Annotated in this window: 109 protein-coding genes, 1 tRNA gene and 2 pseudogenes; 85 read left to right on the top strand and 27 right to left on the bottom strand. The window is 62.4% G+C overall.

From position 1 onward, the window contains the following. The first annotated feature begins 195 nt into the window (after window positions 1-195). From rpoB to AC1DLO_RS04130, 8 genes are all read left to right on the top strand, one after another. Window positions 196-3,702 (top strand): DNA-directed RNA polymerase subunit beta, encoded by a 3,507-nt coding sequence (rpoB, locus tag AC1DLO_RS04165; protein ID WP_476914405.1) that lies wholly within the window; start codon window positions 196-198, stop codon window positions 3,700-3,702. Between the two features lie 105 nt (window positions 3,703-3,807). After that, a complete protein-coding gene (locus AC1DLO_RS04160) occupies window positions 3,808-7,707 on the top strand; it encodes a DNA-directed RNA polymerase subunit beta' (RefSeq protein WP_284755100.1) in 3,900 nt (1,299 codons plus the stop codon). Between the two features lie 402 nt (window positions 7,708-8,109). After that, on the top strand, window positions 8,110-8,484 hold the full coding sequence (gene rpsL, locus AC1DLO_RS04155; protein WP_009358312.1) for a 30S ribosomal protein S12: 375 nt from the start codon (window positions 8,110-8,112) through the stop codon (window positions 8,482-8,484). Window position 8,485: 1 nt separating this feature from the next. Beyond that, window positions 8,486-8,956, top strand: coding sequence for a 30S ribosomal protein S7 (rpsG, locus tag AC1DLO_RS04150; RefSeq protein ID WP_059387355.1), 471 nt, complete (start codon window positions 8,486-8,488; stop codon window positions 8,954-8,956). A gap of 68 nt (window positions 8,957-9,024) precedes the next feature. After that, window positions 9,025-11,139 (top strand): elongation factor G, encoded by a 2,115-nt coding sequence (fusA, locus tag AC1DLO_RS04145; RefSeq protein WP_236812282.1) that lies wholly within the window; start codon window positions 9,025-9,027, stop codon window positions 11,137-11,139. 235 nt (window positions 11,140-11,374) lie between these two features. Then, complete coding sequence (tuf, locus tag AC1DLO_RS04140) at window positions 11,375-12,565, top strand: elongation factor Tu (RefSeq protein ID WP_476889343.1); 1,191 nt, start codon at window positions 11,375-11,377, stop codon at window positions 12,563-12,565. 155 nt (window positions 12,566-12,720) lie between these two features. After that, window positions 12,721-16,842: a hypothetical protein gene (locus tag AC1DLO_RS04135; RefSeq protein WP_476889342.1), complete on the top strand. Its 4,122-nt coding sequence runs from the start codon at window positions 12,721-12,723 to the stop codon at window positions 16,840-16,842. A 29-nt stretch (window positions 16,843-16,871) separates the two neighbouring features. Continuing rightward, window positions 16,872-16,997: a hypothetical protein gene (locus AC1DLO_RS04130; RefSeq protein WP_260404995.1), complete on the top strand. Its 126-nt coding sequence runs from the start codon at window positions 16,872-16,874 to the stop codon at window positions 16,995-16,997. A gap of 34 nt (window positions 16,998-17,031) precedes the next feature. On the opposite strand, the gene AC1DLO_RS04125 is transcribed toward AC1DLO_RS04130, so the two are convergent. After that, window positions 17,032-18,459, bottom strand: coding sequence for a GH1 family beta-glucosidase (locus AC1DLO_RS04125; protein WP_476889341.1), 1,428 nt, complete (start codon window positions 18,457-18,459; stop codon window positions 17,032-17,034). Between the two features lie 387 nt (window positions 18,460-18,846). Here AC1DLO_RS04125 and rpsJ point away from each other — a divergent pair, with 387 nt between their 5' ends. The 23 genes from rpsJ (at window position 18,847) to map (ending at window position 31,787) form a co-directional block, all read left to right on the top strand. Next, window positions 18,847-19,155, top strand: coding sequence for a 30S ribosomal protein S10 (gene rpsJ, locus AC1DLO_RS04120; protein WP_003803825.1), 309 nt, complete (start codon window positions 18,847-18,849; stop codon window positions 19,153-19,155). 18 nt (window positions 19,156-19,173) lie between these two features. Beyond that, complete coding sequence (gene rplC, locus AC1DLO_RS04115; RefSeq protein WP_028265107.1) at window positions 19,174-19,824, top strand: 50S ribosomal protein L3; 651 nt, start codon at window positions 19,174-19,176, stop codon at window positions 19,822-19,824. 4 nt (window positions 19,825-19,828) lie between these two features. Continuing rightward, entirely contained in the window at window positions 19,829-20,446 is a 618-nt protein-coding gene (rplD, locus tag AC1DLO_RS04110; RefSeq protein WP_184740618.1) for a 50S ribosomal protein L4, read from the top strand. After that, entirely contained in the window at window positions 20,443-20,748 is a 306-nt protein-coding gene (gene rplW, locus AC1DLO_RS04105; protein WP_059387362.1) for a 50S ribosomal protein L23, read from the top strand. The genes rplD and rplW overlap by 4 nt, the downstream gene beginning before the upstream one ends. Window positions 20,749-20,777: 29 nt before the next feature. Beyond that, window positions 20,778-21,617 carry a 50S ribosomal protein L2 gene (gene rplB / locus AC1DLO_RS04100; protein WP_028265104.1) on the top strand — a complete coding sequence of 280 codons (840 nt, stop codon included), beginning with the start codon at window positions 20,778-20,780 and terminating at the stop codon, window positions 21,615-21,617. A 12-nt stretch (window positions 21,618-21,629) separates the two neighbouring features. Next, complete coding sequence (gene rpsS / locus AC1DLO_RS04095; protein ID WP_018773666.1) at window positions 21,630-21,911, top strand: 30S ribosomal protein S19; 282 nt, start codon at window positions 21,630-21,632, stop codon at window positions 21,909-21,911. 38 nt (window positions 21,912-21,949) lie between these two features. Continuing rightward, window positions 21,950-22,315 carry a 50S ribosomal protein L22 gene (gene rplV / locus AC1DLO_RS04090; protein ID WP_184740617.1) on the top strand — a complete coding sequence of 122 codons (366 nt, stop codon included), beginning with the start codon at window positions 21,950-21,952 and terminating at the stop codon, window positions 22,313-22,315. Further along, window positions 22,316-23,152 carry a 30S ribosomal protein S3 gene (gene rpsC / locus AC1DLO_RS04085; RefSeq protein WP_028265102.1) on the top strand — a complete coding sequence of 279 codons (837 nt, stop codon included), beginning with the start codon at window positions 22,316-22,318 and terminating at the stop codon, window positions 23,150-23,152. After that, complete coding sequence (gene rplP / locus AC1DLO_RS04080) at window positions 23,153-23,569, top strand: 50S ribosomal protein L16 (protein WP_028265101.1); 417 nt, start codon at window positions 23,153-23,155, stop codon at window positions 23,567-23,569. Window positions 23,570-23,571: 2 nt separating this feature from the next. Then, the gene (gene rpmC / locus AC1DLO_RS04075; RefSeq protein WP_059387364.1) at window positions 23,572-23,895 is read left to right on the top strand and encodes a 50S ribosomal protein L29; all 324 of its coding nucleotides are present in this window, start codon (window positions 23,572-23,574) and stop codon (window positions 23,893-23,895) included. Then, window positions 23,892-24,191 carry a 30S ribosomal protein S17 gene (rpsQ, locus tag AC1DLO_RS04070; protein WP_059387365.1) on the top strand — a complete coding sequence of 100 codons (300 nt, stop codon included), beginning with the start codon at window positions 23,892-23,894 and terminating at the stop codon, window positions 24,189-24,191. Before rpmC ends, rpsQ begins: the two co-directional genes overlap by 4 nt. Window positions 24,192-24,541: 350 nt before the next feature. After that, a complete protein-coding gene (gene rplN, locus AC1DLO_RS04065) occupies window positions 24,542-24,910 on the top strand; it encodes a 50S ribosomal protein L14 (protein WP_003803789.1) in 369 nt (122 codons plus the stop codon). Between the two features lie 3 nt (window positions 24,911-24,913). Then, window positions 24,914-25,276, top strand: coding sequence for a 50S ribosomal protein L24 (rplX, locus tag AC1DLO_RS04060; RefSeq protein WP_476889340.1), 363 nt, complete (start codon window positions 24,914-24,916; stop codon window positions 25,274-25,276). After that, complete coding sequence (rplE, locus tag AC1DLO_RS04055; protein WP_184740615.1) at window positions 25,276-25,863, top strand: 50S ribosomal protein L5; 588 nt, start codon at window positions 25,276-25,278, stop codon at window positions 25,861-25,863. The genes rplX and rplE overlap by 1 nt, the downstream gene beginning before the upstream one ends. Before the next feature lie 77 nt (window positions 25,864-25,940). Continuing rightward, window positions 25,941-26,339 carry a 30S ribosomal protein S8 gene (gene rpsH / locus AC1DLO_RS04050; RefSeq protein WP_028265096.1) on the top strand — a complete coding sequence of 133 codons (399 nt, stop codon included), beginning with the start codon at window positions 25,941-25,943 and terminating at the stop codon, window positions 26,337-26,339. An 18-nt stretch (window positions 26,340-26,357) separates the two neighbouring features. Beyond that, on the top strand, window positions 26,358-26,894 hold the full coding sequence (rplF, locus tag AC1DLO_RS04045) for a 50S ribosomal protein L6 (RefSeq protein WP_059387368.1): 537 nt from the start codon (window positions 26,358-26,360) through the stop codon (window positions 26,892-26,894). A 3-nt stretch (window positions 26,895-26,897) separates the two neighbouring features. Further along, on the top strand, window positions 26,898-27,281 hold the full coding sequence (gene rplR / locus AC1DLO_RS04040; protein WP_184740614.1) for a 50S ribosomal protein L18: 384 nt from the start codon (window positions 26,898-26,900) through the stop codon (window positions 27,279-27,281). Window positions 27,282-27,310: 29 nt separating this feature from the next. Continuing rightward, window positions 27,311-27,982, top strand: a complete 672-nt coding sequence (gene rpsE / locus AC1DLO_RS04035) for a 30S ribosomal protein S5 (protein WP_184740613.1) — start codon at window positions 27,311-27,313, stop codon at window positions 27,980-27,982. 2 nt (window positions 27,983-27,984) lie between these two features. Further along, window positions 27,985-28,191, top strand: a complete 207-nt coding sequence (rpmD, locus tag AC1DLO_RS04030; RefSeq protein WP_059387371.1) for a 50S ribosomal protein L30 — start codon at window positions 27,985-27,987, stop codon at window positions 28,189-28,191. Next, entirely contained in the window at window positions 28,191-28,673 is a 483-nt protein-coding gene (rplO, locus tag AC1DLO_RS04025; protein ID WP_476914404.1) for a 50S ribosomal protein L15, read from the top strand. The genes rpmD and rplO overlap by 1 nt, the downstream gene beginning before the upstream one ends. A gap of 187 nt (window positions 28,674-28,860) precedes the next feature. Beyond that, complete coding sequence (gene secY, locus AC1DLO_RS04020) at window positions 28,861-30,171, top strand: preprotein translocase subunit SecY (RefSeq protein ID WP_476889339.1); 1,311 nt, start codon at window positions 28,861-28,863, stop codon at window positions 30,169-30,171. A gap of 5 nt (window positions 30,172-30,176) precedes the next feature. Further along, complete coding sequence (locus AC1DLO_RS04015; protein WP_476889606.1) at window positions 30,177-30,746, top strand: adenylate kinase; 570 nt, start codon at window positions 30,177-30,179, stop codon at window positions 30,744-30,746. Window positions 30,747-30,959: 213 nt separating this feature from the next. After that, on the top strand, window positions 30,960-31,787 hold the full coding sequence (gene map / locus AC1DLO_RS04010; protein ID WP_476889338.1) for a type I methionyl aminopeptidase: 828 nt from the start codon (window positions 30,960-30,962) through the stop codon (window positions 31,785-31,787). Between the two features lie 108 nt (window positions 31,788-31,895). Here the strand turns inward: map and AC1DLO_RS04005 are convergent, their stop codons facing one another. The 5 genes from AC1DLO_RS04005 to AC1DLO_RS03985 form a co-directional block, all read right to left on the bottom strand. Then, window positions 31,896-33,242 (bottom strand): ABC transporter substrate-binding protein, encoded by a 1,347-nt coding sequence (locus tag AC1DLO_RS04005; protein ID WP_476889337.1) that lies wholly within the window; start codon window positions 33,240-33,242, stop codon window positions 31,896-31,898. A gap of 103 nt (window positions 33,243-33,345) precedes the next feature. Beyond that, the gene (locus AC1DLO_RS04000) at window positions 33,346-34,284 is read right to left on the bottom strand and encodes a carbohydrate ABC transporter permease (RefSeq protein ID WP_476914403.1); all 939 of its coding nucleotides are present in this window, start codon (window positions 34,282-34,284) and stop codon (window positions 33,346-33,348) included. Further along, a complete protein-coding gene (locus AC1DLO_RS03995) occupies window positions 34,281-35,240 on the bottom strand; it encodes a carbohydrate ABC transporter permease (protein WP_184740607.1) in 960 nt (319 codons plus the stop codon). Before AC1DLO_RS03995 ends, AC1DLO_RS04000 begins: the two co-directional genes overlap by 4 nt. A 347-nt stretch (window positions 35,241-35,587) precedes the next feature. Beyond that, window positions 35,588-37,048 (bottom strand): chlorohydrolase family protein, encoded by a 1,461-nt coding sequence (locus tag AC1DLO_RS03990; protein WP_476889335.1) that lies wholly within the window; start codon window positions 37,046-37,048, stop codon window positions 35,588-35,590. A 31-nt stretch (window positions 37,049-37,079) separates the two neighbouring features. After that, on the bottom strand, window positions 37,080-37,778 hold the full coding sequence (locus AC1DLO_RS03985; protein WP_184740605.1) for a FadR/GntR family transcriptional regulator: 699 nt from the start codon (window positions 37,776-37,778) through the stop codon (window positions 37,080-37,082). Between the two features lie 186 nt (window positions 37,779-37,964). On the opposite strand from AC1DLO_RS03985, the gene AC1DLO_RS03980 reads away from it, so the two are divergent. The 15 genes from AC1DLO_RS03980 to AC1DLO_RS03910 all read left to right on the top strand — a co-directional run bounded on the left by AC1DLO_RS03980 (window position 37,965) and on the right by AC1DLO_RS03910 (window position 50,998). Next, on the top strand, window positions 37,965-39,074 hold the full coding sequence (locus tag AC1DLO_RS03980) for a sugar phosphate isomerase/epimerase family protein (protein ID WP_476889334.1): 1,110 nt from the start codon (window positions 37,965-37,967) through the stop codon (window positions 39,072-39,074). Then, window positions 39,071-39,958 carry an ABC transporter permease gene (locus AC1DLO_RS03975; RefSeq protein WP_184740603.1) on the top strand — a complete coding sequence of 296 codons (888 nt, stop codon included), beginning with the start codon at window positions 39,071-39,073 and terminating at the stop codon, window positions 39,956-39,958. The genes AC1DLO_RS03980 and AC1DLO_RS03975 overlap by 4 nt, the downstream gene beginning before the upstream one ends. 9 nt (window positions 39,959-39,967) lie before the next feature. Beyond that, complete coding sequence (locus AC1DLO_RS03970; RefSeq protein ID WP_184740602.1) at window positions 39,968-40,984, top strand: ABC transporter permease; 1,017 nt, start codon at window positions 39,968-39,970, stop codon at window positions 40,982-40,984. Further along, window positions 40,984-42,039: an ABC transporter ATP-binding protein gene (locus tag AC1DLO_RS03965; protein WP_184740600.1), complete on the top strand. Its 1,056-nt coding sequence runs from the start codon at window positions 40,984-40,986 to the stop codon at window positions 42,037-42,039. The genes AC1DLO_RS03970 and AC1DLO_RS03965 overlap by 1 nt, the downstream gene beginning before the upstream one ends. After that, window positions 42,036-42,881: an ATP-binding cassette domain-containing protein gene (locus AC1DLO_RS03960; RefSeq protein ID WP_476889333.1), complete on the top strand. Its 846-nt coding sequence runs from the start codon at window positions 42,036-42,038 to the stop codon at window positions 42,879-42,881. The genes AC1DLO_RS03965 and AC1DLO_RS03960 overlap by 4 nt, the downstream gene beginning before the upstream one ends. A 1-nt stretch (window position 42,882) precedes the next feature. Next, on the top strand, window positions 42,883-44,502 hold the full coding sequence (locus AC1DLO_RS03955) for an ABC transporter substrate-binding protein (protein WP_476889332.1): 1,620 nt from the start codon (window positions 42,883-42,885) through the stop codon (window positions 44,500-44,502). A gap of 108 nt (window positions 44,503-44,610) precedes the next feature. Next, window positions 44,611-45,651 carry a sugar phosphate isomerase/epimerase family protein gene (locus tag AC1DLO_RS03950; RefSeq protein ID WP_476889331.1) on the top strand — a complete coding sequence of 347 codons (1,041 nt, stop codon included), beginning with the start codon at window positions 44,611-44,613 and terminating at the stop codon, window positions 45,649-45,651. A gap of 15 nt (window positions 45,652-45,666) precedes the next feature. Next, window positions 45,667-46,617, top strand: coding sequence for a P1 family peptidase (locus AC1DLO_RS03945; RefSeq protein WP_476889330.1), 951 nt, complete (start codon window positions 45,667-45,669; stop codon window positions 46,615-46,617). A 256-nt stretch (window positions 46,618-46,873) separates the two neighbouring features. Next, entirely contained in the window at window positions 46,874-47,095 is a 222-nt protein-coding gene (gene infA / locus AC1DLO_RS03940) for a translation initiation factor IF-1 (RefSeq protein ID WP_009358723.1), read from the top strand. 75 nt (window positions 47,096-47,170) lie between these two features. Then, window positions 47,171-47,284 carry a 50S ribosomal protein L36 gene (gene rpmJ / locus AC1DLO_RS03935; RefSeq protein WP_011775570.1) on the top strand — a complete coding sequence of 38 codons (114 nt, stop codon included), beginning with the start codon at window positions 47,171-47,173 and terminating at the stop codon, window positions 47,282-47,284. A gap of 191 nt (window positions 47,285-47,475) precedes the next feature. After that, window positions 47,476-47,853 (top strand): 30S ribosomal protein S13, encoded by a 378-nt coding sequence (gene rpsM, locus AC1DLO_RS03930; RefSeq protein ID WP_011775569.1) that lies wholly within the window; start codon window positions 47,476-47,478, stop codon window positions 47,851-47,853. A gap of 45 nt (window positions 47,854-47,898) precedes the next feature. Beyond that, window positions 47,899-48,300, top strand: coding sequence for a 30S ribosomal protein S11 (rpsK, locus tag AC1DLO_RS03925; RefSeq protein WP_028265083.1), 402 nt, complete (start codon window positions 47,899-47,901; stop codon window positions 48,298-48,300). 143 nt (window positions 48,301-48,443) lie between these two features. Beyond that, on the top strand, window positions 48,444-49,454 hold the full coding sequence (locus AC1DLO_RS03920) for a DNA-directed RNA polymerase subunit alpha (protein ID WP_265979357.1): 1,011 nt from the start codon (window positions 48,444-48,446) through the stop codon (window positions 49,452-49,454). 66 nt (window positions 49,455-49,520) lie between these two features. Beyond that, window positions 49,521-50,075, top strand: a complete 555-nt coding sequence (gene rplQ / locus AC1DLO_RS03915) for a 50S ribosomal protein L17 (RefSeq protein ID WP_476914402.1) — start codon at window positions 49,521-49,523, stop codon at window positions 50,073-50,075. A 32-nt stretch (window positions 50,076-50,107) separates the two neighbouring features. Continuing rightward, complete coding sequence (locus tag AC1DLO_RS03910) at window positions 50,108-50,998, top strand: tRNA pseudouridine synthase A (RefSeq protein ID WP_476889328.1); 891 nt, start codon at window positions 50,108-50,110, stop codon at window positions 50,996-50,998. Window positions 50,999-51,174: 176 nt separating this feature from the next. On the opposite strand, the gene AC1DLO_RS03905 is transcribed toward AC1DLO_RS03910, so the two are convergent. The 10 genes from AC1DLO_RS03905 to AC1DLO_RS03860 form a co-directional block, all read right to left on the bottom strand. After that, window positions 51,175-51,366, bottom strand: a complete 192-nt coding sequence (locus tag AC1DLO_RS03905; RefSeq protein ID WP_184740584.1) for a Flp family type IVb pilin — start codon at window positions 51,364-51,366, stop codon at window positions 51,175-51,177. A 34-nt stretch (window positions 51,367-51,400) separates the two neighbouring features. Next, window positions 51,401-52,276: a type II secretion system F family protein gene (locus tag AC1DLO_RS03900; protein ID WP_476889327.1), complete on the bottom strand. Its 876-nt coding sequence runs from the start codon at window positions 52,274-52,276 to the stop codon at window positions 51,401-51,403. Window positions 52,277-52,289: 13 nt separating this feature from the next. Further along, complete coding sequence (locus AC1DLO_RS03895) at window positions 52,290-53,240, bottom strand: type II secretion system F family protein (protein ID WP_476889326.1); 951 nt, start codon at window positions 53,238-53,240, stop codon at window positions 52,290-52,292. Further along, on the bottom strand, window positions 53,237-54,712 hold the full coding sequence (locus AC1DLO_RS03890) for a CpaF family protein (protein WP_476889325.1): 1,476 nt from the start codon (window positions 54,710-54,712) through the stop codon (window positions 53,237-53,239). The genes AC1DLO_RS03895 and AC1DLO_RS03890 overlap by 4 nt, the downstream gene beginning before the upstream one ends. Continuing rightward, window positions 54,709-55,914 (bottom strand): CpaE/TadZ family protein, encoded by a 1,206-nt coding sequence (locus AC1DLO_RS03885; RefSeq protein WP_476889324.1) that lies wholly within the window; start codon window positions 55,912-55,914, stop codon window positions 54,709-54,711. Before AC1DLO_RS03885 ends, AC1DLO_RS03890 begins: the two co-directional genes overlap by 4 nt. Beyond that, window positions 55,911-56,678, bottom strand: a complete 768-nt coding sequence (cpaB, locus tag AC1DLO_RS03880; protein ID WP_476889323.1) for a Flp pilus assembly protein CpaB — start codon at window positions 56,676-56,678, stop codon at window positions 55,911-55,913. The genes AC1DLO_RS03885 and cpaB (AC1DLO_RS03880) overlap by 4 nt, the downstream gene beginning before the upstream one ends. A gap of 42 nt (window positions 56,679-56,720) precedes the next feature. Continuing rightward, entirely contained in the window at window positions 56,721-57,749 is a 1,029-nt protein-coding gene (locus tag AC1DLO_RS03875; RefSeq protein WP_476914401.1) for a pilus assembly protein TadG-related protein, read from the bottom strand. Further along, the gene (locus tag AC1DLO_RS03870; protein WP_476889321.1) at window positions 57,737-58,120 is read right to left on the bottom strand and encodes a TadE/TadG family type IV pilus assembly protein; all 384 of its coding nucleotides are present in this window, start codon (window positions 58,118-58,120) and stop codon (window positions 57,737-57,739) included. The genes AC1DLO_RS03875 and AC1DLO_RS03870 overlap by 13 nt, the downstream gene beginning before the upstream one ends. 126 nt (window positions 58,121-58,246) lie before the next feature. After that, a complete protein-coding gene (locus AC1DLO_RS03865; RefSeq protein ID WP_476889320.1) occupies window positions 58,247-58,459 on the bottom strand; it encodes a Flp family type IVb pilin in 213 nt (70 codons plus the stop codon). 270 nt (window positions 58,460-58,729) lie between these two features. Then, complete coding sequence (locus AC1DLO_RS03860; RefSeq protein ID WP_476889319.1) at window positions 58,730-59,383, bottom strand: prepilin peptidase; 654 nt, start codon at window positions 59,381-59,383, stop codon at window positions 58,730-58,732. Window positions 59,384-59,678: 295 nt separating this feature from the next. Between AC1DLO_RS03860 and rplM the strand changes: the two genes are divergently transcribed. From rplM to glmM, 3 genes are all read left to right on the top strand, one after another. Then, a complete protein-coding gene (gene rplM, locus AC1DLO_RS03855) occupies window positions 59,679-60,122 on the top strand; it encodes a 50S ribosomal protein L13 (protein WP_024817563.1) in 444 nt (147 codons plus the stop codon). Between the two features lie 37 nt (window positions 60,123-60,159). Further along, window positions 60,160-60,666, top strand: a complete 507-nt coding sequence (gene rpsI / locus AC1DLO_RS03850) for a 30S ribosomal protein S9 (protein WP_476889318.1) — start codon at window positions 60,160-60,162, stop codon at window positions 60,664-60,666. A 183-nt stretch (window positions 60,667-60,849) separates the two neighbouring features. After that, window positions 60,850-62,214, top strand: a complete 1,365-nt coding sequence (gene glmM / locus AC1DLO_RS03845; RefSeq protein WP_476889317.1) for a phosphoglucosamine mutase — start codon at window positions 60,850-60,852, stop codon at window positions 62,212-62,214. Between the two features lie 285 nt (window positions 62,215-62,499). Here the strand turns inward: glmM and AC1DLO_RS03840 are convergent, their stop codons facing one another. Beyond that, window positions 62,500-62,970 (bottom strand): M15 family metallopeptidase, encoded by a 471-nt coding sequence (locus tag AC1DLO_RS03840; RefSeq protein ID WP_476889316.1) that lies wholly within the window; start codon window positions 62,968-62,970, stop codon window positions 62,500-62,502. 94 nt (window positions 62,971-63,064) lie between these two features. Between AC1DLO_RS03840 and AC1DLO_RS03835 the strand changes: the two genes are divergently transcribed. Next, window positions 63,065-63,229: a hypothetical protein gene (locus AC1DLO_RS03835; protein WP_476889315.1), complete on the top strand. Its 165-nt coding sequence runs from the start codon at window positions 63,065-63,067 to the stop codon at window positions 63,227-63,229. Between the two features lie 142 nt (window positions 63,230-63,371). On the opposite strand, the gene coaA is transcribed toward AC1DLO_RS03835, so the two are convergent. After that, entirely contained in the window at window positions 63,372-64,382 is a 1,011-nt protein-coding gene (gene coaA / locus AC1DLO_RS03830; protein ID WP_476914400.1) for a type I pantothenate kinase, read from the bottom strand. Window positions 64,383-64,516: 134 nt separating this feature from the next. Between coaA and glmS the strand changes: the two genes are divergently transcribed. The 8 genes and pseudogenes from glmS to AC1DLO_RS03790 all read left to right on the top strand — a co-directional run. Next, window positions 64,517-66,409, top strand: a complete 1,893-nt coding sequence (gene glmS, locus AC1DLO_RS03825; RefSeq protein WP_476889313.1) for a glutamine--fructose-6-phosphate transaminase (isomerizing) — start codon at window positions 64,517-64,519, stop codon at window positions 66,407-66,409. 4 nt (window positions 66,410-66,413) lie between these two features. Further along, window positions 66,414-66,761: a holo-ACP synthase gene (locus AC1DLO_RS03820; protein ID WP_184740556.1), complete on the top strand. Its 348-nt coding sequence runs from the start codon at window positions 66,414-66,416 to the stop codon at window positions 66,759-66,761. 14 nt (window positions 66,762-66,775) lie between these two features. Continuing rightward, on the top strand, window positions 66,776-68,320 hold the full coding sequence (locus tag AC1DLO_RS03815; protein WP_476889312.1) for an NAD(P)H-hydrate epimerase: 1,545 nt from the start codon (window positions 66,776-66,778) through the stop codon (window positions 68,318-68,320). A gap of 75 nt (window positions 68,321-68,395) precedes the next feature. Further along, window positions 68,396-70,759: a glycogen debranching protein GlgX gene (glgX, locus tag AC1DLO_RS03810; protein ID WP_476889311.1), complete on the top strand. Its 2,364-nt coding sequence runs from the start codon at window positions 68,396-68,398 to the stop codon at window positions 70,757-70,759. Beyond that, on the top strand, window positions 70,756-73,074 hold the full coding sequence (gene treY, locus AC1DLO_RS03805) for a malto-oligosyltrehalose synthase (RefSeq protein ID WP_476889310.1): 2,319 nt from the start codon (window positions 70,756-70,758) through the stop codon (window positions 73,072-73,074). Before glgX ends, treY begins: the two co-directional genes overlap by 4 nt. Before the next feature lie 67 nt (window positions 73,075-73,141). Next, window positions 73,142-74,890 carry a malto-oligosyltrehalose trehalohydrolase gene (gene treZ, locus AC1DLO_RS03800; RefSeq protein ID WP_476889309.1) on the top strand — a complete coding sequence of 583 codons (1,749 nt, stop codon included), beginning with the start codon at window positions 73,142-73,144 and terminating at the stop codon, window positions 74,888-74,890. Between the two features lie 60 nt (window positions 74,891-74,950). Then, window positions 74,951-75,988 carry an L-glyceraldehyde 3-phosphate reductase gene (gene mgrA / locus AC1DLO_RS03795; RefSeq protein WP_476889308.1) on the top strand — a complete coding sequence of 346 codons (1,038 nt, stop codon included), beginning with the start codon at window positions 74,951-74,953 and terminating at the stop codon, window positions 75,986-75,988. A gap of 165 nt (window positions 75,989-76,153) precedes the next feature. Then, a pseudogene (locus tag AC1DLO_RS03790) lies at window positions 76,154-77,200 on the top strand (inositol-3-phosphate synthase); the annotation flags it as partial. A 527-nt stretch (window positions 77,201-77,727) separates the two neighbouring features. Here the strand turns inward: AC1DLO_RS03790 and AC1DLO_RS03785 are convergent. The 3 genes from AC1DLO_RS03785 to mshA all read right to left on the bottom strand — a co-directional run bounded on the left by AC1DLO_RS03785 (window position 77,728) and on the right by mshA (window position 81,932). Further along, window positions 77,728-78,687 (bottom strand): DUF559 domain-containing protein, encoded by a 960-nt coding sequence (locus AC1DLO_RS03785; protein WP_476889306.1) that lies wholly within the window; start codon window positions 78,685-78,687, stop codon window positions 77,728-77,730. A gap of 168 nt (window positions 78,688-78,855) precedes the next feature. Then, on the bottom strand, window positions 78,856-80,550 hold the full coding sequence (locus AC1DLO_RS03780; protein ID WP_476889305.1) for a formate--tetrahydrofolate ligase: 1,695 nt from the start codon (window positions 80,548-80,550) through the stop codon (window positions 78,856-78,858). Between the two features lie 137 nt (window positions 80,551-80,687). Further along, window positions 80,688-81,932 (bottom strand): D-inositol-3-phosphate glycosyltransferase, encoded by a 1,245-nt coding sequence (mshA, locus tag AC1DLO_RS03775; protein ID WP_184740536.1) that lies wholly within the window; start codon window positions 81,930-81,932, stop codon window positions 80,688-80,690. A gap of 153 nt (window positions 81,933-82,085) precedes the next feature. Here mshA and AC1DLO_RS03770 point away from each other — a divergent pair, with 153 nt between their 5' ends. From AC1DLO_RS03770 to tsaD, 7 genes are all read left to right on the top strand, one after another. Further along, entirely contained in the window at window positions 82,086-82,616 is a 531-nt protein-coding gene (locus AC1DLO_RS03770) for an N-acetyltransferase family protein (protein ID WP_476889304.1), read from the top strand. Between the two features lie 76 nt (window positions 82,617-82,692). Continuing rightward, window positions 82,693-83,799 (top strand): carbohydrate kinase family protein, encoded by a 1,107-nt coding sequence (locus AC1DLO_RS03765; protein ID WP_476889303.1) that lies wholly within the window; start codon window positions 82,693-82,695, stop codon window positions 83,797-83,799. Between the two features lie 54 nt (window positions 83,800-83,853). Further along, a complete protein-coding gene (alr, locus tag AC1DLO_RS03760; protein ID WP_476914399.1) occupies window positions 83,854-85,059 on the top strand; it encodes an alanine racemase in 1,206 nt (401 codons plus the stop codon). Further along, window positions 85,056-85,631: a tRNA (adenosine(37)-N6)-threonylcarbamoyltransferase complex ATPase subunit type 1 TsaE gene (gene tsaE / locus AC1DLO_RS03755; protein WP_476889301.1), complete on the top strand. Its 576-nt coding sequence runs from the start codon at window positions 85,056-85,058 to the stop codon at window positions 85,629-85,631. Before alr ends, tsaE begins: the two co-directional genes overlap by 4 nt. Beyond that, entirely contained in the window at window positions 85,631-86,302 is a 672-nt protein-coding gene (gene tsaB / locus AC1DLO_RS03750) for a tRNA (adenosine(37)-N6)-threonylcarbamoyltransferase complex dimerization subunit type 1 TsaB (RefSeq protein WP_184740525.1), read from the top strand. Before tsaE ends, tsaB begins: the two co-directional genes overlap by 1 nt. A gap of 44 nt (window positions 86,303-86,346) precedes the next feature. Further along, on the top strand, window positions 86,347-86,787 hold the full coding sequence (gene rimI, locus AC1DLO_RS03745; RefSeq protein WP_184740645.1) for a ribosomal protein S18-alanine N-acetyltransferase: 441 nt from the start codon (window positions 86,347-86,349) through the stop codon (window positions 86,785-86,787). Further along, on the top strand, window positions 86,784-87,911 hold the full coding sequence (gene tsaD, locus AC1DLO_RS03740) for a tRNA (adenosine(37)-N6)-threonylcarbamoyltransferase complex transferase subunit TsaD (RefSeq protein WP_476889300.1): 1,128 nt from the start codon (window positions 86,784-86,786) through the stop codon (window positions 87,909-87,911). Before rimI ends, tsaD begins: the two co-directional genes overlap by 4 nt. A 22-nt stretch (window positions 87,912-87,933) precedes the next feature. Here the strand turns inward: tsaD and AC1DLO_RS03735 are convergent, their stop codons facing one another. Further along, the gene (locus AC1DLO_RS03735; protein WP_184740523.1) at window positions 87,934-89,085 is read right to left on the bottom strand and encodes a glutamate--cysteine ligase; all 1,152 of its coding nucleotides are present in this window, start codon (window positions 89,083-89,085) and stop codon (window positions 87,934-87,936) included. Window positions 89,086-89,254: 169 nt separating this feature from the next. On the opposite strand from AC1DLO_RS03735, the gene AC1DLO_RS03730 reads away from it, so the two are divergent. From AC1DLO_RS03730 to AC1DLO_RS03720, 3 genes are all read left to right on the top strand, one after another. Beyond that, window positions 89,255-90,415: a GTP-binding protein gene (locus AC1DLO_RS03730; RefSeq protein ID WP_476889299.1), complete on the top strand. Its 1,161-nt coding sequence runs from the start codon at window positions 89,255-89,257 to the stop codon at window positions 90,413-90,415. Window positions 90,416-90,481: 66 nt separating this feature from the next. Further along, window positions 90,482-90,604 (top strand): type B 50S ribosomal protein L36, encoded by a 123-nt coding sequence (gene ykgO / locus AC1DLO_RS03725; protein WP_184740519.1) that lies wholly within the window; start codon window positions 90,482-90,484, stop codon window positions 90,602-90,604. 51 nt (window positions 90,605-90,655) lie between these two features. Further along, window positions 90,656-91,474, top strand: a complete 819-nt coding sequence (locus AC1DLO_RS03720) for a shikimate 5-dehydrogenase (protein WP_476914398.1) — start codon at window positions 90,656-90,658, stop codon at window positions 91,472-91,474. A 7-nt stretch (window positions 91,475-91,481) separates the two neighbouring features. Here the strand turns inward: AC1DLO_RS03720 and AC1DLO_RS03715 are convergent, their stop codons facing one another. Continuing rightward, window positions 91,482-92,720 (bottom strand): THUMP-like domain-containing protein, encoded by a 1,239-nt coding sequence (locus AC1DLO_RS03715; protein ID WP_476889297.1) that lies wholly within the window; start codon window positions 92,718-92,720, stop codon window positions 91,482-91,484. Between the two features lie 79 nt (window positions 92,721-92,799). Between AC1DLO_RS03715 and AC1DLO_RS03710 the strand changes: the two genes are divergently transcribed. The 12 genes from AC1DLO_RS03710 (at window position 92,800) to AC1DLO_RS03655 (ending at window position 108,424) form a co-directional block, all read left to right on the top strand. Then, window positions 92,800-93,210, top strand: coding sequence for a hypothetical protein (locus AC1DLO_RS03710; protein WP_476889296.1), 411 nt, complete (start codon window positions 92,800-92,802; stop codon window positions 93,208-93,210). A gap of 223 nt (window positions 93,211-93,433) precedes the next feature. After that, window positions 93,434-93,730, top strand: a complete 297-nt coding sequence (groES, locus tag AC1DLO_RS03705; protein ID WP_184740513.1) for a co-chaperone GroES — start codon at window positions 93,434-93,436, stop codon at window positions 93,728-93,730. Window positions 93,731-93,816: 86 nt separating this feature from the next. Further along, window positions 93,817-95,427, top strand: coding sequence for a chaperonin GroEL (gene groL, locus AC1DLO_RS03700; protein ID WP_476889295.1), 1,611 nt, complete (start codon window positions 93,817-93,819; stop codon window positions 95,425-95,427). 338 nt (window positions 95,428-95,765) lie between these two features. Then, window positions 95,766-97,277 (top strand): IMP dehydrogenase, encoded by a 1,512-nt coding sequence (gene guaB, locus AC1DLO_RS03695; protein ID WP_184740509.1) that lies wholly within the window; start codon window positions 95,766-95,768, stop codon window positions 97,275-97,277. A 99-nt stretch (window positions 97,278-97,376) separates the two neighbouring features. After that, window positions 97,377-98,513, top strand: a complete 1,137-nt coding sequence (locus AC1DLO_RS03690) for a GuaB3 family IMP dehydrogenase-related protein (protein WP_476889294.1) — start codon at window positions 97,377-97,379, stop codon at window positions 98,511-98,513. A 104-nt stretch (window positions 98,514-98,617) separates the two neighbouring features. Further along, on the top strand, window positions 98,618-100,372 hold the full coding sequence (locus tag AC1DLO_RS03685) for a glycerol-3-phosphate dehydrogenase/oxidase (protein ID WP_184740505.1): 1,755 nt from the start codon (window positions 98,618-98,620) through the stop codon (window positions 100,370-100,372). Window positions 100,373-100,410: 38 nt separating this feature from the next. After that, window positions 100,411-100,899, top strand: coding sequence for a PTS sugar transporter subunit IIA (locus AC1DLO_RS03680; RefSeq protein WP_184740503.1), 489 nt, complete (start codon window positions 100,411-100,413; stop codon window positions 100,897-100,899). Window positions 100,900-101,008: 109 nt separating this feature from the next. Beyond that, the gene (locus tag AC1DLO_RS03675; RefSeq protein ID WP_184740501.1) at window positions 101,009-101,836 is read left to right on the top strand and encodes an SURF1 family protein; all 828 of its coding nucleotides are present in this window, start codon (window positions 101,009-101,011) and stop codon (window positions 101,834-101,836) included. 2 nt (window positions 101,837-101,838) lie between these two features. Then, entirely contained in the window at window positions 101,839-102,357 is a 519-nt protein-coding gene (locus AC1DLO_RS03670) for a DUF3817 domain-containing protein (protein WP_184740499.1), read from the top strand. A 120-nt stretch (window positions 102,358-102,477) separates the two neighbouring features. After that, window positions 102,478-104,082 carry a glutamine-hydrolyzing GMP synthase gene (gene guaA, locus AC1DLO_RS03665; protein WP_184740497.1) on the top strand — a complete coding sequence of 535 codons (1,605 nt, stop codon included), beginning with the start codon at window positions 102,478-102,480 and terminating at the stop codon, window positions 104,080-104,082. 127 nt (window positions 104,083-104,209) lie between these two features. After that, window positions 104,210-108,160 carry an AAA family ATPase gene (locus AC1DLO_RS03660; RefSeq protein WP_476889293.1) on the top strand — a complete coding sequence of 1,317 codons (3,951 nt, stop codon included), beginning with the start codon at window positions 104,210-104,212 and terminating at the stop codon, window positions 108,158-108,160. A 9-nt stretch (window positions 108,161-108,169) separates the two neighbouring features. Continuing rightward, window positions 108,170-108,424, top strand: coding sequence for a hypothetical protein (locus tag AC1DLO_RS03655; RefSeq protein WP_395893822.1), 255 nt, complete (start codon window positions 108,170-108,172; stop codon window positions 108,422-108,424). 20 nt (window positions 108,425-108,444) lie between these two features. On the opposite strand, the gene cpaB (AC1DLO_RS03650) is transcribed toward AC1DLO_RS03655, so the two are convergent. From cpaB (AC1DLO_RS03650) to AC1DLO_RS03640, 3 genes are all read right to left on the bottom strand, one after another. After that, complete coding sequence (cpaB, locus tag AC1DLO_RS03650; RefSeq protein ID WP_476889292.1) at window positions 108,445-109,281, bottom strand: Flp pilus assembly protein CpaB; 837 nt, start codon at window positions 109,279-109,281, stop codon at window positions 108,445-108,447. Window positions 109,282-109,384: 103 nt separating this feature from the next. Then, window positions 109,385-109,648, bottom strand: coding sequence for an FmdB family zinc ribbon protein (locus tag AC1DLO_RS03645; protein WP_059387425.1), 264 nt, complete (start codon window positions 109,646-109,648; stop codon window positions 109,385-109,387). Window positions 109,649-109,820: 172 nt separating this feature from the next. Beyond that, window positions 109,821-110,426: a 5-formyltetrahydrofolate cyclo-ligase gene (locus tag AC1DLO_RS03640; RefSeq protein WP_311770587.1), complete on the bottom strand. Its 606-nt coding sequence runs from the start codon at window positions 110,424-110,426 to the stop codon at window positions 109,821-109,823. 119 nt (window positions 110,427-110,545) lie between these two features. Here AC1DLO_RS03640 and galU point away from each other — a divergent pair, with 119 nt between their 5' ends. From galU to AC1DLO_RS03615, 5 genes are all read left to right on the top strand, one after another. After that, window positions 110,546-111,451: a UTP--glucose-1-phosphate uridylyltransferase GalU gene (gene galU, locus AC1DLO_RS03635; RefSeq protein WP_184740491.1), complete on the top strand. Its 906-nt coding sequence runs from the start codon at window positions 110,546-110,548 to the stop codon at window positions 111,449-111,451. 6 nt (window positions 111,452-111,457) lie between these two features. Beyond that, entirely contained in the window at window positions 111,458-112,078 is a 621-nt protein-coding gene (locus AC1DLO_RS03630) for a GNAT family N-acetyltransferase (RefSeq protein ID WP_184740488.1), read from the top strand. Window positions 112,079-112,386: 308 nt separating this feature from the next. Next, window positions 112,387-113,112: a hypothetical protein gene (locus AC1DLO_RS03625; protein WP_476889291.1), complete on the top strand. Its 726-nt coding sequence runs from the start codon at window positions 112,387-112,389 to the stop codon at window positions 113,110-113,112. Window positions 113,113-113,118: 6 nt separating this feature from the next. After that, window positions 113,119-113,919, top strand: a complete 801-nt coding sequence (locus AC1DLO_RS03620) for an SDR family oxidoreductase (protein WP_476889290.1) — start codon at window positions 113,119-113,121, stop codon at window positions 113,917-113,919. 31 nt (window positions 113,920-113,950) lie between these two features. Then, a tRNA-Ala gene (locus AC1DLO_RS03615) sits at window positions 113,951-114,023 on the top strand. 476 nt (window positions 114,024-114,499) lie between these two features. Here AC1DLO_RS03615 and AC1DLO_RS03610 read toward each other — a convergent pair. After that, window positions 114,500-115,159, bottom strand: a pseudogene (locus AC1DLO_RS03610) (IS256 family transposase); the annotation flags it as partial. Between the last annotated feature and the right edge of the window lie 184 nt (window positions 115,160-115,343).

The raw sequence follows: 115,343 nt of genomic DNA, 5'->3' as shown, positions 1-115,343 counted from the left end.
CCTTCAGCCTTCATATAGCGGTGGGCTTTACCCCTCAGCTGCGCCTTTTGATGTGCCGTTTAGAACGTGCACGCTCTTGGTCAGCCGGGGTCCCGGGTCATATAGCGGAACCGGAAAGGTACACTGCGGATTCAATCTGCAGGGTGCAAGCGGGGGAGATCTGAAAACGCCTGAAGGTCTGTGGAAGGATCCCTCTTGGTCGCCTCGAGCACCTCTAATAACGAAACCGCTAATACGGCAAGCACCGATGGTGCAACTCGCCGGCTCTCATTCGCAAAGATTCACGAACCGCTGGACGTTCCGAATCTGCTCGCACTGCAGACAGACAGCTTTGACTGGCTCGTCGGAAACGAACGCTGGCAGGCGCGGGTAGCGAAGGCCGTCGAGGAAGGCGACCTGAGCGTCGCCACCACCTCTGGACTTGCCGACATCTTCGAAGAGATCTCCCCCATCGAGGACTTCCAGGGCACTATGTCCCTGAGCTTCTCCGAGCCGGAGTTCGCTGATCCGAAGTACACCATGGCCGAATGCAAAGACCGTGACGCCACCTACTCGGCACCGCTGTATGTCAAGGCCGAGTTCATGAACAACAACACGGGTGAAATCAAGCAGCAGACCGTGTTCATGGGCGATTTCCCTCTCATGACCGAGAAGGGAACGTTCGTTGTCAACGGCACCGAGCGTGTCGTCGTCTCCCAGCTGGTTCGTTCGCCGGGCGCCTACTTTGAGCGCACCGCTGACAAGACCAGTGACAAGGACATCTTCACTGCAAAGATCATCCCGTCCCGCGGTGCATGGTTCGAGCTCGAAATCGACAAGCGCGACCAGGTCGGCGTTCGCCTCGACCGTAAGCGCAAGCAGTCGGTCACCGTTCTGCTGAAGGCCCTTGGTTGGACCGAAGGCCAGATCCTGGAAGAGTTCGGCCAGTACGACTCCATGCGCGCAACGCTGGAGAAGGACGCCACCGAAACCCGCGAAGACGCGCTTCTGGACATCTACCGCAAGCTGCGTCCGGGCGAGCCGCCCACCGTCGAGGCTGCCCAGTCCCTGCTGGACAACCTGTACTTCAATGCAAAGCGCTACGATCTGGCCAAGGTTGGCCGTTACAAGATCAACCGCAAGCTCGGCATCGACCGTTCCCTTGGCGACAAGGAAGCTTCGGTCCTGCACGTTGAAGACATCGTCGCCATGATCAAGTTCCTCGTCGCGCTTCACGCTGGCGAGAAGACCCTCATGGGCAAGCGCGATGGCGAAGACCACGAGCTCCGCGTCGAGATCGATGACATCGACCACTTCGGCAACCGCCGCATCCGCGCCGTCGGCGAATTGATCGAGAACCAGGTCCGCACCGGCCTGTCCCGCATGGAGCGCGTCGTCCGCGAACGCATGACCACGCAGGACGTCGAAGCGATCACGCCTCAGACCCTGATCAACATCCGCCCTGTCGTGGCAGCGATCAAGGAGTTCTTCGGAACGTCCCAGCTGTCCCAGTTCATGGACCAGAACAACCCGTTGTCGGGTTTGACCCACAAGCGCCGCCTGTCGGCTCTTGGCCCGGGTGGTCTGTCCCGTGACCGCGCAGGCATGGAAGTTCGAGACGTTCACCCGTCCCACTACGGACGTATGTGCCCCATCGAAACTCCTGAAGGCCCGAACATTGGTCTGATCGGTTCGCTGGCTTCCTACGGCCGGATCAACCCGTTCGGTTTCATCGAGACTCCGTACCGTTTGGTTTCCGAGGGCGTCGTTTCCGATGAGGTCCAGTACCTCACCGCCGACGACGAAGCTGAAGTCCTGATCGCACAGGCCAACGCACCGCTGGACGCCGACAAGAAGTTCGCGGAAGAAACCGTGCTTGTCCGTGCCCGTGGTGGTGGAGGCGAGCCTGTTCTGGTTCCGGCTGCCGACGTTCAGTTCATGGACGTTTCCCCGCGCCAGATGGTTTCCGTGGCTACCGCCCTGATTCCGTTCCTCGAGCATGACGATGCAAACCGCGCACTCATGGGTGCCAACATGCAGCGCCAGGCTGTGCCGCTGGTCCGTTCCGAGGCCCCGTTCGTGGGTACCGGCATGGAGCGCGCTGCCGCGGTCGACGCCGGTGACGTTGTCATCGCGAAGAAGGCTGGTGTCGTCAACGAAGTTTCCGCTGACCTCGTCACCATGCTTAACGACGACGGCACGGAAACCAGCTACCGCATCAACAAGTTCGCCCGTTCAAACCAGGGCAACTGCTACAACCACCGTGTCCTCGTCAACGAAGGCCAGCGCCTCGAAGTCGGCGGCATCATCGCTGACGGCCCGGCAACGGACCAGGGTGAACTCGCCCTCGGCAAGAACCTCCTCGTGGCATTCATGTCCTGGGAAGGCCACAACTTCGAGGACGCCATCATCCTGTCGCAGCGCATTGTCGCTGAGGATGTCCTTTCCTCCATCCACATCGAGGAGCACGAGATCGATGCCCGCGACACCAAGCTTGGTGCCGAGGAAATCACCCGTGACATCCCCAACGTGTCCGAGGAAGTCCTCGCAGGACTGGACGAGCGCGGCATCATCCACATCGGTGCAGAGGTTGAAGCTGGCGACATCCTGGTCGGTAAGGTCACCCCGAAGGGTGAAACCGAACTGACCCCGGAAGAGCGCCTGCTCCGTGCGATCTTCGGTGAGAAGTCCCGCGAAGTGCGTGACACCTCCCTGAAGGTTCCCCACGGTGAGTCCGGCACGGTTATCGGCGTGCGCGTCTTCGACCGCGACAACGACGACGAGCTGCCCCCGGGCGTCAACCAGCTCGTCCGCGTCTACGTAGCGGCCAAGCGCAAGATCACCGACGGCGACAAGCTCGCCGGCCGTCACGGCAACAAGGGCGTTATCTCCAAGATCTTGCCCGTAGAAGACATGCCGTTCCTTGCTGACGGTACGCCGGTGGACATCGTCCTGAACCCCCTGGGTGTTCCGGGTCGAATGAACGTCGGCCAGGTGCTGGAAACGCACCTTGGTTGGGTTGCCAAGACCGGTTGGAAGATCGAAGGCGAGCCGGAGTGGGTCAAGAACCTCCCGAACCTGCCTCGTGAAACCGGCCAGACGACTGTCGCCACTCCGGTGTTCGACGGTGCACGCGAAGAGGAAATCACAGGTCTGCTGGATTCCACCAACGTGACCCGCGACGGCGACCGCCTGATCGACTCCTCCGGCAAGACGCGTCTGTTCGACGGCCGCTCCGGCGAGCCGTTCCCGGACCCGATCTCCGTTGGCTACATGTACATCCTGAAGCTCCACCACCTGGTGGACGACAAGATCCACGCTCGCTCCACCGGCCCGTACTCCATGATCACGCAGCAGCCGCTGGGTGGTAAAGCACAGTTCGGTGGCCAGCGCTTCGGTGAAATGGAAGTGTGGGCGCTCGAAGCGTACGGTGCTGCCTACACCCTCCAGGAACTGCTCACGATCAAGTCGGATGACATCCACGGCCGCGTGAAGGTTTACGAAGCCATCGTCAAGGGCGAGAACATCCCCGAGCCTGGCGTTCCGGAATCCTTCAAGGTCTTGATCAAGGAAATGCAGTCGCTGTGCCTGAACGTGGAAGTTCTTTCCACGGATGGTACGACGATCGAAATGCGTGACTCTGATGACGCAGTCTTTAYGGCTGCGGAAGAACTGGGCATTGATCTGTCTCGCGCAGAGCCCAGCTCCGTAGAAGAGGTCTAAACAGCCGCTTTTGGCTGGCGGTGCGAACCGCCAGCCAAAAGGCAGCTGCCTCTTTCCGTAAATCAAGACTTCAGAATTTAGAGAACAAGAGAGAACAGGGACCATATGTCCAGCGAATCCTCCTTCGGCCTCATGCAGATCGGCCTCGCCACCGCGGAAGACATCCGCGGCTGGTCGTACGGTGAGGTCAAGAAGCCGGAAACCATCAACTACCGCACGCTCAAGCCCGAGAAGGACGGCCTCTTCTGCGAGAAGATCTTCGGCCCGTCCCGGGACTGGGAATGCTACTGCGGCAAGTACAAGCGCGTGCGCTTCAAGGGCATCATCTGCGAGCGTTGTGGCGTTGAGGTCACTCGCGCCAAGGTGCGCCGCGAGCGCATGGGCCACATCGAACTGGCCGCTCCCGTCACGCACATCTGGTATTTCAAGGGTGTTCCCTCCCGTTTGGGCTACCTCCTTGACCTGGCACCGAAGGACCTCGAAAAGGTCATCTACTTCGCTGCCTACATGATCACCAGCGTGGACACCGAGAGCCGTCACGCGGAACTGCCGAACCTTCAGGTGGAGCACGACCTCGAGAAGAAGCAGCTCGTCGACAACCGCGACAGCGACATCGCCACGATTGCCCGCGACCTTGAGGACGAGCTTGCCCGCCTCGAAGGTGAAGGCGCCAAGGCTGCTGACAAGAAGAAGGCCCGCGACTCCGCGGACCGTCAGATGGCCAACGTCCGCAAGCGCGCGGATGCTGAAATCGAGCGCCTCGAGCAGGTCTGGGACCGCTTCAAGAACCTCAAGGTCGCCGACCTCGAAGGTGACGAAGGCCTGTACCGCGAACTGCGCGACCGCTACGGCATGTACTTCGAAGGCTCCATGGGTGCCGAAGCCATCAAGAAGCGTCTTGAGAACTTCGACATGCAGGCAGAGTCGGAATCCCTGCGCGACACCATCCAGAACGGCAAGGGCCAGCGCAAAACCCGTGCCCTCAAGCGACTGAAGGTTGTCAACGCATTCCTGACCACCAACAACAGCCCGCTCGGCATGGTGCTGGACGCTGTCCCGGTGATCCCGCCGGAACTGCGCCCGATGGTCCAGCTGGACGGTGGCCGCTTCGCGACCTCCGACCTCAACGACCTCTACCGCCGTGTGATCAACCGCAACAACCGACTCAAGCGACTGCTTGACCTCGGCGCTCCGGAGATCATCGTCAACAACGAGAAGCGCATGCTTCAGGAAGCTGTTGACAGCCTCTTCGACAACGGTCGTCGCGGCCGTCCCGTCACGGGTCCGGGCAACCGTCCGCTGAAGTCCCTGAGCGACATGCTCAAGGGCAAGCAGGGTCGTTTCCGCCAGAACCTGCTCGGCAAGCGCGTCGACTACTCCGGCCGTTCGGTCATCGTCGTCGGCCCGCAGCTGAAGCTGCACCAGTGTGGTCTGCCCAAGCAGATGGCCCTGGAGCTCTTCAAGCCGTTCGTGATGAAGCGACTGGTTGACCTCAACCACGCGCAGAACATCAAGTCGGCAAAGCGCATGGTCGAGCGTTACCGCCCGCAGGTCTGGGACGTGCTGGAAGAGATCATCACCGAACACCCGGTGCTGCTCAACCGTGCACCTACCCTGCACCGCCTCGGCATCCAGGCATTCGAGCCGCAGCTTGTTGAAGGCAAGGCCATCCAGCTTCACCCGCTGGTTTGTGGCGCCTTCAACGCCGACTTCGACGGCGACCAGATGGCAGTCCACCTGCCGCTGAGCCCCGAAGCGCAGGCTGAAGCCCGCATCCTGATGCTGTCATCCAACAACATCTTGAAGCCGTCTGATGGCCGTCCGGTGACCCTGCCTTCGCAGGACATGATCATCGGTCTGTACCACCTGACCACCAAGCGCGTTGGTTCCGCAGGCGAAGGCCGTATCTTCTCCTCGGTTTCGGAAGCCATCATGGCCTACGATGCCCGCGAGCTGCATCTGAACTCCCAGGTCAAGATCCGCCTTGAGGGCTTTGTTCCTTACGCCGGCTGGGAAGCTCCGGAAGGTTGGGAGCCGGGTCAGACCGCACTGGTCCAGACCTCCCTCGGCCAGGTTCTCTTCAACGAGACCCTGCCGGAGGACTACCCGTGGGTTGAGGCCGTTGCTGACAAGGGCGAGCTTTCCCGGATCGTCAACGACCTCGCAGAGCGGTACCCGAAGGTTGTCACGGCTGCAACGCTGGACAACCTGAAGGACGCCGGTTTCTACTGGGCAACCCGCTCGGGCGTCACCGTGGCAATCTCCGACATCGAGGTGCCTACCTCCAAGCCGGCCATCCTGGCCGGTTACGAGACCATGGCTGCCAAGATCCAGGGCCAGTACGACAAGGGCCTGATCGACGACGACGAGCGTCGCCAGGAACTGATCGAGATCTGGAACAAGGCCACCAACGAAATCGCTCAGGCGATGCGTGACAGCCTGTCCCCGATGAACACCATCAACCGCATGGTGTCCTCCGGTGCACGTGGTAACTGGATGCAGGTCCGCCAGATCGCGGGTATCCGTGGTCTTGTGGCCAACCCGAAGGGTGAGATCATCCCGCGTCCGATCAAGTCCTCGTACCGCGAGGGCCTGTCGGTGCTGGAATACTTCATCGCCACGCACGGTGCCCGTAAGGGTCTGGCCGACACCGCGCTGCGTACCGCCAACTCGGGTTACTTGACCCGTCGTCTGGTGGACGTTTCGCAGGACGTCATCGTCCGTGAAGAGGACTGTGGCACCGAGCGTGGTCTCATGACCGCGATTGCCGTGCCGGACTCCAACGGTGAGCTGGTCCTTGACGAGAACGTTGAGAACAGCGCCTACGCACGTACCCTCGCCGTCGACGTCGTCGACTCCAAGGGCGCGGTGCTTGCAGCTGCCGGCACCGACTGCGGCGACGTGGTCATTGCCGAGCTGCTCGCAGCGGGCATCACCGAGGTCAAGGTCCGTTCCGTGCTCACGTGTGAGTCCAAGGTCGGCACCTGTGCGCTCTGCTACGGCCGTTCGCTGGCCACCGGCAAGACCGTGGACATCGGAGAGGCCGTCGGCATCATCGCCGCACAGTCGATCGGTGAACCCGGTACCCAGCTGACCATGCGTACGTTCCACACCGGTGGTGCTGTTTCCGCCAGCGGTGGCGATGACATCACCCAGGGTCTGCCCCGTATCCAGGAGCTCTTCGAAGCCCGTACTCCGAAGGGTGTTGCACCGATTGCTGAAGCAGCCGGCCGCATCGCCATTGAAGAGTCCGAGCGCCAGATGCGCCTCATCATCACCCCGGACGATGGTTCCGAGGAGATCGCCTACCCGGTGCTGCGCCGTTCCCGCCTCCTCATCGAGGATGGCGAGCACGTCAGCGTCGGCCAGAAGCTGATCAACGGTCCTGTGGACCCGAAGCAGGTTCTGCGCATCATGGGTCCGCGTGCCGCCCAGAAGTTCCTGGTGGACGAGGTCCAAGGCGTCTACCGCAGCCAGGGCATTGGTATCCACGACAAGCACGTGGAAGTCATCGTCCGTCAGATGCTGCGCCGCGTGACCGTCATCGAATCCGGCGACTCTGATCTGCTTCCGGGCGAGCTCGCTGAGCGCAGCCGCTTCGAAGACGAGAACCGTCGCGTGGTGTCCGAGGGCCGTACCCCGGCTTCCGGTCGTCCGGAACTCATGGGTATCACCAAGGCATCTCTGGCAACCGAGTCCTGGCTGTCGGCCGCTTCCTTCCAGGAGACCACCCGCGTTCTAACGCAGGCGGCCATGGAAGGCAAGAGCGACCCGCTGCTCGGCCTCAAGGAGAACGTCATCATCGGTAAGCTCATCCCGGCCGGTACGGGCCTGCCCCGTTACACCGAAGTCACCGTGGAGCCGACTGAAGAAGCAAAGGCAAGCCTGTTCACGGGCCCCAGCGCCTTCACCGACTTCTCGTACGACGCGCTGGGCGGCGATGGAGCTCCCGAGTTCCACGCCATCCCGCTGGATGACTACGATCTCGGCAACGACTTCCGCTAAGAAGTCTGTATCGCAAAGGAAGGACCCCGTACTCGGCGAGTGCGGGGTCCTTCCCGTTTTGGGGCCTTGCGCTCCGTTAGGCGCACGACGACGGCGGGCGGCACCCGACGTCGTCGGCCGCCATACACCCGATTAAGGCCTCAGATCAAGCCATGCTAGAATTTTGGTAATTGTTCTGTGTGGCAGTGGATGAAGGCCGCCGCAGCATCATTTCGGTTTTGTTCTCATGATGTTGGGTGGAGCCTGTTTCCGGGTTGCGGGCTACGTGCGCAACGAATGCCGCACTTTTGCACGCCCATCGGGTCTTCGGACCTGGGCCGCATGGACAACGCCAAAGCTCTCACGCAAACACAGGCCAACGCCTGGGCGCGGAGCAGAGATCAACCAACGGAGAACACGAAAGTGCCTACGATTAACCAGCTGGTCCGCAAGGGCCGCACGCCGAAGGTCTCCAAGACCAAGGCTCCCGCGCTTAAGGGCAGCCCGATGCGCCGCGGTGTTTGCACCCGCGTTTACACGACCACCCCGAAGAAGCCGAACTCGGCTCTCCGTAAGGTTGCACGTGTGCGCCTCAACGGTGGCGTTGAAGTTACCGCCTACATCCCCGGTGTTGGCCACAACCTCCAGGAGCACTCCATCGTGCTGGTCCGTGGTGGTCGTGTGAAGGACCTTCCGGGTGTCCGTTACAAGATCGTCCGTGGTGCCCTCGATACCCAGGGTGTCAAGAACCGCAAGCAGGCCCGCAGCCGCTACGGCGCAAAGATGGAGAAGAAGTAATATGCCTCGCAAGGGTCCGGCCCCGAAGCGGCCGCTAGTTTCCGATCCCGTTTACGGTTCCCCGTTGGTCACCCAGCTGATCAACAAGGTTCTGATCGACGGCAAGAAGTCCACCGCAGAGCGCATCGTTTACGGCGCACTCGAAGGTGCACGCGCCAAGTCCGGTGGCGACCCCGTCGCCGCCCTCAAGAAGGCCATGGACAACGTCAAGCCTTCCCTCGAGGTCCGCTCCCGCCGCGTCGGTGGCGCAACCTACCAGGTTCCCGTTGAGGTCAAGCCGGGCCGTTCCACCGCCCTCGCTCTCCGCTGGCTGGTTGGCTACTCCAAGGCCCGCCGCGAGAAGACGATGACCGAGCGCCTCCAGAACGAAATCCTGGATGCGTCCAACGGTCTCGGTGCCGCTGTGAAGCGTCGCGAAGACACCCACAAGATGGCCGAGTCGAACAAGGCCTTCGCACACTACCGCTGGTAAAACTTCCCGTACGCCGCCGGCTCCCTGAGCTGGCGGCGAACGTGTAGTCCATCCGAAAGGGAGACACCGTGGCACAGGACGTGCTTACCGACCTTAGCAAGGTCCGCAACATCGGCATCATGGCCCACATCGATGCCGGCAAGACCACCACCACCGAGCGCATCCTGTTCTACACGGGTGTGAACCACAAGATCGGCGAAACGCACGACGGCGCTTCGACGACCGACTGGATGGAACAGGAAAAGGAACGCGGCATCACCATCACGTCTGCCGCCGTGACCTGCTTCTGGGACAAGAACCAGATCAACATCATTGACACCCCGGGCCACGTGGACTTCACGGTTGAGGTCGAGCGCTCGCTGCGCGTCCTCGACGGCGCCGTTGCTGTCTTCGATGGCAAGGAAGGCGTCGAGCCCCAGTCCGAGACTGTTTGGCGCCAGGCCGACAAGTACAACGTGCCGCGCATCTGCTTCGTCAACAAGATGGACAAGCTCGGCGCTGACTTCTACTTCACCGTAGACACCATCATCAGCCGCCTCGGTGCCAAGCCGCTGGTTCTCCAGCTGCCGATCGGTGCAGAGAACGACTTCATCGGCGTCGTGGATCTCCTCGAGATGCGCGCCCTGGTGTGGCCGGGCGATGCCAAGGGTGACGTCACCATGGGTGCCAAGTACGAGGTCCAGGAGATCCCCGCCGATCTCCAGGCCAAGGCTGAGGAATACCGTGCACAGCTCGTCGAGACTGTTGCCGAGGCTTCCGAAGAACTCATGGAGAAGTACCTCGAAGGTGAAGAACTCACTGTCGAGGAGCTCAAGGCCGGCATCCGCAAGATGACGATCAACTCCGAGCTCTACCCGGTTCTCTGTGGTTCTGCTTTCAAGAACCGCGGCGTACAGCCGATGCTGGATGCTGTTGTCGACTTCCTGCCGAACCCGCTCGACGTCCCGCCCATGGTCGGTCACGACCCGCGCGACGAAGAGAAGGAACTCACCCGCAAGCCTTCTGCCGAAGAGCCGTTCTCGGCCCTGGCGTTCAAGATTGCCGCGCACCCGTTCTTCGGCCAGCTCACCTTCATCCGCGTGTACTCCGGTCACGTAGAAGCAGGTGCCCAGGTGGTCAACTCCACCAAGGGCAAGAAGGAGCGCATCGGCAAGCTGTTCCAGATGCACGCCAACAAGGAAATGCCTGTTGAAGGCGCTACCGCGGGCCACATCTACGCAGCAATCGGTCTGAAGGACACGACGACGGGCGACACCCTGTGCGACGCGAACAACCAGATCGTCCTCGAGTCCATGAGCTTCCCGGAGCCCGTGATCTCGGTTGCCATCGAGCCGAACACCAAGGGTGACCAGGAGAAGCTCTCCACGGCCATCCAGAAGCTCTCCGCTGAGGACCCGACCTTCCAGGTCTCCCTCAACGAGGACACCGGTCAGACCATCATCGCCGGCATGGGCGAGCTCCACCTGGACATCCTGGTGGACCGCATGCGCCGCGAATTCAAGGTCGAGGCAAACGTCGGCAAGCCGCAGGTTGCTTACCGCGAAACCATCAAGCGCGCTGTAGAGCGTCACGACTACACGCACAAGAAGCAGACCGGTGGTTCGGGTCAGTTCGCTAAGATCCAGATCGCCATCGAGCCGATGGACACCGCCGACGGCGAGCTCTACGCGTTCGAGAACAAGGTCACCGGTGGCCGCGTGCCCCGCGAGTACATCCCGTCCGTTGACGCGGGCATCCAGGATGCACTCAACGACGGCGTTCTGGCCGGTTACCCGGTTGTCGGCATCAAGGCCACGCTGATTGACGGCGCGTACCACGATGTTGACTCCTCGGAAATGGCGTTCAAGATCGCCGGCCGTATGGCTTTCAAGGAAGCCGCACGCAAGGCGAACCCGGTTCTGCTCGAGCCGCTGATGGATGTTGAGGTCCGCACCCCTGAGGAATACATGGGTGAAGTAATCGGTGACCTGAACTCCCGCCGTGGCCAGATGCAGTCCATGGAAGATGCCGCTGGCGTCAAGGTGATCCGTGCGCACGTTCCGCTGTCCGGCATGTTCGGCTACATCGGTGACCTGCGTTCGAAGACCCAGGGCCGTGCTGTGTACTCCATGACGTTCAACAGCTACGCCGAGGTCCCGAAGGCAGTTGCCGACGAGATCATCCAGAAGAACCGCGGCGAGTAATCACCGACGGATAAACCAGGATGCTGGCCCGTTCCGGGAAAGCATTCAGTGCAGGCGCCGGGCTGTGGCCCAGGCCGCAGTCCGGTCCCTGCACGAACAGACTCCAGGCACCAGCATTGGTCCCTGAATCTGCAATTTCACCAAATCCAAAGCCCCCAAGTAGACTTGCTGGAGTTTCTGCCGCGAAAAGCGCGGCCGAGGAGCAACTCACTTGAAATCGTTCTAGGAGGAACCTGTGGCAAAGGCAAAGTTCGAGCGGACTAAGCCGCACGTCAACATCGGCACCATTGGTCACGTTGACCACGGTAAGACGACGCTGACTGCCGCCATTTCCAAGGTGCTGTACGACAAGTACCCCACTCTCAACGAGCAGCGCGACTTCGCGTCGATTGACTCTGCTCCGGAAGAGCGCCAGCGTGGTATTACCATCAACATCTCCCACGTTGAGTACCAGACCGAGAAGCGCCACTACGCACACGTAGACGCTCCGGGTCACGCTGACTACATCAAGAACATGATCACCGGTGCTGCCCAGATGGACGGTGCGATCCTCGTGGTTGCCGCCACTGACGGCCCGATGGCTCAGACCCGCGAGCACGTTCTGCTCGCCCGCCAGGTTGGTGTTCCCTACCTGCTGGTCGCGCTGAACAAGTCGGACATGGTCGACGACGAAGAGCTTCTCGACCTCGTTGAAATGGAAGTTCGCGAGCTGCTCAGCGCTCAGGGCTTCGATGGCGACGACGCTCCGGTTGTGCGTGTTTCCGGCCTCAAGGCACTCGAAGGCGACCCGATTTGGGTCAAGTCCGTCGAAGACCTCATGGAAGCTGTCGACAACTCGGTTCCGGACCCCGTACGTGACCGTGACAAGCCGTTCCTGATGCCGATCGAAGATGTCTTCACGATCACCGGCCGTGGCACCGTTGTTACGGGTCGCGCCGAGCGCGGTACCCTCGCGATCAACTCTGAAGTTGAAATCGTTGGTATCCGTCCGGTCCAGAAGACCACCGTCACCGGTATCGAGATGTTCCACAAGCAGCTCGACGAAGCATGGGCTGGCGAGAACTGTGGCCTCCTGCTCCGCGGTCTGAAGCGCGACGACGTCGAGCGTGGCCAGGTTGTCGTCAAGCCGGGTTCCATCACCCCGCACACCGACTTCGAGGCTAACGTCTACATCCTGTCCAAGGACGAAGGCGGACGTCACAACCCGTTCTACTCGAACTACCGCCCGCAGTTCTACTTCCGTACCACGGACGTAACCGGCGTTATCACCCTGCCGGAAGGCACGGAAATGGTTATGCCTGGCGACAACACTGAGATGACCGTTGAGCTCATCCAGCCGATCGCTATGGAAGAGGGCCTCGGCTTCGCAATCCGTGAAGGTGGCCGCACCGTTGGTTCGGGACGTGTCACCAAGATCCTCAAGTAGTTTCTGCTTGTAGATCGGTGAAGGACTGGCTGTCTAGCGGCCGGTAGCAAACCAAAGAAGAACCCCGTCACTACTGTGGCGGGGTTCTTCTTTGCTATAGTTAATCTATCGAATGGATAAATTGAGCATCACCCACCCTGGACAGGAGAGCAGCAATGTCTGGATTCTTTGGCACCATCCTCGCGCTGGCCGTCGTCTTCCTGATCGCCGTGGTGTCCTATTCAGCAGGGAAATCAAAAGGACGCGAGCTGCTCGGACGCGCCCGCCAGCAGCTAGAGGACGATTCCGATCGGCTTTATCGCTCCGGGTATCTGGCCGGCCACGTGGCTGGGTGGCGCGACGCCGACGCTCGCCGCGGAACCGATCGTGCAGAAGGGCCGGCCTTCCGCCCGCCCCGTTCCGCGAGCACACAACCCTCCCGGCCGGTTCTTGTGCAGACCGCCCCCTTCCGGCCTGTTCCAGTTCAGCCTGTTTCAGTCGCCCCCCGGCCACCGGCGATACAGCCTCAACCACCGGCGGTACAGCCCCAACCGCAATCAATCCAGTCGATTTCTCCTGAGATGCTGCGTGCCGAGCAAGCGGCGCGGAAACAAAAACGGGATCGGCAGAACATCAACGTCACGCTCTACGTGGCCAGCCTTCTGCTGGTTGCCGCTTCAGCTCTGTTCATCGGGACCAGCCTCCCGTCCGTTCTCCGCTTCGCGGGCGTCTGGGCTATCACGGGCGCCTTTTACGGATCCGGTTTCATCCTCCACGCCAGGGCTCCCAGGCTACGGCCCGCCGCCATCGCGTTCGCCGGAACAGGGCTTGCCCTGATCCCCGTGACCGGCCTGGCAATGTACAACTTCGCCTTGAACAACGGCCCTGCCGCCTGGCTGGTCACGTCCATCGTCGGCACGGTGGCCTATGTCCTCGCGGCCGTCCGTTTGGACAACAAGGTTCTCGCGTTCCTGTCCTTCGGTTTTGTCGTCTCTACGGGCTGGTCCGGCGTGTCCATGCTGGGCGGCGCGCTTGTCTGGTATTTCGCTTCACTCATCGGTCTTGCCGTGCTTCTGACCCTCGTGGCCTTGCGTAGGCCGCACTGGCTCCCGCCAACCTATGTTCAGCCGTTGATGGCCTTGCACCCGTATGTCGTGCCGTTCGTGGCCGTAGCCGTAACTTTCGTGCCGCAACATCTGGCCAAGGGGGAGTACACCCTGATCATGATGGTGTGTGGCCTGTATTTTGCCGTGATGGCTGCTCTTCCGCAGGGCCGGTTCCGCCTTCAACAGTTCTATGCCGCGCGGCTTGCGTTCACTGTGGCCTTTCCTGTGGCGTTGTCCGACGCCGGGGCCGGGCTGCCGGAGGTGCTGCTGGCGGGAGTGGTTCTACTGGCCCTGCAGTCGCAGTGGTCGGCATTCGACAGAAGGCGGCTCGCCCGTTGGTTCCCGGGGGCGGGAACATCCCAGGCGATCCGGCGGTGCTGGATTGATGCCGTGGTGTGCTTTGGCCTTCAACTGGCGGCTGCCTTCATGGCGGCGTTCGCCATCCTGGCCCGGCATTCCGGGACGCCCGTGGGTATCCCGTTGTTTGCTACCCTCCTGTGCAGTTTGATCCTGGCATGGAAGCTGCGAGGACTCGCGGAGTGGCTCCCCGTGGCCGCCATTCTGGCGGCGGGGCCGTTTGTCGATGAACTTGGCGGCGCGCCGACGGCGGCATTGTTCGCCACTGCTGGTGTGTACTGGTTGTTGAGGGCGAGGAAACCACTGGAGACCAAGCGCTTGGTCTTTGTCCTGGCGGGCCGCATTGCGCTGACTCTCGCCGTTCCCGCCTTGGCAGCGGGTCTCTTGGTGGGCCGTACCGACCGCCTGGCCGCCGTGATTCTGGCGTTCCTTGCTGCTGTCACGATCCAGTTGCTGTTGGAAGCCGGACTGTTCCGCTCGGGGATCAGGACGCTCGCTCCAACCGTCTGCCTCGCGGCCTTTGCCGGTGCCGGCATGTCCGTAATGCCTTGGCTTCTCCTCCTTGAGCGGACGCCCGGGCAACCCATGACGGTAGCGGCCGTTGTGATTCATGTCCTTGGAGCCATGCTGGCCGGCTCGATGTTGTTCCCAAGAGGCGCACAAGACCGTCCACGGCGCGGAACCGTGGCCGAGTTCCTCGCACCAGTGTCAATTGCATGGGCGGGGATGCTGTCCTTCGGCGCAGTGTCCCTGGCCCTGGGAAACACCGTGTTGCTCGCCTCCGTGTTGTACTTCGCTGTCCAGGCGCTGCGTCTTCCGCGCACACTGCATCGACGCAGCTATTGGTGGGCCGTCCGCGCCCTCGCGACGGTGCTCGCAGGCACGGGCTATATGCAGTTGCTCCAGGACCAAGGCGGCCTGGTGCTCGCAGGGGAGACGCTTCAGCTGGCCACAGTAGTCTTCGTCGCACTGGCCCTCCAGTTGATTCCGCCCCTTGCGGAGGCGGTCCGCGGCCCTGATCGAGGACTCGCGACACTCGACGCTGCCGTGGTGCTGCCGTTCATGGCTGGCGCTACCGCCGTCGTGAGCATCTCCAGAACGTACTTCGACAGCTCCGTGACCGATAGTTGGCAGGCTGGTGCGGTGTCCCTTCTCATGGCTGCATCGGCTGTGGCTGCTGGGTTCATGCTGCGGAGGGAGACTGGGTCCGCGGTCTTCGCGCCGGGCGCACTGGCGTTGTTGCTGGCGCTTCGCGGTGGAAACGTCCATGAGGTCGAGGCGTTGCTTGTAATCTTCGCGGTGTTTGCCGCGGTCATGGTGGCTGGGGCTCCAGAGCGGGTGGCCAAGGGCTTCTACTTCATGGCTGCCCGGATTCTCACGGCGGTCCTCGCAGCTGTTTTTGCCCATGACGTCACGGCCTCAGCGGCGGTGGTGTCACTGACCTTTGCGGGCGTTCTGATGGTGCAGCACATTATCCGCTGGCTCATGCGGAACCGCTTGCAGCAGATTCCCTTCCAACAGGCGGCCGTGTGGATCACGCTTGCCGCGCAGGCAGCGTTGCCGGTGAGCTATCTGCTTCGGCCGGAAGCCCACGACGGCGGTCGCTGGGTTCCGCTGATTGAGCTGGCCCTGCTTCTGGTTTCCGCAGTCGTCGCGAATCGGATCTTCGCTGCGCGAGGAGCTGGATATCTCACCGTTCCGGCGACAATTGCTTTGGTGGTGGCGGCAGGCCCCCATTTGTCATTCCCCGGCGGTACGTGGCTCGCCGAACCTCTACTGGGTCCGGTCGCGGCACCCCTCGTACTGCTCATCTTGGCGCTCCTGGTGACTGCGGGAAGACTGCTGATCCAGCCGGGAACCGGCGTTCCTGAACATTGGTTCTGGCTGGCGGCAGCCCTATCCTTTGCCGGGGCCGGCGGCCTGTTGTCCGTGGACGAATCGGACAGCATCACGGGGATGGCAGGACTCGTACTCGCGGTGGTCTGCTTCGCCGCCTCCCACGTTGAGGGAATGCCTGGCTTCTATCCGTTTGCTTCGGCCGCGAGCATCGTCGGCGCCACGGTTTTCGCCGATTCGATCCTGGTTGAGGTTGCGGTCCTCGGTCAGGCCGGGGATCAATGGGAGGATTTCCTGCCGTGGCTTGTGGGCTGCGTGGGGGCGGCCGCTGTACTCTACGCGGCGCGCTGGTCCGGGATCCCGAGCATCGGATCGCAGCCGGTGCGCAGGTTGTCGCTGGCAATTGCGGCTGGAGGGGGATTTGCCCTGGCTTCCGGTGCCGGCTTGCTTCACGATGACACCGCATTGGCTGGCACCGGCCTGCTTGGGGCGGCCGTGGCCGTTGCTTGCCTTGAGGTTCCCCGGGCCATCCGGTTCACTGTCGCAGAGATTGGCTCTATGCTGCTCCTTGCGGCCGCCCAGCGGGCGGTTCTCTTCGCCCATGGAGCCAGGCCCGAGCTCTTTTGGGTGCTGCAATGGTTTGTGGTTCTCGGCGCCGTTTTGGCAGGGTTGCGCTACTACGCTGGAAGCGCCCTGGACGGACGTGTCAGGCTCGGACTGGCTGCGGGCTTGCTCTCCATCGGTGGCCTGCTCTCGATAGTCCCGGGGCCCGCCTTTTCGGGTACCGTCCCACAGCAACTTTGGGTCCTCGTGGGAGACGCGGTGCTGCTGCTTGCCGGCCTACTCCTGGCTGAGCGTATGTTCGTATGGTGGGGTGCCGTGGGCGTTGCCCTGAGCATCATGTGGGCTCTCCGTTCCTACGCCTTCGCCATGCTCGCCGTGCTCGCACTGGCTCTGATTGCCCTGGCAGTCTGGCGCCTCAACAGGACTGCGCCCTGATAGCGTTGCATCCAAAGGAGGAATGCGGAATGGGATGGCTCATTTTCCTGATCGTGGTTGTCGTCGTGGTAGTTGGAATCTTCTGGGGAAGGAAGTACTTCCGTCGCGAGATCGAACGTGCCAAGCGCATCAAACGGGCGAACAATAAGGATTGATTTAGCACGATCGTTCTACAAAACGGGCTGTTGATCAGTTGTGGCGCGCCCTGCTCAAGGACTGGTACCAGTAGAACGAGTCTTTGGGGGTTCTCTCGAGGGTGTCGAAGTCCACATGCACCAGCCCGAACCGCTGTGAGTATCCGGCGGCCCATTCGAAGTTGTCCAGCAACGTCCACACGTAGTAACCAAGAAGTTCGACGTCGTGGGCGATCCCGCCGGGGGCAGTCGCCCTCAATGCTTGCCCAAGGTGCGAAGCAAGGTAGTTGATGCGGTCGGGGTCGTGAACGGGACCCGGTGAGTGCTCGGGCTCGGGGAAGCTCGCCCCGCTTTCTGTGATGAACACGGGTGGTAGGGCAGGGCCATAGCGGTCTTTCAGCTCCCGTAGCAGGATTCCGAGGTGTTCGGGAGCCACGGGCCAACCAAATCCCGTGGTTTCGTATTCGGGGAAGGCCGCCAGATGGAACGGCAGCTTGGCCATCATGTCGGAGTTGTTGCCAGGCGTGCTTCCGTTGCCGCGGCCAGAGGCGACCTTGACGGGGTAGTAGTAGTTCACGCCGTAAAAATCCAAGGGCTGGTGGATGGTCTTGAGGTCTTCGTCCCGGATGTTGCCCAGGGCGCGGAACCAGGGTTTCACTTGTAGCGGGGGCTTAGGGTATTTCCCCAAGAGGATGGGATCGGCATACACCCGGTTGAAGATGAGGTCGAAGGCCTTGGCCATGAGACGGTCTGTGAGTCGCTTACTTGCGGGCTGGACTGGCGAGTGCACGTTGGCAACGCCAACAGTTCCCGCAACGCCGGCAGCCCGCAAGGCCTGGACAGCCAATCCATGCCCCAACAACTGATGGTGGGCAGCGGGCAAGGCATCGAAGAGCAGCCGCCTGCCGGGAGCGTGGACCCCAAGGGCATAGCCTTGCAATGCGACTGAAACGGGCTCGTTCAGGGTGACCCATTGAGCCACGCGGTCGCCGAAGCGGCCTGCGGCCGCGGCGGAATATTCGGCGAACCGGTCCGCCGTCGACCGATTCAACCAGCCGCCGTCGTGCTCCAATGGCAGGGGCGTATCCCAATGGTAGAGGGTCACCATTGGAGAGATCCCGGCCTTGAGGAGCTTGTCGATCAGGCGGTCGTAGAAGTCCAGGCCTTGCTGGTTGATGGGTCCCTTGCCGCCTGGTTGGATCCGGGGCCAGGAGAGGGAGAACCGGTAGGAGTCCACGCCCAGGTCCTGTATAAGGGCAATGTCCTCGTCGGTCCGGTTGTAGTGGTCGCAGGCAACTGCGGGGGAGTGGCCGTCGACGATCGCGCCGGGCTTCTCCGCGAATGCATCCCAACTGGATGGTCCGCGTCCGTCCGCCGTAAGTGAGCCTTCGATCTGGAAGGCCGCCGCGGCGACGCCCAAGGTGAAGCCGGGCCGGAGGCGGCTCGCAAGATCCTCCACCGTGGCAGCATCTTGGACAGTCATGTCCTAATCATCCTGACGGCAGGAGCCGAAGGCAATGGTAGGTGGAGCCCAATTGGCTTATGCCGGGGAATTCCGGCATACTAGGTGAGTTGTTCAAGCGCTTCTTCGCGTCCCGATCCGGATAATGCCGGGTGTCAGGGTCCAAGCTGAAGCCCAAACATAACCCAGATCCCCAAGGAATGCGGACGAGTTTGCGTGGAAAACGCGACACGCCCGACCGCGGGGGTCGGTTACACCGGCAAGTTGAGGAACCCGGATCCCTCCGGATTCAGCTTGTGCGGCGGGTGGTAGTACTACTTCAAATGCTTCGGCAGCCACATGCAACACGTAAGTGAACAGGGCAGCCTTTATTCGAGGGCAGCACAGACTGAAAGAGAGTCAGGCGACATGGCGGGACAAAAAATCCGCATCCGGCTGAAGTCATATGACCACGAGGTCATTGATGTTTCAGCGCGGAAGATCGTTGAGACGGTCACGCGCGCAGGCGCAACGGTAGTGGGCCCCGTGCCGCTGCCGACGGAGAAGAACGTGTACTGCGTTATCCGCTCTCCCCACAAGTACAAGGACAGCCGTGAGCACTTTGAAATGCGTACTCACAAGCGTCTGATCGACATCATCGACCCCACGCCCAAGGCTGTCGACTCGCTTATGCGTCTCGACCTGCCGGCCGACGTGAACATCGAAATCAAGCTGTAGGGAGGTGCTGAGAAAACTATGACCGCAACCCGTAACGTAAAGGGCCTGCTGGGCACGAAGCTCGGCATGACCCAGGTCTGGGACGAGAACAACAAGCTCATCCCGGTAACTGTCGTCCAGGCTGACTCCAACGTCATCACCCAGCTGCGCAACGCAGAGACCGATGGCTATGTCGCCGTTCAGATCGGCTATGGCCAGATCGATCCCCGCAAGGTCACCAAGCCGCTGGCTGGTCACTTTGAAAAGGCTGGCGTAACTCCTCGCCGCCACGTCGTCGAACTGCGCACTGCAGACGCCGCGTCTTACGAACTGGGCCAGGAGCTTTCTGTTGAGCTCTTCGAAGCCGGTCAGAAGATCGACGTCGTCGGCACCAGCAAGGGTAAAGGCTTCGCCGGTGTTATGAAGCGTCACGGCTTCCACGGTGTTGGAGCCTCCCACGGTGCGCACAAGAACCACCGCAAGCCCGGTTCCATCGGTGGCGCATCCACCCCGAGCCGCGTCTTCAAGGGTCTGAAAATGGCCGGCCGCATGGGCGCAGAACGTCACACCACGCTGAACCTCACGGTTCACGCTGTGGACGTTGAGAAGTCGCTGCTCCTTATCAAGGGTGCCGTCCCCGGTGCCCGCGGCCAGGTCGTCCTCGTACGCACCGCCGTGAAGGGAGCCTAGTTCAATGACTAGCACTGTCAAGGTAGACCTGCCTGCAGAGATCTTCGACGTCCAGACCAACGTGCCGCTGCTGCACCAGGTCGTCGTCGCACAGCTCGCTGCTGCTCGCCAGGGTACCCACAAGACCAAGACCCGCGCCGAAGTTTCCGGTGCTGGCCGCAAGCCGTTCAAGCAGAAGGGTACCGGCCGCGCCCGTCAGGGTTCCATCCGTGCTCCTCACATGACCGGTGGTGGCATTGTCCACGGCCCGACGCCGCGTGATTACAGCCAGCGGACCCCCAAGAAGATGAAGGCTGCTGCCCTGCGCGGCGCCCTGTCTGACCGCGCACGTAACGGTCGCATCCACGTCATTGCTGATCTGGTCGCCGGCACCAAGCCGTCCTCCAAGGAAGCACTTGCCGCGCTGAAGGCAGTCTCCGAGCGCAAGAACCTGCTCGTTGTTATCGAGCGCGCCAACGATGTTGCCGCACTTTCCGTGCGCAACCTCGTAGATGTTCACGTTCTGTACGCAGACCAGCTGAACACCTACGACGTGCTGGTCGCCGACGACGTGGTCTTCACCAAGGCTGCTTTCGAGGCTTTCATCGCTGACAAGGCAAAGAACGAGGAGGATGCCAAGTGAGTGCAGCCACCATCAAAGACCCGCGCGACGTCGTCATTGCACCCGTCGTTTCGGAAAAGAGCTACGGCCTGATCGACGAGGGCAAGTACACCTTCCTGGTGGACCCCCGCTCGAACAAGACCGAGATCAAGCTGGCCGTGGAGAAGATTTTCTCCGTCAAGGTCGAATCGATCAACACCATCAACCGTGCCGGTAAGCGCAAGCGCACCAAATTCGGATGGGGACAGCGCAAGAGCACCAAGCGTGCGATTGTCACCCTCAAAGAAGGCACTATCGACATCTTCGGCGGTCCGCTCGCGTAGCGGAGACCACTTTAACGAGGAAATGAATTATGGGAATCCGTAAATACAAGCCGACTACCCCGGGCCGTCGCGGCTCGAGCGTAGCCGACTTCTCCGAAATCACGCGATCGACTCCGGAAAAGTCGTTGCTGCGTCCGCTGCACAAGACTGGCGGCCGTAACAACACCGGTAAGATCACTACCCGTCACAAGGGTGGTGGCCACAAGCGCCAGTACCGTCTGATCGACTTCCGTCGTCACGACAAAGACGGCGTCAACGCCCGCGTTGCCGAAATCGAGTACGATCCGAACCGCACGGCTCGCATCGCCCTCCTGCACTACGTTGATGGCACCAAGCGTTACATCATCGCCCCGAACAAGCTGTCCCAGGGTGACTTCGTCGAGGCTGGCCCCGACGCTGACATCAAGCCGGGCAACAACCTGCCGCTGCGCAACATCCCGGTTGGTACCACCATCCACGCAGTTGAACTGCGTCCGGGTGGCGGCGCCAAGATGGCCCGTTCCGCAGGTGCTTCGGTTCAGCTCGTCGCCAAGGAAGGCCGTTTCGCCCAGCTGCGTCTGCCCTCCGGTGAAATCCGCAACGTTGACGTGCGCTGCCGCGCAACCGTCGGCGAGGTCGGCAACGCCGAGCAGTCGAACATCAACTGGGGCAAGGCCGGCCGTATGCGCTGGAAGGGCGTTCGCCCGACCGTCCGTGGTGTCGCCATGAACCCGGTGGATCACCCGCACGGTGGTGGTGAAGGTAAGACTTCCGGTGGACGCCACCCGGTCAACCCGAACGGTAAGCGTGAAGGCCGCACCCGCCGCCCCAACAAAGAGAGCGACAAGCTTATTGTGCGTCGCCGCCGTACTGGCAAGAACAAGCGATAGGAGCCTGGACACATGCCACGCAGCCTGAAAAAAGGTCCTTTCGTTGACCAGCACCTCTTTGTAAAGGTCGCCAGGGAAAACGAAAAGGGCACCAAGAACGTCATCAAGACCTGGTCCCGCCGTTCGATGATCGTCCCGGACATGCTGGGTCACACGATTGCCGTTCACGACGGACGCAAGCACATCCCGGTGTTTGTCACTGAGTCGATGGTCGGGCACAAGCTCGGCGAATTCGCTCCCACGCGGACATTCCGCGGCCATGTCAAGGACGACCGTAAGGGCAAGCGCCGCTAAGGCGCTCGCTCTACGGCTTAGACGAGAGAAGGAAAGCAATGGAAGCCAAGGCTATTGCGCGTCACATCCGCGTAACGCCTATGAAGGCCCGGCGCGTCGTCAACCTTGTTCGTGGCAAGCAAGCGAATGAGGCTCTGGCAATTCTGAAGTTTGCCCAACAGGCAGCTTCGGAGCCGGTATTCAAGGTAGTTCAGTCGGCAATGGCAAACGCACGGGTCCTCGCGGACCGCGATGGCGTTGCCTTTGACGAAGGAGACCTCTACATCAGCGAAGCGTTTGTTGATGAAGGCCCGACCATGAAGCGGTTCCAGCCGCGTGCTCAGGGTCGCGCATTTCAGATCAAGAAGCGCACGAGCCACATCACCGTGGTAGTCGCTACCCCGGAGAAAGAGGAGGCTCGCTAAGTGGGACAGAAAGTAAACCCGCACGGGTTCCGACTCGGCATCACCACCGATCACGTATCGCACTGGTTTGCTGACAGCACCAAGGCTGGCCAGCGGTACAAGGACTTCGTTCGCGAAGACATCCGCATCCGCCAGCTCATGTCCACGGGCATGGAGCGCGCTGGTATTGCCAAGGTCGAAATCGAGCGCACCCGTGACCGTGTCCGCGTGGACATCCACACGGCTCGCCCGGGCATCGTCATCGGCCGCCGCGGCGCTGAAGCGGACCGCATTCGCGGCGAGCTCGAAAAGCTCACCGGCAAGCAGGTCCAGCTGAACATCCTCGAGGTCAAGAACCCCGAGATGGAAGCCCAGCTTGTTGCCCAGGGCGTTGCTGAGCAGCTGACTTCCCGCGTGGCTTTCCGCCGTGCGATGAAGAAGGCCATGCAGTCCGCACAGCGCGCGGGTGCCAAGGGTATCCGTATCGCTTGCTCCGGTCGACTGGGTGGCGCAGAAATGTCCCGCTCGGAGTTCTACCGCGAAGGCCGTGTGCCCCTGCACACCCTGCGTGCGAACATCGACTACGGCTTCTACGAGGCCAAGACCACCTTCGGCCGCATCGGCGTGAAGGTCTGGATCTACAAGGGCGACGTCACCGCCAAGGAACTGGCCCAGCAGGCAGCTGCTGCTCCGTCCCGCGGCCGCGGTCCCAGCGACCGCCCGGGCCGCCCGGGTGGCGCAGACCGTGGTGACCGCCGTCGTCGTACCGACCGTCCGGCAGCCGACGCAGCACCTGTTGCTGCAGAGGCTCCGGCAGCTGAAGCTGCTGCTCCCGCGGCAGAAGGAGGACAGGCTTAAATGCTTATCCCACGTCGAGTCAAGCACCGTAAGCAGCACCACCCGGGTCGTTCCGGCGCTGCAACGGGCGGCACCAAGGTCACTTTCGGTGAGTACGGCATCCAGGCTCTGAGCCCGGCCTACGTCACGAACCGTCAGATCGAGTCTGCCCGTATCGCGATGACCCGCCACATCAAGCGTGGCGGCAAGGTCTGGATCAACATTTATCCGGACCGCCCGCTGACGAAGAAGCCGGCCGAAACCCGCATGGGTTCCGGTAAGGGTTCTCCGGAATGGTGGGTCGCAAACGTCAAGCCGGGCCGCGTTCTCTTCGAGCTCGCCGGTGTCAATGAAGAGGTAGCTCGCGAGGCACTGCGCCTGGCAATCCACAAGCTGCCGTTGAAGGCACGCATTGTGCGTCGCGAAGGTGGTGAATAGAAATGGCAGTAGGGTCGAAGGATCTCGCACCCGCACAGCTGGACGGTTTCGACAACGAGCGTCTCGTTGAAGAACTCCGCAAGTCCAAGGAAGAGCTGTTCAACCTGCGTTTCCAGTCCGCCACCGGACAGCTGGAGAACCACGGTCGTCTGCGCGCGGTAAAGAAGGACATCGCACGCATCTACACCGTTCTCCGTGAGCGCGAGCTGGGCATTCGTGCCGAGGTTGCTGCACCGGTTGTGGAAGCCAAGGAAGAAAAGAAGTCCAAGAAGGCAGAAGCCAAGGCTGAAAAGGCCGAAGCTGAGGCTGGAGAGGACGCCAAGTGAGCGAACAGAAGGAAACTGTGACGGAAGCAGCAGCCAGCGCTGAACAGCGCGGTTACCGTAAGACGCGTCGCGGCTACGTTGTCTCTGACAAGATGGAAAAGACCATCGTTGTTCAGGTTGAAGACCGCGTGAAGCACGCTCTGTACGGCAAGGTCATTCGCCGCACCTCGAAGATCAAGGCTCACGACGAGCAGAACACCGCCGGCATCGGCGACCTCGTTCTGATCTCTGAGACCCGCCCGCTCTCCGCTACCAAGCGGTGGCGCCTGGTCGAGATCCTCGAAAAGGCTAAGTAGTCCCGCGCCGGGCTTTGCGCCCGGCAGCGATATGGATTGGCAGGAAGGCCCGTATCCCGTAAGGGATGCGGGCCTTCCCGCGTTTCGGTCCCTAGCATAAAGCGTGCTAGGATATTGAGTTTGTATGGCGCCAGTTGTGCGTCAACAACCACCTCGTAAACAATCGTGCCGCGGCATACTGCCCCGCGCAGTTATTTCCGCAAGGGAAGCTGATGCTGGCGGCACGGGAGTTTAGGCCTGCACTGGCAAAATCCAGGCAGGTCAAGAGACACCCCGATCAACCGTTCCGCAAGGCTCATTCCGTATGCTCCATTTCGGTCTGAGAACCGGCGCGACGCAAGGAGTAAAAATTGATTCAGCAGGAGTCGCGACTGAAGGTCGCCGACAACACGGGTGCTAAGGAAATCCTTACCATTCGCGTTCTCGGTGGATCCGGCCGTCGCTACGCAGGCATTGGCGACGTCATCGTCGCAACCGTCAAGGACGCTATTCCGGGCGGCAACGTAAAGAAGGGTGACGTCGTCAAGGCTGTCATCGTTCGTACCAAGAAGGAACGCCGCCGTGCGGATGGTTCCTACATCAAGTTTGACGAGAACGCAGCTGTGATTCTGAAGAACGACGGCGACCCCCGCGGTACCCGTATCTTCGGACCGGTTGGTCGTGAACTCCGTGACAAGAAGTTCATGAAGATCGTTTCGCTGGCTCCGGAGGTGCTGTAACCCATGGGTGCAAAGATCAAGAAGGGTGACCTCGTTCAGGTCATCACTGGCGCCAAGCAGGAGCGCGGCGGCGACCGCGGCAAGCAGGGCAAGGTTCTGCGCGTGTTCACCGAGACCAACCGTGTCCTGGTAGAAGGCATCAACCGCGTCACCAAGCACACCAAGGTCGGTCAGTCGCAGCGCGGCACCAAGACTGGTGGCATCGAGGTCGTTGAGGCCCCGATCCACGTCTCCAACGTTGCTCTTGTTGACCCCTCGACCAAGAAGCCGACCCGCGTTGGTTTCCGTCTCGAGACCGTTGAGAAGGACGGCATCTCCAAGACCGTCCGTATCCGCGTGTCCAAGGCATCCGGGAAGGACATCTGATGAGTGAGACACTGTCTGAGACCACCGTCGAAACGAAGATCGTTCCGCGTCTGAAGACGAAGTACGCCGATTCCATCAAGCAGACCCTGGTTGAGGAATTCAAGTACGCGAACGTGAACCAGGTTCCCCGCCTGGTGAAGGTTGTTGTGAACATGGGTGTTGGAGATGCCGCCAAGGACTCCAAGCTGATCGACGGCGCTGTCCGCGACCTCACCCTGATCACCGGCCAGAAGCCGCAGGTAACCAAGGCCCGCAAGTCCATCGCACAGTTCAAGCTGCGCGAAGGCATGCCCATCGGTGCACACGCAACTCTGCGTGGAGACCGTATGTGGGAATTCGTGGACCGCCTCGTGACCCTCGCCCTGCCCCGTATCCGTGACTTCCGCGGCCTCAACGGCAAGCAGTTCGATGGCAATGGCAACTACACCTTCGGTCTGACCGAGCAGGTTATGTTCCACGAAATCGACCAGGACTCCATCGACCGCGTTCGCGGTATGGACATCACGGTTGTCACCACTGCAAAGACCGATGACGAAGGCCGCGCGCTGCTCAAGGCACTTGGCTTCCCGTTCAAATCCGAAGACTAATAACTACGTAGTAGGTCCGGCCACGGCTGTTTGAACAGCCAACGCGGAAACCATTACGAGGAAGGGCAAGAGCCCAAATGACTATGACAGATCCTGTCGCAGACATGCTTACGCGTCTGCGCAACGCCAACTCGGCATACCACGACACCGTGAGCATGCCGTACAGCAAGCTCAAGGCACGCGTTGCCGACATCCTGAAGGCGGAAGGCTACATCGCTGCCTGGAAGGAAGAGGAAGCCGAAGTCGGCAAGAAGCTGACCATCGACCTCAAGTTCGGTCCGAACCGCGAGCGTTCGATCGCTGGTGTCCGCCGCATTTCCAAGCCTGGTCTCCGCGTTTACGCGAAGTCCACCAACCTGCCTCACGTGCTGGGTGGCCTGGGTATCGCAATCCTGTCCACCTCTTCCGGCCTCCTGACTGACAAGCAGGCCGGCAAGAAGGGCGTGGGCGGCGAAGTCCTCGCGTACGTCTGGTAACGGGAAAGGAAGAGAATAATGTCACGTATTGGACGTCTCCCCATCACCGTTCCTGCCGGCGTTGAAGTTAAGGTTGATGGCTCTGTCATCAACGTCAAGGGCACCAAGGGCGAGCTGAGCCACACTGTAGCCAGCCCGATCGAGGTCACCTTGGACGAGAGCACCTTGACTGTCACCCGCCCGAACGACGAGCGCGCTTCGCGTTCCCTGCACGGCCTGACCCGCACCCTGATCGCCAACATGATCGAGGGCGTCACCAAGGGCTACGAGAAGAAGCTTGAAATCGTAGGCACCGGTTACCGCGTTCAGGCCAAGGGTTCTGACCTTGAGTTCGCTCTCGGCTTCAGCCACCCGGTCAATGTCTCCGCTCCGGAAGGCATCACCTTCACGGTGGAGGGGCCGACCAAGCTCTCCGTCGCTGGTATCTCCAAGCAGCAGGTCGGCGAGGTTGCTGCCAACATTCGCAAGCTGCGCAAGCCCGACCCCTACAAGGGCAAGGGTGTCCGTTACGCCGGCGAAGTTATCCGCCGCAAGGTCGGAAAGGCTGGTAAGTAAACCATGGCCATCGCAATTAACAAGAAGCGTACGAACAAGAGCAAGTCGGCTGCACGCAGCCGTCGCCAGCTTCGTATCCGCAAGCGCATCAGCGGCACGGCTGTTCGTCCTCGTCTGGTCGTCAACCGCTCCGCACGCCACATCTTCGTCCAGGTTGTCGATGACAGCAAGGGTGTAACCGTGGCTTCCGCTTCCACGCTGGAAGCTGACCTTCGTGCACTCGATGGCGACAAGACTGCCAAGGCCAAGCGCGTCGGCGAGCTCGTTGCAGAGCGTGCCAAGGCTGCAGGCATCGAAGCTGTTGTCTTCGACCGCGGTGGTAACAAGTACCACGGCCGCATCGCCGCCGTCGCTGACGGTGCACGCGAAGGTGGGCTGGCACTGTGACCGTTGAGAATAACGAAAAGGACATTCAGGTGACTGAAGCTGCAGCTGCTGAGGCAACTGAGACCGCTGCTGCCACTGACGACCGCCGCGGCGGCCGTCGTGGCGAGCGTGGTGACCGTGGCCAGGGCCGCGGCGACCGTGGTGGCCGTGGTGGCCGCGACGGCGGTCGCGAGGCCGAGAAGAGCCAGTTCGTAGAGCGCGTTGTAACCATCAACCGTGTTGCCAAGGTCGTCAAGGGTGGTCGTCGCTTCAGCTTCACCGCCCTGGTGGTCGTCGGTGACGGTAACGGCATGGTTGGCGTTGGCTACGGCAAGGCCAAGGAAGTTCCGGCAGCTATCGCAAAGGGTGTTGAAGAGGCCAAGAAGTCCTTCTTCCGCGTTCCCCGCGTTGGCAACAGCATCCCGCACCGCGTGCAGGGTGAGGCAGCAGCAGGCGTTGTCATGCTGCGTCCGGCTTCCCCGGGTACCGGTGTTATCGCCGGTGGTCCGGTCCGCGCGGTACTGGAATGCGTCGGTATCCACGACGTCCTCTCCAAGTCGCTCGGTTCCTCGAACGCCATCAACATCGTTCACGCGACTGTTGACGCCCTGAAGCGATTGGAAGAGCCCGCTTCCGTGGCAGCCCGCCGTGGCCTGCCGCTGGACGAGGTTGCTCCTCCTGCTCTGGTGCGCGCACTCCAGAACCAGAAGGCAGGTGTTTAGTCATGGCTAAGAACCTGACTCCCTCCGACGCTCAGTTGGAGATCACCCAGATCAAGGGCGTCATCGGCGCCAAGCAGAACCAGCGTGAAACCCTGCGGTCCCTCGGCCTCAAGCGCATCGGACACACTGTTGTCCGTACCGCTGATGCCGTGACTGTTGGAATGCTCAACACGGTTCCGCACCTCGTGAATGTAGAGGAGGCGAAGTAATGGCTGAGAACAAAACCGCCGCAGAGGCTGCTGACAAGCAGAACACTCTGAAGGTCCACCACCTGCGTCCCGCCCYGGGTGCCAAGACTGCCAAGACCCGTGTTGGTCGTGGTGAAGGCTCCAAGGGTAAGACTGCCGGTCGCGGTACCAAGGGTACGAAGGCCCGCTACCAGGTCAAGGCTGGCTTTGCCGGCGGCCAGTTGCCGCTGCACATGCGCCTGCCGAAGCTTCGCGGCTTCAAGAACCCGTTCCGGGTTGAGTTCCAGGTTGTCAACCTGGACAAGCTCAACGAGCTGTTCCCGGAAGGTGGCGTTGTCACCGTTGAGTCCCTGGTTGAGAAGGGTGCCGTTCGCAAGAACCAGCCCGTCAAGGTGCTGGGCACTGGCGACATCACCGTCAAGGTTGACGTCACCGCCCACGCTTTCTCTTCCAGCGCAGCTGAAAAGATTGCAGCAGCAGGCGGAACCACCACAGCCCTCTAAGGGCTCTGGGGCGTTCGCCCGCTGTGAATTGACTCCCGGTGTGGGGGGCTTCGGCCCTTCGCGCCGGGAGTTTTTTCGTGTGGCGCGACCCCCTCGATTGTTCGCATGGCGTATCAAGCCGTTAGACTCGGGTGTTGGGTTTCAATGACCCCTTCGACACCCTTGGACTTTTAACTCAGGAGGACGCTTGCTAAGCGCATTCGGCCGGGCATTTCGGACGCCTGATCTGCGACGCAAGTTGTTGTTCACGCTGGGAATCATCACAATCTTCCGCTTGGGCGCTTTTATCCCCTCGCCTGGTGTGAGCTACCAAAATGTTCAGCAATGTTTGTCAAGCAATCAGGACCAGGGCGGCCTCTACCAGCTCGTCAACCTGTTCAGCGGTGGTGCACTGCTGCAGGTTTCGATCTTTGCCCTGGGGATCATGCCGTACATCACGGCCAGCATCATCGTGCAGTTGCTCCGCGTGGTCATTCCGCGGTTCCAGCAGTTGTACGAAGAAGGTGCCTCGGGCCAGTCGAAGCTGACGCAGTACACGCGCTATCTGACCATCGCGCTGGGTCTCTTGAACGCCACCACTTTGGTGTCCCTGGCGCGCTCCGGGCAGCTGCTGCCCAACTGCCAGTTGCCGATCATCCCGGATAACAGCATCATCGCCACGATTCTTGTGGTCATCACGCTGACAGCCGGTACGGGCCTCATCATGTGGATGGGCGAATTGGTCACTGAGAAGGGCGTGGGCAACGGTATGTCCCTGCTCATCTTCACGTCCATCGCTGCCGGCTTTCCGACCTCCCTGGGTGCCATCTGGCGCTCCAAGGGCCCGGGTACGTTCTTCACGGTGTTGGCGATCGGTCTGGTGACCGTCGCACTCGTCGTGTTCGTTGAGCAGTCCCAGCGGCGCATTCCGGTCCAGTACGCGAAGCGTATGATCGGCCGACGCACCGTGGGCGGCACCAGCACGTACATCCCCATCAAGGTGAACATGGCCGGCGTCGTGCCCGTCATCTTCGCTTCCTCCATGCTCTACCTGCCCGGACTGGTTGCGCAGTTCAACCGGCCCAAAGCAGGAGAGTCATTGGCCCCCTGGGTTGAGTGGATCAACAACAACCTCACCCGTGGCGACCACCCCATCTACATGGCGCTGTACTTCGTCATGATTGTGTTCTTCACGTACTTCTATGTCGCGATCACCTTCAACCCTGAAGAGGTCTCGGACAACATGAAGAAGTATGGCGGGTTCATTCCGGGCATCCGGGCGGGTAAACCGACCGCGGACTACCTGCAGTACGTGCTTTCCAGAATCACCCTCCCCGGAGCCCTTTACCTAGGCTTCGTGGCGTTGATTCCGCTGGTTGCACTCGTCCTGATCAACGCCAACCAGAACTTCCCGTTCGGTGGCACGTCAATCCTGATCATGGTGGGTGTGGGCCTCGAAACCGTCAAGCAGATTGATGCGCAGCTACAACAACGTCACTACGAAGGGCTTTTGCGATGACGAGAATGCTGATCATTGGACCTCCGGGTTCGGGCAAGGGAACCCAAGCTGAGCGGATTTCCGAGCGCTTGGGCGTAGTCGCCATTTCCACGGGCGACATCTTCCGTGCAAACGTCAAGGGCGAAACCCCACTGGGTATCGAAGCCAAGAAGTACATGGACGCCGGCGATTTCGTTCCGGACAGCGTGACCAACAAGATGGTCCGTGACCGCCTGAGCGAGGACGACGTCGAAAACGGCTTCCTGCTTGACGGTTACCCGCGCACCACCGCCCAGGTGGAATACCTGGACCAGATCCTTGCCGACACCGAAGAGAAGCTCGACGTCGTGCTTCAGCTGACGGCCGACGACGAGGAACTTGTTTCGCGCCTGCTGGGACGCGCCAAGGAGACCGGACGCTCGGACGACAACGAAGCCGTCATCCGCCACCGCCTGAACCTCTACCACGAGCAGACGGAGGCCGTGGTGGCCAAGTACGCCGAACGTGGCATCCTGACCAAAGTCGATGGCATCGGCGGCATCGACGAGGTCACTGATCGCGTGTTGCTGGCCATCGAGGCGGCCAAGGCGGTCTAGTTCCGCACGATGTAATGAAAAGGGTGTGGCCGGCGCTGTGTGCGCGGGACACACCCTTTTCTGTTCCCTTGTGCGGTACCGGAGCCGGGGATGGTTCCTGGAACGATCTCAGGGCCATTTTCGAACTAGGCCGCGGATGCGGGAAAATGGGGGAGATCAGAGGGTGCTCTGGTTCTGCAGCCCACCACAAGCAGCACACTACAAGAGGAGACCATGGCGTTCGGCCAGCCCCGCATCGAATACAAGACCAACGAGCAAATGCGCAAGATGCACGAGGCCGGATTGGTCCTCAGCAGCGCCCTCGACGCGGCCGTCGCGGCTGCGAAACCCGGCGTCACCACACGGGAGATCGACTCCGTCTTTGCGGTGGTCCTGAACGACGCCGGCGCGAAGTCGAACTTCCTCGGGTACCACGGTTTCCCGGCCACCATTTGCACCTCCGTCAACGAGGAAGTGGTCCACGGCATCCCCGGGGACCGCGTCCTGCAGGAGGGGGACATCATTTCGATTGATGGCGGGGCGATTGTTGATGGTTGGCACTCCGACTCCGCACGGACGGTGATAGTTGGCACTGCCGACCCAGAGGACCAGCGGCTCTCGGATGTCACTCAGGCCGCCATGTGGCGTGGAATCGCCGCTTTGGCCAAGGGCAAGTTCGTCGGCGACATCGGTAACGCCGTGGATGACTACGTCTCTTCCGTGCCGGGAAAGCCGCTGGGCATCCTGGAGGACTACGTAGGCCACGGTATCGGTTCAGAGATGCATATGGCCCCTGATGTCTTGAACTATCGCACCACGCACCGAGGCCCCAAAATCCGGCCGGGATTGTGCCTCGCCATTGAACCCATGCTCGTCCGTGGCGGCATCGAGACGGCCACCCTCGACGACGACTGGACCGTGGTGACCACCGACGGCAAGCGTTCCTGCCAGTGGGAGCACTCGGTCGCCGTCCACGAAAAGGGCATCTGGGTGCTTTCGGCCCCCGACGGCGGAGCAGAGCAGCTGGTGCCGCTCGGCGTCGTGCCTGTCCCGATTCCCTGACCAGACGAGGCTGCCCAACTAGCTCGCATTAGATGTCGTTCTGACCCGTCAAAACGACATTAACTGCGAGCTAGTTGGGCGGCGGGATCGCACTCGGCGCGCAGAGCCCTAGCTCTTGAGCTTGGGCTTTACGTCCTTGATGTAGATGCTGTCGAGGGTTGCTCTGAGGTCCGTCATGGTCGCTTTCACGTCGCCCTGCTGGGTGAGGATCTTCGCGGCGGCCTTGGCCATCTCCTGATCGGCGCCGGGCAGGAACACCCGGGCGTTGTCCTGCACCTTGGTGACTGCGAGCTGATCCATGGCGGTCTTGATCTGGGGAGTCTTGGCGAGGACTGCAGTCATGTCCGCGGAGACACGCGTGGGCATGTAGCCCGTCGCGGCGGAGAAGGCCGCCGTGTTTTCCGGTTCGGTCATGAATTTCAGGAAGGTGGCGGCAGCGAGCTGGACCTCCTTGCTGACGCCGCTGGGGATGCCTAGGCCGGCCCCGCCGGTGGGGCAGACGTTGGTCTCAGCCTTGGGGCCGCCCGGCATGAAGCCGACGCCGACGTTGAACTTAGCGGACTTCAGTACGCCCAGCAGGTCACCGGTGGAGGAGATTGTTGTAGACGTAATGCCCGCGGCGAAATCGTCCGCGGCGCTCTTGGAGGAGACTCCGGCCCACTTGTCCTTGTAGATCGAGTCCTGCGCCCACTGCAGGGCCGCGACTGACTCCGTGGAATCGCAGTTGAAAGTCCACCCATTGGACCAACTACCGCCCCAGCCCCACAGGTTGTTCTGTAGAGTCCAGCCCGCGTATCCGGCGAGGGCCGGGTAGATGTAGGCGTACTTCGCGCCCGAGCTGGCCTTGAGCTTGGGGGCCCAGTCGGCGAATTCCTGCCAGGTCTTCGGCGCCCTGTCCGGGAGGCCGGCGGCCTTGAAGTGGTCCTTGTTGTAGTAGAAGAGCGGGGTGGAGCGGCCGTAGGGGAGCGCCCATTGCTTGTTGGCGTACTGGTAGTCCGCCACGAGGGACTTCTGGAAGTCATCAATCTTGAAGTCCAACTGCTTGATGAGTCCGTCCAACGGAATGATGTTGCCGTTGGTGTAGTAGCGGAACCACCAGACGTCGGAGAGCACCACGAGGCCGGGGAGGGCCGACTTCGCAGCTTGCGACGTCTGGAACTTCTGGGCGATTTCCTCGTAGTTGGCGCCTGCCGTTACGAGGTTCACTTTGATGTCCGGGAACTTCGCCTGGAATTTGTCAATAATGGATTGCTCGACGCTCTGCGACTGCCCGGGGTGGCTGGTCCAGAAGTCGAACGAGCCGGCGGGCTTGACGCCGGAAAAGTCGATGTCCGAAGGTCCGCTGCTTGCAACGCTGCCGCCGGTCGACGGACCGCCGCAGGCCGCAAGGGCAGCGGCGCCGACTCCAAGTCCAGCGAGCCCCAGGAAGTTTCTACGGTCAAGATTCATTGCCATGGTTGGTCCTCTCAAGGATGCAAAGGTGGTGAGGTATTTCGTACGGTTCGGCCGGGCCGCGGTTCGGCCGGGTGGGGAACGCGCGGGTGATGGTGCGCGGTCGCTAGCCGGTGACGCTGCCCTGGGTGAGCCCGGCAACGATATAGCGCTGCAACGCTGCGAAGACCAGGAGGATGGGGATGATCACCAGGACTGCCCCGGCCATCAGGATTCCCCAGCCGGCGCCGTTTCCTTCAGAGTTCTGAAGCAAGGTCAGGCCGACAGGGAGAGTCATGGTTTCCGGTCTGTCGGTAATGATGAGCGGCCAGATGTAGTCGTTCCATTCGCTGACCACGGTGACGAGGGCCACGGTGGCGATGGAGGGGAGCGACACGGGGACGACGACTTGCCACAGCCTGCGCCAGTGACCCGCGCCGTCGATTTCCGCCGCTTCGAGGATGGACCCGGGAAGGGTCTTGAAGTGCTGGCGAAGGAGGAACGTTCCGAAGGCCGTGCCGAGGCCCGGAAGAATGATTCCCCACAGGGTGTTCTTCCCGCCGATTCCCGCGATCAGGATGTAGTTCGGGAGGATCGATACCTGCGGCGGCACCATCAGGGCCACGAGGATCACGACGAAGATGACGTTCTTGAACGGAAACCGGACGAATACCAGGGCGTAAGCCGTCAGTATGGCCAGGATCACCTTCACCGTGGAGCCCACGGTGGTAACGATCAGGCTGTTCAGGAAGAACCGTGCGAACGGCACTGTGGTCATGGCCGTGTGGTAGTTCTCCAGGTTCAGGCCCTGTGGCAGGATCTTGAGATCCACGGTGACGATCTCGCCGGGTTGCTTGAAGGAACTCAGTACCATCCACAACAACGGCAGGACCACCACCAACGTGGCAACGATCAGGGGGATGTAGCCACCGGCCAGTGTCTGGACGAGGTTTGTGCGGGAGAAGGGCCGGTCGCGGTGCACTGGGAGTTCCGGACCGGCGTCGGGGGCATTCCGGGTCCCGACGCCGCTTGCGGGGTTAGGGCTGACGGGAGAGAGCGTGCTCACGAGTAGTGCACCTTCCGTTCGACGAACCGCAGCTGGAGCACGGTGATGATGAGCAGGATGGCAAAGAGCACCACCGAGATGGAGGCGGAGTACCCTGCGCGGTTGTAGGCTCCGAAGGCTTGAAGATAGGCCTCGTAGATCAGGGTGCTGGTGCCGTTGCCCAATGGCGTCATGATCCGGATCAGGTCGAAGGCTTGCAGCGAGCTGATCATCGTGGTGATGAGCAGGAAGAAGGTGGTGGGCGAGAGCAGCGGAACCGAAATGCTCATGAAGCGGCGGATGCCGTTGGCGCCATCCAAGGAGGCTGCCTCCATGACGTCTTTCGGGAGCGATTGGAGCCCGGCGAGGTAGACGACGGCACAGTAGCCCAGGTTCTTCCAGACGTAGACGATGATGACCATTACCAGGGCAAGCTGCGGATCGTTGATCCATTGCGGGCTTTGCTGGCCGATGCCTCGGAGAAGCCAAGACAGGACGCCGTAGCCGGGGTCGAAGATGAACAGCCACACGAGGCCAACGCCTACGCCGCTGAGGACATAGGGGGCGAAAACCGCGGAACGCGCAAAGGTGGTGCCGCGGACCTTGGAGTTCAAGGCCAAGGCGACTAAGAGCCCCAGCACCATGGAGCCGCCGACGGTGACCACTGTGAACATAGCCGTAGTGCCAAGTACCTGCGGGGCATCGGAGCTGGTGAAGAAGTTGATGTAGTTGTCGATTCCCACAACGGTGGCCGATGCTGAGCCCAAGGTCCAGTCGAGGGTTGAGTAGTACACGTTGTTGATCAGGGGCAGATACGTGAACACGGCAATCAGCGCCAGGTTCGGCAAGGCCAGCGCCAGGAACACAAAGAAGTCGCGTCGCGTTCGCCCGGACCAACGTCCGCGGCTTTGACGGGCCGGGACAGTCTGCGCGGGGGCCGCAGGGGCCGCGGGGCTGCCAGTCAGTTGTCTTGTCATTGGGGATCTCTAACGGTTTGCAGATATCGGGGCGCGCCGGATTCGGACGAGTGAGTCGAGGGGCGGCTAGCTTTACCTCACCACACGGGAGCACCTGTCAAGTCAAAAAATCGGGCATACCGGGGATTGTTGGACAAGCCTTCTGCGTTCGTTTACTCGGTGTTTCGTGGCGGGTGGGGCCGCGTTTACATTCGAGGCACGACTACCGTTTGTGCCGAAGAGGGCATCGCGCGCCGCTAGGGCGCGGGGGATCCCTTCCGGATAGTGGCCTCGACGACGGCGAGGCTGCCATGTGAGGGTGCGTCGCCGTCGACGTCCTCCGGCGGCGCCTGGACTACTTGCGCTGATTAGCGCAAGGGGAAACTGGGCGGAAGGAGCTCGTGGACAGGGCGCCGGGCGAAGTCCGAAACGGTCAGTGAGGCAATGTAGTGGTCCAGGAATTCCTGCGCACGTTCCCGGTAGCCGCTCGTGTCCACGGTGACGATTTCTCCCTTGTCCACAATGGTGCGGCCGGCCACGACCACCTGCGTGATGTCCCGTCCGTCCGCGTTCATGATCAGGGTGCGGACGGGATCGGCGAGTGGGCCGATGTGGCTCCCGGTCAAGTCCAGGACAAAGTAGTCCGCCTGCGCTCCAGGTGCCAGACGGCCCAGGTCGGAACGGCCCAGCGACTCGGCGGGGTCCACGGTGGCGGAGCGAAGCAAGTCCGCGGCCTGGGCGCTTGAACGCTCCCCGGTGAGAGTTTTGGTCATGCCCATCGCGAGGTCCATGGCGCGGATCATGTTCGGCGGGGCGGAGTCCGTCCCCAGCGCGATCCGCACTCCGCGCTCGCGGTAGGAGTCGTAGCTGTCGAGCATCCCGCCGTAGTGCGCCATGGGGATGGGGCAGAGCAGGACAGTTGTCCCCGAATCAGAGAGGAGAGCCAGATCGTCCCCGGTGCCGAAGGCGGCAGGCATATGCGAATGGCCAGGGATGGTCCAAGCGTGGGGGATGAACGTGCGTTCGGCGAGGAAACCAAGATCGGCCAGGTAGGGGAGCGGACGCCTGCCCGTGCGGGAGATCATGGTCTCGACTTCGAAGAGACCTTGGGCGGCGTGCAGGCGCACGGGGAGCTTTAACTCATCGGCAGCTTGGCGAGTGAGTTGGAGGGTCTTTTCGGTCTGTGTTTCGATCCGCGCAGGTAGCAGGGCCGCCCGGATCAGCCCATGAGCCCTCCCTTCGAAGTCCTGGGCGAAGCGGACCGCTTGATCCAGGCCGTCGAGGCCTCGCCGTTCATCCTCATGGAGCATCACCCGTTTGCCGTCGGTATAGGGGACCGCCGTGCGGTAGCTCGGCCCCAGGTAGGCCCGGACGCCAAGCGCCTCGACGGCGTCGGCGGTGTCGGCAAGGTCCTCGTAGTCCTCGCACCACTCGTGGTAGCTCTCGGATGCAATCGGCATAAGCGTAGTGATGCCGTTGCGTACCAATTGCGAGAGGGCGAACTCACGTCGGAATCGTAGCTGCTCGCGTGTGAAGACAGCCCCATGGTCCCTCAAGTAGGACTCGGACCAGACGAGCCCCAGCCGCCGGGTGGGGTCGGGCCAAGAATCGAAGAGGGCATGGTCGATGTCTGCCAAGGCGTTCAGGTCGATGAACCCGGGGGAGACGACAGCCTGCCCGGCGTCGATATTGATGTCCACTGCTCCGGGATAGTCCCTGCCCACGAAGACAATGGTCCCGTCCTCGTGGACCAGCTCCGCGTTGGGCAGGATGCAGTGGTCGCCGTCGGCGTATCCAATGACGAAGGCGGCCTTGATGCGGGTAATCACTGGTCTCCTTGGGGGTGGTGGTCCGGAGAAGCTACGAGCGAGTGGAACGTGGGGGCTTGCCTTCCAAATCGGAAGCCTGGTTGTCGAGGATCGATCCGGCCACCATCATGGCGTCCTGGGCTGCGCGGTCGCGGATCGCCTCGAAGAGCTCGTCATGGTTATCGTGCTCGGTGCTGGCTGCGCGCTCCAGGCCTGCCGGTGATGTCCACGAACCGTCGATGCTCGCCGCAAGAGAGCCATAGATGCCAGCCAGAAGCTGGTTGTGCGCGGCGTCCACCACGCCGCGGTGGAAGTCGATGTCTGCCTGCCGGAAACCGTCGTCGTCGTGGGCTTCCGCGGCAGCGCGGCGCCGTTCCAGCGCATCCTGAAGCCTGTCCAGATCCTCTTGGTCCCGGCGCTGGGCGGCGAGGGCGGCCGCGGGTACGTCAAGGCTGCGCCGGACTTCGATGGCCTCGAATCGATCCGCTCCCTGGAGGCCCTTCCGCAGGGCGACTTCTTGTTCGTCTACGGCCGCGACGAAGGTCCCGTCACCTTGCCGTGTCACGAGAAGTCCCGCGTGCACCAACGCCCGGAGTGCTTCCCGCAGGGGCGCCCGGCTGAGGCCCAGGGCCTTTCCGAGTTCCGGCTCGGGGGGAATGCGGTCTCCCAAGCCCCACTCGCCCTGCCGAATCCGCAGGCGGATGTCGTCGATCGCGTCGTCGACGACGCTGCGCCGGCCATTCACGGTCATGGTGCCTCCTTCCAGGAAATGCTCTGAGTTCGCAGATCCAGGCACCTCCGGGCGGGCGGCGCTTTTGCAAATTCGCGTCATTCGCTCCGGCCGGCGACCGGTCCACTTACGTCAACGAAGCGTCTCACATGGGGGTTGGAAAAGCTACTCTTTCGTAAGACGTCTTACGAGTGTATCTTGGCAAACATGACCCAGATCACACGCCTGCCGGTAGATTCGCGGCTCCTCGGCACTGGCAGATTGCCGGAGACGCGCTTAGGGGTGCAGTTCACCCGGTACCCGGGCCACGAAAGCCGGCCACTGGTGGAATCAGTGCTGGCCGCCGTGGACGACGGCTTCACGCTCGTTGTTCTCAACAGCATCGCCGCGGAACATTCCGGTGAATCACTTGCGCAACCGGACAAGCCTGGCGAACTGGACGAGGTGGCGGAGGAGGCCCGGCATTCCGGGGTCGAGATCCAGCTTGGCCTCGGCTGCGCCGGGCCGTTCGGCGATCCTGCCACGGTGAGGGCCGGGATGGGGAGAGCCCTTGCCAGGGGAGTGGATCTTGGCATTACCGAGTTTTTCGTTCACACCCGATCCGAACGGCAAGGTGCCGTGGAGCAGGGCAGGTTCCTCGACCACCCTGCGCAACTCCGGCTCATACGGGCGAACCTTGAGGCGCTCGCACCCGCGGCGCGGGACGCCAGCGTGCGCATCAACCTCAAGACCCACGAAGACCTGGCTTCACCGGAAGTGCTGGCACTTGTCCAGGCACTGGATCCCGCGGTGTTCGGAATAGGATTCGACGTGGCCAACCTCGTGGTCCGCGCAGAGGACCCAATCGAGGCAGCCCGGAGCCTTGGACCGTACATCAGGATGACGCACTTGGAAGACGCGGTCTTGTTTCCCCTACCCCACGGATACCGGCGCCGCCTGCGGGCAATCGGCGAGGGAGTCTTCGACTGGGAAGCGATCCTCGGCCACCTTCTCAGTGCCGGGGTGAGTGACTTCACCTTGGAACAGCACCGGGGAAAGTTCGATGCTCCGGTTTTCGACCGTTCGTGGTTCACCCACGAACCCCACCTCGACGCCGCGGGGCTGGGCCAGTTGGCCCGGCTCGGTGTTGCGACGCACGACGGCGTGGCGCACGGGCGTATCCCGGCGCTCGCCGACTGGGACGACGAGCCCGGCCCGGCCGAGCGTCGTCGTCAACTGCTCCACAGCGCCGCGACGTTGCGGGGGCTCCTCATATCGATCGGTGCCGTTGTGAAAGAACCGGCCACGATCCTTTCCGGAGAGGAAGGACTCTCATGACAGCCATTGCCGCCTCACAGATCGTTGTCCCTGCCAGAAGCAGGCCTTTCAGGAACTTCCTCAGACGGGACACGACATTGACCATGACCCTGTCCCTCTTGGCCGCCCTTATTGTGGCCACCCTGTTGGGCCCCTTGGTCTGGCGGGCGCAGCCCGATTCCATCAACCTTGGCGCAGTCCTCCAGGCTCCCAGCTTGGGCCACCCCATGGGCACCGACGACACGGGCCGTGACGTGCTGGCCCGGGTTCTGGCGGGTGGCCAGACATCGATCCTGGCCGGCCTGACCATTGCCTTGATCGGGGCCGTGCTCGGTTGTATCGCGGCCCTTTTGGCGGGATCCATGCGCGGCTGGGTGGACACGCTTTTCACTTGGTTGACCAACTCCATCCTCTGCTTCCCAGCCATCCTCCTGGCGATGGCCATCGCAATGGCGCTCAAGCCGGGCGTGACGGCCGTGGTCATCGGGCTCTCGCTACACTCGTTCCCCTGGTACATGCGGACCCTCCGCGGTGAGGTGATGCGTTTGTATGGCCAGGACTTCATCCGCTCCACCATGGCACTCGGAGCACACCCGGCCCGCGTCTTGTTCCGCCACGTCTTCCCGCACCTGGTCCCGATCATGATCCTTCAGATGGCCGCCGTCTTCGGCGCGGCAGTGCTCTCCCTCGCCGCCCTCGGCTACTTGGGCCTCGGGGCACAACCGCCCACTGCCGAATGGGGAGAAATGATCACGGACGGCCAGCAATTCTTCCTGACCGGTCAATGGTGGATCGCCGGTTTCCCCGGCCTGGGCCTGCTCCTTGCCGTCAGCCTGACGACCCTGATCGCAGACCGAGCCCGGGAAGTCCTGGACCCACGCGGCGAATTCGTCCAGGCAAAGTGAGGTTTCCTGATGATTAGCACCATTTCCAAACGACTCGGCGTGGCACTGGCCACTGTCTTCGGGGCTTCGATCTTCGCCTTTATCCTCCTCCGCAAGGTTCCCGGTGACCCGGCCCGGGCCATCGCCGGGGATACGGCCACCGACGACACCATCGCGGCCCTGCGGAAATCAATGGGCTTGGATGACAACCTGCTCGTCCAGTACGGGAACTACATGGGGTCGCTTCTACGCGGTGACTTCGGCTTCTCTTACAGCACCGGGAACAGTGTGGGCAACCTCCTTGCGCAGCGCCTACCGGCCACGATCGAACTGGGGCTGTTGTCGGTCCTCATTGCGATTGCGGCAGCAGTCCTCGCCGCGAGCGTCGCCGTCTACTCACGACGCCGCTGGCCGGACCGCTTCCTCCGCGTCGCCTCTTCCTTGGCCATGGGTTCACCACCTTTCTGGATCGCGCTGCTTGCCTTGCTGGTTCTCTCGATCCAGCTCGGGATCTTCCCGGGTCCGGAAGGTCGCCTTTCACCTGGGACTCTCCGTCCGCCAAACATCACCGGCATGTTCACCGTGGATGCCGTGCTGGCTGGACAGTGGGGAACGTTTGCCAATGCCGCCTGGCACCTGATCCTGCCCGCGACGATCGTCGCCCTGGGCCCGTTCGCCTTCCTCAGCAGGCTGTACCGGAACCAACTTCGAGGCACGCTGCGAGAAACCTTCGTCACTGTTGCCCAGAGCCATGGTCTGCGCCGGTTTCCGGTCTACACGCGCCACGTGGCCCCGCACGGCCTCTTGTCGCTATTGCCGGCGGCGTCGCTCTTGTTCGCCGACCTTCTGGCGGGGAGCCTGCTGGTCGAAAAGGTGTTCGGGTGGCCAGGGATAGGTTCCATGACGGCCGACGCCATCATTCAGAAGGACTTTGCCGTGGTCCAGGCAGTTCTTCTGCTGGCCGCCATCCTCTACGTAGTGGTCAGCCTCGTCGCGGACCTCATCATGACCGCGGCAGATCCCCGCACCCGAGTAGGAGCCCGCTGATGTCGCACACCAACGCATTTCCCTTACCTTCCCAAAGCGTGGCCGAGAACGGGGACCGGGACCGATCGCTCGTGCTCAGCGTCAACGGCCTCGTCACCGACTTCGACACCGCCTCGGGAACGGTCCATGCTGTGCGCGACGTCTCCTTCGAGCTGCGCAAACGCCAGCGCCTGGCGATCGTGGGAGAGTCGGGCTCCGGGAAATCCGCCATGGCCATGTCACTCGTGGGGCTGGTCCCGCAGCCGGGCCGGGTCGTCAGCGGCAGCGTTAAGCTCAACGGGACAGAACTCGTGGGGCTCGACGACGCCGGGATCTCCAGGATCCGAGGCAAGGATATCGGCTTGGTGTTCCAAGACCCGATGGCTGCCCTGGACCCCCTGAAGACCATCGGAAGCCAGTTCGTAGAAACCATCCGGGTGCACCAAGACGTGTCTGTCAAGGTGGCGCGGAGGATGGCCTGTGAACTCCTCGCCGAGGTGGGCGTCAACGATCCGCAGCGGAGGATCGCCGACTACCCCCACCAATACTCCGGGGGCATGAGGCAACGCGTGCTCATCGCCATGGCCATAGCCAACGACCCCACCGTGGTCATCGCGGACGAACCCACGACGGCCCTCGACGTCACCACGCAGGCACAAGTGCTCGACCTCCTGGCCAAAATCTGCGACGAACGCGGAAATGCGTTGATCATGATCACCCACAACCTGGGGATCGTGGAAGAACTCTGCGACAGCGTCAACGTCATGTACGCGGGCCGCTTCGTCGAATCCACCAGTACCCGGTCCCTCTTCGGCTCGCCGGCACACCCGTACTCCAAGGCACTTCTGGATTGTGTCATCGACCCCGCCGCCACCAAGCGCGGGGCGTTGCCCGCCATCCCGGGCTCGCCCCCGGACCTTTCCGTGGACGAGCCCGGATGCCCCTTTGTCGCCCGATGCCCACTTGGCCGGGATGAACTGCGGTGCGCAACAGAACGTCCCGAGGCCCGCGCTTTGGCGAGCGGCGCCGTCGTCCGCTGCCATTTCGCGAGCGATACCCCAGGAGATGCAGCATGAGCAACCTAGCCACAGCCCCGCTCTTGCGGGTGGAGAACCTCAACAAGTCCTACGGCCGAGGCGTCGGATCACGGAACCGGACCCAGATCCTCCGGGACGTCTCCTTCGAACTGCGCCGCGGACAAACACTGGGACTCGTTGGAGAATCGGGCAGCGGCAAGTCCACCACGGCGGCGTGCGTTATGGGCCTGACAGGCGTAGACAGCGGCCTGATCGAGTTCGACGGCGTGGACCTCACCTCCCTTTCGAAGCCGCAGATGCGGCGGATGCGCAAGCGCATCCAAATGGTGTTCCAGGACCCCAACGGCTCACTGGACCCGCGCTTCACGGTCGCTGACTTGGTGGAAGAGCCATTGGTCATCCACGGCGTCTCGGACGCCGCTGAGCGCTCGCGCCGGGTCGAGGAAGTGCTCGACCGCGTCGGCATCACCGTCAAGCAGGCGCAGCGCTATCCCTTCGCGTTCTCCGGCGGTCAACGCCAACGGATCGCGATCGCCCGGGCATTGGTCCTGAACCCGGACCTCGTGGTCTTGGACGAACCGGTGAGCGCGCTGGACGTCTCCATCCAGGCCCAGGTCCTCAATCTCCTGAGCGACCTCCAGGATGAGCTTGGGTTGACCTACCTGTTCATCGTGCATGACCTGGCAGTGGCCCGGCTCATGAGCCATCACATCGCCGTCATGAACTCGGGACAGATCGTAGAGGCCGGAACCTCGGCGGACGTATTCGACAACACCACCCATCCCTATACGCGGGCGCTGCTGGATGCCGTTCCGGGCGCTCGCCGCCGGGCCAAGGCGCTTGCGGCGGCCGGGACGGCCGTAGCCGCGGAAGGAAAGTGAGATGAGGACCCTGCCTGCCCCACGTGTCCTGATGAAGAGGACGACGGCGTTCCTCGCCGCCGCCGGCCTGCTCGCCTTGGCCGGTTGCGCAACCCCAGCGAACTCATCCGGTGCGACAAACCGGCCGTTCACAGTGAACTGGGCCACGACGCTGACAAATATCGACCCGGCTTTCGTCTGCGCCGGCAACGAAAACAGTTTCGCCAGCAATTTCTATGCCCGGCTGGTCAAGCTCGACGCGGATCAGCAGCCCGACGGAACGCTCGTAGCCAACACAGATCCAGCCCGGGTCAAGGGCGACTTGGCCGCAACCTGGACGGTCTCTCCTGATGGGAAGGCCTACACGTTCTCCCTGCACCCCGGGGCCAAGTTCGCCAACGGCAACCCCTTGGATGCCGAGGCCGTCAGGTATTCGATCATGCGGAATCTCACGATTGGCGGATGCGGTTCCCTGGGCCTTCAGATAGGCCTGACGGATCCGCCCCTGATCAGCAGGGTTGTAGTAGTAGACCCCCAGACTGTCCGCCTCGAACTGTCACGCGCCTATCCCGCGATCTTGGTGACCCTGGCGCAGAGTCGCGGGTCGATCTATGACCCGAAGGTCATCAAGGAACATGGCGAGGACAAGAAGGGCGTGCCGAATCAATGGCTGGCCGCGCACACCGCCAGCAGCAGCGGCCCCTATGTCCTGGATGAATACGTAGCAAACAACTACGCGGTGCTCAAACGGAATCCGAACTACTACGGCACGGCTGCCAAAGAACCGGTGGTCCGCGTCAACTTCATCACCTCGATACCGACCCTGATGCTGCAGGCGCGTCGAGGCGAGGCGGATGTGACGCTTGGACTGCCGCCCTACGTGGTCCACGAACTGAGCCAGAACGACTGCTGCAATGTGTCCACGGCCCCGGCATTTGCCCCGGTCACCGTATCCTTCGACAACTCGTCAGGCGTGACGTCCAATCCGAAATTGCGTGAAGCACTGACGTACGCCGTGCCGTACGAGCAGATCAAGGCCAGCGTCGCCTACGGCTACGCGGACAGCTACTACGGCCCGTTCGTTCCAGGGACGCCCGGATTCGACCCGCAACGTTCCGCCCCCCGCCCCCTTGACAAGGACCGGGCACGGGCGTTGGTCAAGGAGTCGGGCCTGGCGAATCCCCAGATCGACCTCATGATCAACCCAACGTCGCCCGGAGTCTCGACCCTTGCGACGATCCTGAAAGCCTCGTGGGAGGAAATCGGCGTCACTGTCAACATCGATTCGCAGACGCCCACGGCCTTTGCCACGAAGTTCAATACCGGCAAATACCAATCCGCGCTGCTCTTCGAAAGTGCCGGTGCCGTGGCGGCCTACGAACTCCGCAAGAAGATGACCTGTGGCAGCAGCTTCAACAACCAGCACATCTGCATTCCAGGCACTCCGGAGCTCATGAAGAAGCTCGACGACGCACCAAGCCTGCAAGCCCAGCTGCCGTACATCAATGCACTCGTGGACGCTTGGCGGGCCAGTTCCCCCACCATCATCCTCTACCGTGCGCAGTTCACGGCAGTGCTTGCACACTCGGTCAAGGACTTCGACTACGCCTCGTCAACCACGTTTTACAACTGGGGGCGTTAGGGCACGGCTTGAAACACCGGAGGCCCACCCTCGGTGACGACGCAGATACCCGTCGAAAAGCACCCGCGGCGGGCGAGACAACAGGAAGAACTAGCTAAGGACGAGAAAATGCGAATTGGTGTCGATGGAAGCAAGATCCCCCACGAAGCGGACGACTCAGCGATCCGTATCCTCGAGCGGGCACATGGCATGGGGATGGAAGGCGTGTACTTCCGAAGCGTCATGGACGTCTCCCCGACCCTGGACCGCGGCTTGCTCGCAGAGGTCCGGGACTGTGCGGATTCACTCAATCTCTACCTCCAGATGGGCCTCGCCAAGGTCAACCCGTACGCGACGGCCGAAGCGCCCCAGGTCCGTAGGCTCGGCGACGGCGACTACACACGCGGCATGATCAAGATGATCGAGGCCGCGCACGAAGCCGCTGGCGTGACAGACCTGTGGGTGGCGTGTGCCAACTACCAGCGCGGCATGCCGGGTTACTACGTTTTCGACCGCTTCCGGACCGACGCACCGTGGGCCGATCAGCTCGTGGCGATCGAGAAGTTCCTGCGGCTCCTTGCCCCGGCGGCCCGGGACCACGGCGTGCACATGAACATCGAGACCCACGAGGAGATCACGAGTTACGAAATCGTCCGTCTGGTCGAAGCCGTGGGGCCGGATGTCCTGGGGGTCACCTTTGACACAGCAAATGTGGTGGTGCGAGGGGAGGACCCGGTGGCGGCTGCGCGTCGCGTGGCACCCTATACCCGGGCCACCCACCTGCGGGACTTTGTCCTGGGCGAACAGGACGGTGTCTTCGGGCGGATCTTCGCACCGATCGGCCACGGCTCGATCGATTGGGACGCGGTGCTCGGCATCCTGCACGCCGAAACCCCGGACCTCCCGCTTTCGATCGAGAACGCAGGCCCCACCTTGCACCTGCCAATCGGCCTCGACGATCCTGAATGGATTGCCATGCACCCGGACTTGGACCTCGAAGAAGTGGCTAGCATCCGGAGCATGGCGGCGGGGTACGCGGAACGGGCGGAACGGGGCGAAGCGCCGCGGCTCAGCGACTTGCGCGCCGCCCAGTACGACGGTGCGCACTTCATCGACATCTCGGCGAAGGCGCTGAGGGACGCGCTGTCCCGGATCGGCGCAGCAGTGTAGGAGCAGAATAGGCACATGACTTCCAACATCACGGACGTGCCAGGAATCCGAGTGGGACATGTCCAGCGGATCGGCGACGGTTGGCTGAGCGGGGTGACCGTAGTTCTCCCGCCGCCCGGGACGGTGGCATCGGTCGATGTGCGCGGCGGCGGTCCGGGCACGCACGAGACGGATGCGCTTGATCCCACCACCCTCGTGCCCACGGTGGATGCAGTGGTGCTCACGGGTGGGAGTGCCTTCGGTTTGGTCACGGCCCACGGTGCCCAGCGATGGTGCGAAGAACAAGGGCGCGGGTTCGCCGTGCCCGGGGGAGTAGTGCCAATCGTTCCGGCCGCCGCGATCTTCGACTTGGGCCGCGGCGGTGACTTCGCAGCCCGCCCCGACGAGGCCATGGGATACGAAGCGGCCGCCGCGGCTGCGGCCGCAAGTGAGCATGCCGACGTCGGGCGCGGAAACATTGGCGCCGGTACCGGTGCCGTGATCGGACGGGGCGCATTCAAAGGCGGAGTGGGCACGTCCTCCATCACCCTGGACAACGGAGTGGTGGTGGGGGCGCTCGCAGTGGTGAACGCGCTGGGCATGCCTTTTGGCGGATCGCCCCAGCGGGAGGAGCCCGGGAGCACAAATCCGGCCGCGCCCCCGGCGTTGAACACCACGCTTGTTGTCGTCGCGACCAATGCGGTCCTCGACCCTGCCGAATGCAAGCGCACTGCCAGTGCCGCACACGCTGGCCTCGCCCGGGCTCTGAATCCTTCCCATACCCTCGCCGACGGCGACACGGTGTTCGCACTGGCGACGGGCGCCGTCGGGCTCGACCGCAGTTCGGAACAAGCGAGGCAGGTCTCCCTCATTACCCTGCAAAGCGCGGCGGCAGACGCCGTGCGCCTGGCTGTTCTTGACGGCGTCGCTTCCGCGGAATCCATCACGACGGCGGCAGGGACCTTCCCGTCCTACGGCGCGGTTTAGCGTGTTCTAGGGGGTTCTCCGGCACGGAGAAGGGTGACACCGTGCCGGTGTCTGCGCTAGCATGGGCGGATTTAACATTCGCGCCGCATTAGCGTAGAGTTGTCTGTTGGTTGTCTGCACAGCCACGCCCATATAACAGGTCGCGAGTCCTGCTATGTGGAGTGGCAGGAGCCGGACGGCCAAACAAACAAAAAACGTCCGCAGATTTTCCGGTGCCTATCCGGAGGGCTGCGGCAAACAACAGTTAGCGGAGGATATGGCCAAGAAGGACGGGGTCATTGAGATCGAGGGCGTTGTGACTGAGGCGCTGCCCAATGCGATGTTTCGCGTTGAGCTCACCAACAAGCACATCGTTCTTGCACACATCTCGGGGAAGATGCGACAGCACTACATCAGGATTCTCCCTGAGGACCGCGTAGTGGTGGAGCTGAGCCCTTACGACCTCACACGTGGTCGAATCGTCTACCGCTACAAGTAATTGCTGGGCGGCAGCCTTGGGAAACCTTAGGTATTGCCGCAACAGCCGACCAACTGCAACACGCAAAGGAACGCCATGAAGGTCAAGCCGAGCGTTAAGCAGATCTGCGACAAGTGCAAAGTGATCCGCCGTAATGGCCGGGTCATGGTGATCTGCGAGAACCCGCGCCACAAGCAGCGCCAGGGCTAATTCCCCGCAAGGGAACTAGTGCCCGCAAGGGCAACCTGGGTTGCTAACCCACGCAAGTAAATAAAGGCAGCACAAGCTGAATTGGGACGCACAGAGCCCGGACAGCTAACCCCCGGTCGGAGGCTGGGGCCGCACTGAAAGTGCGGGTGTACTGCCTACGACCTCCGGTTTATTCAAGGAGTACTGCCACTATGGCTCGTCTCGCTGGCGTAGACATTCCCCGCGAAAAGCGGTTGGAAATTGCGCTTACTTACATCTACGGCGTGGGCAAGACCCGTGCACACGAAACCCTGGCTGCCACCGGCATCAGCGCTGACGTTCGCGTCAAAGACCTGACTGACGCCGAGCTGGTCCAGCTGCGTGACTACATTGAAGGCAACTACAAGGTTGAGGGTGACCTTCGCCGCGAAGTAGCAGCAGATATCCGCCGCAAGGTTGAAATCGGCAGCTACGAAGGCCTGCGTCACCGCAAGGGCCTGCCCGTACGCGGTCAGCGTACGAAGACCAACGCTCGTACCCGCAAGGGCCCGAAGCGTACCGTCGCCGGCAAGAAGAAAGCCGGCCGCTAGAAATAGCAGCTGACTTTCCCCCGATAACTTTCTGTAGGAGAAATAATGCCCCCGAAGACTCGTGGCGCGGTTCGCAAGCCGCGTAAGAAGGACAAGAAGAATATCGCGCTTGGCCAGGCGCACATCAAGAGCACCTTTAACAACACCATCGTGTCCATCACGGACCCGAACGGTGCTGTCATCTCCTGGGCTTCCGCCGGTGAGGTTGGATTCAAGGGCTCCCGCAAGTCCACCCCGTTCGCCGCCCAGATGGCTGCCGAGGCTGCTGCAAAGCGCGCCCAGGAGCACGGTCTGCGCAAGGTCGACGTGTTCGTCAAGGGACCGGGATCCGGACGCGAGACCGCAATTCGTTCGCTGCAGGCCGCTGGCCTCGAGGTTGGCTCCATCCAGGACGTCACCCCCAGCGCCCACAACGGTTGCCGCCCGCCGAAGCGCCGCCGCGTCTAATTGGCTTCTTGGCTTTTGCCGGCCGGGTCCGCTGCGGAACAGTCTGACTGTTCCGCAGCGCCCGGCCGGCAAAGCCGGAACCAAGCCGATTTCCACCACCTGTGTTGCGTCATATAGCGGATGCTCGCCGAAAGGAAACCTAAGTGCTTATTGCACAGCGCCCCACTCTGTCTGAAGAAGTAGTCTCCGAGAACCGCTCGCGTTTCATCATTGAACCGCTGGAACCGGGCTTCGGTTACACCCTCGGAAACTCCCTCCGCCGTACCCTGCTCTCCTCCATCCCTGGTGCTGCTGTTACCAGCATCCGGATCGATGGCGTGCTGCACGAGTTCACCACGGTTCCGGGTGTCAAGGAAGATGTCACTGAGATCATCCTGAACATCAAGAGCCTCTCCGTGTCCTCCGAGCACGATGAGCCGGTTGTTGCATACCTGCGCAAGCAGGGCCCCGGAATCGTCACTGCCGCGGACATCGCTCCGCCGGCCGGCGTCGAATTCCACAACCCGGATCTGCACATTGCCACGCTGAACTCGAAGGGCAAGTTCGAACTCGAACTGACCATCGAACGCGGCCGCGGCTACGTTTCGGCAGCTCAGAACAAGTCCGGCGACTCCGAGATCGGCCGTATTCCGGTCGACTCGATCTACTCGCCGGTCTTGAAGGTTACCTTCCGCGTGGAAGCTACCCGTGTTGAGCAGCGCACTGACTTCGACAAGCTGATTGTCGACGTCGAGACCAAGCAGGCTATCGCCCCGCGCGACGCCGTTGCCTCGGCAGGCACCACCCTGGTGGAGCTGTTCGGTCTTGCACGTGAGCTGAACACCGCAGCTGAAGGTATCGAGATTGGCCCGTCGCCGACGGATGCTGCCCTGGCAGCTGACATGGCACTGCCGATCGAGGATCTGGACCTCACCGTCCGTTCCTACAACTGCCTCAAGCGTGAGGGCATCCACACCGTGGGTGAACTCGTTGCCCGCTCCGAGGCTGACCTGATGGACATCCGTAACTTCGGTGCGAAGTCCATTGATGAGGTCAAGGCAAAGCTGGTTGAACTGGGTCTGTCCCTCAAGGACTCCCCTCCCGGTTTCGATCTTGCAGCCCGCGCCGCAGCCATCGAAGAGGACGACGCCGCGTTCAGCGACGACGAGCTCTAACAAGCAGATCTTGGCCACCGAGTCCACGTTCGGACCCGGAGGGCCTTCATTACAGGAGAAATTACTATGCCTACCCCCACTAAGGGTCCGCGCCTCGGAGGCGGTCCGGCTCACGAGCGCCTGATGCTCGCGAACCTGGCAGCATCGCTGTTCGAGCACAAGCGCATCACCACCACGGTCACCAAGGCCAAGCGCCTGAAGCCGTATGCAGAGCGCCTCGTGACCTTCGCCAAGCGYGGCGACCTGKCYTCCCGYCGCCGTGTACTCGGCCTGATCAGCRACAAGGGCRTCGTCCACGAGCTGTTCACCGACATCGCCGGCGCCGTTGCCAACCGCGATGGTGGCTACACCCGCATCACCAAGATCGGCAACCGCAAGGGCGACAACGCTCCCATGGCTGTCATCGAACTGGTTCTTGAGCCGGTTTCCCCGAAGCAGGCTGTAGTTGCCGAGGCAACCAAGGCTGCTGAGAAGGCTGCTCCGGTTGCCGAAGAAGCTCCGGTTGCTGAGACCGAAGCTGCTGAGGAAGAGGTCGTTGAGACCGAAGCCGCCGAGGTTGAGACCGAAGCCGTTGAAGCTGCTGAAACCGAAGAGGCTCCGGCCGCTGAGGAAAAGAAGTAATTCACTGAATTCTTCACAGTAGACTTAAGTCTATGAACGAACGAAAACCCGCTGCCCCCGTTTTGGGGGGCGGCGGGTTTTTGCGTGTCCGGATGGATCTTTCGTACGACGGCGGCCCTTTCAATGGTTGGGCGCTGCAGCCCGGCCTACGGACTGTGCAGGGTTCGCTGGAAGAGGGACTGGCGTTGATCGTGCGCCGTCCCGTGCGCGTCACCGTGGCTGGTCGAACCGACGCCGGTGTGCATGCACGCGGACAAGTGGCGCACATTGATCTGTCGCAGGCCGAGTGGAGCGGACTTCCGAGGGGCCACGAGATTGATCCCGCCTCTGCGCTGCTCCGGAGGCTTCGTGGAGCCTTGAGCCGTGTCCTCCAGGATGAAACCGGCGCCATTGAAGTGCACGACGTCGGACTGGCAGCTGACGGCTTTGACGCTCGCTTCTCAGCGTTGTGGCGCCGCTACAGTTACCGGATTGCCGATGGCCCGGAACGCTGGGACCCGGTTCTACGCAGGCTGACGTTGTGGCACAAATCCGTGTTGGACGAAGGCGCGATGAACTCGGGAGCCACCGCGCTGCTGGGGCTTCAAGACTTCAGGGCATACTGCAAGCCGCGCGAGGGAGCCACCACCATCCGCGAATTGCAGCGCTTTGAGTTCGTCCGCGGCAGCGATGGGGTGCTTGTTGCCAACGTCCAAGCCGATGCGTTTTGCCACAACATGGTGCGGGCCTTGGTGGGATCGGCGTTGCGTGTGGGGGAGGGCCTGGAACAGCCGGAATGGCTGCATGAACGCCTGCTTGCGGGGGTCAGGGACGCTAAGTCGGTACTGGCCGCGCCGTACCCTTTGGTGCTTGAAGAAGTGGCCTACCCCTCCGACGACGAACTGTTTGCCCGGGCCGAGCTGACCCGGGCCCGGCGGGAGTAGTAGGCGCCGGGCCCTGCAAGACGTCCTGTCCCACGACGAGGCCTCGACGTTGAACGGCCCCCTCCCGGTTCTGGGTACCGGGGAGGGGGCCTGCGAGACCACCCGCGGTTCTGGGTATCGCGGGTGATCGGTTTGAAGGCGCCCCAGATGCGCCTGGTTCAAAGGTTCGGAGATGCCTAGTGCACTCCGAGCGCTGTCCTGACGGCGGCAGCGAGGCCGTCGATGAATCCGTTGAGGGCGAGACCAAAGGCACCAACGCCCACGACGATGACTACAGCGATGAACCCGACCAACATCGAATACTCGGTGGCTGTTGCTCCGCGTTCCTTTGCGAAGGACGAAACGAGGCACTTGAGCTTGCTTTTCATGATGACCGACCTTTCAGGCGACGTGCGCCGGTGCTTAGGAGAAGGCGGCGATAATCTTCATGACCGCCGGACCCAAAAGGATAATGAACAGCGTGGGGAAGATGCAGAAGATCAGCGGAAACAGGATCTTCACAGGGATCTTCATGGCATGCTCCTCCGCTGCCTGCCTACGCTTGGTTCGCATCTCTTGTGCCTGGGACTTGAGGACCTTGGCGATTGCGATACCGTAGGCATCCGCCTGGACGACCGCCCTGATGAAGCTTCGAACGTCGGGTACATCCACGCGCTGGGACATATCCAGGTAGGCGTCCTTGCGGCTCCGTCCCACTTGGATGTCTTGCAGTGTCCGGATGAATTCATCGGCCAGGGGACCCCGTCCGTTTTCGGCAGCACGGGCCATCGCCGCCTCAAAACCGAGCCCTGCTTGGACAGCAATCAGCATCTGGTCCAGTGTGTTGGGCAGTTCCAGGCGGATGGCAGCCCGACGCTTTTGGGCATTGGAGCGGATCAGTAGATCCGGTACGAAGTAGGCCACTGCAATGACGCCAAGGCCAAGGAGGAGACGGCCGACCGATCGATCTCCGAGGAACAGGAGGAGTCCTAGCACAGCGCCGCCGAGCGCCAAGAGCGGTTTGACCATCAGGATCCGCCCCAGCGGCCAATCCTTCGGCCGTCCCGCCCCAGCCAATTGCATGTCGAGCCAAGCCACGTAACCGTTCGGCGCAAGTTGTCGTGAAAATGCCGTCAATCGATCCCGCGTGTTGGCAGACTGCGGCGCGGCTGCCGCGCGGGCGCCCAGATTGGTACGGATATTGCGAAGGCCTGCCCGGTCGCCGGTGACGACGAGCCAGACCATCCAGGAGACGGGGGCCACAATGGCCAACATGGCAGCATAAGCGATGGGTTGCATGATGAAATCCTCCCTAGTACTTCGGCTTGATGAGCCGGTTCAACCACAGCGCACCCAGGCTGAGCATGATGATCGCGACTGCAAGCATGATGTAGCCGGGCAGTGTTGACGTAAAGACGTGGGCGTAGCCGGGGTTGAGGAACTGCAGCAGGATGAACATCAAAACCGGCAGTCCGAGCAGCACCAGCGCTGACATCCGGCCCTCAGCGCTCAGCGCCTTGACCTGCCGGCGGATTTGATTGCGGTCACGAATCGTTTCACCGACGTGGTCCAAGACTTCTGCCAAGTCCCCGCCGACTTCCCTGTGAATTTCGATCGCTTGGGCTATCCAGCCGAAGTCTTCGCTCCTCGTCCTGATTGCGACGTCGCCCAGCGAACCTCCCAGATCCCGGCCGAGTCGGGTTTCGTTGACGATCCTGCTCATCTCTTCCGCCATGGGTGCTTCGCTCTCCTGGGCAGTGGCGTCCACTGCCCTCAAGAGGCTGTGCCCGGCCCGCATCCCGCCGCTCATCATCTGAAGGGCATCGGGTATTTGCTCGTCGAATTTCGCCGAACGCCTGGATATCAGCAAGCTGAGGAGCGCCGCGAGTGAAACGATGGCAGCGAGTGCCATGAGGATCGCAAAGAAGAGGCCACCCAACATGAAGCCGACGGCGCCGGCAAAGACGGTCGCGATACCCGCTATCAATACGTAGTCGCCGGGTTGCTTCTTCAACCCGGCGGCATCCAGTTTCACTTGGGAGAGATAACCACCCGAGCTTGGATGAATGCGGGTTTGGATGGCATCTCGCGCGCCGTCGGTAATCCGCGTCAACGTGGACGTGTGAAGCGGCGAATCAGGACGCCGCCTCTCGACGTCGAGCCTTCTTGACTTGAGTACCACTAGCACCACAAGAAGCAATGCGAGGTACACCAGGCCAAGCCCCGCGGCAAGCCAAATGATCTGGATTCCTGCATCGCTCATCGCAGGCCTCCCGACAGGTGGGCCCCGAATACTGCCGGAGAAATGGAAATTCCGAGTTCCGCGAAACGGTCGGTGAAGCGGGGACGCACTCCGGTAGGGACCGGCTTGCCGAGGAATCGGCCGTTGGCATCCACTCCGGCTGAGTAGTCGAAGACGAAGGCGTCCTGGAGAGTGACGATATCGCCTTCCATCCCTTGGACTTCGGTGATGTGCGTAACCCTGCGGGTTCCATCGCGCAAGCGGCTGATGTGCACGATCAGGTTGACGGCGGAGGCGACTTGTTCGCGGATAGCCCGGAGAGGCAGGTCCATGCCGGCCATCAGGACCAGAGTCTCCAGCCTGGCTATGGCATCGCGGGGCGAATTGGCGTGCACCGTGGAAATGGAACCGTCGTGGCCGGTGTTCATGGCCTGCAGCATGTCCAAGGACTCCCCGCCGCGGACCTCGCCCACCACGATGCGGTCCGGTCGCATGCGGAGCGAGTTCCTCACGAGATCCCGGATGGTGACCTCACCCCGTCCCTCGATATTGGCGGGCCTGCTCTCAAGCCGCACCACGTGCTCTTGCTGGAGTTGCAGCTCGACGGCATCCTCGATGGTGACGATCCGGTCCGTCGCCGGGATGAAGGAGGACAGGACATTCAACAGCGTGGTCTTACCAGTACCTGTACCGCCGGACACAATGATGTTCATCCGCGCCAGGACGCATGCCCTGAGAAGCTCAGCCATTTCCGGAGACAGGCTGCCAAACTCGATGAGCTTGTTGACCGTCAGAGCCTCGCGGCCGAATTTCCGGATGGTCAGTGAGGGACCGTTGACGGCAAGCGGAGGGATGATGGCATTCACGCGGGAGCCGTCAGCCAGCCGTGCGTCCACAAGCGGAGACGACTCGTCGATTCGGCGCCCAACTTTGGACACAATGCGCTCAATGACCCGCCGCAGGGCTTCGTCCGAGGAGAACTTGGCTTCCGTTTTGTACAGTTGCCCGTACCGTTCGACGTAGATGCTGTCGTAGCGGTTGACCATGACTTCCGTAATTTCCGGATCGTCAAGGAAACGTTGGATGGCGCCGTGCCCCAGGACGTCGTCGATGATTTCGGCCGTGAGGCGTTGCCGTTCGGTGGAAGTCAGGGGAACCTGCTCCTCGTCGACAACAACCTTCAGCTCGTCGCGGACATACTGGTGCAGTTCCGCCTCATCCAAGGAGGAATCCGAGAGTCTGGAGCCGAGCCGTTCAAACAGGGTCTTGCTGGCTCGCTCCTTGAGGTCGCTGAGGGCTTCACTGGCCAGAATCGTCGATGGTGTGTTTTCATCGGCGTGGGCCATGGCGTTCGAGGACTCTGCCGCTTTCACTTCCTGGATTCGGCCGAGGGTTGTCGCTATCGGCGCCCCCGCCTCGGGAACCGCGGCTGCATCCGGGGCGCCGGAACCGGTGCCGAACCGATGGCTTTCGAGTCTGCGTGAGAGGTTCACCGGACAACCGCCCTTCTGTGCAACTGCTTGTGTGATCGCTCATCCCAATTGGGCCTGAACCGGTTCACCAACAGGCGCAGGCCCTTGGTGGCAGCATCCCGCGCCCCGTCCTGGAGGAGCGGGACGCCTTTGTTGGTGGAGAAGGGAAGCGTCCTGGATCGGGGAATGGCAACATCCACCGGAACTCCGATGGTCGCTTCCACGTCCGAAAGGACCAGGCCGCTCTTCGGATCGGCCATGTTCAGCACGACGTGCCGGTACTGCGGGAGCAGTTGCAATTCTTCGAGAATGTTCAAGCCCGTCCGCAATCCGCGGATGCTCGGAATGTCCATCCCGCATACCCACACGGCATCCGTGGCATTTTCCAACGCTGCGAGGACATGCTCACCGAGCCCGGGAGCAGTGTCGATCACGACGTACTGGAATTCTTGACGTAGTTGTTCGAGCAATCTAGATACGTGCTGGGCCGTGATGCGGTCCATTTCCACTGGATTGCGGGGGGCACACAGAGCATAGATACTCGCGGGGTGGACACTCAAGTACGTCTTGAGCACCATGGAGTCCTGACTGGCCGGACCCAGCACCGCGTCGGTGATGGTACGTTCAGGATGCAAAAGCAACCCGCTGGCTACGTCACCAAACTGCAGGTCCAGATCGACGATCACCACGCCCATCGGCGCCATCGTCCCGAGACCGACCGCCAGATTAGTGGCCACCGTGGTCTTGCCCACGCCGCCCTTCGGCGACATGACGGCGATGATTCGGCCGCCGGAGGCCTGGGATGGAGCCTCGATGGCGTTGGGGGCCAGCCCCCTTCGCCGGCCCGCAGCAGCTAGGCTTGCCCGCTCCACCATCACGCGGATCGAGTCTGAGTCCGCCGCGGGGGAGAGGATGTCCCGTACCCCGGAGCGCATTGCCGCGAGGACCAGCGATTCGCTCTGCTCCGCGGCCAGCACAACACTGATTTCCGGGAATTGCAGATCCAGCAGCGAAGCGTGCTTGAGGGAATCATCGATTTCCAGGCCTGGTCCCAAAATCAACACCTCGGGAGGCTCTCCGAGGAGCTGATCCAGGATCTCCCGTGGTCCAGCCGGCAAGTAGTCGGCCTGGAACCATTGGAGGCTTCCGCTCATGCCGGCCGTCGCGGACCGAACCCGCCGTTCGAAGTCAAGGTCCGGGGTGATGAGAACGAAGCGACTCATTTGAATACACTCCCCCGGTCGATGACCCCGGTTGCGCCTACTAGGGCATCCGAGGGCTCTTTGCTCAGATAGATGGCACCGAACTCCGCGGCATAGACGATCTTCTGGACGTCCACGGCGGAGCGCGCTACAGTCACGAGATAGCCACCGCTCTGGCCAGAAGCCTTGTTGGAGTTGAGCGAGCCGCCGCCCGTTTGGGATGCAGAGCCGTTGTTGTCTGAAATAGCCCCGCTGGAGTCCTGCACCGCGGTGACGAGGACCTTGTTGAACGTAAAGCTCGTTTGGTCGGGGACGTTCGCTTTGTCGTCCGCTTTGAAGGACAGCATCATGCCGACTGTGTCGCCGGCAGCCAGGTGCCCTCCAACAACACGTTCGATCGGCAGTTTGACCGTGACTTCTTGAAGTCCAGTGGGGACTTCAACCCGGCCGGGACCAGCCAAGCTGTTCGGATCAACCATGCGGGATGCGAGCAATTGCTCACCGGGCATGAATTCGATCGAAGAAACCTTGGAACCCAGATCACTAAGGCTGGTGACACTATCTGCTGCTACTGCCGACTTCGGCACAGCTTTCTTGATGACGGAATCTCCGAATTTAGCGGTCGGAGTGCCGCTGGGGATTTCTTTTTGGATGACGTAGACGTCTTGAGTCTCCGTATTTGCCAGAGCGCGCTTGTCGGCGCCTTGGACGTAGAACACGAGCATCACTGTTCCAATGATGGCTACGACAAGCGCAGCGATGCCTCCCAGTAGGCGTGTTTTCACTTTATCTCCTATTCGGTACGCGGCAGCGTGGAACCGGGGCCGCTATTTGATGAGTTGCACTTGCCAGGTGCCGAGGTCTTGGGCAGGGCCGGAACCATTGCCATCGAAGTCGTCGACGGTTGCGAACTTGACGAATTGACCGATGACGCAGCGATCGTTTCCGCCCGAACACGCGAGGTTGGAGTTGCCGAGTGCGCCCGTGGTGTTGTGGTACTCGTAGACGCCGCCGTTGCCGAACTTCCAGCCAACGATGTTGAAGGTGGCGTAGCCGATGATGTGGAAAGTGGCGTTGTTCCCAGAGCCTGCTGACGTGTCAAAGACAGGGAAAGTGACTTTGACCGCAGTTCCACTTGTGAGGGAATTGATCCAACCTTGGAGAATGGTGGCGCATTGAGTTGGTTTGTTATTGCCCGGATCCGATCCGGCCATGTTGCCCGTAGAGGTTACGGCGTAGCAGTCGGCGTCAGGATCACTCAACCAACCCCAACCGCCTGGAACGGTGTGGCCAGAGGGGTTGGTGCACGTGGTACCGGGCTTCCAGGAGATCTTCTGGAGGGTCCCTGCTGCGGTTGCTCCACTCAGGTCCCAGCACTGGTTGGAGAAGGCAAGAGGGAACGCGCCGCCCCCGCTCGGAGGTTTGAGGGAAGCAGTCGCCTTTGCGCCGACARTGACTGGCGGCACGTTCAAAGCGCTGGAAAACAACTTGCTCAAGAAGCCGGCGTGTGTGGTGCCGTCAATAGTCGAGGTTGTGACTGTGACCTGGTTGGCGACACTCAGGTCAACGGACTGGAGGTTGGAAACACCATCGTTGGAGTTGCTGTCCGCGAGGGCCTTGGCAGCGGCGTTGGCGGCGCTTTGCGTACATCCGCCGCTATTCGAGCACAGTTGAGCCGCAGCAAGGGCCCCGGCGTCAGCGCCGTTTTGCAGTTGCGCCCTTTCTGCGTAGATTTGGCCGACATCCACCGCCATGGCACCGACTCCGATGAGGACGAGCACCATGAGCGCCACCATGACGCCGGCGACGCCCCGCTCGCCGTCCTGATTCCTTGTCCTTCTTGTTAGCCGCCACATGCCATGGCCCCCTTCCCGGTAACCGTGATCGACGGCGTAAAGAAGCCAGTGAGAGATGGGGCGGTGAAAGTCACTGTGGACTGGACCGTAACTCCATGGCTGCAGGCGCCCGAAAGGCTGACATTTCCGGGGGAGAGACTGATGCTCGGTGCCCCGGCAACAGCGGCCGCTTGTGCCTTGCCCGTATTGTTGGTGACCGCCATGGTTCGGGCGGCTTCGCGGGCTGCCTGGGTGACGGAAATTTGGAGGTTGTAAAAATAGGAGAATTCAATGATCGCCGCAACCAAGAGCAAAAGAATTGGCGCAATGAGCGCAAATTCCACAGCGACGGCTCCGCGTTCTCCCTTTTTTCTTGCTTTGCTGCGGATCATGTTATCCCCCAGAGGATTAAGCAGCTTCGGGACTTAACTTAGTTAGGAAGAGATTCTTCCTAGAAACGGCGATGCCGCGCCCGCGTTGAGCGGACGCGGCACCACAAAGGTTTGGCTTGAGTTCGGTTAAGCGCCGACCTTCCACTTGGCGACGTTCCCGGCGAGGTCGTTGAACCAAGTGTTCAGTGCGCCGCCGAAAGCAGTAACGCCAACGATGATGACCAAAGCGATGAACGCAACAAGCAATGAATATTCAGTTGCGGTTGCGCCCTTTTCGGAAGTGAGGCGATCTTTGACGCCGGCGACGAAAGCAATGACAGAAACCATGAGAGATGACATTGGAAAACCCTTCCCAGATAAGTGAATTTGTTTACGAATCCCTGCCGCTTACATATCCCTTTGGCGGTTCGGATTTCGATAGGACARGAATTGCCCCTGGGAGGGTTAACAAACAATGCGTAGTGGTACTCGTCTTTTTCCGTGCGGGGGGTGTTGATTACTCGAAGGACGCTCTGCGGGTACTCGGTTTTTCTGCCTAAGTACTACTTAGGCGCCGGCACAGATGGGGTTCCAGTGAACCGAGGGGAACCTGGGAAGATGGCGGCGGCTTTAGGCGGCCAGCAACACCACTCCAATTGCCGCGGCGAACATGGCCGGTCCGTGAGCTACTTCAGATGGCTTGATTCCGCGCTTCAGGCGCAACATCAGCACCGTCATCACCCCACCCACCACGAACCCCAGCAGGCCCCCGTAGAACACCTGGGTCCAACCCAAGTAGCCCAAGTACATTCCGAGTGGTGCTGCGAGCTTCACATCGCCCATTCCGAGGCCCCCCGGAGAAATTAATCCAAGAATTAAGTACCCGAGGAACAAAATGACACCGCCGGCAGCCGCGCGAAGCAGTCCGGGCCAGTCTGGAAGCAGCGCTGCGGACGTAGTTAACAGGACCAAACCGGCTGCAAGCAGGGACAGCACCAATGGGTTCGGGAGCAAATGATGGACTACGTCCAAACGCGACAGCTGTACAGCCAGCACCGCTAAGAGGAGATAGGCGGGGAGCGTCGGGGAGAGGCCGAACCGGAGCGCCAGGAGGACGAACAACGCCGCGGTGGCCGCCGCCGTCGTGATCCGGACTTTGAGGGAGGGGAGTCCGCCGAGGCGGGGCAGGAATCGGGCTATCAGGAGCTCTGCCAGGGGACTCAAGAGCAGTCCCAAAAGTCCAAGGACGCCTAGAAGCAAGGGCTGCGCTGCAGTTGCGGTCATGGCATCTCCTAAGATTCAAGGCATGGTCCCACGTGTTCACTGTGGTTGTCAGCCTATTTTGACCCTGAAGCTCCTTGCCGCTATTGTTGATAGTCGTTGTGCGTGTCCTTTCTCGATGACACATGCCCGCTTGGGGATCCAGTTGCAGGATCGTTAACTCGACAGGCATATCGGGACTTCGGGATAACTGGTACATAGAGCCCTCACCTCTGCTCCGGTAACGCATACCTAGTAGGCACACGCTCCAAGCGTGCCGCCTAAAACATGAACGCCAGAACAAGAACGAGGCAAAACCGTGCGTACGTACACCCCGAAGCCCGGCGATATCAACCGCCAGTGGCACGTCATTGACGCCACCGATGTTGTCCTTGGTCGTCTTGCCAGCCAGACCGCAACACTGCTGCGCGGAAAGCACAAGCCGACCTTTGCGTCCCACATGGACATGGGCGACTTCGTCATCATCATCAACGCTGAGAAGGTTGCCCTGACCGGCGCCAAGCTGGAGCAGAAGCGCGCATACCGCCACTCCGGCTACCCGGGCGGCCTGACCTCCGTCAACTACGCGGAGCTGCTGGAATCCAACCCGGTCCGCGCCGTGGAAAAGGCCATCAAGGGCATGCTCCCCAAGAACTCCCTCGCTGCACAGCAGTTGGGCAAGCTCAAGGTCTACCGTGGCGCTGAGCACCCCCACGCTGCACAGCAGCCGAAGACTTTCGAAATCACCCAGGTCGCCCAGTAGTCCTGGCCACCAAACAACTTTTAATACAAGGAGAATCGTGGCTCAGAACGAAGAACTGACCGCCGAAGCCGTCGAGGCCGAGGAAACCCTCACCAGCTACACCTCTGAAAGCTCGGCTGCCGAAGCCGCGCCGAAGAAGGAGCGCCCGGCACTGACCGTTGCCGGTGCTGCTGTTGGCCGCCGCAAGGAAGCCGTCGCACGCGTTCGCGTTGTGCCGGGCTCCGGCAAGTGGACCATCAACGGCCGCGAGCTGTCCAACTACTTCCCGAACAAGCTGCACCAGCAAGACGTCAACGAGCCCTTCAAGATCCTTGACCTTGAAGGCGCCTACGACGTCATCGCCCGCATCCACGGCGGTGGCCCCTCCGGCCAGGCCGGTGCACTGCGCCTCGGCGTTGCTCGCTCGCTGAACGAGATCGACATCGACAACAACCGCGCCACCCTGAAGAAGGCCGGCTTCCTGACCCGTGACGCACGTGTCATCGAGCGTAAGAAGGCTGGTCTCAAGAAGGCACGCAAGGCTCAGCAGTACTCCAAGCGCTAAACGCGCTCGGATCCACAAGCGCAAAAATGCTTGGGACGCTTCCAGCGTCCCGACGAGGCCCGTCCCGCCATTTGGCGGGGCGGGCCTCCGTCGTTTAATGGCCGGCCACAGCATGGTCCCTGACCGCCTGAACCGGACCGGTTCGGCAAGCGGAGGGCCGGCTGTCGTCTAGACTGGGACGCGATGGCTAGATTATTTGGAACAGATGGCGTGCGTGGTCTCGCCAATGGATTGCTCACCGCGGAGCTTGCTCTCCAGTTGGCCCAAGCAGCTGCCGTGGTCCTGGGCCACGAGCGCTCGGCCGATGGAGCACGGCCCCGCGCCGTCGTCGCCCGGGATCCGCGGGCTAGCGGAGAGTTCATCGCGGCGGCCGTTGAGGCCGGGCTTTCGAGCTCCGGGATTGATGTGTACGACGCGGGCGTGCTTCCCACGCCCGCAGCCGCGTACCTCATCGCGGACCTCAATGCCGATTTCGGCGTCATGATCTCCGCATCGCATAACCCGGCGCCGGACAACGGCATCAAGTTCTTTGCACGAGGCGGCCAGAAGCTCCCGGACGAGGTGGAGGACGCGATAGAAGCCCAGCTCGGCAAGGAGCCGTCCCGTCCCGTGGCGGGCGACGTCGGCCGCATCCAACGCTTCTCGGACGCCGAGGACCGCTACATCGTCCACCTGCTTGGCACCCTCCCACATCGCCTGGAAGGCCTCAAGGTCGTCCTGGACTGCGCCAACGGTGCGGCCAGCGGCTGTTCCCCTCAGGTCTTCGCCAGTGCAGGCGCTGAAGTTGTGGTGATTGGCGCGGAACCTGATGGCCTGAATATCAACGATGGCGTCGGTTCCACCCACCTCGGCCAGCTCAAGGAAGCGGTGGTCAAACACGGGGCAGACTTCGGCATTGCCCACGACGGCGACGCCGATCGGTGCCTGGCCGTGGACCACGAAGGCAACGAGGTTGACGGTGACCAGATCATGGCGATTCTGGCCCTCGCGCTGAAGGAGTCCGGAAAGCTGAAGGACGACGTCCTGGTGGCCACCGTGATGAGCAACCTCGGACTCAAGATCGCATTGCGCGATGCCGGGATCACCATTCGCGAGACGGCGGTAGGGGACCGTTACGTCCTTGAAGAAATGCGCGACGGCGGTTTCAGCCTTGGTGGCGAGCAGTCGGGGCACGTGATCTTCTCCGACTACGCCACTACCGGCGACGGCGTCCTGACAGGCCTGCAGATTGCCGCCCAAGTGGCCGGCACCGGCCGAACCCTCCAAGACCTCGCCCGGGCCATGACGAAGCTGCCGCAGCTCATGATCAACGTGAAGGGCGTGGACAAGTCCAGGGCCGCCACGGACGAAGGCGTGGCCGCTGCCGTGGCTGCCGCCGAACTCGAACTCGGCGATACCGGCCGTGTGCTCCTGCGGCCATCGGGCACCGAAGCGCTGGTCCGTGTGATGGTCGAGGCTGCTGACATGGAAACCGCAACCCGTATATGCACTGAACTTGCCGGCGTCGTCGAAGACCGCCTCGCGATTCCGCGCGAACTGGCCTTATAGGTCCGAGCCCCAAAAAGCTGTGGCCCGTCTCCCCCAGGAGACGGGCCACAGCCGCTCAGTTACCTTTGGACCAGGTTGTCGCGGATCTCGGTGAGGAGCGTGACTGCGGGGTCAGCAGCGGGTTCGTCTTCCGTGATGCCCAACTTGGCATTGCGGCGCTCAATGAGGTGGTTCATCGGAGCTACCACTCAACATGGCACCAAGCTAGTGCATGCGTGTTAATTCGGGGCGAGCTACCGGTCAGTTCTCCCCGGAGTGTCGGGAAATCTTCGGGTTAGTCAACTGCTAGAGGTAGCTTGGTGCGGCCTCGAGGCCAAAATATTCCTCGAGGGTGCCGATGCCACGATTGGCCATATCCGTCGCGGCCTCAACCCCGACAAAGCGTAAATGCCAGGGCTCGTAGTAATAGCCAGTGATTTCATGGAGCATCCACGGGTACCTGACAACAAATCCATACTTGAATGCGTTGGCCTTGGCCCAAACGGCTGCCGGCTGCTCAGCGAAGCAGGGCTGGAAGCTGCACGCCCCGCCGCCGTCGCCGATATCGAATGCCCAACCCGTCTGGTGTTCCGAGAACCCGGGGCGGGCGGAGGCTGTGTCTGCTGAAGCCTGGCCGCGCGAGGTCACATAACCGTTGTACGTCGCCGTTTGGGTTTGGAAGGAGCGGTAGCCGGAGGCCAAGGTCATGGTCACCCCAGCCGAGGCGGCCCCGGCAAAGAGCTTTTCTGCGGCTGCGGCAGTTGTGCTGTTGAGCAACGACGCCTCTCCACTTACCGCAAGTTGGACGCGGGGCTGTACGAGGTCAGCGGGGGCGAACTGCAAGGGAGCCAGCGGCCGGTGCTTATTGACGATGACCCACTGGCTCGCGGGGTCGCTCAGGGAATACTTTTGGGACAAAGCCCCCGACGGCGGCGCGCTGCTGGACGGCGGCGTGCTCGACGGCGGTGCCGCGCTCGCCGCAGGGGCAGGGACCGCCGTCGTGGTCGCCACTGCCGGCGTCGACGTTGCCGTTTGAGGACCTGAGGGGGACGGAGCCGCAGCGGGTGAAGCGACCGGGGTCTCCGGGGTACAGGCAGCCAACGCCGCGATACTTACGCCTGCCGCCAGCATGGTTGTGAAGGACCTTCTGCTCGGGCCGCAGTTGTGGCACATCCGTACTAGACCTTTCGGAGCAGCATGCGGCGGATCGAATGGTCTGCATCCTTGGTGAGGACAAGCTGCGCCCGGCCGCGGGTAGGGAGCACGTTTTCCTCAAGGTTGGGCTCGTTGATGCGTTTCCAAATGCCGCGGGCAGTGGCTTCCGCCTCGGCATCGGAGAGTGTCGCGTAGCGATGGAAATAGGATTCGGGCTGGGCGAAGGCCGTGCTTCGAAGCTTCCGGAAGCGGTCCACGTACCAGTCTTCGATGTACGCAGTCTTGGCGTCAACGTAAATGGAGAAATCAAAGAAATCGCTCAACGCCAAACCCTGCCGGCCGTCCTGCCGGGGACGGGCCGGGGCCAACACGTTGAGGCCCTCGACGATGAGGACGTCCGGCCGACGGACCACCACTTCCTTGTCCGGGACGATGTCGTAGGTGACGTGGGAATACCAAGGGGCGCGGACCTCTTCGGCGCCACCCTTGATCGCACTCACKAAGCGAAGCAGTGCCCGGCGGTCGTAGGACTCTGGAAAGCCCTTGCGCTCAAGCAAATGYCGACGCTTCAATTCGGCCAGCGGGTATAAGAATCCGTCGGTGGTGATGAGCTCGACGTTCGGTGTGCCCGGCCAACGGCGGAGCATTTCGCGAAGCACCCGGGCGATGGTGGACTTGCCGACCGCCACCGAACCTGCCACGCCAATCACGAAAGGCGTGCGCTGGGTCTGCTCGCCAAGGAACGTCGTTGTGGCCGCATGGAGCTGCTGGGATGCTTGGACGTAGAGGTGCAACAGGCGGGAGAGGGGGAGATAGACCTCGCGGATTTCCTTCATGTCCAGGGGATCGCCGAGGCCGCGAAGCCGGACGATGTCCTCTTCGTTAAGCGGTTGCTCCATCTGTGCAGCCAGCCGGGACCACGTCTGCCTGTCCAGCTCCACGAACGGAGAGGAGCTGTCGCCGTTCGCTTCATTGCGTTGCAAAGTCACCTTAGAGATTCTGCCCCCCACTTGGCTGATCCGGAAATACAGCATGAACGGCGGGGAGATTTTTGTGTGAGCATGCTCTCTTGGAAAGCCGCGCGATCCGGCAGTATCCGGCGGTTGGCCTGCTTGCACGGCCGGATATCCTACGTCCATTTCGTGGGGCACCCGCTACTCTTGTAGGCATGTGTGGAATCGTAGGTTACGTTGGCAATTCATCCCGCCGGGCAGATGCCGGGCACACGGCCCTTGACGTTGTTCTTGAGGGACTCCGTCGGCTTGAGTATCGAGGCTATGATTCGGCCGGTGTCGCCGTGGTCGCCGATGGAACTATCGCCTTGAGGAAGAAGTCGGGGAAACTCAGCAACCTGCTGGGCGAACTCGAAAGCAATCCGCTCCCTAGCTCCCTGACGGGCATCGGCCACACCCGCTGGGCCACTCACGGTGGACCCACAGACCAGAACGCGCATCCGCATCTGGCCGACGGCGGACGCCTTGCGATGATCCACAACGGAATTATCGAAAACTTCGCCGAGCTCAAGCAGGAACTCGTTGCCAAGGGTGTCACTTTCGCTTCGGAGACGGATACCGAGGTTGCGGCAGCCCTTCTGGGTGACATTTTCCGCAACCAGCTCCACGGGGACACGTCCAACGGCAAACTCACCAAGGCGATGCAGCTTGCCTGCCAGCGGCTCGAAGGCGCGTTCACGCTCCTCGCCGTTCACGCCGAGCAGCCCGACGTCGTAGTGGCCGCCCGCCGCAATTCTCCCCTTGTCGTCGGGCTTGGCGAGGGCGAAAACTTCCTGGGCTCGGACGTTTCCGGCTTCATCGACCACACTCGCCGGGCCGTCGAGCTTGGCCAGGACCAGATCGTCACTATTACTGCGCACTCCGTCGAGATCACCGACTTTTTCGGCGCGCCAGCCCAGGGCAAGGAATACCACGTCGACTGGGATCCTGCCTCTGCGGAAAAGGGCGGCTTCAGCTCCTTCATGGAGAAGGAAATCCACGACCAGCCCGACGCCGTCACCCAGACCCTCCTCGGCCGCTCGGACATCAACGGCCAGCTGACCTTGAACGAACTCCGGATCGATCCCGAGTTGCTGAAGCAGGTCAACAAGATCATCGTCCTGGCTTGTGGTACGGCCGCCTACGCCGGGATGGTGGCCAAGTACGCCATTGAGAACTGGTGCCGTATCCCCACCGAGGTGGAACTCGCACATGAGTTCCGTTACCGCGACCCGATCGTTGACGCCAACACCTTGGTGGTGTCCATCAGCCAGTCCGGTGAAACCATGGACACGCTGATGGCCGTCCGGTACGCCCGCGAGCAGGGCGCCAAGACGATCTCCATTTGCAACACCAATGGCTCCACGATCCCGCGCGAATCGGATGCGGTGCTTTACACGCACGCCGGGCCGGAGATCGCCGTCGCCTCGACCAAGGCTTTCCTCGCCCAGATCACGGCCGCCTACCTGCTGGGCCTCTACCTTGCCCAACTGCGCGGAAACATCTTCTCTGGCCAGATCAAGGACGTCTTGGCGGACCTTGGCAAAATACCCGCCCACATCCAGAAGATCCTCGACAATGCGGGCCCCCTCCGTGAGCTCGCCCGCAGCATGAAGGACGAGAAGTCGGTACTGTTCCTGGGTCGCCACGTGGGCTTCCCGGTGGCACTCGAGGGCGCGTTGAAGCTTAAGGAAATCGCGTACATCCACGCCGAAGGCTTTGCCGCCGGTGAGCTCAAGCATGGCCCGATCGCCCTCATCGACGAAGGACAGCCCGTCTTCGTGGTTGTCCCATCGCCGCGCGGCCGCGACTCCCTCCACGCGAAGGTAGTCAGCAACATCCAGGAAATCCGCGCACGCGGTGCGCGTACCCTGGTCATCGCCGAGGAAGGGGACGAAGCAGTGCGGGCCTACGCTGAGCACGTCTTCTATGTCCCCCAGACGCCCCCTCTCCTGATGCCGCTCCTGACTACTGTCCCGCTGCAGATTTTCGCGGCAGAACTAGCCAAGGCCAAAGGGTACGACGTGGACCAACCGCGTAACCTTGCCAAGAGCGTGACCGTAGAATAGCCGCATGATTGTTGGCATAGGCGTAGACGTCGTAGACATTGAGCGCTTTGGGCGCCAGCTTGAGCGGACTCCCGGGCTCCGGGACCGTTTGTTCGTTCCCGCGGAACGCGAGCTCAACACGCGCTCCTTGGCTGCGCGCTTCGCGGCGAAGGAGGCTGTGGCCAAGGTATTGGGAGCTCCGGCGGGCATGAACTGGCAAGACTGCTGGATCGGCCTGGACCAGAACGGCCCCACTATCAAGGTCATAGGCACCGTGCTGGCAGTCGCCGATTCCAAAGGGGTGAAACGCTGGCATGTATCCATGAGCCATGATGGCGGAATCGCCACTGCCATGGTCATCGCTGAAGCCTAACAACCCAAGCAAACATGATCAGCGCCTTCACCGGAACACAGATCAGGGCAGCGGAACAACCGCTTCTTGACGCCGGTGAGGGCGCTGTTCTCATGCAGCGCGCGGCCCATGGCTTGGCGAACGCCGTCGTCCGCGAGTTCCGTTCGGAGGGCCGCCGCGTCTACGGCTCCAGCGTCACGGTACTGGCTGGCAAGGGGAACAACGGCGGGGACGGTCTCTTCGCCGCAGCAATGCTCGCCCGTCGCGGCATGCGCACGACGGCCGTGCTCGCCGCCGGTTCCGCCCACCTGGACGCCACGGCGGCCTTCAGGGCGGCCGGTGGACGCATCCACGTCCTCGACGAGAACAATGCCGAAGAACTAGCCGTGCTAAGTGCCAGCGACGATGTGATCATAGACGCTATCCTGGGCACGGGCGCCCGGGGAGGCCTCAGCGGTCCGGCCGCGGAATTGATTGGTGCCCTGCAGGAATTGCGGCCGAATTTGGTCGTGGCCTGCGATACTCCCAGCGGCGTGGACGCAGACACGGGCGAGGTCCACTGGCCCGTGCTGACGGCGCGGCTGACGGTGGCATTTGGAGGAATCAAGGCTGGGCTGATGGCCGATCCCGGCGAGGGCTGTGCCGGCCGCGTACTCCTGGTACCCATCGGCATTGAGGACCGTCTTCCGTCGCCCCTCCTTCGCCGATTCTCTGTCCGTGACCTGGCTGTTGTCCTGCCAGACCCCGGGCGTCGGGCGCAAAAGTACACCAGGGGAGTCCTGGGGGTCGTTGCTGGTTCAGAACACTACACGGGTGCTGGAGTCCTCTGTGTCGAGGCCGCGTCGGGGGCCGGCGCTGGAATGGTGCGGTACCTCGGTCCGGAAGTTGTGGCGCGGCAGGTCCTGGATCGGACTCCCGAGGCTATTTGGGAGCCGGGCGAGCCAGGCCGAGTCCAAGCATGGCTGCTCGGTCCGGGCCTGGACGGAGCTGAACAGTCCAAGCGAGCCCGTGACGTACTGGCCGCAGCGTCCGGCGCCGGCCAGCCCGCCGTCGTCGACGCCGGAGCTCTTGGGCTCCTGCCGGAACGTTGCCCGCCCAATTGGATCCTGACCCCGCACGCCGGGGAGCTGGCCGCCCTTCTTGGCCGTAGCGAAGTGCGCGTCACCCGTGAGGACGTGGAGTCGCGGACACTGCACTTCGTCCGTCTCGCTGCCGAACACACGGGAGCAGTTGTCCTCCTCAAAGGTGCCACAACGTTGATTGCCTCCCCATCGGGAGCTGTCTTCAGCCAGGCAGAGGGATGCCCATGGATGTCGACGGCGGGAAGCGGGGACGTTCTCGGAGGGATCCTTGGAGCCCTGGCTGCAGCTTTTGCGGAGTCCGGGTTGGATGATGACGGCCCCTTCGCGGCCTTGGGAATCGCCACGGAGGAGAGATGGGCGGCGGTTGCGGCCGCGGCTGCGAGCATCCACGGCATGGCAGGAAGCGCCGCCTCTGCTGGAGGACCCCTGACTGCTTCCGATATCGCTCGCGCTGTCCCTGGTGTCTTCCGAATCCTCCAGGAATGTCGCGCCGGATAATTCCGGATGTTCGTTGAATGTCACCCAACATAGCTAGGCTTGGCAACAAGTTATCCGGCACGTGAAGGAGAACACATGGACATTTGGCCAGGAACCGCATACCCGTTGGGGGCCACGTTCGATGGCACGGGAACCAACTTCGCGCTCTTCAGCGAGAAGGCGGAAAAGGTGGAATTGTGTCTCTTTGACGACGACGGAAACGAGATCAGTTACACCGTCAACGAGGTGGACGGTTACGTATGGCATTGCTACCTTCCGCACGTTCAGCCGGGGCAGAAGTACGGATACCGTGTGCACGGTCCGTATGACCCTGCCGCGGGCCAGCGCTTCAACCCCAACAAGCTCCTCCTGGACCCTTACGCCAAGGCCGTCCACCGGCAGATCGACTGGGACCCGGCGCTTTTCTCCTACAACATGGGAGATCCAGACTCCCGAAACGACAAGGACTCCGCGCCCCATATGATGATGGGCGTCGTCATCAATCCCTTCTTCGACTGGGCTGGTGACCAGCAGCTTCGCATCCCGTACCACCGCTCGGTGATTTACGAAGCGCACGTCAAGGGGCTGACGCAGCTCCACCCGGAGGTTCCGAAGGAACAACGCGGCACTTATGCCGGCGTGGCGCACCCGGCAGTGATTTCCCACCTGCAAAAACTCGGCGTCACGGCCATCGAGCTCATGCCCGTCCACCAGTTCACGAATGACGGCATCCTGCAGGACAGGGGCTTGAACAACTACTGGGGCTACAACACCATTGGGTTCTTCGCGCCCCACAACAGTTACAGCTCGAAGGGCGATACCGGCCAGCAAGTCCAGGACTTCAAAGCGATGGTCAGGGCGTTGCACACGGCAGGCATCGAGGTCATTCTCGACGTCGTGTACAACCACACGGCAGAGGGCAACCACCTCGGTCCCACCCTGTCCTTCAAGGGGATCGACAACTCCGCTTACTACCGCCTGGTGGAGGGCGACCTTAAGCACTACATGGATTACACGGGCACCGGTAACTCGCTGAACGTACGCAGCCCCCACTCCCTTCAGCTCCTCATGGATTCCCTGCGCTACTGGGTTACCGAAATGCACGTTGACGGTTTCCGGTTCGATCTCGCTTCAACATTGGCGCGCGAGTTCTACGACGTGGACAAGCTTTCGACATTCTTCGAACTCATTCAGCAGGATCCCGTCGTTTCGCAGGTCAAGCTGATCGCCGAGCCTTGGGACGTGGGCCCAGGCGGTTACCAAGTCGGCAACTTTCCGCCGCAATGGACGGAATGGAACGGTAAATACCGCGATACCGTCCGTGATTTCTGGCGGGGCGAGCCCTCCACTCTCGGCGAGTTTGCCTCCCGGTTGACCGGATCGGCGGACCTCTACGAGCACTCCGGCCGCCGCCCGGTGGCTTCCATCAACTTCGTCACGGCCCACGACGGCTTCACCCTGGCGGACCTGGTCTCCTACAACGAGAAGCACAACGAGGCCAACGGCGAAGGCAACAACGACGGCGAATCCCACAACCGATCCTGGAATTGCGGTGTCGAAGGCCCCACGGAGGATCCCGTCGTCCTCGGTCTGCGTGCCCGCCAGCAGCGAAACTTCATCGCTTCCATGCTCCTTTCCCAAGGTGTCCCCATGCTGTTGCACGGCGACGAGCTTGGCAGGACGCAGCGGGGCAACAACAACGGCTACTGCCAGGACTCAGAGCTGACCTGGATCAACTGGGACAGCGTGGACCAACCCCTTGTGGAGTTCACGGCAGCCGTCAGTGCGCTGCGCGCCAAACACCCCACGTTCAGGCGGAGCCGCTTCTTCGATGGGCGGCCTGTGCTTCGAGGCGAAGGCGAGCGGCTCCCGGACATTGTTTGGCTCGACGTCGACGGAACCACCATGACCCCGTCGGACTGGGACAGCGGCTTCGGACGTTCGGTGGGCGTGTTCCTGAACGGGGACGGCATCCGCGGCCGGGATAGTCAGGGCCGGCGCATCACGGATGTCAACTTCCTGCTCTATTTCAACGCCCACGACGACGAAGTGGGCTTCAAAGTACCCTCTGATGAATACGCTCCTGCCTGGGACATCATCATTGACACCGCTGGCGGCGGAGCCGACACCGAACTCATGCCTGCGGAATCGGTCCTCACAGTGGCGGCCAAGTCACTCGTCGTCTTGCGGGCCCACAGCATCCCCGACACCGAACCGGACCACTCCGTCGCGGCGTCGCTAGCCGCGTTGTCGCAGGCAACCACCCCCGAAGCGGCATCTCTGACCGCGCCGGCCACACTGACACCAGCCGCGTCGGCGCCGCTCCGGTCCGTGCCGGAACCGAAGTCTGACGCGGAGGCCAAAACTGATCAGGGGGCGGTACCTGCCGCCGAAACCAAGCCCGCTGCACCGCCGAAGAAACCCAGAAAGCCGCGGGCCCCCAAGAACGGGGGATCATGAGGACACCTGCCTCCACGTACCGGCTCCAGATCCGGCCCTCGTTCACGCTCCATGATGCGGCAGCCCTCACGGGCTATCTGCGCGACCTCGGGGTTGACTGGGTGTACTTGTCTCCGATTTTGACTGCGGAGGAGGGCTCGGACCACGGTTACGACGTCACTGATCCCTCCAGTGTTGACGCGTCGCGTGGCGGTGCCGAAGGGTTCGCCGCGCTTTCCAAGGCCGCCCGGGAAGCCGGCCTCGGTGTCCTGGTGGACATCGTCCCCAACCACATGGGCGTTGCGTCGCCTCCGCAAAATGCCTGGTGGTGGTCACTCCTCAAGGACGGCAGGTCCTCCCGCTACGCTGAAGCGTTCGACGTCGATTGGGACTTCGGGGGAGGCAAGCTGCGGCTCCCCGTGCTCGGCAGCGACGACGACCTCGACAAACTGGAAGTAGTCGACGGCGAATTGCGCTACTTCGACCACCGGTTCCCCCTGGCCGAGGGCAGCTACGTCGCGGGTGACAACGCCCGCGATGTCCATGCAAGGCAACACTACGAACTGGTCGATTGGCGCCGTGCGGATTTCGAACTGAATTACCGCCGATTCTTCGCGGTCAACACCTTGGCCGGGATCCGCGTCGAAATCCCATGGGTCTTTGAGGAAGACCACGCAGAGGTGGTCCGCTGGTTCCGGGAAGGGCTGGCGGATGGGTTGAGGATCGATCATCCGGACGGGCTTGCCGACCCTTCGGGCTACTTGGCTCGCCTGAAGGAAACCACCGGCGGTTCGTACGTGCTTGTCGAGAAGATCCTGGAGCCGGGGGAGGAACTTCCGGAGAACTTCGACTGCGAGGGGACCACCGGCTACGACGCGCTCACCGATGTCGACCGCCTTTTCGTTGATCCCGACGCCGAAGTGCAGCTAGATGCCTTGGACGCCAAGCTGCGGGGTGCGGAAACACCGGCCGATTACCAAGCGATGATCCATGGCACCAAGCGGCGTATCACAGACGGGATCCTGCACTCGGAAATCCTGCGGCTGGCGCGGCTAGTCCCTCAGTCGCCGGAGCTGCCGCGCCACGAGGTGGCCGACGCCCTTGCTGAAACCATTGCCTCTTTTCCTGTCTACCGAAGTTATCTTCCGTACGGCAAGGACGTCGTGGTGGAGTCCGTTGAGCGGGCCGCCCAGACCAGGCCGGAGCTGAAGCAGGTCCTGGAGGCACTGCTTCCACTACTGCTCGACGCGGGCAGCGAACTAGGCCGCCGCTTCCAGCAGACCTCAGGGATGGTCATGGCCAAAGGCGTGGAAGACACCGCGTTCTTCCGTTACACGCGTCTTGGCACACTGACCGAAGTCGGAGCGGATCCCACGGAGTTCGCCCTGCTCCCGGATGGATTCCATGAGCGCATGGTTCACCGCCAGGCGCGGCTGCCGCTGTCCATGACCACACTGACCACGCACGACACCAAGCGAAGCGAAGACACCCGGGCGAGGATCTCCGTCATCTCGGAGGCAGTCCCCGAATGGGAAGCATTCGTGGACCGGATGCAGGAGTTGGCTCCGATTCCCGACGGGCCGCTCGCAGCCCTCGTGTGGCAGGGCATTGCAGGTGCTTGGCCGGCAAGCCGTGAGCGCCTCCAGGGTTATGTACTCAAGGCGGCACGCGAGGCCGGCAACTCCACCAGTTGGACGGATCCGAACGAAGGATTCGAAACGAAACTGGCCTCCGCCGTCGACGCCGCCTTCGACCTACCGGAGGTGACATCCGCACTGGAGGAGTTCGTCGCCCTTTTGGATCCCTATGGAGCGTCCAACTCGCTGTCAGCCAAAATTGTTCAGCTAACCATGCCGGGCGTACCGGACGTCTACCAGGGAACTGAGTTTTGGGACCGTTCACTTACCGATCCGGACAATCGGCGACCGGTCGACTTCGAACGGCGAAGGTCTGCGCTCGCAGCTCTCGACGCCGGAGCCCAGACCGAAGCGCGCGACGAGTCGGCCAAGTTGTTGCTGACCTCGCGGGCACTGCGCCTGCGTCGGGACCGGCCGGAGCTCTTCAACGGATACAGTCCCGTCCACGCCGAGGGGCCCGCAGCCGAACACCTGCTCGGCTTTGACCGCGGGGCCCTCGGCACAGGTAGTGGTGCCTTGACGTTGGCCACCCGGCTCCCGCGGAAGCTTGAACGCAACGGCGGTTGGCAGGGCACTTTCATCCGCCTGGAGAGCGCCGTCAGGGATGAGCTCACGGGCAACAGCTACCCAGCGGGGGAGGTCCAACTCGCAAGGCTTCTGCTGAGATACCCGGTGGCCCTGCTCGTACCCATGACCTAGCCACGGCACCAACAACGGCGGGCAACCGAAGCCCGGATGAGACGATCGAGGGGGAACCTTGGCCGAGATGACCAGCGCGAGAAAACGATTCGATGTATGGGCGCCGTTTGCGGGGTCTGTCACTCTGATCGCGGCAGGTCAGCACCATGAAATGCGACCGCACGACGGCGGAGCTGCCGGCTGGTGGACGGCGGACGTCCCGCACGGGGTCGGGACGGATTACGGCTATCTCGTGGACGGCGAAGGGCCCTTTCCCGATCCGAGGTCGAAGCGACAACCGGATGGCGTCCATGGCCTGTCCCGCACGTTCGACGCGTCTTCTCACGCTTGGAACGACGCTGATTGGCCAGGCCGCGGGCTCGGCGGGGCCGTCATCTATGAACTCCACCTGGGAACCTTTACTCCAGAGGGCACACTGGACGCGGCCGTGGAAAAACTCGATTACCTCGTTGACTTGGGAGTCGACTTTGTAGAACTTCTGCCCGTCAATGCCTTCAACGGTACCCACAACTGGGGGTACGACGGCGTGCTGTGGTTCGCCGTCCACGAGGCCTACGGCGGGCCGGAGGCCTACCAGCGATTTGTTGATGCCGCGCATGCTGCCGGACTCGGCGTGATCCAGGACGTGGTCTATAACCACCTCGGACCTAGCGGCAACTACCTGCCGAAGTTTGGCCCGTATCTGAAATCAGGGGAGGGCAACACCTGGGGCGATTCGGTGAACCTGGACGGCCCCGGTTCGGACGAAGTCCGTCAATACATTCTGGACAATGCCGCCATGTGGCTGAGCGATTTCCATGTGGACGGGCTGCGCCTCGACGCCGTGCACGCGCTCCGCGACGAACGGGCCGTCCATATCCTGGAGGACCTTGCCACCCTTGCGGATGGCATCGAAGCCGAAACGGGCGTCCCCAAGACCCTGATCGCCGAATCGGATCTGAACAACCCGCGCCTGATCTACCGCAGGGACACCAACGGTTACGGCCTGGAGGGGCAGTGGAGCGACGACTTCCACCATGCCGTCCACGTGAACCTCACCGGTGAGACCGTTGGCTACTATGCGGACTTCGGATCCTTGGCCGCCTTGGCCAAAGTCCTTGAACACGGTTTCTTCCACGACGGAAGCTACTCGAGTTTTCGCGGTAGGCATCATGGCCGGCCCATTCGCCCGGGGCTGGTTCATCCTGCGGCGCTCGTGGTGTGCAGCCAAAACCACGACCAAATCGGCAACCGTGCCGCGGGCGATCGACTCACAGCGAGCCTGTCGCACGGCAGGCTGGCGCTTGCCGCCGTACTGACGATGACGTCGCCGTTCACCCCAATGCTCTTCATGGGCGAAGAATTCGGTGCCTCCACGCCTTGGCAGTTTTTCACCTCGCATCCCGAGGAATGGCTGGCAGAGGCCACAGCAAATGGCCGGCTCAAGGAATTCGAACGGATGGGTTGGGACCCCGCATTGGTGCCCAACCCCCAGGATCCGGAGACGTTCAAGCGTTCCAAGCTCAAGTGGGAGGAAGCGCACGAAGGTGATCACGCCCGGTTGCTGGAACTTTACCGAGCTTTGGCGAACCTTAGGCGCTCGACGCCGGAGCTTGCCGCCGGCGGATTCACCGACACACACGTTGACTTCAGCGAAGAGGACCGATGGTTGGTTCTCAGCCGTGGCACCGTAAGGGTTGCCTTCAACTTTGGGACGCAGACCTTGGCGAGGTCCATGGACGGTGAACTCTTGCTCGCCACGGACCCCTCTGCCGCCGTCGGGAACGGCACGGTGACAATCCCAGGGGAGAGCGCCGCCGTCCTACGCCTGAGGTGACCCTGACCACATGACGGACACCGCGCTTCGAGCCTCGAAGCGGGTGGCAGGATGGTGGGTATGACTTATTCGGCTGCGGAAAACCGCTATGAAACCATGCCCTACCGCCGCGTCGGACGCAGCGGTCTCAAACTTCCCGCCATCTCGTTGGGACTGTGGCACAACTTTGGCGACGACAAGCGTTTCGATGAGCAGCGCGCCATCCTGCGCCGGGCTTTCGACCTCGGGGTCAACCACTTCGACCTCGCCAACAACTATGGTCCGCCGGACGGTTCGGCCGAAACGAATTTCGGCCGCCACCTGAAGGACGACTTCAAGCCGTACCGCGACGAACTCGTCATCTCTACCAAGGCCGGCTACTACATGTGGCCCGGCCCCTACGGAGAATGGGGCTCCCGCAAGTACCTTCTCTCCAGCCTGGACCAGTCGCTGCAGCGCATGGGCCTGGACTACGTGGACATCTTCTACAGCCACCGTCCCGATCCCGAAACCCCGTTGGAAGAAACCATGGGCGCACTGGACTATGCCGTCCGTTCCGGCAAGGCGCTCTATGCCGGTATCTCTTCCTACACTCCGGAACAGACCCTCGAGGCCGCCCGCATCCTCAAGGAGATGGGCACGCCGCTGCTCATCCACCAGCCCAGCTATTCCATGCTCAATCGCTGGACCGAGAATGGTTCGCCCAACGTCTACGAAACGCTTGACCAAGTCGGTGCAGGATCCATTGCCTTCTCCCCGCTGGCACAAGGGATGCTCACCAACCGGTACCTGAACGGCATCCCCGCGGATTCGCGCGCCGCCAAGGAACGGTTCCTCTCCGAATCAGCGCTGACCGAGGAAAAGCTGAGCCGGGTGCGTGGTTTGAACGCCATTGCCGAAGGACGCGGCCAGACCCTCGCCCAGATGGCTATCGCCTGGATCCTGCGCGATCAACCCAAGGGATCGCCGGTGACCTCGGCCTTGGTGGGCGCATCAAGCGTCGCGCAGCTGGAGGACACCGTGTCTGCGATCAACAACCTCGACTTCACGTCAGAGGAACTGACGGCGATTGACGAGTTCGCCGTCGAATCCGACATCAATCTGTGGGCGCAGAAGTAGATTCGGAAACTTAATACAAGTGCGGGGCCGGCCGGGAACAAAGCCGGCCCCGTTCGGGTTGGTTACAATGCAAAGAGCGCCGAATGGCGCTGTGCCTTTAAGACGCCGTCGTACATTCAGGTACGGACGCGCCAGGCACCTGAGGTTAGTTCTCAAAGGAGTACCGTGTCTTCACATCCGATTCGTGTCGCCATTGTCGGTGTAGGTAACTGCGCCGCTTCGCTGGTCCAAGGTGTCCACTACTATCGCGACGCCGACCCCCAGGCCACGATTCCAGGTCTGATGCACGTCGAGTTCGGCAAGTACCATGTCAACGATGTCCAGTTCGTCGCCGCTTTCGACGTCGATAGCAAGAAGGTCGGACTGGACCTCGCGGACGCCATTGGCGCGAGCGAGAACAACACCATCAAGATCGCCGACGTCCCTTCGACCGGCGTGACCGTGCAGCGCGGCCACACCCTGGATGGCTTGGGCAAGTACTACCGCGAGACCATCATCGAGGCTCCGGAAGAGGCAGTGGACATCGTCGCCGCACTGCGCGATGCCAAGGCCGACGTCATGGTCTGTTACCTGCCGGTTGGTTCCGAGGAAGCCGCTCATTTCTACGCACAGTGCGCCATTGACGCCGGTGTTGCGTTCGTCAACGCCTTGCCCGTGTTCATCGCGGGCACCAAGGAATGGGCCGACAAGTTCACCGCCGCTGGCGTGCCGATCGTCGGCGACGACATCAAGAGCCAGATCGGCGCCACCATCACGCACCGCGTCATGGCGAAGCTCTTCGAAGACCGCGGCGTCACCCTGGACCGCACGTACCAGCTGAACGTCGGTGGCAACATGGACTTCAAGAACATGCTGGAGCGCGACCGCCTGGAGTCCAAGAAGATCTCCAAGACCCAGGCCGTGACGTCCAACGTCGAGGCCGAGCTGCACGCCGACGACGTCCACATCGGTCCGTCCGACTACGTCGCGTGGCTCGATGACCGCAAGTGGGCTTTCGTTCGCCTCGAGGGCCGCAATTTCGGCGATGCTCCGGTGTCGTTGGAATACAAGCTTGAGGTCTGGGATTCTCCGAACTCTGCCGGAGTGATCATCGACGCCATCCGCGCCGCCAAGATCGGCCTGGATCGTGGCATCGGTGGCCCGCTGCTCTCCGCTTCCAGCTACTTCATGAAGTCCCCGCCGGAGCAGTTCAACGACGACCTCGCCCGCGATGCTCGCTCRCTTATGTCGGGTTTTTGGCKGGCGCTCGCTCGCTTATGTCGGGTTTTTGGCGGGCGCTCGCTCGCTTATGTCGGGTTTTTGGCGGGCGCTCGCTCGCTTATGTCGGGTTTTTGGCTGGCGGATGCTCACCAATGTTGAGCGAGCGTCCGTCTTTTAAGATCCGTCCTCGACGCGACAGATGTACTACGTGTGTCTGAGTAGTTTCTGGATTGTCAGCGAGGGACATTTCACGTGGCTTCATGGCTTGTCCGCGTTCACTCTCATCACAGTGACGCTAGGGCTCATCAGTGCCATCCGCGACAACATTCCAGCGCACCGGGGAAACATGATTGGCACCCACATAGGCACTGGCATAGCCTTTGGCTTTGCCGTTGGCGAGCCTAGCCGATCCATTCCCGAACTTCTCTCCGTGGATCCGGCGACAGGCGCGTTCGTTGCTGCGTTGGTGCTATTAGGGGTGGGCGTCGCGTCTTTGTCGTTGTTGCGCGGGATCCGGTGTGTCCGTGCGGACGCGCTCACTACACCGCACGCGCAAAACCGGACACGACGGCGGGATCCATCCACGCCGATCGAAGTGTTGTCTTGATTTTCTTGGTTGCTAGCTTGAACCCATCTGCCAAATCGTCCTTGCGGAACACGAGAACGGTCCATCCGGCTGCTTCGAAGGCTTTGTCCCGGCGTCGATCGCTTAACGACTGGGCCTCCGCGAGGTGATGGCCGCCGTCGTACTGAATCGCGACCCGCCGTTGGCGGAAGCCCAGGTCCGCCGACGGCGAGAACGGATCTGCATCTCGCAGCTTGAGTTGAAGCTCGGGCTCAGGGATTCCAGCGTCCAGCATGGCCAAGCGAAGCAAGGACTCGGGCGAGGAATCCGCCCCGACGCGCATCAGTTCGAGCGCCTGCCGGGCACGCACGACGCCTTGCAGATTTGGATGCCGCTCCACTAAGGCGCGCAGTTCTTCAAGGGTCGCGAATGGAGTGTCCCGTCCTTCCAAGGATTCCCGTGGAACGCGGATCAGTTCGTCGCCCATGCAGACGAGGTCGTTCAAAGGCAGCAATCTCGCCATGTCCAACCACGTACGCGATCGGCTACTGATCCGAATGCCATCAACGGATTCGACCTCATCCGCAGCCGCGATCACGGTATGACCGATCACGCCTTTCCGGCGCGCTCCAGGCAACGATCGCGGCTTGCTGAGATGCAGTTCCGTCGAATCGGCGAGCCAAGGAGGCAGGCAGGTACAGCGAAGGCGTGCCGCTGTCACATGGGAAATCCAGGCGCCGGGCGTCGCGGCCGATAGCGCACGGGCGGCCGACTCAAGATCGAAGTCCCAGCCGCCCGGGCGGTAGAGGCCGCGGCTGACGCGTTCGACGTCGGCCTGGAGCAGACGCTCGCGCGGGACACCTTGGGCCCGGGCCTGATTGAGCGTAAATGGTCCTGATAGCAGTTCAGCGGGAAGGGCAAACTGGTTTTGCATACCCGCATTGTTACCCAAAAGGGCAGCTGCTTGCAGAAGTTATCCACAGGCTCAAGGCGCGGTTGAAGGCGACGCCGCCCTCGAGAGCCGTACGTGAGCGGGCGTTCGCCGAAAAGGCCACGTACGTGAGCGGGCGTTCGCCGAAAAGGCCACATATGTGAGCGCGCGTCAAAAGAGGCCCACCGGGTTGCCATGCTCATCGACATCCATGCGCATCGCGGCCGGTTCCTTAGGTAAACCCGGCATCGTCATGACCGCACCGGTCAGCGCGACGATGAAGCCCGCCCCGGTCTTGGGAATCAGGTCCCGCACGTGCATCGTGAATCCCTTGGGGGCACCCAACTGGGAGGCGTCGTCGGTGAATGAATACTGCGTCTTGGCCATGCAAACCGGCATCCCGTCCCAGCCGTTTTTCCGGATGTCCGCCAGGCGCCTGTGTGCCGGGACTGAGAACTCCACTCCGTCAGCACCATAGATTTCCTGCGCGATCGTGCGGATCTTGTCCTCCACAGACAGGCTCAGGGGATACAAATACCGGAAGTCCGACGGCGCTGCTGCCGCTACCGCCGCGGCGACCTTCGCCGCGAGCTCGTCGCCGCCGTCGCCCCCTCCACCTCGACCCCAGACATCGGCCACTGCAGCCTGCACTCCCTCCTGGGCGCACCAGGCAAGCAGCCATTCGAGCTCTTCGGGTGTGTCCGTGGCGAACTTGTTGATTGCGACGACAGGTGTGACGCCGAACTTCTCGACATTGTGCACGTGGCGCTTCAGGTTCGCGACGCCGGCGGCGAGCGCCTCGACGTTCGGCTCCTTGAGCAGCTCCTTCGGGACGCCGCCCTGCATTTTGAGCGCCCTGATAGTCGCCACCACGACGACGGCGGACGGCGCCACGTCTGCGATGCGCGACTTGATGTCCATGTACTTTTCGGCCCCAAGATCGGCGCCGAATCCGGCTTCTGTGACCACGATGTCTGCGAGCTGTTGGGCCGTTCGCGTGGCGATGAGCGAGTTGCAGCCGTGCGCGATGTTGGCGAACGGGCCGCCGTGTACCAAAGCGGGGGTTCCTGCGATGGTCTGCACGAGGTTCGGTTTGATGGCGTCCTTCAGCAACATGGTGAGTGCGCCCTGGACCCCGAGATCGGCCACTGTGACTGGCCGCCGATCATAGCTGTATCCGAAAGTGATGCGGCCCAGGCGTTCGCGGAGGTCATCCAGATCTACGGCGAGGCAGAAGACAGCCATGACTTCCGATGCCACGGTGATGTCGAATCCGTCCTGCCGCGGCACACCTTGAGCAGGGCCACCCAAGCCGATGATGATCTCTCGCAGGGACCGGTCGTTCATGTCCAAGACGCGCTTGAACGTCATGCGGCGGGGATCAATGTTGAGCTCGTTGCCTTGGAAGATGTGGTTGTCCACGAGGGCCATCAGGGCGTTGTTGGCCGAGGTAATCGCGTGGAAGTCGCCGGTGAAATGCAGGTTGATCTCGTCCATGGGAAGAACTTGGGAGTAGCCGCCCCCGGTCGCTCCTCCCTTCATGCCCAGAATCGGGCCAAGGGACGGTTCGCGGAGTGCGATCATCACTCGATGGCCGGCGCGTGCCAAGGAATCGGCGAGGCCGACGGTCGTGGTGGACTTTCCCTCACCCGCCGGGGTCGGGGACATAGCCGAGACGAGGACTATCTTTCCAGCGCGCTTGGCTTCAGGGAGGCGGAGCTTGGCGGGATCGATTTTCGCTTTGAACCGACCGTACAGCTCCAGGGCATCGACATTGATCCCGGCACGCTCTGCGATCTCTTCGATGGGACGTATGGCTGCATTCTGGGCGATTTCAAGGTCGCTCAAGATCTTGTTCTCAGACATCCTTGTCCTCAACTCTGTGCGGAACACTGTGCGCGACAATCTATCAGGCGTGTCCCCATAGGTGAGCGAGCGTCGTCGGGATGGGGGTCATAGGTGAGCGAGCGTCGTCGGGATGGGGGTCATAGGTGAGCGAAGGTCTAACTTGGGCGGACCAGGACGGCGCCGATCGCCGCTTGGTAGCTCTCGAGCGCAATGGCTGCCGTCCGCTGCCAGCCGAAGGCTTCCGCATGCACTGCCGCCGCACGGCCCATGTCTTCGCGGGTGCGGGAATCGTCGTACAGGGCTTCGATGGTGTCGGCCCACTTTGAGGGATCGTGCCCGTTAACCAAAATTCCAGTCCGCCCATCCGCAATGGCTCGGGACAGCCCACCCACGTTGGTGGCCACCACAGGGGTGCCGCATGCCTGGGCCTCAAGTGCAACAAGCCCGAACGATTCGCTGAAGGAAGGCATCACCACGACGTCAGCCGAACGGAACCAGCCCGCCAGCTTCGGCGCCTTGACCGGCGCGCGGTGCGTTACGACGTCGTCGAGCCCCGCGGCCGTAATGAAGGACTGCAAATTGAAGTCCTTGGCGCCGCTTAAGGCGCCCAAAATGGTCAGTTCGAGGTCGATGTCAGGCCGCCTCTTACGCAGGACGCCGACAGCTTCGATGAAGACCTGCGGACCCTTGAGGCGCTGGATGCGTCCGGCGAACAGGAGGTGGAAACTGCCGGGCCGTACACCGAGCTCGGCACGGGAACGGGCCCGGAACGCGGGAGTGAACACCGTGAGGTCAACACCTGGGGGTGCGACGTCGATGTGGTCGAAATCGGCATTGTAGTGCGAGACAAGTTCCTGGGCTTCGGCAGGAGTATTGGCCACGAGGCGCGCCGCTCCGTCCACGATCCGCTGTTCGCCGTCTTCCCGCAGCCGCGGTTCGGGGCGCTCGCCGGATTCCAGCACCAGGTTCTTGACCTTGGCCATGGTGTGCATCGTATGGATCAGCGGCACGTTCCATAGCTCGGAAAGTTCCAAACCGGCCACGCCGGATACCCAGTAGTGCGAATGGATGGCGTCGTAGCGGCCGTGCGGCTGCCGCTGCCGGATCCTCTCGACTTCGGTAACCATGGCGTGAAGGAGCTCGGGAAGTTCCTCTTTGGGCAGTTTCCGGGGCGGCCCCGCCAAGACGTTGTGGACGCAGACGCCGGGGCCGGGGTGCTCGACGGCGGGCTGCTCGGCGGACGTTGATCGCGTGAAAATCTCCACTTCCACGCCGAGATCGGCCAACGCCATGGCCAAGGCCCGGACGTAGACATTCATGCCGCCGGCATCCCCTGAGCCGGGCTGTTCCATCGGGGAGGTGTGGAGGGACAGGAACGCCACGCGACGGATCATCGACACGGTTTACCTCCTGTATCCAACGAGCGGTTCAACAATCAATTCAACAAGTTCCGCGAGGCGAAACGTTCCCGCGCCTCAGCGAAAACACTACTCCTGACATCCGCGACGTTGCAGCCGGCCAAAAGCGCTTGATTGGCTGCTACCGTAGCGGGCGTGAGCCAATCAAACACTGAAGCAGCAACGCCACCAGCCGCAAAGTACGAGATCCGGCCGGCGCGGGCAAGCGACTGGCCGGGGATCTGGGCTGTTCTTGAACCTGTGATCCGTGCCGGAGAGACCTTCACCTGGGATCGGGACACTTCCGAAGAGACGGCGCGGAGCAAATGGTTCAAAGAAGCGCCCGGCCAGACTTTTGTGGCGGTCCGCGACGGCGACGTGCTGGGTACCGGTGAACTGCACGCCAACCAGGGTGGCGGGGGAAGCCACGTGGCCAACGCCGGCTACATGGTCCGCGCCGATCAGGGCGGCCAAGGAATTGCGCGAGGACTCTGTGCCTATTCCTTGGGCGCAGCCCGGGACGCCGGGTTCAGGGCCATGCAGTTCAACGCGGTCGTCGAAAGCAACGTCCGCGCGGTGGGCCTGTGGCAGTCCATGGGTTTCCGCATTCTGGCAACCATTCCCGAGGCCTTCCAACACCCAACCCTTGGCTACGTAGGCCTGCACGTCATGTACCAGGAGCTCTAGGCCTAAGCCGCGGCCAAGGGCGGACCTCCCCGCGGAAGGCTATGCACGTACGCGGCCGCGGCGTAGTCTGCCGTGCATGGACGCAACGCCCAGGGTTGGATTCGATCCCCTCGCCGCGATCCGCGGAGGTGTGAACGGCGCAGGGGACGATTCCGGCTGCGATCTTCTGCTGACGGGCACCGTGTTCCAAGACATCATCTTCACGGGACTGGACCACAGTCCGGAACCCGGGACCGAGGTGTGGAGCCAGGGCATGGGCACGTGCCCCGGCGGCGTGGCCAACCAAGCCATCGCAGCCGCGCGGCTTGGCTTGAGGACTACCTTGGCGGCGGCCTTCGGAGATGACGGATACGGGGACTTCAACTGGCGGATCCTTGAGAGCCAGGAGCACGTGGATCTCTCCCTATCCAGGCGCTTCGAGGGCTGGCATTCCCCGGTCACCGTCTCCTTGTGCGTCGATCACGATCGTTCCATGGTCACACATGGACACCCCGCGCCCATGAGCGCTTCGGAATTGATCGGCGAGCCACCCAAGGCGCTCGCCGCCGTCGCGGATCTCGGCGAGGAACCAGAGCCCTGGATGCTGGCCGCAAGGAAGGCCGGCGTCAAACTCTTCGGCGACGCAGGATGGGACCCTACCGGGGAATGGTCGTCGAAGAGGCTGGACCAGCTCAGTAATTTCCATGCCTTCATGCCGAACCAACGGGAGGCGATGGCGTTCACTGGCAAGGACAATCCCTGGTCTGCGCTCTACGCGCTCGCCGACCGCGTTCCAGTAGCAGTAGTGACCCTCGGAGCCCAAGGTGCCATGGCCGTGGATTCCGAAACCGGTGAGGAGGAATGGGTGCCGTCCCTTCCGGTCACGGCCTACGACCCCACGGGTGCGGGCGACTGCTTCGGCGCGGCGTTTGTTATGGGCTGCCTCGCCGCTTGGCCTTTGGGGGACCGGCTCCGTTTTGCCAACCTTTGTGCCTCGCTGGCGGTGCAGCAGGTAGGAGGCTCTCTGGCTGCGCCCGGCTGGGGCGACATCGCCGATTGGTGGCAGCGGGCCAACGCCCGGCGGGAGCGGCAGTCCAGCCAATGGCTCAAACGATTCGCCTTCCTCGAGGACATTGTCCGGGATGTTCCGCCCGGAGCCCAACGGCGGGCATCGGCGACTATCGCCCACAACTCCGACGCCTAAGCTGCGCTGACACCCAGTCAATTCGTATCCCGTCGCGGCACTAGAATCGTGAGGGTGACTTACGAAGCAGCTGCCAGGTTCGAGCCCACGACGAAATCGGGTTCGGCAACAGTCCTCGAACGATCAGCCGTCATTGACTTGGATGCCATCCGGCACAACGTGCGCCAATTCGTGGCGATCGCCTCGCCCGCCAACGTCATGGCCGTGGTAAAGGCCGATGCATACGGACACGGAGCCGTTCAGGTGGCACGAGCCGCCCTTGAAGCCGGTGCCCGCTGGCTCGGCGTCGCCCATATTTCGGAAGCCTTGGCGCTCCGCGCTGCCGGGATCGACGCCCCCATGCTGGCCTGGCTGCACACCACCGAAAGCAACTTCCAGGCGGCAGTTGCCGCCGGCGTCGACGTCGGGATTTCCGGCTGGGAACTGGACGCTGTGGTCGCTGCGGCACGCGAACAGGAGCGTCCGGCCCGCATCCACCTGAAAGTGGACACCGGCTTGGGGCGCAACGGCGCCACGATCGACCAATGGGACAAACTGGTGGGCCAGGCCATGGAATACCAGGACGAGGGACTCTTGCGTGTGGTGGGCATCTTCTCTCATTTGGCCGTAGCCGACGAGCCACACCGCCCGGAAACTGATGAGCAATTGGCAGCCTTCCGGGAAGCGATCGCCGTGGYCGAGGACGCCGGAGTAGACACCGAAGTGCGGCACTTGGCCAACACTCCCGCCACGCTTTCCCGCCCTGATGCCCACTTCGACCTCGTCCGCGTGGGGCTCGGACTCTACGGGCTGTCCCCGTTCGAAGGACAAAGCTCTGCGGAACTCGGCCTCCGCCCCGCAATGACGGTCCGCACCCTTGTATCCAACTGCAAAAGAGTGCCCGAGGGCCAAGGCGTGTCCTATGGACTCAACTACCGGACCTCGTCCGAAAGCACCCTGGGCCTCATTCCGCTCGGATACGCCGATGGCGTGCCGCGCATCGCCACGGGCGGACCTGTGCGCGTCAATGGCGTCAACTACCCCGTTGTGGGGCGGATCGCCATGGACCAGATGGTCATTGACTTCGGGAGCGCGGGGATTAACGAAGCCGGTTTGCTCGGGACTGAGGCCGTCATGTTCGGCGATGGCGCCGACGGCGGCCCGACGGCGGACCACTGGGCAGCCGCCGCGGGAACCAACAACTATGAGATCGTTACCCGTATCAGCCCGCGCGTGCCGCGCATCTACATCAATGAAACGCCGGGAGCGGACGCCCGGTGAGTGAGGCTTTGTGGGAACGCACCGTCAAGGTCGCGACGGCGGAGCAGACGCATGCTTTGGGCTCGGCGCTGGGTGGGGTGCTTGAGCCCGGCGACCTCTTGGTCCTGACGGGCGAACTCGGCGCCGGCAAGACCACCTTCACCCAAGGACTCGGAGAAGGCTTGGGCGTCCGTGCGGGAGTTATTTCGCCGACCTTTGTCTTGGTGCGCATCCACCCCAACCTTCCGGACGGTCCCCGTCCTGGCGGCCCAGATTTGGTCCACGTCGATGCCTACCGCTTGGCTTCCGCAGCGGAGATTGACGACATCGACCTCGAAAACACCATGGACAACTCCGTGACGGTGGTCGAATGGGGGCGCGAGCGCGTGGAGCACCTTTCGGACAGCCGCTTGGACATCGAAATGCATCGAACAGTTGGCGGCACGGATTCGGCGGTCGCCAACGTGGAAGCTGGACCGGATGCGGTGTTGGACTTCGACCCCGAGGACGATGACGAACCACGCACCATCATTTTCCGCGGCTTTGGCCCACGCTGGATCACCGTCCCCGAAATACTGGAAGAGAACGCCTGATGCTGATCTTGGCCATTGATACCTCGGCCGTGGCGAGTGCGGCCCTTATCTCGGACGTTGCCATGGAGGGCGTGGTGGAATCCTTCGCTACCGAAGACACCCGCAGCCACGCAGAGGTCCTTGCGCCCGGCATTGAGAAACTTCTGGGCGACGCCGAGGTAAGCGGAGCGGACATCGACCTCATTGTCACGGGTGTAGGCCCAGGGCCCTTCACGGGGCTTCGTTCGGGGATTGCAACCGCCCGCACTCTGGCCTTCGCCTGGAACAAGCCGCTTTTTGGCCTCATGAGCCTGGACGCGATCGCCTTGGAGGTGGCCGAGTCCACCGAGGCACAAGCAGAGTTCCTGGTGGCCACGGATGCCCGTCGCAAGGAGGTCTACTGGGCGCGTTACACGCTCAGCGAAGGCCAGCTTCCGCGGCTCGTGGATGGTCCCCATGTGGGCTTCGCCTCCGAGTTGCCCGATCTTCCCGTCTTCGGGGCCGGAGGCGGCATCTACGCGGACGTCGTCAATGCGAACGAGGAATTCAGCACCACCCAGCCCGACGCCGCCTCCCTGGGCCAGTTCGCTATGGCCCTTCTGGCGGCTGGCGCGGAACTGCCGGACTCCACTCCGCTCTACCTGCGGGAATCGGACGCGCAGGTGCCTGGTCCCAGGAAGCGTGCGCTGTGAACACTCCACACCAGTTCAAGCTCGACGGGGTGACCCTGCGCGACATGACCGCCGACGACGTCACCGCCGTCGAGGTCCTGGAACGCCGGCTCTTCCCGGTGGATGCTTGGCCGATGCAAATGTTTTTCGATGAACTTGCCCAGGTGGATACCCGCCGCTATGTAGTGGCCGAAGCCGGCGGGCAGATTGTGGCTTACGCGGGTCTCATGTGCATCGAGCCCATCGCGGATGTCCAGACGATCGCCGTCGTGCCCGAATTCGAAGGCAGAGGGATTGGCTCGGCTATTCTCACCGAACTCATTGAGGAGGCCCGCGGGCGCGGCGCAACGGAAGTCCTCCTCGAGGTCCGGGCCGACAATCCGCGCGCCCAGGCCTTGTACGTGCGGTTCGGCTTCGAGCAGATCCACGTACGGCGGCGCTACTACCGCGACGGCACGGATGCCCTCATCATGAGGCTGACATTGACTGAAGGAAACCCGGCGTGAACCAGCCCAGCACCGTCCAGCCCAGCACCGTCCAGCCGCTTGTGCTGGGGATCGAGTCCTCCTGCGACGAAACCGGCGTCGGGATTGTCCGGGGCACCACCCTGTTGACCAATACGGTGTCCTCCTCGATGGATGAGCATGTCCGTTTCGGTGGCGTCATTCCGGAGATCGCTTCCCGTGCGCACTTGGACGCTTTTGTACCCACGCTGCAGGAGGCCCTGCACGAGGCCGGAGTGACACTGGAGGACATCGACGCCATCGCGGTGACTTCCGGGCCGGGGCTGGCAGGCGCGCTCATGGTGGGCGTCTGCGCTGCCAAGGCCCTCTCTGTTGCCACGGGCAAGCCGCTCTACGCCATCAACCACTTGGTGGCGCATGTCGGCGTTGGGCTTCTTGACGGCGCTGCCGGCGGTGGCACTGGGGGGCTCGGCGCCGGTGGGCAATTGCCCGACAACCTCGGTGCCCTCCTGGTTTCCGGCGGGCACACGGAAATCCTGCGCATCCGCAGCATCACCGACGACGTTGAGATGCTCGGCTCCACCATCGACGACGCCGCGGGGGAGGCCTATGACAAAGTGGCGAGGCTCTTGGGCCTGGGCTACCCGGGCGGACCGGCCATCGACAAACTCGCCAAGCAAGGCAACGCCAAGGCCATCCGCTTCCCGCGCGGACTGACGCAACCCAAATACATGGGAACCGTCGAAGAGCCGGGACCCCATCGCTACGATTGGTCATTCAGCGGCCTCAAGACCGCCGTCGCGCGTTGCGTTGAACAGTTTGAAGCGCGCGGTGAGGACGTCCCCGTAGCTGACATCGCGGCCGCGTTCCAAGAAGCAGTGGTGGACGTCATCACGTCCAAAGCCGTGTTGGCCTGCGAGGAGAACGGCATCACGGATCTCCTGCTGGGCGGTGGCGTGGCCGCTAACTCCCGTCTGCGTGAGCTGACCGGGCAGCGCTGCACCTCTGCGGGGATCACGCTGCACGTACCGCCGTTGGCGCTGTGCACCGACAACGGTGCTATGGTTGCGGCCCTGGGATCGCAGCTCATCATGGCGGGAATCGGTCCAAGCGGCGTTGCTTTTGCTCCGGATTCTTCCCTGCCGGTCACAACGGTTTCGGTGTAGGCGCGGGAATCCATCCCAGAGGTTAGGCCGTTGGTACGGACCGCATTTGCTGTACGAGGTCCTGGACGACGGCATGAAGATCGCCATCGTGCTGGGCAGCGACGCGGCGTTGGCGCTGGTAGCCCGCACCGCGGGCGATGATCTTTTCGACGTCGGCCAGTTCCTCCGAGCAACCGAGCTTTTCGGCGACGGGAGCCAGGCGCAGCAGCGTTTCCTTCAGGTGGTCGGTGACAAGCTGCTCATTGCCTTCGGCGTCGAGGATGATAATCGCCTCCATGCCGTAGCGGGCGGCGCGCCACTTGTTTTCCTGGATATGCCATGGCGGCATGGTGGGAATGCTCCCGCCGTTGTCCAGGATGGTGGAGAACTCATCCACGAGGCATTGAGTCAGGGCGGCGACAGCGCCGACTTCCTCGAGGGTTGCCAGGCCATCGCAAATGCGCATCTCGATGGTGCCCAGATTCGGCACCGGGCGGATATCCCAGCGAATTTCGGACAGGGTGTCGATCACCCCCGTGGTGAACATGTCCTGGACATAGGACTCGTATTCGGCCCAGTTGGGGAACTGGAAGGGCAATCCGGCCGTGGGCAACTGCTGGAACATGAGGGCGCGTTGTGACGCATAGCCGGTGTCTTCGCCGCCCCAGAAGGGACTCGAAGCGGACAATGCCTGAAAGTGCGGGAAGTAATTGACCAGGCCGTCGAGGATGGGGAGCGCCTTGTCCCTCCGGTCCAAGCCGACATGGACGTGGACTCCGTAAATGACCATTTGCCGTCCCCACCACTGGGTGCGGTCAATCAGTTTGGCGTAGCGCTCTTTGTCCGAGACCGGCTGAAGCTGCGGCGGGCTGAACGGATGACTGCCGGCACAGAAAAGCTCCACACCCATGGGGTCGGTAACGTCCCTGACGGCCTTCAGGGAGCGGGCCAGGTCTTCCTTGGCTTCCTTGACGGTGTTGCACACGCCCGTGACGAGTTCCACGGTGTTGAGGAGCAATTCGCGCTTGATGTGCGGGTGCTCGTCGTCTTCGTTCAGGTCCGGATGCCGAGATGCTACGCCGCGCAGGACTTCATTCGCGACCGAGGCCAATTCCCCGGTGCGTGCGTTGACGAGCGCGAGCTCCCATTCCACCCCCAGTGTCGACTGCCTGGATGGAGCGAAATCAATCTGCACGTAGGTCCCCTCGGTGATATGCCAAAAACGCCCTGAGCAAACGCCCGCCGTGGGGCCGTCAGCGGTTGGCTCAAGTCTAATGCAGGGGCGGTACGGTACCGCATGGGCGAAAAGCTCAGGAAATCGAGCATTTTTGCTAATGAGAATGATTTGCATCTACAATACAGGCATGCACCTTTCTGTTGTCAGCTCACTCGATAGCCAATGCCGCGAAGCAGCCACAGCCAAGCTAGGGCGTACACACCGCGATTCAGCCGTGGTCCTCCATGACCTCCTGGACGGCTCCGTCGTATTGCGGAGGGTGTTCCGCAACGGCGAACTTGTAGAGCAGGCACAAACCGTCTTGGAGCACGGCTGCCTCAGCTGCACGGTCCGTCTTGACGTTGTCCCGACGGCGGAGCGCCTCGCCGCGTCCGGCCATGACCACATCGTCCTGGGCCTGCCGCCTGGCGTCTCCGTGGACATGGCGGTTGCCGAACTCAAGCGGGGCCTTGAGCGGCCTGCCGTCATCGACAACGCAGTGTTGGCGATCGATCCCTCAGCCCTGGAAGACCATGTTTGGGACAAGCACACCCTGTACGAATCCGGCTTCACGGCGATGCCGGAGGATCACCGCACCAGTGGAGAATTTCTCATCGGAGAGTTGGGCCACGCGGATACCATCATGGTCCATGCTGGTCTTGGGGCCGAGCTCACCGGATTGCGCCCGGACTCAAGCGAGCACTGGGCCCAGGGATTGGAACTTCTGGCGCAACTCGCGCCCCACGCTGCCGTTTCAGCCCGCGACGACAACTTCCGGCCCGGATGTTACGACGGCGCGGAGGCCCTCGCGAGGGTTCGTCGCGGTTCCGTGCGGGTTCCGCTCGAGGAGGAGTCCGGGAGCTTCCGGACCGTGCTCCACAAAGTGGAGCGTCCGCTTCATCCCGGGCGCTTCCGGGAAGCCCTGCCGAAGCTGGCAGAGGGATGCCACTGGATGCGGGGCCGCTTGTGGATTGCCTCGGCGGCCAAGATCCGGATCGCCGTTCAGGGAATCGGACCGCGCGTCTGGCTCGAGAGCACGGGAGAGTGGCTCGCGGATGCCGGCGCCGACTCTGTTCGCGACGGTAAAGTCCGGCAGGACGAAGACGGGCTCCACGACGTCGACGCCGTTCTCGACTGGCACCCCCGCTTCGGCGATCGCGGAACTGTGCTGGCCGTGACCGGGCGAGGAGACGACGTCGACGCCGCAGAAATCCGGGCCCTGCTGGATGGATGCGCGCTGAGCGAAGCGGAAATGAGGCTCGATTTCGCTGCGCTTGAGGATCCACTGGAACTCGAATCCACTCTTTAGCCGGGCTTCGGCCGTGGTGGAACAAAGCCGCAATCAAACAAGTCAAAACCCTAGAAGGAGAACCCCTTGAAAGTCAGGAATTCGCTGCGTGCCCTCAAGAAGATCCCCGGCGCGCAAGTTGTCCGCCGGCGCGGCCGCACCTTTGTCATCAACAAGCTGAATCCGCGATTCAAAGCGCGCCAAGGCTAGCTCCCCGTCTAGGCTGGGCACAGAACCCCGCTATGTGAAGGAAGCCCCGTTATGCCGATCCTCAACAAAGACATGACGCTCTGTATCTCCCTCTCAGCCCGGCCGAGCAACAACGGAACGCGTTTCCACAACTTCCTTTACGAGGCCCTCGGCTTGAACTGGATCTACAAGGCCTTCGCTCCGACCGACTTGGCGAACGCGATCGCCGGGGTGCGTGGCCTGGGCATCCGTGGCTGCGCCGTCTCGATGCCCTATAAGGAAGACGTCATCACGCTCGTGGATCGTATGGACGCATCGGCCGCCGCCATCGACTCGGTCAACACGATTGTCAACGACGCCGGCGTACTGACGGCCTACAACACGGACTACACTGCGATCGCCCAGCTGATCGAGCGTAACGCGATCGACCCGGCGTCGTCCGTGTTGCTCCGCGGCTCCGGTGGAATGGCCAAGGCCACCGCAGCAGCCTTCCGCGACGCCGGATTCTCGCGCGTCACTGTGGTTGCCCGGAACGAAAAGCTCGGGCAATCGCTCGCGGGACTCTATGGCTTTCGCTGGCAAGCCGAAGTGGGGGACTCGACGGCGGACGTGATCGTCAACGTCACACCGATCGGAATGGCCGGGGGAACGGAGTCCGGCTCATTGTCCTTTCCCGAAGAGGCGATCGCGGCCGCGCACGTGGTGTTCGACGTCGTCGCCCTCCCCGCAGAGACGCCGCTCATCAAGGCCGGCCGCGCGGCAGGCAAGGCCGTGATCAGCGGCGCTGAGGTAGCCACCATCCAGGCCCTCGAACAGTTCGTGCTCTACACGGGTATCACGCCGACGCCCGAGCAAGTGGCGGCTGCCGAGGAGTTCACGCGCGCCCAGTAGGGCTATCTCAGGCGGCCGCTACCGGCTCCACCACAACAGCCACCTTTTCCTCGCCGATCCTGGTGAGGACGAGGGTGGCTGTTCTGTTGCCGCGGCCTTTCGCTGAGCCTTTTCCGGCCGGCAACAATTGTTTCCGCAGTTCTTCGGGAGTGACTGACGTGCCGCGTTTCTTGATGTCCAGGACACCGACGCCGTTGGCCTTCACCCAGGCCTTGAGGGCCTTGACGTTCAACGGCATGACTTCGAGGACTTTGTAGGCACGGGCGAACGGGGTCTCCACCAGTTCCGGAGCGCAGATGTAGGCAATGTGTTGGTCCACCAAGTGGCCTCCGAGTCGGAGCGCGACGTCGGCCACCAAGCCCGCGCGGATCACCGCGCCGTCCGGCTCGTACAGGTATCCCTCCACCGGCCCGACGTCGGGCACGGGTCCGCCGTCGAAATCTTCGCCGCTGGTCATCTCAGCTGCGCCCTGCGGCCCGAGCACCAGGGCCGCGCGGCGGATGCCGGGACGGGCGACGTCGTTGAACCACAGTGTTACTTCCGTAACGTCCCCTCCGACCGAAACCCACTGTGCCTCGCAGCCGGCCGGTACCGCTTCATGGGGCATCCCCGGGCCCATCTTGACCCCGACGGCCTTGCCGGACGCGGCGAGCGACTCAACGAAGGACAACGGCGGCGAGAACTCCTCCGGATCCCAGATCCGCTTGGTTCCCGACGACGACGTCGTGCGGCGCGCAGGATCGAGCCACACGCCGTCGACGCCGTCAAGGGGCACGGACGTCGCGTCGGAATGCACCACGGATGCATGCGGGAAAGGCATGAGGTTGATGGTGGCGCAGGCCGCGGTGGTCTCGTCGAGTTCCACGGCGGTGACCTTGATGTCCATGGAGGCCATGGCCATGGAGTCAGCTCCAAGCCCGCAGCCCAGGTCAGCCACATGCTGCGTGCCTGCCTTGGCAAAACGCTCTGCGTGCCTGGCTGCCACATTGAGCCGGGTGGCTTGTTCCAATCCGGCTTGCGTGAAGAGCATCTGCCGGGCGAATTCGCCAAACTTGGCCTCGGCGCGGGTGCGGAGCCTGGATTGGGTGAGGACGGCGGCCACAAGTGCGGGGGAGTGGCCGTCTTTGCGCAAGCGTGCGTTCAGGGCGAACGCTTCGCCATCGCGGTAGGGTCCCAAGGATGCCAGCAGTTCCCAACCCTCCGTTGTCAGAAGCGGGGCAATCTGGTCCTGGGGTGTGTCAGCCATGGGAACTAGCCTACTGGCCGCCCGTCATACGAGGCGGAGAGGGGGATCCGGGATCATTCGGGCCGATAGGGTTGATGCCATGGAAGACAACCCAGTACGCCAGCCTGACGACGCCAATGGTTCTCCCTCTGCCCCCGATAAACGTCCCTTCGCCGGAAATCTCTCCAAGTATGCCCGTCCTGCGCTCATCGCAGGTGCTTCGATTGCCATTGTCTGCATCGCGCTCTTGATCATTATTTTCTTCCTCGACTCCTTCAACGCGGCCACCTATTCCATGACCGGAAAGAGCGTCCAGGACGCCACGGACGAGGCCCGGGACATTCGGGACACCTACTCAGGCGCGCGTATCGGAGCGATTGTCGGGCTGGTGGTGTTCGGCGCCATCGCACTCGCCAGCGGCGTAGTGCTCTACCTGAACCGCGGAACCGCACCGAAAGAAGAGTACGACGACGGCGAGGACGTGGACTTCGACGACCTCGCCGGGCAATGAGCTGATTGAGTCCGGGGCGGCCTGCCGCCGTTCACCCATGACGGAATTCTGGCACTCGCCTTGACCGAGTGCTAATGCTTACATAGAGTCTTGATTAGCACTCTCCCTAGGCGGGTGCTAATCATGCCGCCAGGCACTTACCGGCACCGCGACGACGGTAAGCACGCCACGGCACCCCTGGTTTGATAGTCCATGTACTACCTCACGTAAAGGAGAGATCCGAGTGTCGGTCTCCATTAAGCCTCTCGAGGATCGCATTGTTGTCCGCCCGCTCGAAGCAGAGCAGACCACGGCTTCCGGCCTGGTCATCCCGGACACTGCACAGGAAAAGCCGCAGGAAGGCGAAGTTGTTGCAATCGGCCCCGGCCGCTTTGACGACAACGGCAACCGCGTACCTGTCGACGTAGCCGTTGGCGACGTCGTTATCTACTCCAAGTACGGCGGAACTGAAGTCAAGACCGGCGGCAACGAATACCTCGTTCTGTCCGCTCGCGACGTTCTGGCGATCGTCGTTAAGTAATTTCCTGGATCCCGCACCGCAGATCGAGTCGGACATCTTCTGACTGAATCAGCGGTGCGGGTTTTCCGTCTTGAAAGGACACAACCATGGCAAAGCAGCTAGCGTTTAACGACGCCGCCCGCCGCTCGCTCGAAGCAGGCATTGACAAGCTCGCCAACACCGTCAAGGTGACTCTCGGCCCGCGCGGCCGCAACGTCGTTCTGGACAAGAAGTGGGGCGCACCCACCATCACCAACGACGGCGTGACCATCGCCCGTGAAGTCGAGCTGGACGACCCGTACGAGAACCTTGGCGCTCAGCTGGCCAAGGAAGTCGCCACCAAGACCAACGACGTCGCAGGCGACGGCACCACCACGGCCACCGTTCTGGCACAGGCACTCGTCAAGGAAGGCCTGCGCAACGTTGCCGCAGGCGCCGCCCCTGGTGAAATCAAGCGTGGCATCGAGGTCTCTGTCCAGGCCGTTGCTGCCCGCCTCCTGGAGAACGCCCGCGAAGTAGAAGGCACCCAGGTTGCCAACGTTGCCGCGATCTCCGCCCAGAGCGACGAGGTTGGCGAACTGCTGGCCGAGGCTTTCGGCAAGGTCGGCAAGGATGGCGTCATCACCATCGAAGAGTCCTCCACCACGCAGACCGAACTGGTCCTCACTGAGGGCATGCAGTTCGACAAGGGCTACCTTTCCCCGTACTTCGTCACTGACGCTGAACGCCAGGAAGCTGTCCTGGAAGACGCGCTCATCCTGATCAACCAGGGCAAGATCTCCTCGCTGCAGGAATTCCTGCCGCTCCTGGAGAAGGCCCTGCAGGCCGCTAAGCCGCTCTTCATCATTGCTGAGGACATCGACGGCGAGGCACTGTCCACGCTGATCGTGAACCGCATCCGCGGCACCCTGAACGTGGTTGCCGTCAAGGCTCCGGGCTTCGGCGACCGCCGCAAGGCCATGCTGCAGGACATCGCCACGCTGACCGGTGCGCAGGTTGTTTCCCCGGAGCTCGGCTTGTCCCTTGACCAGGTTGGCCTCGAGGTCCTCGGCTCAGCACGCCGCATCACAGTCACCAAGGACAACACCACCATCGTTGACGGCGCTGGCACGGCTGAGGACGTCGCGGCACGCGTAGCGCAGATCCGCGCCGAGCTGACCCGCACCGACTCCGACTGGGACCGTGAAAAGCTGCAGGAAAGGCTTGCAAAGCTCGCAGGCGGCATCGGCGTCATCAAGGTCGGTGCAGCCACCGAGGTTGAGCTCAAGGAAAAGAAGCACCGCATCGAGGACGCAGTGTCCTCCACGCGTGCCGCCCTTGAAGAAGGCATCGTGTCCGGCGGCGGCTCTGCCCTCATCCACGCCCTCAAGGCATTGGACGAGGACACCGCCGTCAAGGCCCTGGAAGGCGACGCGGCTGCCGCCGTCGGCATCGTCCGCCGTGCCCTGACCCAGCCGCTTCGCTGGATCGCCCAGAACGCCGGCTTCGACGGCTACGTCGTCGTCGCCAAGGTTGCTGAGCTCGAAGACAACCACGGCTTCAACGCCAAGTCCGGCGTGTACGAGGACCTGATCGCCGCTGGCGTGATCGACCCCGTCAAGGTCACCCGCTCCGCACTCCAGAACGCCGCCTCCATCGCAGCCCTGGTTCTCACCACCGAGACCCTGGTTGTCGAGAAGCCGGCCGAGCAAGACGAGCACGCAGGCCACAGCCACTAGGCCCGGTTGTTGAATGCGCGAGGCCCGGTCCCCTTTCGGGGGGCCGGGCCTTCTGCGTGTAAGCCGACGCTTCAACGCCCGGACGTGCTTCCTGACCGGCGGGTGTGGGGCTGCTTCGTGAAAGGCCTTGCTGCCTGACGCCGGCGGCCGCACTGCCTGACGCCGGTTGCCTCAGGTGCCGTTGCTCACATTGCCCTTGCGGAATATGGGGATCGGCGGCGAGGTTCTACTATTTATTCAGAACCTTTATGCACAGGCCAGTCCCGTAATGACGGGCTGGTCATCAGTTGCAACCCCTACCAGAGCAACCCCCAAGAACCAAGGTAAGAGGCGCACTCATGACCCAGCCCGAACACGATCCCTTTGGCTTTGTTGGCTTGACCTATGACGACGTCCTGCTGCTGCCGGGCCACACGAACGTCATCCCGTCCGAAGCTGATACGTCCTCCCGGATCTCCAAGCGCATTTCGGTCCAAACCCCTCTGCTGTCAGCCGCGATGGACACTGTCACGGAGTCCCGGATGGCCATCGCCATGGCCCGCCAGGGCGGACTTGGCGTGATCCACCGCAACTTGTCCATCGAAGACCAGGCCGACCACGTGGACCGCGTCAAGCGCTCCGAGTCCGGGATGATCACCAACCCGCTGACTATCCACCCGGAAGCCACCCTTCAGGAACTGGACGAACTGTGTTCGCGTTACCGGGTTTCGGGCCTGCCCGTCATCGACCCGGACGGCCGCCTGCTGGGTATTGTCACCAACCGCGACACCCGCTTCGTGCCGGAGTCCGACTTCCCGCTGCGGCTTGTCAGCGACGTCATGACCAAGATGCCCCTCATCACGGGCCACGTCGGCATCAGCCGCGAAGAGGCCTCGCACAAGCTGGCCACCAACAAGATCGAGAAACTGCCCCTCGTTGACGAGCAGGGACGCCTCAAGGGCCTTATCACCACCAAGGACTTCACCAAAGCCGAGCAGTACCCGCTCGCGACGAAGGATGAGGAAGGCCGTCTCCGCGTCGGCGCCGCCATCGGGTTCTTCGGCGATGGCTGGGAACGCGCCATGACGTTGATTGACGCTGGCGTCGACGCATTGTTCGTGGACACCGCCAACGGCCACTCGCAGGGCGTCCTGGACATGATCACCCGCCTGAAGTCCGATCCCGTTGCCGCGCACGTTGATATCATCGGCGGCCAGGCGGCCACCCGCGAAGGCGCCCAGGCACTGATCGACGCAGGTGCCGACGGCATCAAGGTGGGCGTAGGCCCAGGCTCCATCTGCACCACGCGCGTTGTTGCCGGTGTTGGCGTCCCCCAGATCACGGCCATTTATGAGTCCTCGAAGGCAGCCATCCCTGCCGGTGTCCCGCTGATCGCCGATGGCGGCCTGCAATACTCGGGGGATATCGGTAAGGCCCTCGTGGCCGGCGCCGACACCGTCATGCTCGGTTCTTTGTTGGCTGGCTGTGACGAATCGCCGGGCGAGCTGATCTTCGTCAACGGCAAGCAATTCAAGAGCTACCGCGGCATGGGTTCCCTGGGCGCCATGCAGTCCCGGGGCAAGAACACGTCCTACTCGAAGGACCGCTATTTCCAAGCGGACGTTTCCGGCGACGACAAGCTCATCCCCGAAGGCATCGAAGGCCGCGTGGCCTATCGCGGCCCGCTCTCCTCGGTGGCATACCAGCTGGTCGGCGGCCTGCGCCAGACCATGTTCTACACGGGTGCTCCGACCATCGCCGAGCTCAAAGCGCGCGGCAAGTTTGTGCGCATCACCGCGGCCGGGCTGAAGGAGTCCCACCCGCACGACATCCAAATGACCGTCGAGGCCCCGAACTACGGTTCCCGCTAGACTGCCAGATTTCAAGCAAGCCCGCCGCCGTCGTCACGAGGTGGCGGGCTTGCCCATTTCCTGCCAGGACATGGCGCCGCACTGGGATAACCTAGAGCAGTGACTTATGAGATTGAGATTGGCCGTGGCAAGCGTGGGCGTCGTGCCTATTCCCTGGATGACATCGCGATCGTCCCCAACCGTCGGACGCGTGACCCCAAGGACGTTTCCGTCTCATGGCAGATTGATGCCTACAAGTTCGAGATGCCCGTGATCGCCGCCCCTATGGATTCCGCCATGTCGCCTGAGACGGCCATAGCTCTTGGGCGGCTTGGCGGTCTGGGCGTGCTGGACCTTGAGGGCCTGTGGACCCGCTACGAAGACCCGCAATCCGTACTGGACGAGATCTCCGCCCTTGAGGATGAAACGGCCAACCCTGCCGTTACGCGGCGCATGCAGGAGCTCTACAAGGCTCCGATCCAGCCCGAATTGATCACCAGCAGGCTCGCGGAAATCCGTGCTTCCGGTGTGACCGTGGCCGGCTCGCTCACACCGCAGCGCACCCAGGAGCACTACAAGACTGTGGTTGCTGCCGGCGTCGATATTTTCGTCATCCGGGGTACCACTGTCTCGGCTGAACACGTCTCCAAGAACCACGAGCCGCTGAACCTCAAGCAGTTCATCTACGAGCTTGACGTCCCGGTGATCGTCGGCGGAGCCGCCGGATACACGCCCGCCCTGCACCTTATGCGTACCGGTGCGGCCGGCGTTCTGGTGGGCTTCGGTGGCGGCGCAACCACCACCACACGCCGCGCACTCGGCATCCATTCGCCCATGGCTTCCGCTATTTCCGACGTCGCCGCTGCCCGCCGCGACTACATGGATGAGTCCGGCGGACGGTACGTGCATGTGATCGCCGACGGCGGCATGGGTTCTTCCGGTGACATCGTCAAGGCCATCGCGATGGGCGCCGACGCCGTCATGCTCGGGAGCGCCTTGGCCCGTGCGGAAGAAGCACCAGGCAAGGGCTGGCACTGGGGACAGGAAGCCCACCACCTCGAGTTGCCACGAGGCGACAGGGTCAACGTCGGCACCGTTGGACCGCTGGAGGAAGTGCTCTTCGGGCCGGGGCACCACACCAACGGCACCTCCAACCTGATCGGCGCGCTGCGCCGTTCAATGGCCACAACAGGCTATTCGGACCTGAAGGAATTCCAGCGGGTCGACGTCGTCGTCTCGCCGTACTCGGGTCAGTAGGCTGCTGTCCGGGCCACCTTAGCCTTCGGGTGAAAACCCTGCCCAAGCCCGCGCACAAGAAGTAGTGTGGGGGACTACGGGCTTTGTGCGATGGGAGGCGTCCGATGAGCAGTGTTGCAGATGGTTCGCAGAGGAATGATGCCGGTGCGTTAAGCCCGGAGGCGCGGGCCAGGTCCATCGAGGTACTTAAGGGCACCATGGAGCCCGGCAAGGAACTCGACATCCTGATTGTCGGCGGAGGCGTGGTCGGGGCCGGGGCGGCCTTGGACGCAGTGACCCGCGGGTTGTCCGTGGGCATTGTCGAGGCCCGGGACTGGGCCTCAGGCACGTCGTCGAGGTCCTCGAAGCTGATTCACGGCGGGCTGCGCTACTTGGAAATGCTCGACTTTGCGCTGGTCCAGGAGGCTCTCCAGGAGCGAGGGCTGCTGATCCAACAAATCGCGCCGCACCTTGTCCGGCCGGTCCCGTTCCTGTACCCGTTGACCCGGCGTTTTTGGGAACGGCCCTATGTGGGTGCCGGCATCTTCCTTTACGACACACTTGGCCTTACCTCAGGGCACAGCCGCGGTGTCCCCATGCACAAACACCTCTTCCGGCGCGGAACACTGAGGGCTGCTCCGAGCCTCAAGAGCGACGCGTTCGTCGGCTCCATCCGGTACTACGACGCACAGGTTGACGACGCCAGGCTGGTCGTCAACCTCGTCCGCACCGCGGCACACTACGGAGCGCATGCCGTGAACAGGATGCGCGTTGTGTCGTTCATGCGCGAGGGTGAACGTGTGGTGGGTGCGAAGGTGGAAAACCAGGAAGACGGCAGCATCATTGAGGTCCGCGCCAAGCAAGTGCTCAACGCCACCGGCGTCTGGACCGACGAGACCCAGGCAATGGTCACGGATCGCGGCCAGCTCAAGGTCCGTGCTTCCAAGGGCATCCACCTCGTGGTCCCTCGCGACCGCTTCCAGTCCACGGTGGGATTGATCCTGAGGACCGAGAAATCCGTGTTGTTCGTCATTCCCTGGGGGCGGCATTGGATCATCGGCACAACGGACACCGACTGGAAGTTGGACAAGGCCCACCCCGCCGCGTCCAGCAAGGACATCGACTACGTCCTTGAGCACGTCAACCGAGTCTTGAAACGGCCCCTGACCCGGGAGGACGTTGAAGGCGTTTACGCCGGACTCCGTCCGCTGCTGGCAGGGGAGAGCGACTCCACAGCCAAGCTCTCACGCGAACATGTCGTGGCACACCCCGTTCCAGGCCTGGTAGTGGTTGCTGGCGGCAAGTTCACCACGTACCGGGTCATGGCGAAGGACGCCGTAGACGAAGCGACCCGCGCCATGGACGAGCGCGTACCCGCGAGTTGCACTGAAACCATCCCGCTCCTGGGCGCCGAGGGATTCAAAGCCGCGTGGAACCGCCGGGGGAGAACCGCGGATGAGGCCGGAGTCCACGTCGCCAGGGTGGAACATCTGCTCAACCGCTATGGCTCCATGGCCCCGGAAGTCTTGGCCATCATCAAAGACAATCCGGCCATGGCTGAGCCGCTCCCTGGCGCGGACGACTATCTTTCGGCAGAGGTTGTCTATGCAGCGACCCATGAGGGCGCTCGTCATGTCCACGATGTGCTGACCCGGCGCACCCGGATATCGATCGAGTCGTGGGACAGAGGTGTTTCCGCGGTCCCGGTTGTCGCTAAGCTGATGGGAGAAATTCTTGGCTGGAGCGACGCGCAGCGGGAAAGCGAAATCAAGCACTACCTGGCCCGGGTGGAAGCTGAACGGCTCAGCCAACAGCAGCCCGACGACGAATCGGCTGATGCTGCGCGCATGGGCGTCGATGACATCGTTCCCCTGCGCTGAGCGCCCTGGGTTGGCTGGGCACACTGGAGGGAAACGACTTGGCGGAACCACTGGACCCGTATGATGCCGAACTGACGACGCCGGAGACCGTCATCCTGGAGATGGAAGCGGTCGACAAGACAGACGCCGCGGGCCAGCTCGCGGAACGGCTCTATGCGGCCGGGCGTGTCACGGACCTCGAAGGCTTCCTCGAACACGTCAACTCGCGCGAACACCAACTCGCCACGGGGCTCCCAGGCGGCATCGGGTTGCCGCACGCCCGCAGTGAGTTTGTTTCGCGGGTCTCCATCGCCGTCGGGGTTACCAAGTTCGGGCACTCCCTGGACTTCGGCGCCAGCGACGGACCCGCCACCCTGGTTCTGCTCATCGCCACACCGGCTAGTTCGTTCTCGGACCACTTGGAAGTCCTTGCCACTTTGGCGCGGTCACTCTCCAAGGAATCGTTCCGGGAGTCCCTCCGGCGCGCCCACGATCCGGAAGTCATCGCCGAACTGATCAACTCCAGCCTGGTGTTCTTCGACCACTAGAGATTGGGGCAGGCCCTTTCGTGTCGCGTTCCGCGCCACGTAGGGACCCTGCTGCCCCACTCTTGGGCTCGTTTAGCTGTTCTACAGCTTGACGAAGTACGGTTAAGGGGTGTTGAAAACCGCTCTGAAGCCCCGCTGGATCGCAGGACTTGTCTTCGCGCTCCTGCTCTCCGGGGTGTTCGTGCTGCTCAGCCAGTGGCAGTTCGGCAGATCCACTCAGAGTGATGCGCCAGTTGATCCCTCGGCGGAGCAAGTCAAGCCGCTTACCGGTGTCCTGCAGCCGGGAACCTTCTTTCCTGGTTCCGTATCGGACCAGATGGTCAGTGCGAAAGGCAGCTACGACCCCGCCAAGCAAGTCCTTGTGGAAGGTCGCCTGCTCGCTGGGCAAAAGGGATACTGGGTAGTCACCGCGTTTGCGGTTGACGGTGCTCCCGTTCTCCACGGCGTTGGCGCTTCGCCGAAGACCTGGATTCCCGTAGCACGCGGTTGGGTCCCCGATCCCGCCCAAGCCAGCCCGCCGCCGTCGGGCACTATTGAACTGACCGGGCGGCTTCTGCCGTCCGAGGCGCCAGTGCCAAACGTCGACGCCGGAGCGGACCGCGCGTCCGCGGTTTCGGTCGCGGAACTCATCAACACGTGGGAAATTTCAAGCTACCCGGGCTTCGTCGCCGCGACGTCGGAAGTGTCCGCAGGCAAGGCCCTCGCTCTTCCGGAGCAGCTGAAGCCCCTCAATATCCCGGCCCAGCCACCTACCCAGCAGATCAACTGGCTCAACCTCTTTTACTCCGTGGAATGGGTGGTTTTTGCGGGCTTCGCCCTCTACATCTGGTGGCGAATGGTGGCCGATGACTACCGGCGAACCCTCGAAGAGGAAGAGCCCGACGACGAATTCCCGTCAGACGATTTGCCAGCAATTACCAAGCCAGAACAGGTATAGCCATGATTGAGCCCAAACCGGCCATCCAACCCGAACAGTCCGGAGAGTCCGGCGCGAAGCCGACCCCGGCAAAGAAGCGCCGCTTTGGCGGAACCACGGCCCAGATCCGCTCCGCACTGAAGTTCTACAAGGTCATGGCCTACCTCACCGGCACCATGCTCCTGCTCCTGTGCGCCGAGCTCGTGGCACGCTATGTGTTCGGTGTATACCTCTTTGCCGGCGGCACCAACGCGGCCACCGGGCAGCCCTTCGGTTTCGGCTTCGCTGACGCCGAGTCGAAGGCGGTTCTTGGCGGCGTCAACGTCTCCGTGACGGTGCTGATCGTCCACGGCTGGATGTACGTGGTTTACCTCATCTCGGACTTCCGTTTGTGGTCGCTCATGCGCTGGCAGTTCACGAAGCTCATCCTGCTTGCCTTGGGCGGGGTTGTCCCGCTGATGTCCTTCATTGTGGAGAAGAAGTTCCACTCGGAGGTAGAAGCCGAACTAGCCGCCAATCCGCAGGCATCCAAGCGTTACTGACGGGCCCGCCCCGGCGGGCATTGTGAGATCGCTAACGTCGGGACGGTTTGTGGGCTGATTCCCGGCTTCACGACAGGCTTCAAGGTGCACCGGGGCATCCCGGCAAAGTAGGCTGTTACGGTGACTACTCCCACCGCACCCTTCAGTTCTGAAGCTCAGACTTCCCAGAAGCCGGTGCTGGTTGTTGACTACGGTGCCCAGTACGCGCAGCTGATTGCCCGCCGCGTCCGTGAAGCGAATGTGTACTCGGAGATTGTTCCGCACACTTTCACCACCGAGCAGCTTCTGGCCAAGAACCCGGCAGCGATCATTCTTTCCGGCGGTCCTTCAAGCGTTTATGCCGAGGGTGCCCCGAGGGTTGGCGCAGACCTTTTCGAGGCCGGCGTGCCGGTCTTGGGTATTTGCTACGGCTTCCAGGCCATGGCCAACGCGCTCGGCGGCAAGGTCGCACAGACCGGGTTGCGCGAGTACGGCGCCACCGAAGCCACCACGGTTGGCGAAGCCCGCTCCATCCTTGCAGGCACCCCTGACTCGCAGAACACCTGGATGAGCCATGGAGACTCCGTGCATGTTGCCCCGGCAGGCTTCGAAGTCCTGGCGACCACCGCCGGTGCACCTGTAGCCGCTTTCGCGAACGAGGAAAAGCACCTCTACGGCGTGCAGTGGCACCCCGAGGTCAAGCACTCGGCACACGGCCAGCAGGTTCTGGAGAACTTCTTGTTCGACGGAGCCGGCCTGAAGCCCAACTGGACCACCGGCAACATCCTCGAAGAGCAGGTTGATCGAATCCGCCGGCAGGTCGGTGATTCCAAGGTCATCTGCGGCCTCTCCGGAGGCGTCGACTCGGCCGTTGCCGCAGCCCTTGTGCAGCGCGCCGTGGGTGACCAGCTCACCTGCGTGTTCGTGGACCATGGTTTGCTGCGCGAAGGCGAAGCCGAACAGGTCGAGCGTGACTTCGTTGCTGCAACCGGCGTGAAACTCTATGTGGCAAATGAGCAGGAGCGTTTCCTGTCCGCCCTGGCCGGAGTCAGCGATCCCGAAACCAAGCGCAAGATCATCGGCCGCGAGTTCATTCGTGCGTTCGAGGAAGCAGAGCGGGCCATCATTGCCGAGGCCGCGTCCGAAGGCGAGAGCATCAAATTCCTCGTCCAGGGCACCCTGTACCCGGACGTCGTCGAATCCGGCGGAGGCGAAGGTGCTGCGAACATCAAGAGCCATCACAACGTGGGAGGCTTGCCCGAGGACCTGCAGTTCGAGCTCGTTGAGCCGCTCCGCGCCCTGTTCAAGGACGAGGTTCGCGCCGTGGGTGCGCAGCTGGGCCTGCCGCAGGAAATCGTTGGACGCCAGCCGTTCCCTGGTCCGGGCCTCGGTATCCGCATTGTCGGAGAAGTGAACAAGGAACGTTTGGACCTGCTGCGCAAGGCAGACGCCATCGCGCGTGCCGAGCTCACGGCGGCCGGTCTCGACAACGACGTCTGGCAGATGCCGGTGGTGCTGCTCGCCGATGTCCGCAGCGTCGGCGTGCAAGGTGACGGACGTACCTATGGGCACCCGATCGTATTGCGTCCCGTTTCTTCCGAGGACGCTATGACTGCTGACTGGTCGAGGCTCCCTTACGACCTCCTCGCTAGGATCTCCAACAGGATCACGAACGAGGTAGATGGAGTCAACCGCGTGGTACTGGACGTCACCAGCAAGCCACCGGGAACCATCGAGTGGGAATAGCGTTCTAGGTGACCGGTCTCTTTCCAGAGGCCGGTCACCTTGCATTTCCCCTGAAATCAGGGGTAATTTGCCTTTCCACCAGTGTTGCGGTGCGGACTGCAGGTCGATTCCCGCTACCCTCGAAAGTATGCCGATTTGGTCCAAGTCGTCTCGAGCTAGAACAGAAAAGAAGGCAGCGGTGTCAGTAGGTCAAAGCCACGAAGAGAGCTCTGCAGAGCTCCGGAAATGGCTGTCGGGGCTCAAACCTGTGACTGGCGCGGACACTATGCTGCGCTTCGTCAAGACGCCGGAAGGTTCGATCGACCTTAGTAACGGCCACCCTTCAGGCCTCGCGCAGCTCCTCGCCGGACGCCGAACCCGTCTTTCTACCCTGATCCGGGATCGCCAGCAATATCTTGTTGCCGCGCGTGCAGCCAGGAACCTTCGCTCGAAGATCTTCGAATTGGGCAACGACCGGGGGATCGACGCCGGGTATCTGTCCTGCGGAACTGTCGTCTGGACATCCGCCGTCGGAGGAAAACCCCAGCGCGTTTCCGCTCCCGTCATGTTGGCAGCCATTTCGCTCACAGCGCGGCCCGGCGAGGATGACTACGAACTGCAACTCACGGAACAAGCGGGCATCAACCCTGCGTTGGTCCGGCACTTGAAGACCGTCCATGGAATTGTGTTCGACGTCAATGCGGTGAGCCGAATGGCCTACAACACCGCGCGCCTCGATCCCCAACCAGTCCTTGACCGTCTTGCGACGCTGGTGCAGCCGATCCCAGGTGCCGAAGTAACCCCCAATCTCCTCATAACAACCTTGGCGGATTTGTCCGGGAATCTGGACGACCCCTGGATCAACGAAAACAGCAGCGTCGTCGCATCCTTGTTCGAAGCTGCCAACGGCGGGAACGTTGAACCTGAACCGATCAAGTCCGGGCGGTTCCCGAACCTCGACGAGCGCGAGCCTGCCGAGGAGTCGCTGCTCCTTGATGCGGATGCTGACCAGCAGTACGTCGTGGATGCAGTCCGGGCAGGCGATTCGCTCGTGGTAAGCACCCCGCCAGGCAGCGGCCAGACCCAAACTGCAATCAATGCCATCGGCGCGCTTGTCAACGAGGGCAAATCAGTGCTCGTGGTGGGCGACCGGCGTGCGAGCCTCAACGGGCTCGCCAGCAATTTTGAAGCCCTTGGCCTTGAGTCGATGCTGTTCAGGCCGGGCAATGGTGCCACGGCCCAGCAGCTCAAGGGACAGCTGGTCAGCGCGATCATACGCAACGAGAAGTCACTGGAACCTCAACTTGCGAATCTTCACAAGACCCTGACTGAGCACCGTCATGCCCTCATGGACCATGTCGCGTCATTGCACAATGTTCGCCAGCGCTGGGGGTGCTCGCCCTATCAGGCAATGCAGTCGCTCGCGGAGCTGACCTCCATCCAGCCTGCCCCCGCCACTACCGTGCGCTTGAAGCGCAGCGTGTTGGACAATATCAAAGACCGGGCCGAGCTGGCTGGACGACTGCGCCGCGCTGCCGAACTTGGCAGTTTCAGCCGGGCGTCGACGTCGAGCCCCTGGTACGGTGCGCGCTTGGTCACGCGCAAGGAGACGGAAGAAGCCCAGCAACTGGCTGGCGCCGCCGCGGAGCACCTCCCCAAACTGCGGGAACGGATGAACCAGGTTGCAGAGCACTCCGAAATCCGCCTCGGGGCGAACTTCGCCGAATGGGGCGCGCAACTTGAGCTGTTGATGGCGGTGCGGGAGAGCCTGGACAAATTCACCCCGGATATCTTCGACCGGCCGGTCCACGATCTGATTTCGGCTACCGCCACCTCCGCATGGCGTCGCGAGCGGGGCCTCGAAATGCCGTCGATGCAGCGCTCCCGTTTGCGAAGAGTGGCCAAAGAATACGTCCGGCCCGGTGTCCACATTGCGGATCTGCACAGTTCCTTGGCACTCGTTCAGGAGCAGCGGGCCCTTTGGGCTGAGTACGCCACCACGCAGCGTCATCCTGCCGTGCCATCCGGGCTCGCGGATTTGGGCGCTACGTACCGGGAATTGGACCGGGAGCTCCGTCGTCTGGGCGATTGCCTCAAACACACGGCCGACGGCGGCGACCTTCACGCGACCCGCTACGAAGTTCTCATGGCGCGCCTTGAGCGTCTTGTCGCGGATACGGGAACTCTGGAGACCCTGCCGGAGCGTACGCTTTTGGTCGAGAACATGCGTGAGCACGGACTCGGCGAACTCCTCGCGGATTTGGCAGGTCGGGAAGTCCCTGCCGAATCCGTTGGCGCGGAACTGGAGCTGGCTTGGTGGCAGTCTGCCCTGGAAGCCATGATCAGCGGTGACGACTACCTTGCCATGTCCGACGGCGATTCCCTCCGCCGTCTCGAAGCCGAGTACCGCCTGGCGGATCACGCGCACATTGCCAGCGGTGCAGCCAGGCTGAGGTGGACGCTTGCCGAAATGTGGCGGGCCGGAATCGCGGAACATCCCCGCCAGGCAGAGCTCCTGCGGAATCTGATCAAGGACGGCCGGGTTACCCTCTCGGCGCTCAGCGCCCAGGCTCCGGCTCTGGTTTCCCGGCTGGTGCCTGTGTGGTCCATCAGCCCATACCTGCTGACCGGGCTGTTGCCTGCCGAACAGAAGTTCGACGCAGTGGTGATTCTTGATGCCGAGAGCACGTCTTTGCAGGCTGTGCTGCCGGCCATCGCCCGGGCCGAACAAGTGATTGCCTTTGGCGACGCGAAGATTGCCAACGCCCGCACATTTAGCGTGGCCGTGGAGCCTCCCCTGGCAGGCGTCACGAGCCAGGACACGGTTGACAGTGCCTTCAGTGCATTGGCCCGCGTCTTGCCGACTTGGCAACTGAATTGGGTGTACCGCGCTGTTGATGAAGATCTGGTCCTGCAACTGAGCAAGAATTACTACGATGGTGGCCTGCGTCGACTGCCGGATGGCCAATCCGTCACCGGTCTCGACCGTTCGGTTGTGGTTGAGTACATCCCGGACGGTACCGGACTGCCAGGTTCGGATCACGAAGGCGTGGAATCGGTTGCAGCAGAAGTGAACCGTGTGGTGGATCTGGTTTTTGAACACGCCAGGCTTCGGCCCCGTACCTCGCTCGCTGTGGTGACCGCAAGCCTGCGCCATGCTGCAAGGATCGGCGAAGCCATTAGGCTCCAGCTGCCCAACTATCCTCTGTTGTCCGGTTTCTTCAACGCAGGTGCAGAGTCCTTCCGCGTGGTGGATCTGGAGCGTGCCCAAGGATTGGTTCGCGACCACATCATCTTTTCCCTCGGCTTCGGGCGCACTCCACATGGCCGCGCGCTGCACAGTTTCGGCCCCCTGTCCGCCGAAGGCGGCCGTAACAAGTTTGCCTTGGCAATGACCCGCTCGCGCAGATCCTTGCACGTCCTGAGTTGCTTCCGTCCTGAGGACCTGGATCTGGACCGATTGGCTCATGGAGCGGTTGATTTCCATGAACTCCTTGATCGCGAACTCTCGGGCAATTCGGATCTGGGGACACCGGCAACCAGGGCGGCGGCCAGCGAGCAGGCGCTCGGTGAGGATCCGCTGGTAGCGGATCTGGGCGAGCGGCTCCGTGCTCGTGGAGCCCGCGTGTGGCATCACTACGACGGAGCGCTGGACATCGCCGCGGCGGCCGATCCCGTGCACACCATCGGCCGTGATGACACCGAAATGCCCACCCCGGTGGCCATTGAATCGGATGGCACGGAACGATACCGCCGCATGAGCGTTAGGGAGCGTAGCAGGCTCCGGCCCCAGCTCCTGGAACGCCTCGGCTGGCGTTACATGTCTTTGTGGACCATCGAAGTATTCACGGACCCCTCGTCTTGTGCGGACCGCATCGGTTCCTATCTTGGACTCGAAAAGCCCGTTGCGCCCTCCTTTGGCGCCGTCGAGCATGGATTCCTGGACATGGATGTTGAACAATTGGAACTGGATCGTCAGCCGGAGCCGGGCACACAGGCAGGGCCGGGCACACAGGCAGGACGGGGTAGTCAGGCGGAGCCGGGTCAGGCCGAACTTGGCGGTACGCAAGGTCCAGGCCTGGGACCAGCTATCCAGTAAGGAAGCGCAATGGCGGAGAGAAAGAGCACAAAAGCCAAATACCCCGCGGACAGTGATGCAGTAGAGGCTGCCACCGAGCTGGATAACACGGAGTTGGACAAGCAGGAGAAAACAGAATTGAAGCCCGCACCGGAGCACAAGCCTGTGGGAGAAGGCATTTTGCCCAAGAAGGCCTCCGAGGATGATCCGCGCCGCTGGGGTGACGAGCCCGGCTACGATCACGACGCCTGGCTGAAGGAGCAAAGGCCTCCACACTGGGGCTGAACATTCCACGATGATCCGGGCTATCCGGCATGGGTTTCGGATTGCCTGTTGCCTGATGGATTGACCAAGATAAAGAACAACTTTCCGCGGGTGGAAGCTCCGGCGAGGATTTCGGCTTGCTGCGGATTCGCGGCGACAACTACGAGGCCGTCGGACTCGTTCGTACCGAGCCACTGGCTCGCCCTGCCTCCTTGTGCGGACGTCCACAAAACGGGGACGGCTGCAGCCAGGAGTTCGGATTTCTTGCCGGGTCCTTCAAGTCCATCAGCTGCCGTGAGCACAACGTTGACCAACTGGCCCGGCGAAACAAGCTGAATTGAAGCGGAGTCGGCCATGCGCAGTGGAACGGCTGCTGTTGCGGGCCCGGCGCCGGTCAGCAAACCCGGGCCCAGGAATTGGGCGTCTGTGGGAACCTGCCCTTTCTGAAGGGGCGAGGCAAGCTGCTTTCCCCTGTGTCCAGTGCCAGAGGTGAGCGCTCCGGCGGGAGCTCCGCCGGGAAGGACTTCGAGAGGTTTGAGGTCGGAATCTGCCAAGGTGGACCCGGCCGGAAGGTCCCGGGCCGCGGCGAGGACCGTCACCCGCTGTTCGGAGGCAGGAGTCAGCTGGTGGACCGCGATCCCGGCGGCCACGCACAGCAGGAGTGCCACCACGAGGCGGCGGTTGCGGTTCAGCCAGCTGCCGAACCTGCGATGGTTGGAATACCTCCGGTGACTGCCGGGGCGGCGGGCAGGGCCCAGTGGAAGAGCCGGAACACCGCGAGGGCGGTCCTTGGTGACCGGCGCGAGGCGGCTATTGCCCGGAATCGAAGAAGGCACCGTTGAACTGGGGCTTTGGGATACAAACGGGGTTGCTGGCATGCTGCCACGCTAACCCGGCCAGTAATCCGGAGACAGGGCCTTATTGAGCTATGTGGAAAAGCGGATCAGGCGGAAATGCGGTAACCGGGTGGAAGAACCGCGGTCAGCTGGCGGCAGCCGCGGGAACCGACGCTGGAGCCGGGGATGCAGCTGGCGCGGCAGGAGCAGCCGAAACGGTGCTTCCCTTGGAGTCCCGGGAGTCCGTGCGGTAGAAGCCCGATCCCTTGAACACGACGCCCACGCTGTTGAATTTCTTGCGCAAGGATCCCTGGCATTCGGGGCAGTCAGACAGGGAACTGTCCGTGAAGGCCTGAACGATGTCAAAGGCATGGCCGCAGTCTTTGCAGGCATAGGCATATGTGGGCACTTGTGATCCTCCTCCGGGACGAACTACAGGTCCTGCACTGCGAAGGTGATTGTTCCATCCATTAGCAGTCCCAGGGCCTGAGTGCCAATTCTATCATCCGACGTCGGGGTCTCCACCAGGGAATGTGGCGGAGGGAACAAACTGCCCAGAAGCCCGGTTCGGCCAGCCCGGTTCAGCCAGCTCGGGCTAGTCCGAGCAGGCGGAGAGGGGTAAGGGCTTCTGCGACGGGTTTATCGAACGGTTCGGCAGGGATGGTGCCTGCGGGCAGGACTTCATCGTCATAAACGACGGCGACAGTCGGGGGCCGCTGGCCGTCTGCATCCAGTTTGTCGAGGAGCCGGTCGTAGTAGCCGCCGCCCTGGCCAATGCGGTTGCCGCCCTCGTCGACGGCAGTAGCCGGAAGGAAGATTCCGGTCGCATCCTTGACGACGTCGCTGTCGAATCGTTCGCCTACGGGCTCATCGATGGGGGCATACCTTGAGCGAACAAATGTCGTCTCCGGTGTCCAAAACACCCAGCTGAGGCGTCGCCCCGGTTCACAGACCGGAAGCAGAATCCTGTGCCCAGCCGCATGCAGTGCTTCAAGCAACGGCATCGTCGGCGGTTCGGCAGCCACTCCTACGTAGGCCGCGAAGGTCGCCGGTTTCCCGTGGGAAACAGCATCCGCCCAAGAGAGGCCGCGGTGGGCAATCCCGGTTCCGGCGTCGGCACGCTGTTGCACCGTCCGGGCGAGGCGGCGGTTGCGGTTCTCCCGACGGATCTCGTCTTTCAAAGTCACTTTTGCTCCAGTTCTCGCGTCTGTCCGGCGCCTCGGATCCGTAAGGATCGGCATGATCCCATTCATCGAACAGTGTCCCTTTTTGCCCATTGTCCAGCCACTTCCGTTAGATTAGTCCGGTGACTTCCAATAACTGCGCCGTCCGTAAGGCCGTAATCCCTGTTGCCGGGCTCGGCACAAGGTTTCTACCTGCGACAAAAGCCATGCCCAAGGAGATGCTCCCGGTAGTCGACAAGCCGGCCATCCAATATGTTGTCGAAGAAGCCGTGAGCGTGGGCCTCAATGACGTCCTCATGATCACGGGCCGCAACAAGCGCGCGTTGGAGGACCACTTCGACCGTGTGCCGGCCTTGGAAGCGACCCTGGAGGCCAAGGGAGACACCACCAAGCTGGATTCGGTGCAGGCTACCAGCAACCTCGGTGACATTCACTACGTCCGCCAGGGCGACCCCAAAGGCTTGGGCCATGCGGTTCTGCGTGCCAAGCAGCACGTTGGGTACGAACCTTTCGCTGTCCTCCTAGGCGACGACCTCATTGATGCGCGGGACACTCTCCTCAGCGACATGATCGAGGTCCAGCACAAGACCGGTGGATCCGTCGTAGCCCTCATTGAGGTCGAGCCGTCCCAGATCAGCGCCTATGGCTGTGCGGACATCGAGGACATCGGTGAAGATGGCTACGTTCGCATCAAGCAACTTGTGGAAAAGCCTTCTGTCGAGGAAGCTCCGTCCAACTTGGCCGTGATTGGTCGCTACGTGCTTCACCCCTCGGTATTCGACGTTCTCGAGCAAACCGAGCCCGGCCGTGGAGGAGAGATCCAACTGACGGACGCCCTCCAGGTCCTGGCGGCGGGGGAGGGCGAAGGCAGCGGTGTCTACGGAGTTGTCTTCCGCGGCCGTCGGTACGATACCGGAGACAAGCTCAGCTACCTCAAAGCCTGTGTCCAGCTTGCGTGCGACAGTGAAGACCTCGGGCCCGGCCTGCGTGCATGGCTGCCCGGCTTTGCCGCCGGTCTCAGCAAGTAGCTCCTTATGTGGGGATCGGCCATTTGGCCGGTGACACTTGAATGTGGCGACCTCATTTTGCGTCCGATTCGCTACCGGGACAAGAAGGAATGGACCGAGGTCCGCTCACGCAATAGCGACTGGCTGGCCCCCTGGGAAGCTTCCAACCCGGCACCCGGCGGCCATCTGCCAAACTATCGGCAGATGGTGGCTTCCCTCAACCTCCAGGCGCGGCAGGGGAGTGCCCTTCCATTTGTGATCACGGAACGCATTCCCGGGTTTCAAGAGCCAAGGATTGTTGGCCAGCTGACGGTTTCCTCCATTGTTTGGGGATCGGCGATGACGGCCACCCTTGGCTACTGGGTAGATCAGGCGCGGGCAGGCCACGGGATTGCTCCCACTGCGGTTGCCTTGGCGACCGACCATTGCTTCGTGACTCTCGGCTTGCACCGGATGGAGATCAACATCAGGCCCGAAAACGGTCCAAGCTTGCGGGTTGTTGAGAAGCTTGGATTCCGTGACGAGGGGCTTCGTGAGCGTTTCCTTCACATCAACGGAGAATGGGCTGACCATAGAAGCTTTGCACTGACCTCGGAAGAGGTCCCGGGAGGCTTGCTGGCTGCTTGGCTTGGACGCCAGGCCAACTAGTCCAATTGGGTGAATGACTGTCATAAATCCATTGATTTGCCGACTCTCCGACGACACACCGCGGCCAATGCGGTTGCCCCTGAGCATTTCCTTCTACGGTTTTGATTGTGGACTTCCCTCTCAGCAGCTCAGTGATATTGGTGATTGCTGTGGCGCTGTGGATCGTTTGGGTTGCGCCATACATGTTGCGGAACCGCCGCCTGCACGCACAGGTAGCCGGCGACGCTCCAGTGGATGACAGTGAAGATGACGCTCACGAACTGCAACCCGGGGTGGTTCTGTCAATCGCCCCTCGGCAGGAGAAAGCAATGGAAACCATGCAGAGCACCGCAACCGCATTGCCCAAGGAATCCGCCGGCTCCGGCGAACGGCGTGATGCTGCAAAGGATCCTGTGGTCTTCAAAGTCAGATATGGGCGCTGCGCCCTTGCCCTTGCTGGTCTTCTCCTRCTGCTCACTGCGGCCGTTTCCGGGGTCCTGCGTATTCTCGGCCTTGTTTCCGGCTGGCTGCCGTTGGTCGCCGTAGTCGGTGTGGTTGGAATTGTCTTCCTACTCCGCCGCTTGGCCATCAGGGACCGCAGGATGAAGATGAACGCGGCCTTCCGTAACGCAATGAGTCCCACCGTTGAGAATCCCGGCACAACCACGAAGGCAGCGGACCGTCCGGCGACCAAGATTTTCGATGCGGAAGCACACTCCCGCGAAGCGAAGCGGCTGACCGCCGTCGAACTTCGTCAGGCAGCGCTGAACGTTGCTGTCGCTGCCGGCGACAACACAGTCCGGTTTACGGCGGAATCCAAGGAATCCGAATGGCAGCCGGTGGATGTGCCCAAACCAACATACGTCGACGCTGCCAAGGCACCTCGGCCGGCACCGGAACCCCTCGACTTGCCTGAGGCTCCCAAGCCCCTCGGCAAGCCGACCTTGAAGCCGAGCAGCGCGCCGGCCGCGGGCACCTCGGTTCAGGCGCAGCACGTCAAGCCCCAGAGCGCCCTCAGCAACCTTGACGACGTCCTGCAGCGCCGCCGGGCGTAACCGCCGATGACTTCCGTCGGCGTGGCAGGCGGCACCGGACAGGTGGGCCGCGAAGTCGTCCGTTTGGCGCTCGACGCCGGACTTGACGTGACGGTGCTGAGTCGCCGCCCGCCGTCGGGCACTTCACTGGCCCATCACGACGGCGCCCGCTACTTTCGGGCGGACGTCACCACGGGCGCGGGCTTGGCAGAAGCCCTGCAGGGGGCCGCCGTCGTGATCGACTGCCTGGAAGGCCAGTTCGGCAAAGCCCGCAAGAATTTCGCCGACGGCGGTGCGCGCCTGCTCGCCTCGGCCGCTGGTGCGGGCGTCCGCAAGGCGGTCCTCCTCTCGATCATTAACTGCGACAAGAGCAATGCCGCGTTTTATGTCTCCAAAGCCGAGAAGGAGCGGATATACGCGCTGTCGGCGCTTGAGACTGTCGTGGTGCGGGCCACCCAATTCCACAGCCTCGTCACGGCCGTGTTCGAGACCGGAGCGAAAGTCCGCCTCATTCCGGTTTTCAAGGGCGCGCGCTTTCAAACGATTTCCCCGTCCGATGTGGCTTCCGCGTTGCTTGCCGAAGCTTTGGGGCAGCGTTCCGCGGTCGGGCATCGGACACGGACGATCGGCGGACCGGACATCCGAACCATGCGTGAACTCGCTGAGATCTGGCGAGCGGCTACAGGCCACGCCGGACGTATTGTGGAAGTTCCTTTGCCCGGAGCGATGGGCACGTTCCTTCGGAGCGGGCTGAATTTGGCCCCCAGCGAACGGACAGGGAAGGACACGTTCGAGTCTTGGTTGGCAAAGCGCGAAGATAGTTTGTAGCCTAGGGGCACTGGCAACAAACGGTTGACCAGGGGCTATAGCTCAGTTGGTAGAGCGCTTCGTTCGCATCGAAGAGGTCAGGAGTTCGAATCTCCTTAGCTCCACAGTGAAGGCCCTCCGACCTGCGGAAACGCTGGGTGGGAGGGCCTTCGTCTTGTCTGATCTGGGGCTAGCCACACGGAAACCACACGCTTTGGGATGAAAACGTGTGGCAGGCGATGGCGTTTGTTGAGGATTCTTCAAATTGGCGGTGAGGCCCGACGACCCAAAGGCAACGAGCTGGCGTGGGGTTAAGACGTCGCTAGTATGGCACGGGCATCGCTCTCGTGTTGAGACAAACTCCGTCATTGTGGTTCTGCGCCTTTTGACCCTCGCTGAGACATAGCGGGTTCGCACGCGTCGCGTTCGTCCCCCGACAGTACGCGCGGCGCCCGGTTCGCTGGGGCCAGCAGGTTACAAATCGGACAGTATCGATGTGTCTGGCTGTCAGATCTGGGCCTTGGCCTCGCGCAGCCACGGGGTCGTAGTAGCGGCCGCGGAGGTAGTAGAGGCCTGAGTCGGTGTCCTGGGTCTGGCCGTTCCAGCGCAGCGGGGTGTCGGCGGTTCCGGTTTTGGTGGCGAGGTCCAGTGCCCGGGTTGCCAGGTAAAGGCACTTCAGGGCTGCCTGCTCCGTCGGGAAGTGACCTCTGGCCCGGATCGCGCGCCGGTAGCGGGCGTTGAGCGATTCGATGGCGTTCGTGCTGCAAATGACCCGCCGGATTTCGACCTCATAGTCCAGGAACGGCACGAATTCACTCCACGCGTTCTCCCACAGCCGGGTGATCGCCGGGTACTGCCGACCCCATTTGGCGGAGAACTCCACGAAGCGTTCCTTGGCTGCGGCCTCGGACGGTGCCGTGTAGACCGGGCGCAGGTCACGTGCCACTTCGTCCCGGTACTGCCGGGCGGCGAAGCGGAAGGTGTTCCGGATCAGATGGACAATGCAGGTCTGGACCACGGCCCGCTCCCAGACGGTGTTGATGGCCTCGGGCAGCCCCTTGAGCCCGTCGCAGACGCTGATGCAGACGTCCTCTACGCCCCGGTTCTTGATCTCAGTCAGCACGGAGAGCCAGAACTTGGCGCCTTCCCCGCCGTCGCCTGCCCACAGGCCGAGAATGTCCCGCTCACCGCCGGTGCTCACCCCGATCGCGACATAGACCGGGCGGTTCGTGACCTGCCCGTCGCGGATCTTGACCGTTATTCAGACACCCCCCGCAATCGACGCTGAGTCGGGCGCGGGACTGTCCGATAAACGGTGTGTGGATCCGGCCGGTTTCATTAGTGAGTGGTTCTTTCGAACCGGCCGGCGAAGGTGATCGCGAACGCGTTCAGCGCAGGCTTCCACCTCATCATCCAGCGTGCCCGACCGCCGCCGGTCGGATCAA

Source organism: Arthrobacter sp. 01T419 (genome assembly GCF_056398865.1).
The sequence above is the reverse complement of the archived record's forward strand: the minus strand, read 5'-3'. Positions and strand labels throughout refer to the sequence as shown.

Coding starts and splice junctions, on each gene's coding strand:
- AC1DLO_RS04160 (WP_284755100.1), top strand. CDS start 3,808: ATGTCCAGCGAATCCTCCTTCGGCCTCATGCAGATCGGCCTCGCCACC.
- rpsG (WP_059387355.1), top strand. CDS start 8,486: ATGCCTCGCAAGGGTCCGGCCCCGAAGCGGCCGCTAGTTTCCGATCCC.
- AC1DLO_RS04135 (WP_476889342.1), top strand. CDS start 12,721: ATGTCTGGATTCTTTGGCACCATCCTCGCGCTGGCCGTCGTCTTCCTG.
- AC1DLO_RS04130 (WP_260404995.1), top strand. CDS start 16,872: ATGGGATGGCTCATTTTCCTGATCGTGGTTGTCGTCGTGGTAGTTGGA.
- AC1DLO_RS04125 (WP_476889341.1), bottom strand. CDS start 18,459: ATGACTGTCCAAGATGCTGCCACGGTGGAGGATCTTGCGAGCCGCCTC.
- rpsJ (WP_003803825.1), top strand. CDS start 18,847: ATGGCGGGACAAAAAATCCGCATCCGGCTGAAGTCATATGACCACGAG.
- rplC (WP_028265107.1), top strand. CDS start 19,174: ATGACCGCAACCCGTAACGTAAAGGGCCTGCTGGGCACGAAGCTCGGC.
- rplD (WP_184740618.1), top strand. CDS start 19,829: ATGACTAGCACTGTCAAGGTAGACCTGCCTGCAGAGATCTTCGACGTC.
- rplB (WP_028265104.1), top strand. CDS start 20,778: ATGGGAATCCGTAAATACAAGCCGACTACCCCGGGCCGTCGCGGCTCG.
- rpsS (WP_018773666.1), top strand. CDS start 21,630: ATGCCACGCAGCCTGAAAAAAGGTCCTTTCGTTGACCAGCACCTCTTT.
- rplV (WP_184740617.1), top strand. CDS start 21,950: ATGGAAGCCAAGGCTATTGCGCGTCACATCCGCGTAACGCCTATGAAG.
- rplP (WP_028265101.1), top strand. CDS start 23,153: ATGCTTATCCCACGTCGAGTCAAGCACCGTAAGCAGCACCACCCGGGT.
- rpmC (WP_059387364.1), top strand. CDS start 23,572: ATGGCAGTAGGGTCGAAGGATCTCGCACCCGCACAGCTGGACGGTTTC.
- rplX (WP_476889340.1), top strand. CDS start 24,914: ATGGGTGCAAAGATCAAGAAGGGTGACCTCGTTCAGGTCATCACTGGC.
- rplE (WP_184740615.1), top strand. CDS start 25,276: ATGAGTGAGACACTGTCTGAGACCACCGTCGAAACGAAGATCGTTCCG.
- rpsH (WP_028265096.1), top strand. CDS start 25,941: ATGACTATGACAGATCCTGTCGCAGACATGCTTACGCGTCTGCGCAAC.
- rplF (WP_059387368.1), top strand. CDS start 26,358: ATGTCACGTATTGGACGTCTCCCCATCACCGTTCCTGCCGGCGTTGAA.
- rplR (WP_184740614.1), top strand. CDS start 26,898: ATGGCCATCGCAATTAACAAGAAGCGTACGAACAAGAGCAAGTCGGCT.
- rpmD (WP_059387371.1), top strand. CDS start 27,985: ATGGCTAAGAACCTGACTCCCTCCGACGCTCAGTTGGAGATCACCCAG.
- AC1DLO_RS04015 (WP_476889606.1), top strand. CDS start 30,177: ATGCTGATCATTGGACCTCCGGGTTCGGGCAAGGGAACCCAAGCTGAG.
- map (WP_476889338.1), top strand. CDS start 30,960: ATGGCGTTCGGCCAGCCCCGCATCGAATACAAGACCAACGAGCAAATG.
- AC1DLO_RS04005 (WP_476889337.1), bottom strand. CDS start 33,242: ATGGCAATGAATCTTGACCGTAGAAACTTCCTGGGGCTCGCTGGACTT.
- AC1DLO_RS03995 (WP_184740607.1), bottom strand. CDS start 35,240: ATGACAAGACAACTGACTGGCAGCCCCGCGGCCCCTGCGGCCCCCGCG.
- AC1DLO_RS03985 (WP_184740605.1), bottom strand. CDS start 37,778: ATGACCGTGAATGGCCGGCGCAGCGTCGTCGACGACGCGATCGACGAC.
- AC1DLO_RS03980 (WP_476889334.1), top strand. CDS start 37,965: ATGACCCAGATCACACGCCTGCCGGTAGATTCGCGGCTCCTCGGCACT.
- AC1DLO_RS03975 (WP_184740603.1), top strand. CDS start 39,071: ATGACAGCCATTGCCGCCTCACAGATCGTTGTCCCTGCCAGAAGCAGG.
- AC1DLO_RS03970 (WP_184740602.1), top strand. CDS start 39,968: ATGATTAGCACCATTTCCAAACGACTCGGCGTGGCACTGGCCACTGTC.
- AC1DLO_RS03965 (WP_184740600.1), top strand. CDS start 40,984: ATGTCGCACACCAACGCATTTCCCTTACCTTCCCAAAGCGTGGCCGAG.
- AC1DLO_RS03960 (WP_476889333.1), top strand. CDS start 42,036: ATGAGCAACCTAGCCACAGCCCCGCTCTTGCGGGTGGAGAACCTCAAC.
- AC1DLO_RS03955 (WP_476889332.1), top strand. CDS start 42,883: ATGAGGACCCTGCCTGCCCCACGTGTCCTGATGAAGAGGACGACGGCG.
- AC1DLO_RS03950 (WP_476889331.1), top strand. CDS start 44,611: ATGCGAATTGGTGTCGATGGAAGCAAGATCCCCCACGAAGCGGACGAC.
- AC1DLO_RS03945 (WP_476889330.1), top strand. CDS start 45,667: ATGACTTCCAACATCACGGACGTGCCAGGAATCCGAGTGGGACATGTC.
- infA (WP_009358723.1), top strand. CDS start 46,874: ATGGCCAAGAAGGACGGGGTCATTGAGATCGAGGGCGTTGTGACTGAG.
- rpmJ (WP_011775570.1), top strand. CDS start 47,171: ATGAAGGTCAAGCCGAGCGTTAAGCAGATCTGCGACAAGTGCAAAGTG.
- rpsM (WP_011775569.1), top strand. CDS start 47,476: ATGGCTCGTCTCGCTGGCGTAGACATTCCCCGCGAAAAGCGGTTGGAA.
- rpsK (WP_028265083.1), top strand. CDS start 47,899: ATGCCCCCGAAGACTCGTGGCGCGGTTCGCAAGCCGCGTAAGAAGGAC.
- AC1DLO_RS03910 (WP_476889328.1), top strand. CDS start 50,108: ATGAACGAACGAAAACCCGCTGCCCCCGTTTTGGGGGGCGGCGGGTTT.
- AC1DLO_RS03905 (WP_184740584.1), bottom strand. CDS start 51,366: ATGAAAAGCAAGCTCAAGTGCCTCGTTTCGTCCTTCGCAAAGGAACGC.
- AC1DLO_RS03900 (WP_476889327.1), bottom strand. CDS start 52,276: ATGCAACCCATCGCTTATGCTGCCATGTTGGCCATTGTGGCCCCCGTC.
- AC1DLO_RS03895 (WP_476889326.1), bottom strand. CDS start 53,240: ATGAGCGATGCAGGAATCCAGATCATTTGGCTTGCCGCGGGGCTTGGC.
- AC1DLO_RS03885 (WP_476889324.1), bottom strand. CDS start 55,914: ATGAGTCGCTTCGTTCTCATCACCCCGGACCTTGACTTCGAACGGCGG.
- AC1DLO_RS03870 (WP_476889321.1), bottom strand. CDS start 58,120: ATGATCCGCAGCAAAGCAAGAAAAAAGGGAGAACGCGGAGCCGTCGCT.
- AC1DLO_RS03865 (WP_476889320.1), bottom strand. CDS start 58,459: ATGTCATCTCTCATGGTTTCTGTCATTGCTTTCGTCGCCGGCGTCAAA.
- AC1DLO_RS03860 (WP_476889319.1), bottom strand. CDS start 59,383: ATGACCGCAACTGCAGCGCAGCCCTTGCTTCTAGGCGTCCTTGGACTT.
- glmM (WP_476889317.1), top strand. CDS start 60,850: ATGGCTAGATTATTTGGAACAGATGGCGTGCGTGGTCTCGCCAATGGA.
- AC1DLO_RS03835 (WP_476889315.1), top strand. CDS start 63,065: ATGACCCACTGGCTCGCGGGGTCGCTCAGGGAATACTTTTGGGACAAA.
- glmS (WP_476889313.1), top strand. CDS start 64,517: ATGTGTGGAATCGTAGGTTACGTTGGCAATTCATCCCGCCGGGCAGAT.
- AC1DLO_RS03820 (WP_184740556.1), top strand. CDS start 66,414: ATGATTGTTGGCATAGGCGTAGACGTCGTAGACATTGAGCGCTTTGGG.
- AC1DLO_RS03815 (WP_476889312.1), top strand. CDS start 66,776: ATGATCAGCGCCTTCACCGGAACACAGATCAGGGCAGCGGAACAACCG.
- glgX (WP_476889311.1), top strand. CDS start 68,396: ATGGACATTTGGCCAGGAACCGCATACCCGTTGGGGGCCACGTTCGAT.
- treY (WP_476889310.1), top strand. CDS start 70,756: ATGAGGACACCTGCCTCCACGTACCGGCTCCAGATCCGGCCCTCGTTC.
- treZ (WP_476889309.1), top strand. CDS start 73,142: ATGACCAGCGCGAGAAAACGATTCGATGTATGGGCGCCGTTTGCGGGG.
- mgrA (WP_476889308.1), top strand. CDS start 74,951: ATGACTTATTCGGCTGCGGAAAACCGCTATGAAACCATGCCCTACCGC.
- AC1DLO_RS03785 (WP_476889306.1), bottom strand. CDS start 78,687: ATGCAAAACCAGTTTGCCCTTCCCGCTGAACTGCTATCAGGACCATTT.
- AC1DLO_RS03780 (WP_476889305.1), bottom strand. CDS start 80,550: ATGTCTGAGAACAAGATCTTGAGCGACCTTGAAATCGCCCAGAATGCA.
- AC1DLO_RS03765 (WP_476889303.1), top strand. CDS start 82,693: ATGGACGCAACGCCCAGGGTTGGATTCGATCCCCTCGCCGCGATCCGC.
- tsaB (WP_184740525.1), top strand. CDS start 85,631: ATGCTGATCTTGGCCATTGATACCTCGGCCGTGGCGAGTGCGGCCCTT.
- rimI (WP_184740645.1), top strand. CDS start 86,347: ATGACCGCCGACGACGTCACCGCCGTCGAGGTCCTGGAACGCCGGCTC.
- AC1DLO_RS03730 (WP_476889299.1), top strand. CDS start 89,255: ATGCACCTTTCTGTTGTCAGCTCACTCGATAGCCAATGCCGCGAAGCA.
- AC1DLO_RS03720 (WP_476914398.1), top strand. CDS start 90,656: ATGCCGATCCTCAACAAAGACATGACGCTCTGTATCTCCCTCTCAGCC.
- AC1DLO_RS03715 (WP_476889297.1), bottom strand. CDS start 92,720: ATGGCTGACACACCCCAGGACCAGATTGCCCCGCTTCTGACAACGGAG.
- AC1DLO_RS03710 (WP_476889296.1), top strand. CDS start 92,800: ATGGAAGACAACCCAGTACGCCAGCCTGACGACGCCAATGGTTCTCCC.
- groL (WP_476889295.1), top strand. CDS start 93,817: ATGGCAAAGCAGCTAGCGTTTAACGACGCCGCCCGCCGCTCGCTCGAA.
- guaB (WP_184740509.1), top strand. CDS start 95,766: ATGACCCAGCCCGAACACGATCCCTTTGGCTTTGTTGGCTTGACCTAT.
- AC1DLO_RS03685 (WP_184740505.1), top strand. CDS start 98,618: ATGAGCAGTGTTGCAGATGGTTCGCAGAGGAATGATGCCGGTGCGTTA.
- AC1DLO_RS03670 (WP_184740499.1), top strand. CDS start 101,839: ATGATTGAGCCCAAACCGGCCATCCAACCCGAACAGTCCGGAGAGTCC.
- AC1DLO_RS03660 (WP_476889293.1), top strand. CDS start 104,210: ATGCCGATTTGGTCCAAGTCGTCTCGAGCTAGAACAGAAAAGAAGGCA.
- AC1DLO_RS03655 (WP_395893822.1), top strand. CDS start 108,170: ATGGCGGAGAGAAAGAGCACAAAAGCCAAATACCCCGCGGACAGTGAT.
- cpaB (WP_476889292.1), bottom strand. CDS start 109,281: ATGCCAGCAACCCCGTTTGTATCCCAAAGCCCCAGTTCAACGGTGCCT.
- AC1DLO_RS03630 (WP_184740488.1), top strand. CDS start 111,458: ATGTGGGGATCGGCCATTTGGCCGGTGACACTTGAATGTGGCGACCTC.
- AC1DLO_RS03620 (WP_476889290.1), top strand. CDS start 113,119: ATGACTTCCGTCGGCGTGGCAGGCGGCACCGGACAGGTGGGCCGCGAA.